We start from the raw sequence: 115,343 nt of genomic DNA on the forward strand, positions 1-115,343 counted from the left end.
CCGCAGCACGCTGCGCGTGCTGTCCTCAAACGCCGGACGGGCTGACTTCAGCCCGACGGCAGCACCAGCCGCGACGCCCGGGCCTCGTCATGCCGCACCCGGTACACCGCCGGAGCATCCAGCGGGGCGGCCCCTGAACCGTAGCTCGGGCGTCCAAGACCGGAGAGTTCCAGCCGAACCCGGTGCCCGGGCGCGAACACCGCACCGTCACCCCCATCCAGCAACACCCGCACCTCCCGCTCAACGGCCGGGCCGGTACTGCGGAGCACCGCCGTCGCGACGGCCACCGCCCGCCCGTCCGGGTGGACATCGACCAGCACGGCCAGCAACCGGCCCTCCGCCACCGAGGACCGCAGGTGCAGCACGGCCCGGGCGCCGACGGCCGGGACCGCGTCGCCCAGCGGTGACGAGGTCCAGCACAGCACGTCCTCCCGCAGCTCCACCGGGCGGCGGTCGGCGGTGGCCGGCAGCTCGGGCACCGGGCTGTAGGGGTCGTGGTAGAGCACGTCCGACGACTGCCGGCCGGGACGGGTGACGCTCAACCGCCCGTTCCCGGCGGCGCTTTGCGCGGTGCCACCACTGTGCAGGAAGTACACCCGCCCCGCAGGGATCTCCGGAGCCTCAGGCCGCCGCACGGGCACCCCTGCGGTAGGCCAGGACGGCGAAGCCGGCCGACACGACCAGCCAACCGGCCAGCACTGCCAGGGCGGTTGCGTGCGGCGCCCGGCCGTGCGCGGCGTCCAGCGCCAGCTGCGCATAACGGTTGACCGGGGTCACTCGCGACACCTGCTGCAGCCAGTGCGGCAGCTTGTCCGCCGGCATCCACAGACCGCCGACCACCGACAGCACCACATACCCCGCCACCGAGGCCGCCTGGGCGATCTGCGGGCGCAGCAGATAGCCCACGCCCAGCGCCAGCAGCGCCATCGGCGCCACGCCGAGCCACAGCACCAGCACCGCCGCCACCCACTGGGCCGGCGTGTGCCGCACCCCGTACCCGAACGCGCCGGCCAGCTGCACGGCCAGGATCGGCGGCACCGCTCCGAGCATCCCGGTCAGGGCACGCACGCCCACCACCCGTGCGGGGCGCATCGGGATCAGCCGCAGCTGCCGGAGCCAGCCCCGGGCACGGTCCTCGGCGATGCCGCTGCCGCAGTTGAGCACCGCGCCCATGGCGCCGAACGCGGCCATGGTGACCGTGAGGAAGGTCAGTTCGTCTCCGTGGTGGGCGTTCCTCGCATTGTTGGCCAGGATCAAGTACATGACCAGCGGGGTGATCAGACTGACCATCACAAAGCCGGTGTCACGGCGGAGCCGGGTCGCTTCCAGGCGCAGGTAGCCGAGCGTCATGTTCATCGCGGTGAAGTCCTCGGGAATCAGGAATCAAGTGTGGTGGAAATGGGGCGCGTTGGCGGAGAGGTCACCGGCTGCCGGTGAGGGCGACAAAGGCGTCCTCCAGCCCGGCCCCCGTCACCTCCAGTCCGCTCACCGGCCCCAGCGCGGCCAGGGTCGCGTCGGTGTCGTCGGTACGCAGCCGGACCCGGCCGCCCTGCACCTCGACGGCCAGCACCCCGGGCACCCCGGCGAGCCGCGCCGTCGGCACCCCGGCGTCGGCGAAGCTGACGATCCGGCCGACGGCCGCCTGCTTGAGCTCGGTACTGGTGCCGTCGGCCACCAGCCGGCCACGGTCGATCACCACCACCCGGTCGGCGTTGGCGTCCGCCTCCTCCAGGTAGTGCGTGGAGAACACGATCGTCCGGCCCCGGGAGGCGTACCGGCGCAGCGCCGCCCACAGCTCCCGCCGGGCCTCGACGTCCAGCGCCGCGGTCGGCTCGTCCAGCACCAGCAGCTGGGGATCGCCCGCCAGTGCCATCGCGAACCGCACCCGCTGCGCCTGCCCGCCCGAGAGCTCGCCGACCCGCTCGCGCGCCAGGGCGGTCAGATCGGCCGCCTGCAGGATCTCCGCCATCGGCAGCGGCCGCGGGAAGGTGCGCCGGACGAACCCGATCAGCTCCGCGACCGTGACCCGGGAGACCAGCCCGCCCTCCTGCATCATTGCGCTGACCCGTCCGGCCTCGACCGCCTGCCGGGCGGGTCCGCCGAACAGTTCCACGCTGCCCGCGTCGGGCTCCAGCAGCCCCAGCATCAGCGCCACCGTGGTCGACTTGCCCGCCCCGTTGCGGCCGAGCAGGGCCACGATCTCGCCGCGCCGGATCGTCAGATCCAGCCCGTCGACCGCGGGAGCCCCGCTGCCGCCATAGGTCTTGCGCAGTCCCGACAGCCGTACCGCCGTCGCCTCGCCGATGTCCATCTCGGTGCCTCCTCGCCCTGACCGGTGCTTGATGGCCCCACTCTCACCGGGGTCGGTGGCACGGCGATGGCAGCGCGATGGCAGAACGAGCGGCCCCTACAACCAGCTACAACCAGCCCTTGTCCCGGGCTATGCGGACCGCCTCCGCCCGGTTGCGCGCGCCCGTCTTCTGGATCGCCGTGGAGAGGTAGTTCCGCACCGTCCCGTGCGAAAGGTGCAGCACGGCCGCCAGTTCCGCATTGGTCGAGCACTCCACGGAGGCGCACAGCACCGACCGTTCCCGGTCCGTCAGGGGATTCGCCCCCTCGGCGAGCGCGGCCACCGCCAGCGTGGGATCGATGACCCGCTCCCCCCGCAGCACCCGGCGCACCGCGTCCGCGAGCCCCGCCGCGGGCGCGTCCTTGACCAGGAAGCCGACGGCACCGGCCTCCATGGCCCGGCGCAGATATCCGGGCCGCCCGAAGGTCGTCAGGATCACCACCTTGAGCCCGGGCAGTTCACGACGGAGCAGCGCGGCCGCCTCGAGTCCGGTGGCCCCCGGCATCTCGATGTCCAGCAGCGCCACATCGACCGGCGTCCGGCGGGCCGCGTCCAGCACCTCGTCACCCCGGGCCGCCTGGACCACGACCTCGATGTCGGCCTCCAGCCCCAGCAGTGCCGCCAGCGCCTCGCGGACCATCGACTGGTCCTCGGCGAGGAGGACACGGATGGTCCGCCCAATATCCGTATCGCCTGAGTTGTCTGGATTATCGGGCGTGTCGGGTCGTGCTGTCACAGGCCCAGGGTAGGCGGCCGCCGGGCGTCACTCACAAGAGCAGCGTCAGGACCGGGACTCCAGCACCTCCGGCGCCGCCCGGCGGGCCAGCGGCGCACAGGCCCGGAGCCGGAATCCGCCGCGCGGCGCCCGCCCGGTCTCGAGCCGGCCGCCGATCAGGGCCAGCCGCTCGGCCAGGCCGGTCAGGCCATTGCCGGGCGTCCGGACCGGGCCGTGCCCGTCGTCGGTGACCGTCAGCCACAGCTCGTCGGCCGACTCGGCCAGCACCACCTCGCACCGGCGCGCCCCGCTGTGCCGCGCCACATTGGTCACCGCCTCGCGCAGCGCCCAGGCCAGCGCGCCCTCCGCGTCCGGCGGCAGATCGGGGTGGGCGGCGGGGGCGCGGCTGAGGTCGGCGACGATCCCGGCGGCGGCCAGGGCGGTATGGGCCCCGGCGAGCTCGGCGTCCAGGGTGGGGCGGCGGAAGCCGCTGACCGCCGCCCGTACGTCCTGCAGCGCCTGCCGGCTGACCTGCTCGATGTCCGCGACCTGGCGGGCGGCCTGCTCGGGCTGGCCGGGCAGCATCCGCCCGGCGAGCTCGCTCTTGAGGGTGATCAGCGAGAGCGAGTGGCCCAGCAGGTCGTGCAGGTCGCGGGCGAGCCGCAGCCGTTCCTCGTTGGCGGCGAGACGGGCGACCGTGTTGCGCGCCTCGCGCAGCTCGCGCATGGTGCGTCCCATCTGGGCGACGCCCGCCATCGCCAGGCCGCCGGTCAGCGCGGCGGAGCCCACCACAAACAGCGAAACGGCGTTGGTGCCGCGCAGTGCGGCGAGCCCGAGGGCGATGAGGGCGGCCAGCGGGACGACCCACACCGACCGCTGCAGCGGCAGCATCACGCCACAGCTGATGGTGACGTACACCAGCAGCGGCAGGAAGGCCCCGCCGAGCGTGCCCAACAGCAGCAGCACCAGCCCGTACAGCCCGGCGAGCAGGAGGAGGCGGGCGCGGAACCGCCTCACGCGGGGGCGGCGGACGAGGAGCAGCACGGAGTATCCGGCGAGGAAGACGCCCAGCCCGGTCCAGCCGAACACCCGCTCCGCCGCGGTGTGGTGACCATCCGTCAGATCCTCGATGGTGAACACCAGGTAGATCATGTTGAGGAGCATCCAGCCGGCCTTGTACATCGCCTGGCGCCAGTTCTCCGGCGGCCTGCCGACCCCGATGATGCCGTCGTCCACCGCGGTGTCCTTGTCGTCGCTCATGCTCACAGTGGCCTCCGGGGGACGCCGGACATCGGGACCGGACAGCTGACCTGACGGACCATCACGCCTTGTGGGTGTCCTTGCGGTACAGCCAGGCCGCGGCGCTCGCGAAGAGCACCAGATAGGCGGCGAGGATGACCACGTCCTTCAGCCCGGGGGCGTTGCCGCGCTCGATGGCCTGGCCGAGGCCCGCATAGGCGTGGGTGGGGATGTACTCGGCGATGTTCTGCAGCCACTTGGGGAAGCTGGCGGTGGGCATCCACAGGCCGCCGAGGATCGACAGGCCGAAGTAGAAGATCATGGCGATGGGCCGCACCGCGTCACCGGTGGCCAGGTAGCCGATGGCCACCCCGAGGGCCGCGAAGACACAGCTGCCCGCCCAGATCACGCCCAGCAGGGCGGCCCACTGCCAGGCGTCCAGCCGTACGCCCTTGACCGCCGCACCGGCGACAAAGACCGCCACGATGGCGGGCAGCGACACCACGGAGGCCGAGGCGACCTTGGACAGCAGATAGCCGTGGCCCGGGAGCGCGGTGAGCCGCAGTTGGCGCACCCAGCCCTTCTCGCGCTCCTTGGCGATCCGCTCGGCATTGCCCACCAGCACGGAGGTGATCGCGCCAAACGAGGCCATGGAGACCATGTACAGCACCGGGAAGGTCAGCTTGGTGTCCCCGACAGTGTCCGTGCTCTTGGCGCCGGACGCGACGATCAGGAAGAGCGCCGTCGGGTAGAGCACCGAGAAGAACATGTACTTCTTGTTCCGCAGGGTGCGGGAGATCTCAAGCTTGATCAGGGTGTTCACTGGGCCGCCTCCTCGGCGGTCGCGGCGTCGGTGATGGCGATGAAGGCCTGTTCCAGGCCGAGCCCGGCGACCTCGAGGTTGCGCGGGTAGAGGCCGAGGCCGTACAGCGCGTGCACGGTCGCGTCGGCGTCATGCGACTGGACGCGGACGGTGCGTCCGGATATCTCCAGCCGGGAGAGGAACGGCAGCCGGCGCAGCGCGGCCTCGTCGATGGAGCCGTCCAGGTCGAAGACGATCCGCCGGGCCCCGGCCTTCGCCTTGATCTCGGCGGCCGAGCCGTCCGCGAGCACCCGGCCCCGGTGCAGCACGATCACCCGGTCGGCGATCGCGTCGGCCTCCTCGAGGTAATGGGTGGCGAAGAGGATCGCCCGGCCCTCGTCCGCCTGGCCCCGCATCACCCCCCAGAACGCCTGCCGGGCGGTGACGTCCATGCCGGTCGTCGGCTCGTCCAGCACGATCAGTTCATTGGCACCGGCCGTCGCAAGTGCGAATCGCACCCGCTGTTCCTGGCCGCCGGAGAGCTTGTTGACCATCCGGTCGGCGATCTCGGTGATGCCCGCCTGCGCCATGACCCGGTCGGCCGGGTAGGCGTGCGGGTGCAGGTCGCAGGCGAGCTGCACCAGTTCGCGGACCCTGACCTCCTCCATCAGGCCGCCGCTCTGCAGCATCGCGCCGACCTTGCCCTGCTCGATGGCCCGCTGCGGGGTGGTGCCAAAGAGCCGGACCGTGCCGGAGTCCGCGTTGCGCAGCCCCAGCAGCAGGTCGAGGGTGGACGACTTGCCCGCGCCGTTGGGGCCGAGGAGGGCGACGGTCTCGCCCGGGAAGAGCTCGAGGCTCAGATCGGCTACGGCCCGTACATCGCCATAGCTCTTGTTGACGTTCGCGAAGCTGACGACGGGTCCCGCACCCGTGCGCCGCCCGTCCCCCGTGAACGTGGTTGCTGTGGTGGTCATGCCTCCCATCATCGGGGGCGGGCCGGGCGCTGTGCAGTGTCGGCCGTCGTGCGCTGCCCATGACATTTGTCAGGGCAGCGCGACATTTGTCAGGGCAGCGCACCCGGCGGCTCAGCCGCGGTTGAGCTGGATGATCCCGATGCGCTCGGCCGGCGTCCTGCCGCGCAGCGCCTTGCCGAGCGCACCCGCGATGTCCTGCGGGGTGACGGGCGTCTTGCCGTTCGCCCGCTGGACCAGGACCCCGGCGAAAGCGTTGCTGCACAGCTCCTTGATCGCGTCGAGGTTGTAGTTCTCGACGAGCTTGCCGTTGACCTCCTTGACGGAGAGGATCCTGGGCAGCGAGCGGGCCGGGCCGAGCGGAATCTGGTGTGCCCCGTCGGAGGTCTGGATAGTGACCAGCCCGGACATCGCCGGTTCGGCGAACTCCTTCATCTTCCGGTCGACTTCGGCCTTGCTCACCTTGGGCTGCTGGTTGCTGATGGGCAGCGTCACGGTCTTGTCCTGGCCGGTGTCCGCGCGCTCGCGGTAGGCGTCCGAGATCAGCTTGACCGCCTTGTCGACGTCCACGCCCTGGAACGGCTTGCCGTAGACCGCAACGGCCTTGCCCGGCTCGAACTTGATGGTGCCGTCCTTGCTCCCGCCGGACTCCCCGCCCAGCGTCCTGAGCGCGGCCGTGATTTTCTCCTGGTCGGTGTTGACCGTCGGCTCGGCCTTGCGGCTGCCGCCCACCAGCGAGCCGAGGACATTGACCGGGTTGTAGTCCCGCCCGGCCACCGACCGCACGGTCTCCTGGGTGTCGATGGACAGCCCGGCCACTGACGGCTTCAGCGTCGTCACCTTGCCGCCGACGGACACCTTGAGTGGTGCGGTCGCCCGGTTGCCGAGCTTGGCGTCGAGCTTCTGCACGGCCTGGTCCTTGGAGCTGCCGCCGATGTCGACGCCGAGCACGGTGGTGCCCTGCGGCACATCGGAGTGGTCCATCAGGAGCCCCGCACCATAGGCGACGCCGGCCAGGACGACCAGCGCACCGCCCAGCAGGACCAGCTTGGAGCGGCCCTTCTTCTTGGGCGCGCCCTTGGCGGCGGCCTTGGGCCCGCTCTGGCCGCCACCATCGCCGGTGGGCGGCTTGGGCACGGCCGGGGCCGGCTTGGGCTTGGGCACCGGCACCCGCGGCGCGCCGCTGTCGACCGGCTTCTGCGGGGCGCCGGGAGCGGACACCGGAGGGATGCCGCTGACCAGCGTCTCGGCGGCGGCGACCGCCTGGGCGGCGGGCGGCGGCGCCTTGGGACCGCGTTTCTTCTTGCCCTGCGGCACGTTTTTGCCCGGCAGCCCCGCTTTGCCCAGCGGAGCGGCGGGACCGGGCGGCGGCGGTACGGCCGGGGTGCCCTGGCGCGGGGTGTCGGTACGCCCGTCGGCGGGGGCGCCCGCCACCGGGAACGGCAGCCGGGGCCCTTGCCCGGTGCCGGGCGCGGGGAACTGCTGGGTGGTCTCCGCCGCCGGCTCCTGCCACGGCGGGCCGCCCGGTGCGCCGGGCCGGGGCGAGCCGGTGGTGAGGGCGTCGGCGGACCAGGGCGCGCCGCCGGCCGCGGCCGGGCCGGTCCCGGCCGGGCCGGGCGCGAGGGGCCAGTCGTCGCCGGGGGCGGGAGCACCGGCGAAGGGGTCGCCGGACAGGGGCATGGCGCCCGTGGCGGCCGGGTCACCCGGCCAGGGCACCCCGCCCGGCGCGCCCGCGAAGGGAGCACCCGGCGCGGGAGCGCCGGGGGCCGGGGCGCCGGCGAAGGGGTCGCCCGGCATGGGCATGGCACCGGTCGCCGAGGGGTCGCCCGGCAGCGGCGGATGTGGCGCGGAACCCGTGGTGGACGGGTCGCCGGGCCAGGAGCCCCCGGGCGCCGGGGCGCCCGCGAAGGGGTCGCCCGGCAGGGGCATGGCACCCGTGACGGCCGGGTCACCCGGCCAGGGCACCCCGCCGCCCGGAGCGGCGTCGGTGAAGGGGTCGCCCGGCACCGGCGGATGCGGCGCGGAACCCATCGGGGCGCCGCCGCGCGTACGGCGCGGCAGGCCCGGCGGCGGGGCGGGCGCGGACGAGGCGGGCTTGCGGGGAGCGAACCAGTCGCTGGCCTTCTCGGCCGGGCGCTCGGGCTCGGGTGCGGCCGGAGCGGGGGCCGCCGGGGGCTCGGACCAGTCCGGCCCGGCGCCCATCGACGGCTGCTCGGGTTCGGCGGCCGCCGCGTCCGACGCCTCGTCACCGACGGGCGTGCGCATGACGACCGGCGGGATGGGCCGCGAACCCGGAATGTTGATCCGGATCCGGGTGGTCAGCGTGGTCTCGGTCTTCGGCGTCTCCGGCTTGGCGCCCGCCGTCTGCCCTTCGGCCTGGCCGTCGGTTCCATACGGCGGGGTCCCCGACGGATACGCGGCACCACCGCGGCCCTGGGGTCCGGCGGACGAACTGTCAGATTCACGGCTCAAAGCAGGTTCTCCCGGTCACTCTCCGCCGCCCTCTGACCTCTCTGGGGTCGCCCATGCCCAAGGTCAGGGGGGCTCGGCGGCGGCACCACCATACTGGGCACCGCGGGCGCGCACTTGACGACCGCTGGATCACTCGGCCGCCGACTGCGCCGCACGCGTCATTGTGTCTCAAAGCCATCGGTCCGGCGTCGGAGAATCGTCAGGTAAAAATCGTCACTTCACTTGCCAAGTCGGTCCGCAGGACCGCCCGGTTGCGGAACTTTCGCAAGCGTGGCACACATCACAGCGACGATCATCCCGCCCAGCATAAAGACATAGGAGCCCAGTCCGGCCTCGAAGAGGAAATCCCCCTCCGGCCGGGTGGGCGAGGCCAGCAGCACGGCGAGCAGCCATCCGGCGCCGGCCGCCGCCCCGCCGACGCGGGTACCGGTCGCCTGCACCGCCCCGTAGCACAGGCCCGCGATGGCGAGCAGGGCGAGGACCAACCCGCCGGGGAACCAGCCCCCTTGCACCAGCGAACCCGCGAGGCCGACCGCAAAGCCCACCATCAGCGCGCCCAGGCAGCCCAGCAGCCGCCCGGCACCGAGCGAGGGAAACAGCCCGTTCACGCGCCCACCCCCGCGAAGAGGTCGTCCTCGCGGCCGGCCGCGGCCGGGCCGCGAACCAGTCTGTAGTACTCGGTGGCGAAGAGCGGCTGGCCGAGTTCATTGGAGAGCGCGAAGAAGGGGCCGTCCACGGCGATCTGGGTGGCATGGGCGCGCATCGCGGCCGCCTTCGCCGGAGCGTAGGCGGTGGTGTCGACGGCCGCGGTCACCTCGGCGTCGGGAACGACGCCCGGTACGTCCTGCGGCGAGGCGACGCCGGGGAAGGCCACCTCCCGGCCCGCCGCCCGCAGCCGTGCAAAGCCCTGCTCGACCACCGACAGCGGCACACAGTTCCAGTAGACCTTGGCGACCTCGTGGGGATCGCCGAGATCCCGGCGGAACGCGGACTCCGCGGCGAGGTCCACCGCCCGCATCGCCACCCGGTGCGCCTGGATGTGATCGGGGTGGCCATAGCCGCCCTGCGGGTCATAGGTGACCAGCACCTGCGGCCGCACCTCGCGAATCACCTCTACGAGCGATGCGGCGGCCTCGTCCACATCGGCCCGCCAGAAGCACTCGGGGCGCTCGTTCTGCGGGGCGCCCATCATCCCGGAATCCCGGTAGCGGCCGGGGCCGCCGAGGAGGCGGTGATCGGTGACGCCCAGCGCCTTCATCGCGGCGGCGAGCTCACCGGCGCGGTGGGCGCCGAGGGTGTCCTCCCGGTCGGCGGCCAGCTGCCGGAGCTCCGCCGGGATCACCTCGCCCTCCTCGCCGAGTGTGCAGGTCACGAGCGTGACCAGGGCACCCTCGGCGGCGTACTTGGCCATGGTCGCGCCGTTGTTGATCGATTCGTCGTCCGGGTGCGCATGCACCAGGAGCAGCCGACGGCCTGGAAGGTCGGTCATGAGTCCAGCGTACGAGCCGGGCGCCGCCGACGGGCAGGCGCCCGAGCCGGGCGGACCGGGGGCGGGTCAGAACTTGAGGTTGCTGATCATCCCGGTGATGCTCGTCGTCAGCTGGTGGAGCGTGGGGGCGATCGACGAACTCGCGAGATAGAAGCCCAGCAGCATGCAGACTGCGGCGTGCCCCGCCTTGAGCCCAGACTTCCGGACCAGCAGGAAGACGATGATCGCCAGCAGCACCACCGCCGAAATCGAGAGTGCCACAGCGGTTCACCTCCAGATACGCGGTCCAACGAACGGCATACGAGCGACAGACGCGGGCCGGTGGCCGACTTCTCGAACGCCGACAAGCCACACCCACTATGCGTGAGCGATCATAACTTTCCGCGTGCACGCATGAACTCGGTGCACAGGAGCGAAAGCGGGGCGCACGACAGCATCCCGCCGCCCGGAAGTCCCCTCCCCGTAGGCTCGGCCGCATGACCGAACCGCTCTCTTTCCCCCGCCAATACGCCCGCACCCAACGCTTCACCCTCGGCGCGCCACGGGCGTTCACCGTGGCACCGGACGGATCACGGGTGGCCTTCCTGCGGTCCCGTTCCGGCACCGACCGGACCAATGCGCTGTGGGTCCTGGACCTGGACACCGGACGGGAGTTCACCGCCGCCGACCCGCTCGCCCTGCTGGGCGGGGCCGACGAGGAACTGCCCGCGGAGGAGCGGGCCCGGCGCGAGCGCAGCCGCGAGGGCTCGGCGGGCATCGTCGGCTACGCGGTGGACAGCACGGCCGAGTTGGCGGCCTTCGCGCTCTCCGGACGGCTCTTCACCGCCGAGCTGCGCGCCGGCACCGCCCGCGAACTCCCCGTTCCCGGCCCGGTTGTTGACCCCCGGCCGGCCCCCGACGGCCGCCACCTCGCCTATGCCGCGGGCGGCGCGCTGCGCGTGGTGGCCGCGGACGGCGGCGGCGACCGGGCACTGGCCGAGCCGGACCGCGCGGGCGTCACCTGGGGCCTGGCCGAGTTCATCGCGGCCGAGGAAATGGACCGGCCACGCGGCTTCTGGTGGTCACCCGAAAGTGATGCCCTGCTGGCCGCCCGAGTGGACGAGGCCCCCGTCACCCGCTGGTGGATCTCCGACCCGGCCAACCCCGCGAGCGCCCCCACCGAGGTCGGCTACCCGGCGGCAGGCACCGCCAATGCCGGGGTGACCCTGGCCCTGCTGGGCCTGGACGGCTCGCGCACGGACATCGAGTGGGACCGCGAGCGCTACCCCTACCTGGCCCGCGTCCACTGGTCCACGGGCGGCCCTCCGCTGCTCCTGGTCCAGACGCGGGACCAGCGCGGCCAGCTCTATCTGGAGGTGGACACCGCCTCCGGCAGTACCCGGGTGCTGCACTCGGAGGAGGACCCGGCGTGGCTGGAGCTGTTCCCCGGGGTGCCCGCCTGGACCCCGGACGGCAGACTGGTGCGGATCTCCGACGCCTCCGGTGCCCGCGTCCTCATGGTGGGCGAAACCCCGCTCACCGGCCCGGAGTTGCACGTCCGGCAGGTGCTGGACATCGGCGACGACGATGTGCTGATCACCGCCTCGGCCGGGGCCGGGGCGGCCCGGCCGGAGACCGGCGAGGAGCATGTCTACCGGGTCGGGGTGGGCTACCCCGGCACGGAACGCCTGTCCCAGGCCCCGGGCCGCCACTCGGCGGTGCGCAATGTGGCCGTCACGGTCATGGCGTCGGCGTCGGTGGAGCGCAGCGGCACGGAGATCCTGGTCGTACGCGACGGCAAACCGGCCGGCACCGTGGCGTCGTTCGCCGACACCCCGGTGCTGACCGCCCGCCCCCGGCTCACCCGGGCGGGCGCGCGCCGCATCCCCTGCGCCGTGCTCCTGCCGACGGACCACCAGGAGGGCGACGGTCCGCTGCCCGTCCTGGTGGACCCCTACGGCGGGCCGGGCGCGGCCCGGGTGGTCGCCGCGCACAACCCCCATCTCACCTCGCAGTGGTTCGCCGACCAGGGCTTTGCGGTGGTGGTCGCGGACGGCCGGGGCACCCCGCACACCTCCCCCGCCTGGGAGAAGGCCATCCGGCACGACTTCGCCGGCGTCACCCTGGACGACCAGGTCGAGGCGGTGCGGGCGCTGGCCGGGGAGTACCCGCTGGACCTGGACCGGGTGGGCATCCGCGGCTGGTCCTACGGCGGCTATCTGGCGGCGCTGGCCGTGCTGCGCCGTCCCGATGTCTTCCACGCGGGCATCGCCGGCGCCCCGGTCTCCGACTGGCGGCTGTACGACACCCACTACACCGAGCGCTATCTGGGGCACCCGGACGAGCAGGGGGAGGTGTACGACCACAACTCCCTGATCACCCGGCGGGGCCTGTCGGGGCGGGTGGGCCGGCCCCGCCCGCTGATGATCATCCATGGGCTGGCGGACGACAATGTGGTGGCCGCGCACACCCTGCGGCTCTCCTCGGCGCTGCTCGCCGCGGGCCGCCCGCACGAGGTGCTGCCGCTGTCCGGGGTGACCCATATGACCCCGCAGGAACAGGTGGCGGAGAATCTGCTGCTGCTTCAAGTCGAGTTCCTCAAGCGGTCCTTGGGGGTCTGATCTGCCACCGGTCCGCCCTTTGGGTGACCTTGGAAATGGCGTGCTTGACCTGCTGTCAAGCACGCCACCACCTCGATCTGCACAACCTTCGCTCAAGATGACGGGGAGCCCCGCATCATCCATTGCAGCCCCCTTGACTGCGCGGTAACTCCATTGCCAGAGTCCGCTCAACCCAAGGCAATGCGAAGTCCCACGCGAGGTTTCCCAACCGACTTGGCGGAGGGTGTGCGCCGATGACGAGTCCGTCCCAGAGCCCCGAGGTCACCACCGATGCGGAGCCGGTGACCGCTGCGGCCGAATTGGTGGGCCGGTCACCCGGTCAATTGATGTGGCGGCGCTTCAAACGCGACCGCTCGGGGGTGATCTCCGCCTTTGTCGTCGTCTTCTTCCTCCTGGTCGCCATCGCCGCCCCGCTGATCTCCAAGCTCTACGGCAAGAACCCCACCGATACCTATGGCCTTGACGAGAAAGGCCTGTTGAATCAGTTCGGCTATCCGGTGGCGGCCAACGGCGGTATCTCCAGCCGCTTCTGGTTCGGCCTGGAGCCCACCCTCGGCCGGGACGTGCTGACCCAGCTCGTCTACGGCATCCGCACCTCGCTCATGATCGCGGCGATCGCCACCCTGCTCTGCGTGGTGACGGGGGTGCTGATCGGGGTGACGGCGGGCTATACGGGCGGCCGTACCGACTACTTCCTGGGCCGCTTCATCGACCTGTTGCTGGCCTTCCCCCAGCAGTTGTCCTTTGTCGCCTTCACCCCCGTCGTCTACTCCCTGTTCGTCAGCCCGGAGAAGGAGACCCCGACCTACCTCAGGGTCATCACGCTGATCCTGGTGCTGTGGGTACTGGGCTGGATGGGGATCGCCCGGCTGGTGCGCGGTCAGGTACTGAGCCTGCGGGAACGGGAGTTCGTCGAGGCGGCCAAGGTGACCGGCGCCTCGACCTGGCGGATCATCACCAAGGAACTGCTGCCCAACCTCTGGACCCCGATCCTGGTGCAGTCCACCCTGATGCTGCCCGCCCTGGTGACCACCGAGGCGGGGCTCTCCTTCATCGGGGTCGGCATCGTGGAACCCACCCCCGACTGGGGCCGGATGTTCGCCAATGGCGCCAAGTACTACGAGAGCGACATCACTTACATCTTCTTCCCCGGGCTCGCGATGATCATCTTCGTGGTCGCCTTCAACCTGCTCGGGGACTCCGTCCGGGACGCCTTCGACCCTCGTACCAGGCGCTGACCGCGCTCTCGGGCCGTACCCGCACGTCTTCCGTTCACCCGTCACACAGGCAGGCAGGTGCAGAATCCCATGAGGACGTCAGTCAACCGCAGAGCCCGGCATATGGCCGTGGCCCTGGCGGCCGGAGCCCTGGTGCTCTCCGCGTGCAGCAGCGGCGGGGGCGGCGGCGGAGACGACAACAAGAAGAGCGCCGGTCCGGGCGAGGACAAGAATGTCTCCTCCAACTACTCGCTGGGCACCAAGGACGACTCCGCCGGCCCCGCCCCCCAGGTGGCGGGCGCCAAGAAGGGCGGCACCGTCACCGTCCTGCAGCGCGACGCCTTCCACCACCTCGACCCGGGGCAGATCTACTACGGCGACATGCTGATCAACCAGCTGCTCTACAACCGCTCGCTCACCGGCTACAAGATCGACGAGAAGGGCAAGGTCAAGGTCGTCGGCGACCTCGCCACCGACACCGGCACCTCCTCGGACGGCGGCAAGACCTGGAAGTTCACCCTCAAGGACGGGCTGAAGTGGCAGGACGGCTCGCCGATCACCGCCCAGGACGTCCGCTGGGGCATCGAGCGGCTGTACGCCTCCTTCGAGACCGACGGCCCGCAGTACATCCAGCAGTGGCTCTCCGGTACGGGCACCAGCTACCGCAAGGCGCTGCCGGACGGCCCGTACAACGGCCAGCACCTGCCGTCCTCGGTGCTGGACACCCCCGACGCCAAGACCGTCGTCTTCCACTTCCAGAAACCGCACGCGGACGCCCCGTTCGCCACCGCAATGCCCAACATCGCCGCGGTCAAGGCGGACAAGGACGGCAAGCAGAAGTACGACAACGCGCCCTTCGCCAGCGGCCCTTACAAGGTCGCCGACTACAAGGTGGGCAAGTCCCTTACCTTCGTCCGCAACGAGAACTGGGACCCCAGGACGGACCCCATCCGCAACCAGTACGCCGACAAGTTCGACATCAGCTTCGGCCACCAGTTCACGGACTCCACCCGGCGGCTGCTGGCCGGGCAGGGCGGCGACAAGAACGGCATGTCCTTCACCAACGCCGTGGCGCCGGAGATGGTGCAGAAGGTGCTCGACGACTCGGGCACCAAGTCCCGCCGCTTCATCGAGCTCCAGCCCTACCTCGACGTCATGGTCATCAACCAGGACCGCATCAAGGACCTCAAGGTGCGCCAGGCGCTCGCCTATGCCATGCCCAGCAGCAATATCATCCAGCAGCTGGGCGGGGCGACGGCCGCCCAGCTGGCCACCAACCTGCTCTCCCCCTCCATCGACGGCTACCAGCCCAGCGACCCGTTCGGCAAGAAGGCCAAACCCAACGGAGACCCGGAGAAGGCCAGGGCGCTGCTGAAGGAGGCCGGCAAGGAGGGCCAGGAGATCACCTACGCCTACGCCAACACCGACGTCCAGCAGAAGGTCTCGGTGGTGGTCGCCCAGGGCCTGGAACGAGCCGGGTTCAAGGTGCAGAAGAAGGAGATCGACGCCAACGTCTGGGAGAACTCCATCGCCGAGGTGAAGAACAAGTTCGACATCTTCCGCACCGGCTGGGGCGCGGACTGGCCGGTGGCCTCCACCGTCGTCCCCCCGCTGTACGACGGCCGGGTGATCTCCGACGGTGCGCAGAACTACTCACACCTCAACGACCCGTCGGTCAACTCCGAGATCGACCGGATCAATGCCATTCCCGATGTGAAGACGGCGGCACCGGAGTGGATGAAGCTCGCCGACAAGATCCTCACCAATGACCTCCCGGCCGTGCCCACCTACGCCAACCTCCAGTTCGGGCTGTGGGGTCCGGGCCTGGGCGGCGTCAAGTACCACCCGGTGTACGGGTATGCCGACCCGACCTCGGTCTTTGTGAAGTAGCGCCCACACCCGGCCGGACCCCTGACCAGGGTCCGGCCGCCCGTCCCGACACCCCCGCCGACCGTTCCACCGACGTGTAAGGGCCGCGCAGCCATGCTGAGATTCCTCCTCCGCCGCTCCCTGGGCGCGCTTGTCATCATCCTGCTGATCAGCGCCATCACCTTCTTCCTGTTCTTCGCGCTGCCCACCGATCCGGCCCGGCTGTCCTGCGGCAAGAACTGCACCCCCGACGCCCTGGCGGTGATCCACCAGAACCTGGGCCTGGACGATCCGGTACCGGTCCAGTACTGGCACTACATGGTGGGCATCTTCACCGGCCGCGACCTGTCGGTCGGCCACTGCCCGGCCCCCTGTTTCGGCTACTCCTTCTCCAACCAGCAGCCGGTCTGGGGCACCATCACCGACCGCTTCCCCACCACCCTGTCGATCACGATCGGCGGGGCGGCGGTCTTCCTGATCGTGGGGGTGGGCATCGGCATGATCGCCGCGGCCTTCCGGGGCACCTGGATCGACAAGTTCTTCAGCTCGCTGTCGCTGATCGGCAATTCACTGCAGATCTACTTCGTCGGGATCATCGCGCTGGCCGTCTTTGTCACCGGACTGAACTGGCTGGACAACCCCGCCTACTACCCGATCACCGACGATCCCTGGAAGTGGTTCACCGGGATGATCATCCCCTGGCTGGTGCTCTCCATCATCTTCATCGCCAACTACAGCCGGATGACCCGCTCCCAGATGATCGAGCAGCTCTCCGAGGACCATGTGCGCACCGCCCGCGCCAAGGGGCTCAGCCGCCGGACGGTCTTCTTCCGCTACGCCTGGCGGGGCGCCCTGGCGCCGATCGTCACCATCTTCGGCATCGACCTGGGCTCGCTCTTCGGCGGCGCCATCATCACCGAGTTCACCTTTAGCCTGCACGGCCTGGGCCGGCTCGCCGTGGACTCGGTCGGCGAGACCGATCTGCCGACCATGCTGGCGGTGATGCTGGTCGGCTGCACCGCGATCGTCATCGCCAACATCATCGTCGACGCCGCCTATGCCTTCATCGACCCGCGCGTGCGGCTCGCCTAGGAGTTCACCACCGTGACCGATCTTCCCTCGGCCTTCCTCTCCGTGCGAGACCTGCACGTCCGGTTCAGCACCGAGGACGGCATCGTCAAGGCCGTCGACGGCCTCTCCTTCGACCTGGAGCGCGGCCGTACGCTCGGCATCGTCGGCGAGTCCGGCTCCGGCAAGTCCGTCACCAACCTCACCGTGCTCGGGCTGCACGACCCGCGCAACACCGTGGTGGGCGGGGAAATCCTGCTGGACGGACAGGAGTTGACCGGCGCCGCCGAGTCCACCCTGGAGAAGCTGCGCGGCAACAAGATGGCCATGATCTTCCAGGACTCGCTCACCGCGCTCTCCCCCTACTACACCGTCGGCCGCCAGATCGCCGAGCCGTACCGCAAGCACACCGGTGCGTCCAAACGCGACGCCCGGCTGCGCGCCATCGAGATGCTGGAGAAGGTCGGCATCCCCAACGCCTCGCTGCGGGTGGACGATTACCCGCACCAGTTCTCCGGCGGCATGCGCCAGCGCGCGATGATCGCCATGGCGCTGGTCTGCGACCCCGAGCTGCTGATCGCCGACGAACCCACCACCGCGCTCGATGTCACCGTGCAGGCCCAGATCCTCGATCTACTCAAGGAGCTCCAGCAGCAGACCGGTTCCGCGATCATCCTGATCACCCACGACCTGGGCGTGGTCGCCAACACGGTGGACGAACTGCTGGTGATGTACGCGGGCCGGGCCGTTGAACGCGGCACCGTGCGCGAGGTGCTCCAACAGCCCCAACACCCCTACACCTGGGGCCTGCTGGGCTCCATGCCCCGCCTCACCTCCGATGTCGAGGAACCGCTCACCCCCATCCCGGGGTCCCCGCCCAGCCTGCTCTCGCCCCCGCCCGGCTGCCCCTTCCACCCGCGCTGCGGCTTCCCGGAGACGGTCGGCGGGGACCGGTGCGCCACCGACCGCCCGGGGCTGCCCCCCGGCCGGGGTGCCGCCTGCCATCTGACCGCGGAGCAGCAACGCAGCATCTTCACCGAGCAGATCAAGCCCCGGCTGGGCTGAGGAGAGAGCATGACCGAGCATCCTGACATCCTCGTCGCCGAGGGCCTGACCAAGCACTTCCCCATCCGAGGCGGCTTCCCCGTCAAGCGCACCGTCGGCGCGGTACAGGCCGTGGACGGCATCGACCTGGCGGTACGGGCGGGCGAGAGCTTCGGCCTGGTCGGCGAGTCCGGCTGTGGCAAGTCCACCACGGGCCGGCTGCTCACCCGCCTCCTGGAACCCACCGCGGGCCGCATCGTCTATCGGGGCGAGGACATCTCCCACGCGAGCCGCAGACAGCTGGCCCCCATCCGCTCCGAGATCCAGATGATCTTCCAGGATCCCTACTCGTCCCTGAACCCCCGTCAGACCGTGGGCCGGATCATCGCGGGCCCCATGGAGATCAACCGGATCGATCCGCCGGGCGGCCGTGAGGCGCGCGTCCGCGAACTCCTGGAAACCGTCGGCCTCAGCCCCGAGCACTTCAACCGCTTCCCGCACGAGTTCTCCGGCGGCCAGCGCCAGCGCATTGGCGTCGCCCGGGCGCTGGCCCTGGAGCCCAAGATCATCATCGCCGATGAGCCGGTCTCGGCCCTGGACGTCTCCATCCAGGCCCAAGTGGTCAACCTGCTCCAGCGGTTGCAGCGCGAGCTGAACATCGCCTTCCTCTTCATCGCCCACGACCTGGCCGTGGTACGGCACTTCTCGCAACGCGTCGCCGTGATGTACCTGGGCAAGATCGTCGAGGTGGGCGACCGCGACGACATCTACCACCGCCCCCGCCACCCTTACACCCATGCCCTGCTGTCCGCCGTCCCCGAGGCCTCGGACCTCAGCGAGGACGGCGAAGCCCCCCGTGAACGCATCCGCCTGGCCGGCGACGTCCCCTCCCCCATCCACCCGCCGTCCGGCTGCCGCTTCCGCACCCGCTGCTGGAAGGCACGGGACCTGTGCGCCACCGAGGAGCCACCCCTGATCCGCGCGGACGGCAGCGCGGACGGACACCTGTCGGCCTGTCACTTCCCCGAACCACCAACGGTGGAACGACACACGGAGATCGTCCTGGACCCGGCGCTGTCCGGCTGACCCGGAGCGCACCCCAACCGACCGCCGGGGTGCGCCCGCTATGTGCCGCAGGCCGTCGCCGCGCCGCGGCGCGGCCGAACGCACCGCCGCAGCGCGGAACTGAGGTTCCCCGCGCCGGGTGCCGGATCACCTCATTGACTCATGGGCTCGATCTCGCCGGTCCGAGCCGGTACGGTGGTAACCGCACAACTCGAGTTGCAGCAAAAGCGGCCCCCGCCGTGGACCGGTTATCCACGACGAGGGCCAACCGGAACGAGCCGGGTTTACCAGGGGCTCTCACTCTTGCTGAGAGCCGCTGGTCACCGGCGCTTGAACCACCCCCTCACCTTCTGCGCGGCGCGCTTCCAGATCGACGGGCGGATCTTCCGGTGGCACCCCACGGGCGCCCCCCTTCTCGGAGTGCAGCCAAAGACCGGTGGCTGCGCCGGAGGGGCCCCTGCCGGGACACCCTGGCCGAGGAAGCCCGACAAAACGCGGCTCCTCTTGAAGGGGGGCGCACTGGGTGCGCCACCTCAAAACCTATATGTGCGTGGGGACTTGGAAGCACTCTTGTGGCTTTATCAAATCCATTCGAGGTTAACGTTGACGTCCGGTTGACGACTTCCAGTCCGAATCGGACACCAATCGTTGCAAATCGCCAACTCCGTCAATATCCCGGCACATTCGATGGGTGTGGACGCGCCCGCTCACCCCGCCTCGTCCCCCTCCGCCGGAACGGCACCTCCCTCCGCCGGAACGGCACCCCGCTCCGCCGCGAAGTGACACGCCGACCCATGCGCCGCGGGCCCCCCGCCCTCCCGGAACCACTCCGGCACCTCCAGCGGCGGCACCACCAGCGCACACTTCTCCCGCGCCTTCCAGCACCGGGTGCGAAAGCGGCAGCCCGACGGCGGGTGTGCGGGCGAGGGCACCTCCCCGGTCAGCAGGATCCTCCCGCGCCGCTCCCGCGCCGTCGGGTCCGGCACCGGGACCGCCGACAGCAGGGCCTGGGTATAGGGGTGCGTCGGGTGGTCATAGATCTGCGCATCGGTCCCCATCTCCGCCAGCCGCCCCAGATACATCACCGCGACCCGGTCGGAGATGTGCCGCACCACGGACAGGTCGTGCGCGATAAAGACATACGACAGCCCGAACTCGTCCTGGAGCCGGTCCAGCAGATTGACCACCTGCGCCTGTACGGAGACGTCCAGAGCGGAGACCGGCTCATCGGCGACGATCACCTCGGGGCGCAGCGCGAGCCCCCGGGCGATGCCGATGCGCTGCCGCTGGCCGCCGGAGAACTGGTGCGGATAGCGGTTGATGTGTTCCGGGCTGAGGCCGACGACGTCCAACAGCTCCTGGACTCGCCTGCGGCGGTCGCCCTTGGGGGCCACCTCGGGGTGGATCTCATAGGGTTCGCCGATGATGTCGCCCACCGTCATCCGGGGGTTGAGCGAGGTGTAGGGGTCCTGGAACACCATCTGGATATTGCGGCGGACGGCCTTCAGCGCCCGCCCGGACAGCCCGCTGATGTCCTCGCCCCGGTAGCGGATCCGCCCGGCCGTCGGCCGTTCCAGATGGACGAGAAGCCTGGCGACGGTGGACTTGCCGCAGCCGGACTCGCCCACGATGCCCAGCGTCTCGCCCTGGCAGAGGTCGAAGGAGACCCCGTCGACGGCCCGGACCGCGCCGATCTGCTTCTTGAAGAGGATGCCCCGGGTGAGCGGATAGTGCTTGACCAGGTCGCGCACCTCGAGGATCGGCTCGCCGTCAGCTCGCATCGAGGGTGTCCTTCCAGAAGTGGCAGGCGCTGGCCCGGCCGGGGGCCACCGGGAAGAGCGGCGGCCGGTCGGTTCGGCAGATGCCCTGGGCCCGGGGGCAGCGGGGATTGAAGGGGCAACCGGGCGGAATGTCCGTCAGGTTGGGCGGCAGGCCCTTGATCGCATAGAGCTCGCGGCCCTTCTGGTCCAGGCGCGGGATGGAGTCCAGCAGCCCCCGGGTGTAGGGGTGCGCGGGTGCGGCATACAGCTCACGGACGGACGCGGTCTCCACGATCCGCCCGGCGTACATCACCGCGATCCGGTCGGCGACATCCGCGACCACCCCCAGGTCATGAGTGATCAGGATCAGTCCCATCTGGTATTCACGTTGCAACTCGGCCAGCAGATCCATCACTTGGGCCTGCACCGTCACATCCAGTGCGGTGGTCGGCTCGTCCGCGATGATCAGGTCCGGCTCCAGGGCCAGCGCCATGGCGATCATGATGCGCTGGCGCATGCCGCCCGAGAACTGGTGCGGATAGTCCCGCACCCGCTCCTTGGCGGCCGGGATGCGCACCCGGTCCATCAGCTGGACCGCCCGCGCCCGGGCGTCCTTACGGGTCATCCCCTGGTGGACCTCATACATCTCGCCCAGCTGCGCGCCCACGGTCAGCACCGGGTTCAGCGAGGACAGCGCATCCTGGAAGATCATGGCCAGCTTGGCCCCGCGCAGCCGCCGCCGGCGCTCCTCGCTCATGGCCAGCAGATCCTGCCCACGGAAGAACACCTGGCCGCCGGTGACAAAGCCGGGCGGCGAGTCCAGGATCCCCATCACCGCCTGCGCGGCCACCGACTTCCCGGACCCGGACTCGCCCAGCACGGCGAGGGTCTCCCCGGCATGCACCGCATAGCTCACCCCATTGACGGCCTTGGCCACACCGTCGCGGGTGCGGAACTCCACCCGCAGGTCGCGCACGTCCAGCAGTGTTTCCATCTCCGGGCTCCTCAGCGCGACTTGGGGTCCAGGGCGTCGCGCACCGCGTCGCCGAGCATGATGAACGCCAGCACCGTGATGCTCAGCGCGCCCGCCGGCCACAGCAGCATGTGCGGTGAATTGCGGATCAGGGTGGAGGCGTTGGAGATGTCGATCCCCCAGGACACCGTGGGCGGTCTCAGTCCGACCCCGATGAAGGAGAGCGTCGCCTCCAGCGCGATATAGGTACCGAGGGCGATGGTCGCCACCACAATGACCGGTGCCACCGCATTGGGCGCGATGTGCCGCAGCAGCATCCGGCGGTCGCTCGCCCCGAGCGCCCGGGCCGCCTGGACATAGTCGTGCTGTTTGGCGGCGACCACCGAGCCGCGGGCGATGCGGGAGATCTGCGGCCAGCCGAGCAGCACGATAAAGCCGACCACCGGCCAGACGGACCCGCCGGTCACCACCGACAGGAAGACCAGCCCGCCGAGGACGATCGGGATGCCGAAGAAGACATCGGCCAGCCGGGACAGCAGCGCGTCCCACCAGCCCCCGTAGAACCCGGCCAGCCCGCCCAGCACACTGCCCAGCAACGCGGCTCCGGCCGTGGCGCACACCCCTACGGTGATCGAGGCCCGCGCCCCGTAGACCGTACGGGTGTAGACATCGCAGCCCTGGGCGTCATAGCCGAAGGGGTGGCCCGGCTGGGAACCCTCCTGTGCCTTGACCAGATCGCACCGCAGCGGGTTGCCGCTCGCGATGAGACCGGGCCAGACGGCGATCAGCAGCAGGAAGACGATCACCAGTGCGGAGACCACGAAGACCGGGTTGCGCCGCAGATCGTGCCAGGCGTCCGACCAGAGGCTGCGGGCCTTGGCGCTGCCCGCGCTGCCGGGGACCGGGCCGTCCTCGAGCGTCTCGGCCTCGCCGGCGGCCAGGCTCATCGCCCCTCCGGAGCCGGGGCGGATGACGTCTTCGGCGTCCTGGGGATCGGGCTCAGGCATAGCGAATCCTCGGGTCGAGCACGGCGTAAAGGAGGTCGACGAGCAGGTTGGCCACCAGGAAGACGATGACCAGGATGGTCACAAAGCCCACCACGGTCGGTGAGTTCTGGCGCAGGATGCCCTGGTAGAGCTGATAGCCGACGCCATGGATGTTGAAGATCCGCTCGGTGACGATCGCCCCGCCCATCAGCGCGCCGATGTCGGCACCGATGAAGGTCACCACCGGGATCAGCGAGTTGCGCAGCAGATGCCGGATGACCACCCGGTGCCGTGGCAGCCCCTTGGCGACGGCCGTACGGACATAGTCCGCGCGGGCGTTCTCGGCGAGCGAGGTGCGGGTCAGCCGGGTCACATACGCCAGCGAGGTCAGTGCCAGCACCACGCCCGGCAGCAGCAGTTCACCGAAGGTGGCATAGGGCGACACCGAGGGGGTGGCCAGCGCCCACTGCACACCGACCAGGTACTGGAGCACATAGCCGCTGACAAAGGTGGGCACCGACACCACCACCAGCGTGAGCAGCAGCACGGTGGTGTCCACCGCGCGCCCGCGGCGCAGTCCGCTGAGGACGCCCAGCGCGATGCCGATGACGATCTCGAAGACGATGGCGACGATCGTCAGCCGCAGGGTGATGGGAAAGGCGTTCCCCATCAGTTCGGTGACGGACTGCCCGTTGAAGGCGGTGCCGAAGTCCCCGGAGAACACCTGGCCCATGTAGTGCCCGTACTGCTTCCACAGCGGCTCATCGAGATAGAGATCCTTGCGGATGCGCGCGGCCGTGGCGGGGTCGGGCGCCTTGTCGCCGAAGAGCGCGGCCACCGGATCGCCCAGCGCATAGACCATGAAGAAAATCAGGAACGTGCTGCCGATGAACACCGGGATCATCTGGAGCAGCCGCCGGATCACATAGCGGATCACTTGACCGTGATCCTTTCGTAGACCGGCACGCTGAAGGGATTGAGCATCACATTCGACAGGTTCTCGGAATATCCGGCGCTGCCGTTCTGGTACCAGAGCGGAATGGCGGGCATCTGCCGGGCGAGGATCTTCTCCGCGTCCCGGAATGTACCGACGGCCTTGCCCGTGTCCGACTCGGCATTCGCCTCGTCCACCAGCCGGTCGAAGTCCCGATTGCTGAACTTCCCGTAATTGGAGGAGGCGTTGGTGTAGTAGAGCGGCTGCAGGAAGTTCTGGATCAGTGGATAGTCCATCTGCCAGCCGGAGCGGAACATGCCCGTCACCTGCCCCTGCGAGATCTGGTTGCGGAAGTCCGCGAAGGTGCCGACCGGGTTGACCGTGCACGCCCGGTCGTCGCCCAGTGCGTTGTTGATGCTGTTGCAGACCGCGTCCATCCACACCCGGTGCGAGCCGGTGTCCACATTGGAGGTGACGGTGACCCGGCCGCCCGGCAGCCCGCCCCCCTCCCGGATCAGCCGCTTGGCCTCCCTGGGGTTGTACGAGCAGGCGCCCCCGCACAATCCGGCCTGGTAGCCGCCCTTCTCCCCGAGGACCGGTGAGGTCCAGTCGGTGGCCGGGGTGCGGGTCTTCCGGTAGAGCTGGCCGGTGATCTGCTCCCGGTCGATCGCCATCGAGAGCCCCTTGCGGACCTTCTCCAGGCCGGGCTTTGCCCAACTCGGGTCGTACATCGGGAAGTCAAGGGTCTGGATGATCCCGGCCGGCTGGTTGATGTACCGGCCGTCGAGGTCGTTCTTGACGTTCTTCAGCTGTGCGCTGGGAATGTCGTCGACGAGGTCGATGTTCCCGGCCTGCAGATCCGTGTACGCGGTGTTGTTGTCGGTGTAGACCCGCAGCTCCACCCCGTTGTTGACGGCCTTGTCCGGCCCGGTGTACCCCTCCCACCGGCTGAACCTCATCGCCGAGCCCTTCGCATAGGAGTCGATGAGATAAGGGCCGTTGCCGATGGGCTTCTTGAGCCACCCCGCATGATCGTCGAAGAAGGCCCTGGGCAGCGGCGCATAGGCGACATAGCCAAGGGTGTCCGGCCAGGTGGAGAACTTAGTGCGCAGCTTGACGGTGAAGGTCCGGTCATCCTGCACGGCCAGCCCGGACAGCGTCTTGGCACTCGCGTTCCCGGAGGCCGGGTGGACCTTGTCATAGCCGTCGATGTACTCGAAGAACGAGGCGTTCTTCTGCTTGTTGTCGATGAGCGCGCCATAATTCCAGGCGTCCACAAAGGACTTGGCGGTCACCTTCTCCCCGTTGCTGAACGCCCAGCCGTCCTTGACGGTGATCGTGAAGTTCTGCGAATCGGCGGTGTCGATCTTCTCCGCGAGCATGTTCTCGGCCGCCCCGGTCTTCGGGTCATAGCGCTTGAGCCCCCGGAAGACCAGGTCCAGGACCTTGCCGCCCTGGACCTCATTGGTGTTCGCCGGCTCCAGCGGATTCTGCGGATCCCCCCACGAGGCCCGCACCACCCCGACTCCCGGCCCGCCCCCGCCCCCGCACCCCGCCGCCGCCATGGCGAGCGCGACCGCACCGGCTGCCCATCCGGCCCTGGCGCGCATGCCTCCCCGCATGGAGTCCCTCCTCAAAGCTGGCCAAGTGTTGTGTAGAGCCAAATATCGGGCGTTTGGTGACTGTGTGCACTTTCCTGACGGCTGTCCGTGCCCGATCCGGGGGAGAAACCGCCCGTATGAGGGAGTGGCGGGGCACGGCAGGTGGGACATGGCGTTGCTGATGCCCCAAGGCAGGAAGATCCCGTCCGCACTCGTACGGGCCGAGCGGACCGCGCCGCAAATCACTAACTCACTTGACATACTGAGCAGTTCTTCATCAAGCGGCGGAGCAGCACGCCTGGGGCGCCCGACCGAAGCAGTGGCGCACTCGCCCATGCAACACGAACCATGCGTCATTCCATGATCACCGTCCGCACGGGAACGGGCTTCAGAAGTCGCCCATTCAGGCAGTCATCCCGATAAAGCGGAGATCAGGAATATCGGAGCGAGTTCGCTCCGCCATGAGCGTTTTTTCGCGCGAACCAAGGCCGAGACATCAACCCTTGAGCAAGGCCACGCCCAGACCTACAGTCACAGCCAGCTCGTCGAACGAATTTCCGCCATTCGCGTGCTCAGTGAATTGCGCACGCGATCACTAGTGCAGGAGCCCTTCCTATGCCGATCCCGAACTCGCTGGACATCACCGATCTGGACCTCGATGTCACGGTCCCGGAAACCGACTTCACCAAGACCCAGCACGCCGGCCGCAGCGAAACGTGTTTGAGCTGGAACCACATTTCTCGCTGCGAGAACTGCTACTGACAGGCAGTCATACCGAAGCCCGGGGGCGGCCGTCTGCCGCCCCCGGGCTTATTTCCGGCCATGGAGGCCGATCACAAGGGGAAACGGTTTGCAGTACGACCACTACGAATCCGCCGGGCCGGTGTATGTCCGCATGGCCGGGGCACCACGCACCCGGCACGTTTCCACCGAGGCCGCGGGCTCCGCTGCGTACATCCGCACGCTCGCCTCCGACCCACTGCTGCGCGAAGCGGTACAGGTCGCCAGCAGCAGCCTCGCCAACAGCATCGACCGGCTCGATTCCGGCACCGATCCCAGCATTAAGCAGCTGACCGGGACCGCCCTGTCTCTCACCCGTTATGCGCTGCGACACCGCGGCAGGCCCACCCCGTTCGGGCTCTTCGCAGGAGTGACCACCGCACAAGTCGACGCAACCTCCCGCGTCGAACTCCGAGGGCCGGGCCGGAAGGCGGTCCGCCTCGACGGAGCTTGGCTGGACGACCGCATCCGCCAGTGGCTGGAGGATCCCGAGGTCCGAAGTCGGGTCAACGTCGTTGTCAGCGACCTCTGTTACATCCGTGGCGTACGGCTATTGCTGCCGACCGCGCATAGTGAGATCTCCGTGCGCCACACCGCCCTGGTGGCCTGGGCATGCGAGGCCGCCGCCGCCCCGATGCCGTACGGCCAGCTGTTGGAAAAGGCGGTCGCCACCTTCCCCGACGCGCCGGGCGAGCGCATCGATGGTGCTCTGGCGCAGTTGCTCCGGCACGGATTCCTCCTTAGCTCGCTCGATCAACCCGACTTTGACGGCCGGACTTTGGCTCGCGTCGAGGCTGCCGTTGAGTCGGCTCCGACAGCAGTCCAGGAGCTGCACGGGATTCAGAACGCCATCCACGCCTATGAACGGACACCGCCCGGTGCGGGCCATGAGGCATGGCGCAACGCTCTTCGGGCCATCGGCCCCACCGACCACAACGGAGCCCCGCCCATTCAGGTCGATCTGCATACGGACGCGGATATACGGATACCTCCGGCGGTCATCGAGGAAGCCCGGCGTTATGCCTCCGCGATGTGGACCATTTCGCATGAGCGGGTGTCCTTGCCCCATATGCGGGAGTACTGCGATGAGTTCATCGAACGGTACGGTGCGGGGGCTCAGGTGCCGCTCGGCGAGCTGGTCGATCCACACCGTGGCCTGGGTTTTCCCGACGTCTACCGCAGTCGCACCGAGACGGACGATCCACCTCCGCCCGACTTCGGGGACGGTGCCACCCAGGCGCGGCGGCAGCTGGTCTCCGAGCTGATGCAAGAGGCTCTGGCCGGAGGTAGCGACCATATCGCCCTCGATGACGAGGTGTTGAGCCTCCTGGCAGTGGATGAGCTTTCGGAGGCGGAGCGGGCCACAGCAGCACCGCAATCACTGGAACTCTGTTTCCAACTGCTGGCCGACAGCACCTCCGCTCTGGATCGAGGGGAGTTCGCACTGGTCAAGAGCTCGCATCAGGGATCCTGGACCGCTGGCGCGACAGCCGGAAGGTTCGCAGAGCTCACCAATACCACCGACGAACTCGCACGACTCCTGGGCCAACTCGACGATGGGCGCACTCTGCCCGCACAGGTCGTCTTCCGTCCGCGCACCACCCGTGCGCTCAATCCACTCCGGGTACCCCAACTGCTGCCGCACCGAATCCCCGTGGGGGTGTACTCGGACCCCGACCAGCCGGGCCATCTCGACTGGCGCCGGCTCCTGGTCGGCGTCGACCCGTCGGGAATGCGGCTGACGGACCACCGGACCGGACGCCGTGTCCTGCCGGTGATCCCCCACCTGATCTCTCCCCAGCGGGAAGCACCCAATGTGGCCCGGCTGTTGTTCGACATCGGCGTCAGCCATGGCCGGGTCTGGACCGGCTGGGACTGGTACGGACTGCAGGACCTCCCCTTCCTTCCCCGGGTGACCCTCGGCAAGGTCACGATCTGTCCGAAGCGGTGGCTACCCGACCGTCATCTGCGCGCATCCGCCACCGATCCGGGAGGCTGGGACGGGGCTGTGGCCCAGTGGCGGGAGCACTACCGGGTACCGGACCATGTGCAGATCGTCCGCGGGGACCGGGGCTTCGGCATCGACCTCACGGACTCCTGGCACCGCGCCCTGCTGCGTCACGAGGTCCGGACCGGCGGCGCCTTCGCCATCATCGAGGACCGGACGGCCGACGGCCGTGGTCTCGGCTGGTCCCAGGGCCACACGACCGAGGTGCTGATCCCTCTCATCCACCGTCCCCCGGCCTCGTCGGCCACCCCGGTGACGCCCGCCCTCGGCAGGACCAGCACGCGTCACCTCCCCGGCGAGGACTGGCTCTACGCCAAGCTCTACGCCACCGAGGACTCCCACAACGAACTGCTCGGCGTGCATCTTCCGCCGCTGTTGCGGGACATCGACGCCCATCTCGACCGGTGGTTCTTCATCCGTTACCAGGACCCGGACGCGCATCTGCGCATCCGGATCCATGGCGACCCCGAGGCGCTGCGTTCCCGCGTCATGCCGGAACTGGCCCGGCACGTCAGGGCATGGCAGGACGCGGGTGTGATCCGCAGAATGACCCTCGAAACGTATGAGCCGGAGACCGACCGCTATGGCGGGCCCGAGGCGCTACCCCATGCGGAACGCCTCTTCCACCTCGACAGCCGGTCGGTGCTCGGGCAACTCGGCCTGCGCCCCCGCGATGGGTCCACACTGCCCGGCGAAGTCCTGGCCGCCGCCAATCACGCGATGTTGCTGGAGTCGCTCGGCGACTGGGACTGGTGCGCATGGGTGGACGGCACGTTCCCCAAGGGCCTCGCTCATGCCACCTTCCAGCAGCACCGGGCGGTGGCCAGGAAGGTCATAGTGCCGGGCCGGGCGGCAACATCCCTGGCCGAGCACTTCGCCGCTCCCGGAGCGCTGAAACTCTGGGCCGATGCCCCGGAAGGCCGGGCCTACGGGGATCTGGTCCTCCCGCACGGCGGAAACGCCCTCCTCGGGCTGCTGCACATGCAGCACAACCGACTGCTCGGCATCGACAGGGACCGTGAGGAAAGGGGATACGCGATCCTGCGCGGCATCGCACGCGAAACCCTGGGACGCCGCAGGCATACCCAGATTGAAGCCGATGGCCGAAAGGAAGGATGAGGTGCGCGCTCCCGCTCCCCTCCATGGCTCCGAGGCGCTGGCCGCCACGGCCCGAATCCTCGAGAAGCTCGCCGACCCGGAGTCCGTCGAGGCCGACACCGGGTTCCCCGACGACCGTGCCGCATCCGAGTACGACGAGCAACAGCCCCTGTGGTCGGCCCTCGCCCTGGCGAGCGGCTTCCCCGGTGTCTCCCTCGCCTTCAGCGGCACCACCGACCGGAGCTCGGAGCGCATCGCACGCGCCCATGCCCTCCTGCAAAGAGCGTTGGCGGCGGTGGCCGAGGGCACATCCGCTCCGGCGGGTGCCTTCGAGGGGCCGAGCGCCGCGGCCTACGCCCTGCTGATCGCCCATCGGGCCACCGGCGGATATCGCTCCGCCCTCGACCGTCTGGACTCCTACCACCGGGATCTGGTGCGGGAGGCGCTCCCCCGCGTACCCGACTCACCCATCGCCCACAACGGCGAGTTCGACGTCATCAGCGGCATGAGCGGAATCGGCCGCCATCTGCTCGCGCGCGGCGATGACTGTGCGGACGAACTCCGCGTGATACTGGGCTACTTGACTGCCATGGCACGTGGTGAGATCGCCCACCGTGGCCACCAGGTCCCGCACTGGTGGACGTGGGCCGCACCCAAGCAAGGGCAGGAAGCCGAACTGCCGGACGGTCACCTCAACTTCGCTCTGGCCCATGGCATCTGCGGCCCGCTCGCTCTGCTCTCCCTGGCCTGGCGGGCCGGTGTCGTCGTCGACGGCCAGCGTGAGGCCATCGAGAACATCGTTGGCCTGCTGGAGACCTGGGCGGTGCACGACGGCGACGGAGTCCGCCTGCCGCCGCTCCTCACCCTCGAACACTGGGCCGCCGGACCCGACAAGCTGGAACTGCCCTGGCACCGTCCGTCCTGGTGCTACGGCACCCCCGGCATGGCACGCGCCGTCCAGCTGGCGGCCCTGGCCCTGAACCGCCCGGACTGGCACGACCTCACACACCGCTCCCTACTCCCGCTACTCAACCGCCCCATCGCCAACTGGGGCCTGGAGGACGCGGAGCTCTGCCATGGCTCGAGCGGCACGCTCCATCTGCTCGGGCTGCTCGGCGAACACATCGACGACGACCGGATCGACACCGCCCGGGAAGAACTGGCGGCCCTGACCCTGAGCCACTTCCACGAGGACCACCGCTTCGGGTTCCGCACCGCCATGACCAACGCACCCCTGGGCGCGGACCTGCCCGCCTTCCTGGACGGGGCAGCCGGCATCGCCCTGGCCCTGGACGCCTATGCCCACGGCGGACGCGCGCACGCGGACTGGGACATGGCGCTGCTGGTGGCCTGACGGTGTGAGCATGTGGGGGCCTCCCGAGGCCCGGGTGGCCCCCACGTATAGATCACCAGGTCATCCTTGGCGCCATCGCGCCCTGCACGGCTGCCGTATCTGCCGCAAAGAGGAACATCGCTCCATAGCGTTGACGCTATGAAGTGGGGTACCGTCGAACTCGAGCCGGAAGTCGAGTCATGGCTGACGAAGCTGGCGACAAACGCTGGGCACAAGCCCTTGCGCACCTGGACCTGCTGGAGATATACGGCGCCCACTTGGGCGAGCCATACACCCGGCAACTGGACGGCAAGCTCAGGGAATTGCGGTTCTATTGCGGAGGCCAACGCTTCAGGGTCACCTATTGGATCGCACCGGAGCGCCGCATCGTCATTGACTCTGATCTTCGGCGACCAAACTACGCGTGAAATCCATGCTGTTGGGGCTTCTCGAGAGCCGGGAAGCCCCAACGCCTGAGCCATCGCGGCTTACACCGCCACCAGCGTTGCCAAAGAGCTCAGGGGTGTGACATCCGCAGGTGGACGCCCATGGCCGCCGTCAGCCGGTCGGCCTCTCGGCGGTCACCGGCTCCCAGTGCCTGCCGCCTCTGGTCCTTGATGTGTGAGCATTCCTCGCAGCTGGGGCGTCGGGGCGTGGACGGGCCTGTCGATTCGGTGATGTTCTCGCTCATGACCGACCACGCCCCCGCCTGCTGCGGTCATTGACGTCAGCGACCTTGATCCGAAGTTCGTCGCTCGCGGACGCCGGGCGGACATCACAGGGGAGCGCTTCCCACTGCTGCCCGTTGACGGAAGTGCGCAACAGCAACCGGCCGTTGGATGTGGCAACAACCTCGCCCACGCGGTCCCTCCTGGCATCCAGGACCACCGCCCCGATCTCAGAATTGCGCACGTCGACCTGCTTTCTCCAGGTTGGCCGGCCCGGAGCCGATGGCACGGCCCCGGGACCCTTTTGCTTGGTGAGCCGTTTCAGCATGACGTTGCAGGCCAAGCGCCTGCAAGACTTCACTTCGAATGCTTCGAGTTAAATTAACTCGAAAGGTTGACACTTATTGCGAATAGAGCACGCCGCTGCTTTCATTTCGGGGGCCGGGAGCACTTCTCGGCGGAACAGGGAGGGGCAGCTCATGGCCAACGGACCAACCGGATCCACCGTTCCCCGCAGGCAACTTGGGCGGTACCTGCGCGACCTGCGCAACCGGTCACGGCTCACCGTGCGGACGGCGGCAAGCCAACTCGAGTGGTCCGAAGCGAAGATGTGGCGCATCGAGACGGGGCAGACGTCGCTGCGGAGTCATGATGTGGAGACAATGTGCAAGGTCTACGGTGCGCCCGCCGAACTGACCGAGGCACTCAAGGGGCTCGCCAAGGAGACCAAGGCCCGCGGATGGTGGCATGCGTACGGTGATGTGATCCCTGAAGGGTTCGACCTCTTCATCGGGCTGGAGGAGGCGGCGTCGCGAGTCGCCTGGTACGAGGCCGAGTTGATCCCTGGACTGTTGCAGACCGCAGACTACGCACGCACCATCATGCATGCCGGCCTCCCACACGAGAGTGACCACGAGATCGAACAGCGCGTACAACTCCGCACCACGCGTCAAGTGCTCCTCAGCCGGATCACTGATCCGCCGATGCTGAACGTGGCGCTTGATGAAGCGGTGTTGAGACGACCCATTGGTGGGAACAACGTGATGGCGGGGCAACTCGCACACCTGTTGGAAATCGGCGATCTGCCCAATGTCACGATCAAGGTGGTGCCGTTCAACGCGGGACTGCACCTGGGTGTCCTGTCAGGACGGTTCGGCATCCTGCGTTTCCCGCTCAACAGGGACGGCAGCGAGGCCGAGCCTCCCACCGTCTACGCGGACGGCTACACAGGCGACCTGTACTTGGACAAGCCCAGTGAAGTCGAGTGCTACGACGCAGCGTTCAAGAGCATCTGGGGCACGGCGCTCGATGAGCAGGATTCAAGAAGACTGATCTCTGAAGTAGCGGGGAGCTATGGACACAGTTGATCTGAGGGACGCGCAGTGGTTCAAGTCCAGCCGCAGTGATGCGAAGTCGGCCTGCATAGAGGTCGCCTTCCCCACCGGAGGCGTCGTCCCGATACGGGACAGCAAGATCCCGCATCGCGCGATGCTGGCCGTCGGAGCCGACACCTGGTCGGCGTTCGTCACCGGAGTAAAGGCCGGAGCATTCACCGCAGTTCGCTGAGAGACCACACGCCAGGCAGGGCTCGCCCCGATACGGGGGAGCCCTGACCCGCACCCGCTGCGCGGCACCACTCCCGACAATTCCGGTACTGGAGCGGCTCGCCCAGGTACTCGGGCTCGACCTCCAGGTCGAATTCACGCCACACGCGATAGGCGCGTGACCGGCTGCGCCAAACATATGCGGATCATGCGGGCAACATATGTGGCCCTGCCTACAGTCGAGGCGCTGGACGAACGAAAATTCGCCAACCGCGTGTGTCCAGAACCGTACGCGCGGTGCCTAGCACAGGAGTTGTCGCATGACCACCGTGGCTCTGCTGGAAGACAAGACCGACGTCCTCGACCTTGACATCCGGATCCCCGAAACCGACCTCGCGGCGGCCGACTTCACCGCCGTGGCGACCTGGACCTCTCCCGACCTCACCACGCCGCACCGTTCCCGGTGCATCCGCTGCTGCTGAACCGGTATCCGGGGGCCGGGCATCCGCCCGGCCCCCGGGCATTTCCGACATGGGCCACCGAACGAGGGGAACCGGGGTGCCGGACGACCACTACGACATCGCCGAACCCGTGCTCATCCGCATGGCAAGCGCACCACGGACCAGGTACGACACCCTGGGAACGGCCGGTTCCATGCCGGATCCCCGGGAACTCGCCGCCGACCCATTGCTCCGCGAAGCGATCCAGGTCGCCAGCGCCGACTTCGCCGACCGACTCGACCAGCTCGACGGGCGCGACGGGCCCGGCTCCGGCACCGGACTCAGCGCCCGCCACCGGACCCGCACCGCCCTGTCCGTCACCCGCTACGCCCTGCGCATCAGCGGCAGACCGACCCCCTTCGGGCTCTTCGCCGGGGTGAGCGCCGCGAGCATCGGCGACACCGCCCGGGCCGAGGTCCGCGGGCCGGGACGCAAACTGGCCCGGCTGGACGCCCATTGGCTGGACGAGCGCGTCCGGCACTGGCTGCAAATGCCCGAGGTCCGGCAACGGACCACCGTAGTGATCAACGACCTGTGCCGTACCCGGGGCGAGCGACTGGTGCTGCCCACCGCGCGACAGGAGATCTCACTGCGCCACAACCCGTTGGTCTCCTGGATCCGCGAGACCGCGGCACGCCCCGTCCGCTATGACCACCTGCTGGCGCAGGCGTCCCGCGCCTTCCCACAGGCGCCACCCGAGCGCATCGACACCACGCTGGCGCAACTCCTCTCCCACGGCTTCCTGCTCACCTCCATCACCCCGCTCCGCCTCGACGGGCCGACCCTGGACCGCATCGAAACGGCGGTGGACGCCATACCAGGCGCGGCCGAAACGCTGCGCGAGATCAGGAAGGCGCTGAGGGCCTACCAGGACACCAAGCCCGGCGAGGGCGGTGCGGCCTGGCACCAGATGCTCAAGACGATCGAGACGGTGGAACCGTCCGCCGGTCCCGGCCGGCCGCCCGTCCAGGTCGATCTGCGCATGGACACGGACATCCAACTGCCGCGCGCCGTGGCCGAGGAGGCCCGGCACTACGCCTCCGCGATGTGGGCCATCTCGGGTGACTGGGTGACCCATGCCCACCTGCGCGACTACCGCGACCGCTTCATCGAGAAGTACGGGATCGGCACCCTGGTACCCCTGGGTGAGCTGGTCGATCCGCATCGCGGCCTGGGCTTCCCGGACGGTTACCGCGGCCGCCCGGAGGACGACGACTCCTCCGGGCAGGACGCCGGCGACCCCCCGACCCACGCCCGGCGCCTGCTGACCGCCGAACTGGTGCAACAGGCCCTGCTGCGGGACGACCGCGAACTGCGGCTCACCCCCGAACTGATCGACCGGCTGGCTGCTACCGCGCCGGGGGAGTCGGCGGCCGAACCACCACGGTCCCTGGAATTGTGCTTCCAACTGCTGGCCGACAGCGTTCAGGCACTCGGCGAAGGGAACTTCAGGCTGATCTGCAGCCCATACCCCGGCTCCTGGACGGCCGGCGCAACCTCCGGCCGGTTCGCCGAACTCACCGGCATGACCGAGGACTTGGCGTCCCTCATGGGACAGCTCGCCGACCAGGAGACGCTGCCCGCCCAGGTCGTCTACCGTCCGCACACGGTCCGCGCGCTGAACATGGCCCAGACGCCCCGGCTGCTGACCCACCAGATCCCGGTGGGGGTCTATGCGGACCGGACGGACCCCGGCCACCTCGACTGGCGAGAACTGCTCGTCGGAATAGCGGAGTCGGGCATGCGACTGGTCGACGAGCGGACCGGCCGCCGCGTCCTGCCCGTCATCCCGCACCGGGTCGACGTCGAGCGGCAGGCCCCGGAGGTCGTCCGACTGCTGGCCGACATCGCCTTCGGCCAGGACAGGACCTGGACCGGATGGGAATGGTGCGGGATGGAGACGCTGCCGGCCCTGCCCCGGGTGACCTTCGGCAAGGTCACCCTCACCCCGGCGCGCTGGCTGCCGGATCACCGGCTGCGGGACGCCGCCACGGACCCGGAGCAATGGGACCGGGCCGTACGGGAGTGGCAGCGGCGCCACCGCGTGCCGGACCGGGTACAGGTCTCCCGGGGCGACCGGGTCTTCGGCATCGACCTCACGGCCCCCTGGCACCGGACGCTGCTGCGCCACGAGGTCCGCACCGGGCGGCGGATGATGCTCGCCGAGGACCTCACGGCAGCCGGGCGGGGGCTCGGCTGGGCCCGGGGGCACAGCACCGAGGTCGTGATCCCGCTGACCCGCAGCGCGACGCCCACCCGCCCGGAGCCTGCCGGGGCGACGCTTCCCACGGCGGTGAAGAAGCGGCCCGGGCCGTCCCATCTGCCCGGCGAGGACTGGCTGTTCGCCAAGGTATACGCCACCGCCGACAGCCAGGACGAGCTGCTGCTCACCATGCTGCCCCCACTGCTCCGGGACATCGCCGACCACATCGACCGCTGGTTCTTCATCCGTTACCGGGACCCGGGCGCGCATCTGCGGCTGCGGCTCCACGGCGAACCCGAGGCCCTGCGCTCCCGGGTGCTGCCCGCCCTGGCCCGGCACGCCCGGGCGATGCGGGAAGCCGGAGCGATCCACCACCTGGTGCTGGACGCGTATGAGCCGGAGACCGACCGCTACGGCGGCCCGGAGGCACTCCCCCTCGCCGAGCGCCTGTTCTGCCTCGACAGCCAGTCGGCCGTCCACCAGCTCGGACTGCGGACCCGCGGGGGGCTGGATCTCCCGGCCGAGGTGCTGTCCGCCGTCAACCACGCCCTGCTGCTGGAGTCACTGGGCGACTGGGACTGGTGCTCCTGGGTCGACCGTGTCTACCTCAAGGGACCCCGGCACACCTCGTTCCAGCGGCACCGGGCACTGGCCAGAGAGCTGATACGGCCCGGACAGACCGCCCGGACCATCGGCGAGAGGCATTCCGCGCCCGCGCTCGCACAGTTGTGGACCGCGGCCCCCGAAGCCCGCGCCTACGGAGACCTCGCCCTCACCACCGACGACCGGGGTGCCCGCACCCCCATCCGGGACCGCGCCCTCACCGCACTGCTGCACATGCAGCACAACCGGCTGCTGGGCATCGACCCGGACCGCGAAACCAAGGGATACGCGATCCTGCGGGGCATCGCCCGCGAACACCTGGGACACCGCACGAAGGGAAGACCGGCATGACCCTCCTCCACGACCCGGTGCGACAGGCGAACGCCGTCACCACCCTGCTGCTCGACCGGCTCGCCGACCCCGACTCCACGGTCGCCGACACCCGGGTGCCCGATGACATGCCCGACGACGACCCCATCTGGGCCGCCCTCTCCCTGGCGAGCGGATTCCCCGGGGTCTCCCTCGCCTTCAGCGGCTCGTCCCACCGGGAACCGGAGCAAACCGCCCGCGCCCACGCCTACTTGAAGCGGGCCACCGACTCCCTCGCCCAGGGCGGCAATCCGGCCGGCGGCATCTATGTCGGCCCCGGCTCGGTGGCCTACGCCACCCTGATCGCCCATCGCGCCACCGGCTCCTACCGGACCGCCCTCGAAGGGTTCGACGACTTCCAGCGGCGCCTGGTGCGCTCCATGCTCCCGGAGATCACCGACGCCCCGGTCGCCAGCAACGCGGAGTTCGAGGTCGTCCGGGGCCTGACCGGGATCGGCCGCCTGTTGCTCGCCCGCCAGGACACCTGCGCCCCAGAACTCCGGCTGATACTCCACTACCTGACCGAGATGAGCCAGGGCGAGATCACCCATCGGGGCATCCCGGTACCCCGCTGGTGGACACTGGCCGCACCCCAGGACGGCCGGGAGGCCGAACTGCCCGACGGCCACCTCAACCTGGGCCTGTCCCATGGCATCGGCGGACCACTCGCCCTGCTCTCCCTGGCCTGGCGGGACGGGATCAGAGTCGAGGGACACCACACGGCCATCGAGACCCTCGTCGAGTTGCTCAAGCGGTGGGCCGTACCGGACGGCGACGGCATCCGCTGGCCCGACTTCCTCTCCCTGGACGCCTGGGCCGCCGGTCCCGACGCCCTGGAACTGCCGTGGAAACGCCCGTCCTGGTGCTACGGCGCCCCCGGACTCTCCCGCGCCGTCCAGCTCGCGGCCCTGGCCCTGGACCGCCCCGACTGGCACGACCTGGCCCACCGCTCCCTGCTCCCGCTGCTCGACCGCCCGCCGGCCGCCTGGGGCGTCGAGGACGCGGGCCTGTGCCACGGATGGGGCGGGCTGCTCCACCTCTTCGGGCTGCTGGCCGGGCACATCGATGACCAACGGCTGCTCCACACCCGGGACCGGCTCGCCGACCTGACGCTCGCCCAGTTCAAGGAGAGCAACCGGTTCGGCTTCCGCTCCTCCTTCACCGGCGCCTCCGAAGGCGCCGACGCCCCCGGCTTCCTCGCGGGCGCGACCGGCACCCTCCTGACCCTGGACGCCTACACCCACGGCGGGCGCGCCCACGCGGACTGGGACATGGCACTGCTGGTGGCTTGAGAGTGTGAGGTCGCCCTCCTCACCGGAGGCGTCGTCCTCGTGACACGCTCATCGCTCACGCCCAGGACCATACGGGCAGAAGGGTGGGCGGCAAACTGTAATGCATCTGTACACTAGATGCATGTCGACTACATACCCCATTGCCGAAGCGCGGGGCAAGCTCGGCGACCTGGCCCGCCGAGCCGCCCAGCACGAACACATCACCCTGACCGACCGCGGTGTCCCCACCGCGGTCCTCATCTCCCCGGCCGAGCTCGAAGACCTTGAGGATGCCCTCGCTCTCGCCCGCCTTGAGCGCGATCGAGCCCTCGGCCGTACCGAGGCGCCCATCCCTCACGACGAGGCGCGCCGCATCCTGCTCGAGGCCGCGGGGAGGGGCGAGTGACCTGGCAGGTCCTCTGGGAACCAACGGCCCTCAACTCCGCTGCCGGACACCTCAAAGACGACCCCAGCGGTGTTGACGCCCTCCTCCGGGCTGCCGACCGGCTTGCCGAGAACCCCCGGCCCGAGGAGTCCCGCCCCTGGGGCACCGATCACCGACGGCTTCGGCATGGGCCCTGGCGCATCCTCTATCGCGTCGACCCAGACGCCCGCACCCTGCACATCGAGCACATCGGCCGGGCCGGCACCTGAACGGCCGCACCGGCACCGCGAGAAGATCGACGCGAACCGCATACGACGGGGGCGCCCCGGCCAACCGGCCCGGGCGCCCCCGTCGTTCACTGCGCGCGGCAACCCCTACGCCGCGTGGACCACGTCCTTCTCCTCCGCGAAGTGGCATGCCGACTCATGTGCCGCCGGAGTCTTCTTGCTCGCGAAGACCTCCGGCACCGCCAGCAGCGGGATCTCCTCGGCGCACTTGTCCTGTGCCTTCCAGCAGCGGGTGCGGAAGCGGCAGCCGGACGGCGGGTTGGCCGGGGAGGGGACGTCACCGGTGAGGATGATGCGCTCACGGCCCTCGCGGGCCTCGGGGTCCGGGACGGGGACCGCGGAGAGCAGGGCCTGGGTGTAGGGGTGGGTCGGGTGGTCGTAGATCTCGGTGTCCGAACCGATTTCGGCCATCTTGCCCAGGTACATCACGCCGACCCGGTCGGAGATGTGCCGGACGATGGACAGGTCGTGCGCGATGAAGATGTAGGAGAGGTTGAACTCGTCCTGGAGGCGCTCCATCAGGTTGATGACCTGCGCCTGCACGGAGACGTCCAGCGCCGAGACCGGCTCGTCGCAGATGATGATCTCGGGGTTGAGGGCGAGACCGCGCGCGATGCCGATGCGCTGCCGCTGGCCGCCGGAGAACTGGTGCGGATAGCGGGTGATGTACTCCGGGTTGAGGCCGACGACGTCCAGCAGTTCCTGGACCTTCTTGCGGCGGTCGCCCTTGGGTGCCACCTCGGGGTGGATGTCGAAGGGTTCGCCGATGATGTCGCCCACCGTCATCCGGGGGTTGAGCGAGGTGTAGGGGTCCTGGAACACCATCTGGATATTACGGCGGACGGCCTTCAGGGCCCGCCCGGACAGCTTGGTGATGTCCTGGCCCTTGTAGAAGACCTCGCCGGCAGTGGCCTTTTCCAGGGTCATCAGCAGCTTGGCGACCGTGGACTTGCCACAGCCGGACTCGCCCACGATGCCCAGCGTCTCGCCCTGGTAGAGGTCAAAGGAGATGCCGTCGACCGCCTTGACCGCGCCGACCTGCTTCTTGAACAGGACGCCCTGGGTCAGCGGGAAGTGCTTGACCAGGTTGCGGACTTGGAGGATCGGTTCGCCGCGCTCGACCGGGGCGTCCAGGACGGCCTCGACCTCGGCGGTGGTGCTGGCGTCGCTCTCCTTGACCTCGGAGACGTTCGGCCCCTGCTCGGCGGCCTTCTCAGCCTTCTCAGCTTTCTCAGCCATGGATCGTCTCCTTCCAGAAGTGGCATGCGCTGCCCCGGCCCGGCAGTGCCGTGCCGTCCCGCTCGGTGACCTGGTGCAGCTCGGGGATCTCCGAGCGGCAGGTGTCCTGCGCCCTGGTGCAGCGCGGGTTGAACGCACAACCGGCCGGGATCTTCAGCAGGTTGGGCGGCAGACCCTTGATCGCGAAGAGTTCCTGGCCCTTCTGGTCCAGGCGCGGGATGGAGTCCAGCAGGCCCCGGGTGTAGGGGTGGGCCGGGCGCTTGTAGATCTCGTGCACCGGCGCGGTCTCCACGATCCGGCCCGCGTACATCACCGCGATCTTGTCGGCGACATCGGCCACCACACCCAGGTCGTGGGTGATCAGGATCAGGCCCATGTTGAACTCGCGCTGGAGCTCGGCCAGCAGGTCCATCACCTGGGCCTGGACGGTGACGTCCAGGGCGGTGGTCGGCTCGTCCGCGATGATCAGGTCCGGCTCCAGGGCCAGCGCCATCGCGATCATGATGCGCTGGCGCATGCCGCCGGAGAACTGGTGCGGATAGTCGCTCACCCGCTCCTTGGCGGCCGGGATGCGCACCCGGTCCATCAGCTCGATGGCCTTGGCCTTGGCGTCCTTCTTGGACATGCCCTGGTGCACCCGGAACATCTCGCCGAGCTGGTAGCCGACGGAGAGCACCGGGTTCAGCGAGGACAGCGCGTCCTGGAAGATCATGGCGATCTTGGCGCCGCGGATCTTCCGGCGCTCCTCGGCGGACATCTTGAGCATGTCCTGGCCGCGGAAGAGGATCTCCCCCTTGGGGATCCGCCCCGGCGGCATGTCCAGGATGCCCATGATGGCCTGCGCGGTCACCGACTTGCCGGACCCGGACTCGCCGAGCACGGCCAGCGTCTCGCCCGCGCTGACGGAGTAGTTGACGCCATTGACGGCCTTGGCGACGCCGTCCCGGGTGTGGAACTCCACATGCAGGTCACGGACTTCGAGCAGCGGAGCGCTCTTCTCCCCCTTCTGCTCGGGGACGTTCGCGGATTTCTCGGTGGTGGTGGTCACGTACGCCTCCCTCAGCGCAGCTTGGGGTCGAGGGCGTCGCGCACCGCGTCGCCGAGCATGATGAAGGCCAGCACGGTCACGCTGAGGAAGCCCGCCGGGAACAGCAGGACGTGCAGCGCGTTACGGATCTGCTCGGAGCCGGCGTTGATGTCGGCGCCCCAGGAGATGCCGTCCTGGATGCCGATGCCCAGGTAGGACAGGGTCGCCTCGAGCGAGATGTACATGCCCAGCGAGATGGTGGCCACGACGATCACCGGCGCGATGGCGTTCGGCAGGATGTGCTTGAACAGGATCCGGCCGTCACCCGCGCCCAGGGCGCGGGCGGCCTGGACATAGTCCGCCTGCTTGACGGTGATCACCGCACCGCGCATCACACGGGCGATCTGGGTCCAGCCCAGGGCGCCGATGGCGGCGGCGACGACCCAGGCCGTACGGCCGGTGAAGGCCTGCAGGATCACCAGGGAGCCCAGCAGGATCGGAATGCCCGCGAAGATGTCGGTGAGCCGGGACAGCAGGGCGTCCAGCCAGCCGCCGTAGTAACCGGCGAGCATGCCCACCAGGCCGCCGAGCACGGTGACGATCAGGGTGGTGACCACACCGACGATGATCGACGCCCGGGCGCCGTAGATGACACGCGCGTAGATGCTGTGGCCCTGGACGTCATAGCCGAACCAGTCGCCGTCGAAGACATGGCTCCAGTGCGGCCCCTCCAGGTAGTGCGAGAGGTCGCCGGGCTTGGGGTCGGTGTCGGTGAACCAGCCCGGGAAGAAGGAGATGGCCAGCAGCAGCAGGATGATCACGGCGGAGATGATGAACACCGGCCGCCGGCGCAGATCCCGCCAGGCGTTGGCCCAGAGGCTGCCGGAGGCTTCCTTCTTGACCTTGGTGTCGCCGGCCTGGGGCGTACCCGGAGCTTGCGGCTCCTGCTCCTTGGTGATGGTGTCAGGCATAGCGGATCCTCGGGTCCAGAACGGCATAGAGGAGGTCGACCAGCAGGCTCGCGACCAGGTAGACGACGACCAGGAAGGTCACCGCCCCGACCACCAGCGGGCCGTCGGCCCCGGTGATGCCCTTGTAGAGCGCGTTGCCGATGCCCTTGACGTTGAAGATTCCCTCGGTGACGATCGCGCCGCCCATCAGGGCACCGAGGTCGGTACCGAGGAAAGTCACCACGGGAATCAGCGAGTTGCGCATCAGGTGGATGCCGAGCACCCGGCGGCGCGGCAGGCCCTTGGCGACCGCGGTGCGGATGTAGTCGGCGCGGACGTTCTCCATGACGCTGGTCCGGGTGAGCCGGGAGACATAGGCGAGGGAGATCGCGCCGAGCACCATGCCGGGCACCAGCAGCTGCGAGAGGTCATTGGAGTCGGTGACCGTGGGATCGACGATCCCCCACTTGGTGCCGACGTACACCTGCGCAAGGTAGCCGATGACGAAGATCGGCACCGAGATCACCAACAGGGAGAAGATCAGGACGACTTGGTCCACAAACTTGCCGCGCCGCAGCCCGGTGAGCATGCCCAGGCCGATGCCGAACACCGCTTCCAGCACAAACGCCACCAGCGCCAGCTTGATGGTGACGGGAATGACCTCGCCCAGGATGTCGGACACCTCGCGCTGCTGGAAGCTCATGCCGAGGTCCCCCTTGAACAGATTGCTCAAGTAGGTCCAGTACTGCTCGACCAGCGATTTGTCGAGCCCGTACTGGTGCTTGAGATTGGCGACCGTGGCGGGGTCGGCCGCCTTGTCGCCGAACAGTGCCTTCACGGGGTCGCCGGGAAGGGCGTACACCGCAAGGAAGATGATCAACGTGGTGCCGATGAACACCGGGATCATCTGGAGCAGGCGTCGCAGAATATAACGCCCCATCGTGCCTCCAATAATGCGATCTGCGCGACGGCGGCCGGAGGGTCCCGTTACGGGTCTCCGGCCGCCCGGCGCGCGACCGGTCTAACGTCCTCGGCGAGGAAAACCGCCGAACGGACGGAACGTCAGGGTGACTTACTTGGTGACCTCGACATCGGTCCAGATCGGGTCACCGATCCAGTCGTACGTCACGTTCTTGACGTTCTTGGAGTAGCCGCCGTTCTCCTTGTAGTTCCACAGCGGAATCGACGGCATGTCCTGGAGGAGGAGCTCCTCGGCCTTGTGGTACATCTTGGCCGACTCTTCAGGGGTCTTGGCCTTGTCGGCCTCCGCCGCCAGCTTGTTGAATTCCGGGCTGTCGTAGCCCGTGTCGTTGGCGGAGGCACCCTTGCGGTACGTGTCCACGAGGAAGTTCGCGATGTGCGGGAAGTCCGCCTGCCAGGCCATGCGGAACATGTTGGCGTCGGTGAACTTCTTGCCCGTGATCAGGGAACGCGCAGTCTTCATGTCGGGCTTGGGGTTGCCCTCACAGGGCACCCCGGTCGCCTTGGTGATGGAGTTGCACACCGCGTCGACCCACGGCTTGTGGCCGAGGTCGCTGTTGTAGAGCAGGGTGACCTTGCCGCCCGGGACGCCGCCGCCCTCCTGGATGAGCTGCTTGGCCTTCTCCGGGTTGTACTGCAGGACGTCCGGCTTGGCGTTGTCGTCGTGGCCGAGGATGCCCGGGGTGGTGTAGCCGGTGGCGGGCTCACGGGAGCCCTGGAGCACCGTCTTGCCGATGGTGGCCCGGTCGATGGCCATCGAGATGCCCTGGCGGACCTTGGCCTTCTTGGGGTCGGCCCAGGCCTTGTCGTACATCGGGAAGCCGATGATCTGGACGGTGGCCATCGGCTGGTCCACGGCGCGGTCGCCCAGGTCGGTCTTGTACTTGGCGAGGCTGGACGGCGGCACCTGGTCGATCACGTCCAGGTTGCCCGACTGGAGGTCGGCGTAGGCGCCCTCGGGCTTGTTGTAGAACTTGAAGGTCACGCCGCCGTTCTTGGCCTTGTCCGGACCCGAGTACCCGTCGAACTTCTTCATCGAGATCTGGCTGTTGTGGTCCCACTTGTCCAGCTGGTAGGGACCGTTGCCGATCGGGTGCTCACCAAAGGCCTTGGGGTCCTTGATGAGCGCCGTCGGCGCCGGGGAGAGGGCGGGGTAGCCCGTCCGGTACTGCCAGTACGCCACCGGCTGGTTCAGCTCGACGGTGAAGGTCTTGTCGTCCTTGACCACCAGGCCCGACATCTTGTCGGCCTTGGGGTCGCCCTTCTCCGGGTGGACGTCGTCATAACCCTTGATGTCCGAGAACCAGGAGGCGTTGATCTGGTTGTTCTTGACGTTGGCGCCCCAGTTCCAGGTGTCCACGAAGGACTTGGAAGTGACCGCCTCGCCGTTCTGGAATTTCCAGCCGCTCTTCAGGGTGATGGTGTAGTGCTGCGAGTCCTTGGTCTCGATCTTGTCCGCAACCATCATCTTCAGCGACCCGTCCTTGGGGTCGTACTGGGTCAGCCCACGGAAGATGTTCATGAGGACGCGTCCGCCGCCGGTTTCGTTGGCGTTCGCCGGCTGAAGCGGGAACTGCGGCTCGGAGTTCTGGTAGGTGTAGGTGCCGGCGGCGTTCGCCTTCCCGCCCCCACCAGAACCAGAAGAATCGTCCTTCTTGTCCGACCCGCACGCTGTGGCCGCCAGAGCCACGGTTATCGCACCTGCGATCCAGGTGGCGCTCTTGGCACCGCGCATGGAACTGCCTCCTCATGAGTCCAACTACAGAGAAGGAGCCGACTGCGCACTGACACCCCTGACAGGTGAGCAGTCAGCCCCCAAGGCTCGAGAGTCGACGCCCCCCCCCCACAGCGCGTGACCCATTGACCCGAGCTAATGGCCCCACTATTGAGCACGTCCGCGCGGTAAACCACACTTAAAGGGTCTCGCTTTGGTCACATCGATCACAGACGCATACCCGAAATCCGGACAAACACCATCCAGACAGACAGTAACGAAACGGGCTGTTGAGCCAACAACCGGATTTGACTGTCCGTTATCCGGACACCCACGCCAAAGGCCCGGCGCCTCCGCGAGTTCGCGGAGACACCGGGCCTGTCGGGTACTGCAAAGGCTCAGCCGTGCTTGGCGCGGGAGGCAGTGCGACCGCGCTCCTTCTGGTCCAGGACGACCTTGCGGATGCGGACCGCCTCCGGGGTCACCTCGACGCATTCGTCGTCGCGGCAGAACTCCAGGGACTGCTCCAGCGACAGCTTGCGCGGCGGCACGATCGCCTCGAACGAGTCGGCCGAGGAGGAGCGCATGTTGGTGAGCTTCTTCTCCTTGGTGATGTTGACGTCCATGTCGTCGGCGCGCGAGTTCTCGCCGACGATCATGCCCTCGTACACCTCGGTGCCCGGGTCGGTGAAGAGCACACCGCGCTCCTGGAGGTTGGTCATCGCGAAGGCGGTGACGGCACCGGAGCGGTCGGCGACCAGCGAGCCGTTGTTGCGGGTCTTCAGCTCGCCGAACCACGGCTCGTGGCCCTCGTGGATGGAGTGGGCGATGCCGGTGCCGCGGGTGTTGGTGAGGAACTCGGTACGGAAGCCGATCAGGCCACGGGACGGGACGACGAACTCCATGCGGACCCAACCGGAGCCGTGGTTGGACATGTTGTCCATCCGGCCCTTGCGGACGCCCATGAGCTGGGTGACCGGGCCCATGTGCTCCTCGGGCACGTCGATGGTCATGCGCTCGACCGGCTCGTAGGTCTTGCCGTCGACCTGCTTGGTGACGACCTGCGGCTTGCCGATGGTCAGCTCGAAGCCCTCCCGGCGCATCTGCTCGACCAGGATGGCCAGCGCCAGCTCGCCACGGCCCTGGACCTCCCAGGCGTCCGGGCGCCCGGTGTCCAGCACCCGGAGCGAGACATTGCCGATCAGCTCGCGGTCCAGCCGGTCCTTGACCTGGCGGGCGGTGACCTTGCGGTCCTTGACGGCGGCCTTGTTGTCCGCGCCCTTGCCGGTGGCGCCCCGGCCGACCAGCGGCGAGGTGTTGGTGCCGATGGTCATGGAGATCGCGGGCTCGTCGACCGTGATCAGCGGCAGGGCGACCGGGTTCTCCGGGTCGGCCAGGGTCTCGCCGATCATGATGTCCGGGATGCCGGCCACCGCGCAGATGTCGCCCGGGCCCGCCTTCTCGGCCGGCTTGCGGGTGAGCGCCTCGGTCATCATCAGCTCGGTGATGCGGACATTGGAGACCGAGCCGTCGCGCTTGATCCAGGCCACCGTCTGGCCCTTGCGCAGCTCGCCCTGCTCGACGCGGAGCAGCGCGATGCGGCCGAGGAAGTTGTCGGCGTCCAGGTTGGTGACATGGGCCTGCAGCGGGGCCTCGTCGTCATAGGACGGGGCCGGGACGTGCGCGAGCAGCGTGGAGAAGAAGGGCTCCAGGCTGTCGCTGTCGGCCGGGACGGTGCCGTCCTCCGGCTTGTTCAGCGAGGCGACGCCGTCGCGGGCGCAGGCGTAGACGATCGGGAACTCGATCTGGTCCTCGTCCGCGTCCAGGTCCAGGAAGAGGTCATAGGTCTCGTTGACGACCTCGTCGATGCGGGAGTCCGGGCGGTCCGTCTTGTTGATGCACAGGATGACCGGCATCCGGGCCGCGAGGGCCTTGCGGAGTACGAAGCGGGTCTGCGGCAGCGGGCCCTCGGAGGCGTCCACCAGGAGCACCACCGCGTCCACCATCGACAGGCCGCGCTCGACCTCGCCACCGAAGTCGGCGTGGCCGGGGGTGTCGATGATGTTGATGGTGATCGGTTCGCCACCCTCCTTGGGGTGGTACTTGACCGCGGTGTTCTTCGCGAGAATGGTGATGCCCTTCTCGCGCTCCAGGTCGTTGGAGTCCATCACCCGGTCGTCCACGTGCTGGTGGGCGGCGAAGGCGCCGGCCTGCTTGAGCATGGCGTCGACCAGGGTCGTCTTGCCGTGGTCGACGTGGGCGACAATGGCGACGTTACGGATGTCGTTGCGCGTGGGCATACTTGCGGCGCTTCTCCCGGAATCGTGGATGGCGGCGCGTACGGTCCGGTACACGCGCCCGCCGGGCAGATCAAGCCACGGCCTCAGTCCATGGTACGGGGCCGCGCCGACTATGGCCGCCGCAGGCCGCTCACACCCACGCTGACCTGCGGTTCTTCTTGAAATAAGGACAGCAGGTCGAGCTTATTTCAAGAAGCCCAGGTCCTGGTAGCGGGGGGTCGCCAGCCCGAAGGCGCCGGCGTTGGCCACGGTCCGGCGGGTGGCCATCAGCTGGGGCCGCTGATAGAGCGGGATGGAGGCGGCCGCGGCCCAGATCCGGGCGTCCGCGCGCACCACCAGGTCATGGGCGGCGTCGGCGTCGAGTTCGGTGGAGGCCTGCTCGAAGAGCTGGTCGATCTGGTCCGTGCCGACCCGGGTGTAGTTCTGCTCCACCTGGAGCGAGCCGTCGGCGGCGGGCTGCGGCTTGGCGAAGATCGGCCGGGCGTCGGTGACCGGGAAGGCGCCGGCGGGCCAGGAGTAGAGGGCCAAGTCGAAGTCGCCGGCCGCGATGTGGTCCTTGAAGAACCCGGCGTCCTCCACCTTGGTGATCTCGGTGCGGACGCCGATGGCGTCCAGCTGCCGGGCGATCCGGTCGCCGACCTCGCGCAGCGGCTCGGCGTCCGCGCCCTTCGGCAGGACGAAGCGGAGGGTCAGCTTCTTGCCGTCCTTGAACCGGGCGGGGGTCGAGGCGGTCCCGGACTCCCGGGCTCCCTTGTCATCGGGTCCGGCGGCGCCGTCGCCGACCAGGTTCTCCGGCACGTCCCGCTCCGGTTCGCCCCGCGCGATGGAGTCGTCCCCCTCCTCGTCGGTTCCGCGCAGGGCCCGCGGAGCGGTACGCACCCCCGCCGCCGCCTCGGCCGGCCTGCCGTGCGTGCCACCGTGTTCCTCCCCTTCCTTCCAGCCCGCTTCGGTGAGCAGCGACCGGGCCGCCTGGGGGTCGAACGAGCCGATGGCGTCGCTGTTGTCCTCGTATCCCTGCTGCCCGGCCATCAGCACATGGCTGCCCAGCGGCCGGTCGGGCAGGCCCAGGGGTTTCAGCACCTGCCCGGCGAGGGCCTTGCGGTCCACGGCCCGGGCGATCGCCCGGCGCACTCGTTCATCGGAGAGCGGGCCGGAGGCACCGTTGAGGGCGAGCTGGGTGTAGACGGGCTCCAGGGACTTGCGTACGGCCAGCGCATGCAGCGAGGCGGCCTTGGGGGGCCGGTTGGCACCGTCCGCGTTGTCCTTCTTCCCGGGCGCGTTGGCCTGGGTGATCCGGCCGGCCACCGCGGGGGTGACCTCGGCCAGGTCGAGCCGCCCGGCCGCCAGCGCATCGGCCCGCTGGTCGCCGGGCACCGCGCGCAGCACGAGCTTGTCCAGCTTGGCCCGGTCCCCCCACCACTTGGGGTTGCGTTCCAGGGTGAGCGTGCCCTGTGCGTCATCGCGCTCGCCGACCTTGAACGGGCCGGCCGCGAGCGCCAGTTCCTTGCGTGCCGAGTCGTTGAAGGAGTTCCCGCTGCCCATCACGGACTTGGGGTAGAGCGGTGTGAAGAGCGCGGCCCAGTCCGTATAGGGCTTGGCGAAGGTGACCCTGACCTCATGGGCGTCCGCGCCCCGCTCGACCCGGTCGATCCGTTCGTAACCGGCGTTGCGGGCCGTCCAGTAGGCGCTGTCCCTGCCGCGCAGCGCCTTCCACTGGGCCTCGAAGTCCGCGGCGGTGACGGGCTTTCCATTGCTCCACACGGCGCCGGGGTTGAGCCGGTAGACCACCACCTGGTGCGGCTCGCGCTGCTCGACCTTGGCGGAGGTCAGATAGTCGGGGTCGCGCTGGGGGCGGCCGTGCCGGTCCAGGGTGAACAGGGTGGGCAGCACCGCGGTGGCGACCTGCTGGGTCACCGCGTCCGCATCGGCCTGGAAGGTGTTGAGGGTGCCGGGCAGTGCGTTCACCGCCCAGGTCAGGGTGCCCTTGTCGGCGATCTTCGCGCGCGGGGTGGCCGCGATGTCCTGCGGGGCGCCCGCGTTGTCGGCATCGCCCCCGGCACCGGATCCGCAGCCGGCCAGGGCCGGCAGCCCGAGCAGCGCCGCGGCGAGCAGGGCGGCGGGGCGGCGCGTTGGAATCGTGCGGATGGACATGGGCGACACCTCCGCCGGACGGCCCGGGCCCGGGCCGGATCGTTCCCGGATCGTTCACGGTCGGCGTATTCCGCCGCTGATCGCATTTCTCCTGCCGACCACTGAAGGCGACGGCCTCCGCGAAGGGGTGCCGACACGGCGCCGCCGATGCGCACGCCACCCACCTGGAGGAAGGTTTCCACGGGCGTAGGGCATGCGGGTGAATGCGTCCATGACCGCGCGATCGCGACGGCTATCTTCCCCTGAAGGGGTGTGACGCGCGACACTCTCAGTCGCATCACGGTCGCCACCCGCAACCGCCGATCCGCGGAAGTGAGGACAAATCATGTCCTTGAACGACGACTTGACGGCAGTTCAGCGCTGCCTGGACGATCTGGACCGCTCGCTCGGCCGCCTTGAGCGAGACCTGAGCCGCGACAATGTGGAGCTGCGGCGGATGCGTTCCGACGCCGGTCATCTGCGCGAGAGCTACTCCCTGCTGCGGGAGAACTCGCCCACCGAGCGGCCCCGCCCACCGATGGTGCCGGTCCCGGACGCCCCCTATGACGCCTCGCTGTGGAAGGACGCCGACGACGAGGGGCTGGGCTCCCGCGACCGGCGTGCGCCCTAGTTCCGCTTCCGCCCCCCGCCCCTCCCCCGGCCACCGCTGGGAGACACCACCTCACCCCCACTCCTCCCGGAGTCCCCCTTGGCCACTGGAACCGATCCAAGAACCACCGCCCCGGCCCCCGGCGGCGTCCACCACCGCTCCCGGGCCGCGATCCCGGCCCGGCACCTGCGGCGGGACCGCTGGTGGCTGGCGCCCGCCGGCACCGCGGCCGGGCTGCTCACGTTCGTCGTCTACTCCACCTGGCGCGCCTTCGCCAACGGCGACTACTACGCCGCCCCCTATGTCTCGCCCTTCTACTCCCCCTGCCTCGCGGAGAACTGCGAGCCGATGAAGGGTGGCGCCGACTGGCACCTCTTCGGCTCCTGGTGGAGCCTGTCACCCGCGCTGCTGGTCCTGATCTTCCCGCTGGGCTTCCGGCTGACCTGCTACTACTACCGCAAGGCCTACTACCGGGGCTTCTGGGCCTCGCCCCCGGCCTGCGCGGTCGCCGAGCCCCACGCCAAGTACACCGGCGAGACCCGCTTCCCGCTGATCCTGCAGAACATCCACCGCTACTTCTTCTACTTCGCGCTGGTCGTCGCGGGCATCCTCACCTATGACGCCGCCCTCGGCTTCCGCGACGAGCACGGCAACTGGGGCCATATGGGCCTGGGCACCCTGGTCCTGCTGGCCAACATCACACTGATCTGGGCGTACACCCTCTCCTGCCACTCCTGCCGGCACATCGTCGGCGGCCGGCTGCGCAACTTCTCCAAGCACCCGGTGCGGTACCGGATGTGGGGCGCGGTCAGCAGGCTGAACGCCCGTCACATGCTGCTCGCCTGGGCCTCCCTGGTGAGCGTGGCGGTGGCCGACTTCTATGTCTACCTGGTCGCCAGTGGCGCCTTCGACGATCCGCGCTTCTTCTAGAGAGGGCCTTTCGATGACACGGGTGGACCGCCAGCCCTGGGACGTGGTCGTGGTCGGCGCCGGCGGCGCCGGGCTGCGCGCCGCCATCGAGGCCCGCGAGCAGGGGCTGCGCTGTGCGGTGATCTGCAAGTCGCTGTTCGGCAAGGCCCATACGGTGATGGCCGAGGGCGGCATCGCCGCCTGCATGGGCAATGTCAACCCACACGACAACTGGCAGGTGCACTTCCGCGACACCATGCGCGGCGGCAAGTTCCTCAACAACTGGCGGATGGCGGAGCTGCACGCCCAGGAGGCCCCCGAACGGGTCTGGGAACTGGAGACCTGGGGCGCGGTCTTCGACCGCACGCCCGATGGGAAGATCTCCCAGCGCAACTTCGGCGGGCACGAGTATCCGCGCCTGGCGCATGTGGGCGACCGTACCGGCCTGGAGCTGATCCGCACCCTCCAGCAGAAGATCGTCGCCCTCCAGCAGGAAGACCACCGGCAAACCGGCGACTACGAGGCCCGGTTGAAGGTCTTCCAGGAGTGCACCGTCACCCGGGTGCTCAGGGCGAACGGGCGGGTGTCCGGGGTCTTCGGCTATGAGCGCGAGTCCGGGCGCTTCTTCGTCCTGGAGGCCCCGGCCGTGGTGCTGGCCACCGGCGGCATCGGCAAGTCCTTCAAGGTGACCTCCAACTCCTGGGAGTACACCGGCGACGGGCATGCGCTGGCGCTGCTCGCCGGGGCCCGGCTGGTCAACATGGAGTTCGTCCAGTTCCACCCCACGGGCATGGTCTGGCCGCCGTCCGTCAAGGGCATCCTGGTCACCGAGTCGGTGCGCGGCGACGGCGGGGTGCTGCGCAACAGCGACGGCAAGCGGTTCATGTTCGACTACATCCCCGAGGTGTTCAGGGAGAAGTACGCCGAGTCCGAGGCCGAGGGCGACCGCTGGTACACCGACCCCGACCACAACCGCCGGCCGCCCGAGCTGCTCCCCCGCGACGAGGTCGCCCGCGCCATCAACTCCGAGGTCAAGGCCGGGCGCGGCACCGAGCACGGCGGGGTCTTCCTGGACGTCTCCACTCGGATGCCCGCCGAGGTGATCAAGCGCAAACTGCCCTCCATGCACCATCAGTTCAAGGAACTGGCCGATGTGGACATCACCGCCGAGGCCATGGAGGTCGGCCCCACCTGCCACTATGTGATGGGCGGCGTCGAGGTCGACCCGGACACGGCCGCCGCCACCGGGGTACCGGGCCTGTTCGCGGCCGGCGAGGTGGCCGGCGGGCTGCACGGCTCCAACCGGCTCGGCGGCAACTCCCTCTCCGACCTGCTGGTCTTCGGCCGCCGCGCCGGACTGCACGCGGCGCGGTACGCGGCCGGGCTCGGCCCCGCCGACCGGCCCGCCGTACCGGAGGCGGACATCGCCTCGGCGGAGGCGGAGGCGCTGCGCCCGTTCGGGGCGGAGGACGCGCCGGAGGGCTCCGGCGAGAACCCGTACACCCTGCACCAGGAGCTCCAGCAGTCGATGAACGACCTGGTCGGCATCATCCGCCGGGCCCCCGAGATGGAGGAGGCGCTGCGGCGCCTGGCCGGGCTGCGGGTCCGGGCCCGGCGGGCCGGGGTGGAGGGGCACCGCCAGTTCAACCCCGGCTGGCATCTGGCGCTGGATCTGCGCAACATGCTGCTGGTCAGCGAGTGCGTGGCCCGGGCGGCGCTGGAACGCGAGGAGAGCCGCGGCGGGCACACCCGCGACGACCACCCGGCGATGGACCGGCGGTGGCGGCGCGTCGGCCTGGTGTGCCGGCTGGCCGAGGACAGCACCGAACCGGCCGCGGAGGACCCCGCGTTGGGGCGCATCCGGCTGGAGCGGCAGGAGCTGCCGCCGATGCGGGCCGATCTGCTGGACCTCTTCGAGAAGGAAGAACTCCAGAAGTACCTGACCGACGAGGAGCTCACCGGATGAGTCACCAGCCTTCGCCGCACGATGACGCTCCGGGCGGCCCGGAGGTCCGGCCGGGGGTCCGGGGGTCGGCCCCCGGAAAACCGCAGTATCAGGCCCGCTTCAAGGTGTGGCGAGGTGACCCGGACGGTGGCGGCCTCACCGACTACGAGGTCACCGTCAACGAGGGCGAGGTGGTCCTCGACATCATCCACCGGATCCAGGCCACCGCCGCACCCGATCTCGCGGTCCGCTGGAACTGCAAGGCGGGCAAGTGCGGTTCGTGCAGTGCGGAGATCAACGGCCGGCCGCGGCTGATGTGCATGACGCGGATGTCGGTCTTCGACCCCGCCGAGACGGTGACCGTCACCCCCATGCGGGCCTTCCCGGTGGTCCGGGACCTGGTGACGGACGTCGGCTACAACTACGCCAAGGCGCGTGAGGTGGCCGCGTTCGTCCCGCCCCCGGACCTGGGGCCCGGCGAGTACCGGATGCGGCAGCAAGACGTGGACCGCGTACAGGAGTTCCGCAAGTGCATCGAGTGCTTCCTGTGTCAGGACACCTGCCATGTGGTCCGTGACCACGAGGAGAACAAGCCCGCCTTCGCCGGCCCCCGCTTCCTGATGCGCGTCGCCGAGCTCGACATGCACCCGCTGGACGCCGCCGCCGAGTCCGGCACCGACCGCAAGCACGCCGCGCGCGAGGACCACGGCCTCGGCTACTGCAACATCACCAAGTGCTGCACCGAGGTCTGCCCCGAGCACATCAAGATCACCGACAATGCGCTGATCCCCCTCAAGGAACGGGTGGTGGACCGCTCCTACGACCCGCTGGTCTGGCTGGGCAACAAGATCCGCCACAGGGGGCGCGAGCACGGAGTGTAATACCACACGCGCTCCCGGTAGCGGCTTCGACAATCCGGTCATAGGCTCCAAAGTGTGACGCGGCTTCCGAGGCGGTACGGGCCGGGGGCACCAGGCCTGACCATGATCAGCGCCCTACTCGCGCTGCTCGCCCTGCTGCTCCCGGCCGCGGCCGCCGCCCGGGCCGACGCCCCGCTGGACGCCCCGCTGGACCTCGAGGCCACCGGCCGGATCACCGACACCGTCGGCGCGCTCGGCCGCCGGCGCGTCCAGGTCGACAACGCGCTCAACCGGCTGCACGCCACCCACAAGCTGCAGCTGTATGTCACCTATGTGCGGGACTTCTCCGGCCGCTCCGGCCACGACTGGGCCGACGCCACCGCCGACCGCAACGGCCTGGGCCCCCATGACGTACTGCTCGCCATCGCCACCTACCCGCACCAGTTCGCCGTCTCCGCCGCCCCCGACTCCGGCTTCCGCCCCGAGCAGCTCGACCAGGTCGCCGCCATCGCCATCGCCCCGGCCCTCAAACAGCACGACTGGGCGGGCGCCGCCATCGGCGCCGCCGACGGCTACCGCGCCCTGCTGCTGGGCAGGCCCGTCCAGGCCCCGGTCATCATCCCCGGCCGCCCCGACCCCGGCAGCAGCGCGCTGGTGCCCGGCGACCGCCGGGTGTGGCTGCCGGTGGCCGCAGGCGGCCTGGTGTGTGCGGTCGTCCTCTACCTGGGCTCCCGGCGCGCCGCCCGCCTGCGCCGCGCCGAGGAGGCCCGTCCGGTGGTGGGAACGACCACCCCGCCCGGGCTGGCCCGCATGGCCCAGCCGCTCACCCCGCTGCCCGAGCTGGACCGGGAGGCCGAGCTGAACCTCGTCGAGACGGATGACGCCGTCCGCACCAGCGCCGAGGAACTCTCCTTCGCCGCCGCCCAGTTGGGAGAGGCGGCGACGCTGCCGTTCGCCGAGGCCGTCGCCTACGCCAAGGGCGAGCTCGCCGACGCCTTCCGGCTGCGGCAGCAGCTCGCCGACGCCCCGCACCAGGACGAGGAGATCCGCCGGCACACCCTCGACGAGATCTGCTCCCGCTGCACCAGCGCCAACCGGCGGCTGGACGCCGAGTCCGCGGCCTTCGACCGGCTGCGCGGACTGTCGGCCGACCCCGAGACCGCCCTCCGCGCCGCCGCCGACGCGGTACGGGCGCTGGAGCCGCGCACCGGCACCGCCGAGGCCGCACTGGCCGCACTCGCCGCCGGGTGCGCGCCCGAGGCACTGGCGGGCGTCGCCCCATACCCGGGCGAGGCCCGCGACCGGCTCGCCTTCGCCCGGGCCGCGCTCGAGGAGGCCCGCCTGGCACTGGCCCGGCCGCGCGGCGCCGACACACCGCGCGCGGTGGCCTCGCTGCGGGCGGCGGAGGCCGCGCTGTCCCAGGCCCGCACCCTCACCGCCGCGGTGCTCCGGCGGGCCCATGAACTCGCCGGTGCGGAAGGTGCGTTGCGGGGTGCGCTGGCCGACGCCGAGGCCGCCGAAGCGGCCTGCGCGGCGGCCCCGCCGGGGGCCGCGGAGATACTCGCCGCCGCGCGCAAGGAGGCCGTGGGCGAGCGGTACGACCCCCTGGCGGTGGTGCGGCGGCTCGACGAGGCGGCGGCCGCGTTCGACTCGGCGTCGGGCGCGGCGGCCGGTGCGACCCGGGCCCGCGCGCGGGTCTCCCGGGCGGTGCTCACCGCGCGCGGCGAGGTGGCCGGGGCCCGGGACTACATCGCCACCCACCGCGGGGCGATCGGCAGCCGGGCCCGCACCCGGCTGGCCGAGGCCGAACGGCACCTGGCGCTCGGCCGGTCGCTGGCCGACACCGGGCCGCCGGCCGCGGCCCTGTCCTCGACCGGCCAGGCGGACTCGCTGGCCCGGCAGGCCCGGGCCCTGGCCGAGCACGATGTGACCGCGTATCCGGCCCAGGACACCGAGGCCTCACAGCCCCCGCATGCGATGGGCGGAGCACTGCTGGGCGGGATCGTGCTGGCCGGGCTGCTGCCCGCCACCTTCGGCGGGGGCGCCACCCGGGGCCGGCTGGCCGGCCTCTAGTGCCGCGTCGGCCGGTAACCGTTCAAAGTCAATAGAGGCTCATCAGCGCCTCCACCGCGTCCGGCGTCTCCTCACCCCCGCCCGGCAACGCCAGCTCGAACCACACCGTCTTCCCGTCCGGAATCCGCCGGCTCCCCCATGCCGCGCTGAGCAGCCCGACCAGCTGCAGGCCCCGGCCGCCCTCGTCCGTGTCGTTCGCACGGCGCCTGCGGGGCTGCACCAGCCCCCCGTCCCAGACCTCGCACACCAGCGTGCGGTCCAGCAGCAGCCGGAGCCGGATCTCTCCCTCGCCATAGCGCAGCGCATTGGTGACCAGCTCGCTCACCAGCAGCTCCGCCGTGTCGACCAGGCTCTCCAGACCCCACAACGGCAGCTGGTCCCGGGCCAGTTCACGGGCCCGGGCGACCGAACGCGGCTCGGGCGGCAGCGTCCAGTCGCCCACATGCCCCGGCGGCAGCCCCCGCAGCCGCGCCATGAGCAGGGCGATGTCGTCCTCGCCATGGTGGGTGTCCAGCGCGCTCAGCACATGGTCACAGACGTCCTCCAGCGGCCGTGCCGGATCCGTGAGGGCGTCCTGAAAGGCCTGCAGCCCCTCGTCCAGCGGATGGTCCCGGGACTCCACCAGGCCGTCCGTGTACAGCGCCAGCAGGGCGCCGTCCGGCAGCTCGACGACGGTCTCCTCGAACAGCTCGCCACCGACGCCCAACGGCATCCCCGGCTGCACCTCCAGCAGCCGCCCGGGAGCGCCCTGCTCGACCAGCACCGGCGGCAGATGACCGGCGTTGGCGACCGTGCAGCGCCGGGTGACCGGGTCGTACACGGCATAGACGCAGGTCGCCAGGTACACCTCGGACAGGTCGGCGGGCCGTACGCTGCCGCGCACCCCGCGCGGCGCGGACTGGGTGCCGCCGGGCCTGCCGAGCCCATGGGCGATCTCGTCCAGATGGGAGAGCACCTCGGCGGGCTCCAGATCGAGCATGGCCAAGGTCCTTACCGCGGTGCGCAGTTCGCCCATCGCGACGGCGGCCCGCAGCCCGCGGCCCATCACATCGCCGACGACCAGGGCCGTCCGGTGCCCGGGCAGCTCGATGACGTCGAACCAGTCGCCACCCACCTCGGTGGCGGCGTTGCCCGGCAGATAGCGGCAAGCGATCTCCAGGCCCGCCGCCTCCGGGGAGACCGGCGGCAGCAGGCTGCGCTGGAGGATCAGGGCGCGCTCGTGCTCCCTGCGGTACAGCCGGGCGTTGTCGATGCAGACCGCCGCGCGCGAGGCCAGCTCGACGGCGAGCGCGGTGTCCCGCTCGCCGAACGGCTCGCTGCCCTTCGTCCGGGTGAACTGCACCAGCCCCACCACCGTGTCCCGCGCCACCATCGGCACCGCCAGCGTGGACTGCACCGAGGTGCCGAGCTCGGGCGCCTCCGCCGCGTCCCGGCTCGGAATGGCCTGCGGGCTCGCCGTGCGCAGCGCCCCCGCGCACGGCGAGTGGAACGCATAGCGGTGCACCTCACCGACCTGGATGGGCTTGTCGTCGGCGGCGACCGGTGCCCCCGACACCGCACTGGCGTAGGCCACCCGCCGCAGCTCCGCGCTGCCGTCCGCCAGGCCGGGCGGTGCCTCGTCACCGACCAGCAGGCCCTGGTAGAGATCGACGGAAGCCAGGTCGCAGAACTGGGGCACCGCGACATCCAGCAGCTCCCGCGCGGTGGTCTCCAGGTCGAGCGAGGTGCCGATCCGCGCCGACGCCTCATTGAGCAGCGCCAGATTGCGCCGTACGCCCGCGGCCTCGCGCTCCGCGCGGCGGCGCCCGGTGACATCGGTGGCGATCGCCGCCACCCCGATCGGCCGCCCGCTGCCGCCGTGCAGCCGGTACAGCGACACCGACCAGCGGCGCCGCTCGCTGCGCCCCGGCACCGGCCCGACGAGCTGCAGGTCGGCCACCGGCCGCCCGCTGTCCAGGACTTGGCGCAGGGCCGCGGTCAGCCGCTCGGCCTCGGTCCGGGGCAGGAAGTCGTGCGGGGTACGGCCGCGGTGCCAGGCGGCGGGGCGGCCGAAGGTCTGGGCGAAGCTCTCATTGACCCGGAGCAGCCGCAGGTCCGTACCGAAGAAGAAGAACCCGAGCGGAGATTGGCCGAAAACGGCTTCCGAGGCGGCGATGTCCGTCTCTATTCCCTGCAGCGCCCGGACATCGACGGCAACGCAGAGCGCGGCACGCTCGCCGCGGCCGTTCTGGCTGGGCATCACATAGATCTCGGCGAGGCCCTGCTGCCGGTCGTCGCGCTGGTACGGGACGAGTCCGGTCCAGGGCCGGCCGCCACCGGGGAACTCGCCCTGGAAATCGCCCGAAAAGACGACCCCCGGCTGCTGCCCGGGAGATGACGCGGCCGCGGTGAACACCTCGCCCGGCTCTCTGCCGACCGCCTGCCCAGGCGTTATTCCGAACAGTTCGGCGGCCCGCTCGCTCCACTGCTCGATCCGCCCGTCGGCCCCCAGGGAGAACGACGCCACGCGAATGTGGTCATAGAGAGAGCCGGGCGGGCTGTCCTGCCACATCGCGGTGGCGTCCACCCCCTCCGACCTGCCCGCCGCAGTACCCGTTGGCTGTTCGCTCACGTGCCCGTCCCCTCCGGCTGATGTGCTCGCACCGGCATCAGAAGGCCGAGTATCCAGCACAGGGGGCCTTCGGAACACGGACTTCACGATCACAGCACGGTCTCAACCGCTATGTGTTCTCCCCGGCTTCCTAACCTGACAAGCCGAGTTCGAACCACACCGTCTTCCCGCTGCCCCCCTGACGCGTACCCCATCGGCGTGAGGCCAGTGCCACCAATTGCAGTCCGCGTCCGCCCTCGTCGTCGGGCTGGGCGTCGCGCTCGCGGGGCGGGTCGGGCAGCGGGTCGGAGACCTCGACCAGCAGCGCCCCACCGGCCCGGGAGTACATCCGGACGCCGATGGGGCCGCTCGCATAGCGCAGGGAGTTGGTGACCAGCTCGCTGACCAGCAGCACGGTCACATCCGTGATCGTCTGCATGCCCCACTCGTGCAGGGTGTCGCGGACCAGGGTGCGGGCCGTGCGCACGGCGCCGGCCTCGGCGGGAAAGCTCCATTCGGCGAATCCGGGCGTTGACGCCAAGATCCCTGCACTGTCGCTCACGCCGACCACTTCCACACCCGTTGCCGAACCGACCCCACCGACAATGACCGGTTTGGGGAGAATAATCAGCACATACCCGGTATGGGGGTTGACATATCTCGTGCAGCAGGCACGATGCGCCTGCCGCACGTTCGGCGTAGGAGCCGGGCAATCGGAGCCGGGCTATCGGGCCACTCGCTCCACGATGTAGAGCTGCCGGTGCCCCTTGGCGTCCAACCGGTCCGCGACCCGCTCGGCCTCCGTTCTGGTGGCATAGCGACCGACGCGATAGCGGTTGCCGTTGTCGTCCTGGCGGATCACCAGCCAGGGCAGGGCCGCTCCGTTGTCGTTCATCGCCCCTGCCCTTCTGCCATGACGAGCGCCGGCCCAGACCGCACCGGCGCACGCCCTTCGGCGCCGCGCGAAGAAACCGCAGTCTGCATATGCCCGAGCGTACGCCCGACCTTTACACAGCGGATACGGGTTTTCACGAAGAGATGCGCATTCGGCCACCTGAGAGTGACCGAACGCATCGCTCAGTGCGCCTTCGCCGGCTCCACCGGGGCGTCCTCGGGCTCGTCCTGGGCCGCCAGCATCTCCTTCTCGGTCGCCACCAGAGTCGGGTTGCGCCATGCGCTGCGCACACCCCACAGATAGAAGGCGAGGCCGATCAGGGCGACGACCAGCAGGTCCCAGCCCTCGGCCAGATAGCCCCGGCCGCCGAACTTGGTGCCGCCGCTCCAGGAGACAAAGGCCATCACCAGCAGATAGGTCACCATCCAGGCGCCCGCCTTCAGATGCGGCTTGAGCTCGGCCCACGGCTTGCGCAGCTCATACCAGGCCCAGATGGGCAGGCCGACCGCCATGATCAGGATGACCTTGCCGGTGAGCGGCCACTTGCCCCAGTAGAGGACGAGCGAGCCGAAGACCATCGCGACGGGCGCGATGACCGGCATGGCGCGCAGCTTGACCGGGCGCTTGAGGTCCGGCGCGATGCGGCGCAGCGACATCACGGCGACGGGGCCGGTGATGTAGGAGATGACGGTCGCGATCGAGACGATCTCGGCCAGCGAGCCCCAGCCGCGGAAGACCGCGAGGAACAGGAAGGCGATGACCAGGTTGAGCACCAGGGCCGGACGCGGCACGCCGGTCTTCTTGTCGACCTTGCCGAAGATGCCCGGCAGATGGCCGTTCTCCTGCACGCCGTGGATCATGCGCGAGGTGGTGGCGGCGTAGATCATGCCGGTGCCGGACGGGGAGATGAAGGCGTCCGCGTAGAGCACCATCGCGAGCCAGTTGAGGCCCCAGGCGGTGGCCAGGTCGGCGAGCGGCGACTTGTAGGTGAGCGCCTTCCAGCCACCGGCGAGGTCACCGGACGGGATGGCCATCAGGAAGGCCACCTGCAGCGCGATATAGATGACCAGCGCGATGAGGATCGAGCCGATGACGGCCTTGGGCAGCGACTTGCCGGGGTTGCGGGCCTCGCCGGCCATGTTCAGCGGGGACTGGAAGCCGTTGTAGGCCCAGACGATGCCGGAAGTGGCGACCGCCGTGAAGACCGCGCTCCAGCCGTTCGGGGTGAAGCCGCCCGCCGACTCGATGTTGTGGGTGTCGAAGTGCGACCACATCAGGGCGCCCGCGGTCAGGACCGGGACGACGACCTTGAAGACGGTGATCGCGTTGTTGGTCTTCGCGAACAGGGTGATCGCGAACCAGTTGAGGAAGAAGTAGAAGATCAGCAGGACGCTGGCGAGGGCCACACCGGTGCCGGTGAGCTCCTTGCCGTCGTACAGGTCCTTGGCCCACTGCCACTTCCAGGAGCTCATGTACTGCACGGACGCGGTCGCCTCGCCGGGGATGACGGAGACGATCGCGATCCAGTTGGCCCACGCGGCGAGGTAGCCGGCCAGCGAGCCGTGCGAGTACTGGCCGTACCGGACCATGCCGCCGGCCTTGGGGAACATCGCCCCGAGCTCGCTGTAGGTGAGCGCGATGGTGAGCGCGACGACGGCGCCGATCACCCAGGCGAGGATCGCGGCCGGGCCGGCGATGCCGGCGGCCCGCTGGGCTCCGAAGAGCCATCCGGAGCCGATGATCGACCCGAGACCGACGGCCGTCAGGGCCACCGGACCGAGGGTCCGGCGGTAATTGGAGTGGGAACCCCGTTCGGTACTCAAGCCCCGGTTCTCCTTTGCTTTCTAGCTCCCCCACGGCAGGACACAAACCCCCGCATCGTACGGGCGATTTGGCCAAGTTGGTTCCGCGAAAGGACCCTGACCTGGACCTATGTGAGGTTTGCAACACAGGACACCACTCCTCCAAATACGGACAAAGTGATATTTAACCCACATATCACCCCTGTTGGTTCAGACCATTCCGAGGGGTCACTTCGCGCCGGGAACTGACTCCCGAGTCAGTTCATCCGGCCGTCACGGCTACTTCACCGGCAGGTGATAGGCGATCCGGTGGCGCTCGGCGAGCATCACGACATCCGCCGTCTCGACCGGGCAGCCGCCCGCGAAGTACGTCCGCGAGACGACGAGCACCTGGTGACCCGGCACCCCGCCGAGGGCGAGCGTCTCCTGGGCCAGGCCCGGCCGCGCGCTGATCTCCTCGGTGACGTTGTCCACGATCAGGTCGATGGCGGCCATCCGCTCCACCACCCCGCGCCCGGCCAGCGGACCCTCCTCGGGGAGCATCACCGGCGTGCGGCCGGTGACGGCCAGCGGCTCCCAGGAGGTGGAGAGCATGGTCGCCTCGCCCCCGGTGCGGAAGAGGTACTCGGTGCGCATCACGCGCTCGCCCACCCCGATGCGCAGCCGCTCCGCGACGTCCGCATCCGCGCCGAGCTGCTCGCTGCGCGACTCCCAGGTGCCCTTGATCTTGACGTCGGCCTGCTCCTGGCGGAACGGCGTGGACTCCCCGGCGGACCGGTATCCCGTACGCACCACGGCCCGCCGCTCGGGCCGCTCGCGGACATAGGTGCCCGAACCGGAGCGGCCCTCGACCAGCCCCTCGGCCATCAGGACCTTGCGGGCCTCCAGGGCGACGGTGTCCGAGACGCCGTACTGCTCGCGGATGCGGGCCTGGGAGGGAAGGCGGGTGTGCGGCGGCAGCTCACCGGCGACGATCTTCTGACGGAGATCGCCGGCGACGCGGAGGTATGCGGGCTGGTCACCGAAAGCCACGTCCACTCCCAAAGGTTGACGGTCCGCAACAGCTTGGCAACCCTCGGTTGTGGTCCGCAACTCAAGGCCAAGGATTCACCAGATGTGGTGAATTGCAGCTCAAGGGCGTGTAGGCGGCACCCCGAAGCACCTTGCGATGCGCCGTCCCAGCGGGCACATCTGCAACCATGCAGGGGATCTTGACATCGCCGAGCGTCCCGAGGAGTCGCCCGTGCGCCGCCAACGTCTCCGCGCCCTGTCCGGCGCCCTGCTGCTGGCCGCCTGCGCGGCCTGTACGCCCACCCACGCGGCGAGCCACCGGGACACCCCCACGGCCGGCGTCAAGGGACTCGGCGACCCGCTCTTCCCGGCCATGGGCAACGGCGGCTATCTGGTGAGCCACTACGGCATCACGCTCTCCTACCAGCCCAAGGACAACAGCCTCACCGGGACGACCGAGATCACCGCCCGGACCGACCGCGCACTGTCCTCCTTCTCCCTGGACTTCCACGGCCTGGACGTCCGGCAGGCCACCGTCAATGGCGCCCCCGCGACCATCACCCGCAAGGGAGATGAGCTGCGGCTGACCCCCGGCCGCCCGCTCGACCGCGACACCGGCTTCACGGCCACCGTCGCCTACCAGGGCACCCCACAGACCATCACCGACCCCGACGGCTCACACGAGGGCTGGCTCCGGACCACCGACGGGGCCGTCGGGCTCGGCGAGCCCAACGGTTCGATGGCCTGGTTCCCCGGCAACCACCACCCGTCCGACAAGGCGACCTACGACATCGCCGTCAGCGTCCCCGCGGGCCTCACCGCCGTCTCCAACGGCGAACTGCGCGGGCAGCGGACCGCGGACGGCCGCAGCACCTTCCAGTGGCACACCGGCGAGCCCATGGCCAGCTACCTGGCCACCGTCGCGATCGGGAAGTTCCAGGCCGACCAGGGCGCGGCGGGCAGGGTGCCGCAGTATGTGGCGACCGACACCGCCGTGGCCAAGAAGGCCGCCGACGTCCCCCGCTGGACCGGTGAGATCACCGACTGGGGCAGCAAGGTCTTCGGCCCGTACCCCTTCTCCTCCACCGGCGCGATCGTCGGCGCCGGACCCGAGATCGACTACGCGCTGGAGACCCAGAACCGCCCCTACTTCAACCACCCGCCCGACCTGAACTCGGTCGTCCATGAACTCTCGCACCAGTGGTTCGGCGACTCCGTCACCCCGCACAACTGGCAGGACATGTGGCTCAACGAGGGCTTCGCGACCTATACCGAGTGGCTCTGGGACGAACAGCACGGCGGCCCCACCACCGCCCAAACCTTCCAGAAGTACTACGCCCGGGACAAGAACGACGAGCTGTGGTCATTCCCGCCCGCGAAGCCTCCGACCGCGAAGGAGATCTCCGGCTCCCCGGTCTACGGCCGTGCCGCGATGACCCTGCAGAAGGTCCGCGAAGCGGTCGGCGACCAGACCTTCTTCACCATCCTGCGCACCTGGCTCGCCGACCACCGGTTCGGGAACGTACAGACCGGCGACTTCATCGCGCTGACCCGGCAGGTGTCGGGGAAGGACCTGTCGGCGCTGTTCGCGACCTGGCTGTACGGGAGCGGCAAGCCATGACGTGCTACCCCCCGGCGCCGTCCGCGCCGTCCGCGCCGTCCTCACCGAGCAGGCGCAGATCCGCCGGCAGCAAGGCGGCGTTCTTCAGCAGCGCCTGGATCAGGTTGTGGTTCAGCGCGTTCCCCACCGGCTCACCGACCCCGTCCTCGCGCAGGATGCCGGGGATCGGGGCAGGTCCCGCGGACAGCCGCACCCGCACCGCGCCGACCAGGTGCGCCACCACCTTGGGCGTCCACTCCCGGTCCCCCGACACCCGGTTCAGGTCGTCGGCCACCTGCTTCCACGACACCGGCTGCGGATAGCGCTCCTGGCGCAGGTAGCGCTGGGCGAGCGCGGTCAGCACCAGCCGCTCCACCGGATCCAGGTGATGGACGTCCGGTGACCGCGTCCGGCCGCCGGGCCGACCGCCGGTGCCCTCGGCGGCCGAGCCGACCACATGGACCTCCAGCAGATGCGACCGGCGCTTCGGCGAGCCGATGAGCAGCGGGGTATAGCCGGGCTCCAGCAAGGTCTCATGACCGGACAGCACCAGGTTCTCGTCCGGCAGCCGGATCGGCAGCCTGCCGGTGTTGCGCAGCCGCCATTCCCGGCCATCACCCCGCAACTCGCCCTGCAGCCTGCTGATATAGGGGTCGTCGGTGCCGATGGCGACATGCACGTCCGCCGCGCTCCGCCCGAAGCACAGGGTGAACTTCCGGGGCGGCACGGCGAACCCGCCATCGGCGGCCAGCGCGAAGATCGAGCCGGCCGGAGCCGCGGGCACCCCCGCGGCCAGGCTGCGCATCGAAGCGGGCAACATCTGCGGTACGAAGTCCTCGATCGCCAAGGTGCGCTCCCTCCCTCCACCCGGGCCACGGTCAGAGGGTAGTGCGACACCTCCGGGACCCCTCCCGGAGCGGGCGTCATAGGCTGCTTCGGCATTCGCACCGGGCGTCACCGCGGTTCAAGAGGAGTCTGCGTTGCGGGCCACCGCCAGATCCGAGATAGAGAAGATAGCGAGCCAGATCGCCAACGATGTCTTTGTCCGATGGGAGGGAACGTCCGTCGCCCGCGCCGTGAGCGCGGCCCTGGACCGGGAACGGGCCGCTCTGGTGCGGGAAGTCACCGAGCAGTCCAGGCGGTTCATCGAGAAGGCGGCGAAACCCGCCGTGGACGACACGGCGGTGCGGGCCATCGCCGGCGCCGCGGCCAAGGCCGCCGAGGAGGCGTTCGCCGCGCGCCTCGCACAGCACCAGAGCACGGTCCGCAAGATCGCCGTCCAGGCGTCGCGGGACGCGCTGCTGGCCGCGCAGCCGGAGTTCGTCCAGACCGTGCGGGACGAGGTCGCCAAGGCCTTCGCCGAGGTCACCCCGCCGGTCGTCCAGGTGACGCTGCCGGCGGGCCGCACCGTCGAACTGAGCACCGACACCCACCGGGTGCTGCCGGAACTGCTGCTCGCCCTGCACGCACAGTGCCATGTCTTCCTGGTCGGGCCCGCCGGTACCGGCAAGTCGATGCTGGCCGGGCACGCGGCCGAGGCACTGGGGCTCGAACTGCAGGCGCTCTCGCTGGGACCGACCACACCGATGAGCAAGGTGTTCGGCTACTTCGACGCGCACGGTCACTACCACGACACGCCGTTCCGCCGGGCGTTCGAGCACGGCGGTGTGATGCTCCTCTTACGAACTGGACAACGGCCACCCGGGGTTGCTCGGCGAACTGAACCAGGCCCTCGCGCTGCGCACCTGTGCCTTCGCCGACGGCATGGTGGCGGCGCACCAGGATTTCCGGCTGATCGCCACCGGCAACACCTATGGCCACGGCGCCGACCGCCAGTACGTCGGACGGCAGGCGCTGGACGCCGCCACCCTGGACCGGTTTGTGGTGATCGATGTGCCGATCGATCACCGGCTGGAGTTCCGGCTCGTCCTGGCCAACGCCCCGTCCCGGCCGGACGAGGCACGGGAACTCCTCCTGGAGATCCGTCGGTTGCGGGTGGCCGCCGCGGAGAAGCGGCTGCCGCTGGCCTTCTCCCCGCGCGCCGCCATCGACGGGGCCCGGCTGCTGGAGGCCGGGGCGACCCTGGACCAGGCGCTGCGGTGGCGGGTGACGCGCGGCCTGTCCGCCGCCCACCGCACCGCGCTCGGCCTCGACGAGCCGGGACAGGAGGCGCAGGCATGACGGAGCCGGTGCTCGCGCCCATGCTGTCCTGGCAGGAGTTCCTGGACGCGGCCGGGGCGCCGGAGAGCATTCCGGACGGCGACGGCCGGCACAGCACCCCCGAGTGGGCCGGGGCGACCTGGGAGGAGGCGCTCCGGCTGGCCGTCGACGGCTGGCATCTCCCGCTCCAGGAGCAGGAGATCACCGTCGGCGCGCTCCGGGAGCGGGCCGGTCTGGGGACGTCCGTCGTCTCGCTGGAACCGGTGTGGGATGTCACCGGCAGCGAGGTGGACATCAGCGCCTATCTCGCCGGCGTGCCCGAGTGCATGGTGGACTCGGTGCCCCGGCGAGTGTCCAGACAGGGCAAGGTGGTCACCTTCCTGATCTCGGCCACCTATGACAACACCACCCCGCACACCTCGATCCGCAACCGGGGGCTGGCGCTGGCGGCCCTCTGCGCGGCCGTCATCGAGGCCGGACACAGCGTGGAGATCTGGTCCGGTTACACGGCCCGGGTGGGGAGGAAGGGGGAGGACGCACGGTGCTCGGCGGTGGCCAGAGTGATCGCCTCGGGCGAGCCCCTCGACATCGGCCGGCTGATCTTCGCCGTCGCACATCCGGCGATGCTCCGCCGGCTGTGGTTCGCCGTGTGGGACGGACAGGATGCCGCGACCGCACGGCTGTTGAAGGAGTCGCGGTACGGCTGTGCACCGTACACCTGCCGGCCCGCGGACCTGCCCGCCGGCATCCGGGATCCCTATGTGTTTCCCCACCTGAATCCCGGTGATCTCCAATGGCATGACCTTGACTCGGCCCTGTCGTGGTGTCGCGAGATGTTCACCGGACTCGGCCTGATCCAGCACCAGGGCGCAGGATAGGAAGTCGCCCGCATACGAGGGGGATTCGACATGAAGGAGCCGAGCCGACCGGTCACCGCCCCGGATCTTTGGGGGGTCGGTCAGGTCATCGACGGCAGGTACCGGGTGACCGGGGTGCATGAACACGGTGGGATGGGTGTGGTGTACCGGGTCCGGCACTTGGCGTGGGGCACCGATCTGGCGGTGAAGTGCCCGCGGGCGGAGTCGTTCCGCACCGAGGCCGACCGGGAGCAGTTTGTCACCGAGGCGGAGACCTGGGTGTCGTTGGGGATGCATCCGAACATCTGCGGCTGCCACTACGTCCGCGTCATCGACGGTGTTCCCCGGGTCTTCGCCGAGTATGTGCCCGGCGGCAGCCTGCGCGACTGGATCGACAGCCGGCGGCTGTACCGGGGTGACCGGGCGGGGGTGGTGGCCCGGATCCTGGATCTGGCGATCCAGACCGCCTGGGGGCTCGAACACGCCCACGGCAGAGGCCTGGTGCACCAGGATGTGAAACCGGCCAACGTCCTGCTGGACGACGAGGGCGGCACGGTGACGGCGAAGGTCACCGACTTCGGACTGGCCCGGGCCCGGGCCGTGGCCGCCGGCGTTCCCGGCCCGGACGCCCCGTCCGGGGTCAGTGTGCCGGTCCCCAGCGGCGGCATGACCCCGGCCTATGCCTCCCCGGAGCAGACGGCGGGCCGGCCGCTGGGACGGCGCAGCGACATCTACAGCTTCGCGGTCTCCGTGCTGGAGATGTTCAACGGCGGGGTGACCTGGCTGTTCGGGGCCATCGCGGGTGCGGCGCTGACCGACTTCCGCGCCTCGGGCGGGGCCGGGGCGGCCGCCGTGATGCCGCCGGCCCTCGGCGATCTGCTGGAGCGCTGTCTGCGCGAGGATCCCGGCCGGCGACCGGCTTCGATGGCTCAGGTCGCCGCCGACCTGGGCGACATCTACCGGCAGGTGACGGGGTCCCCCCACGCGCACCGGGCGCCCGCGGCCGCCGACCTGCGCGCCGACGAGCTCAACAACCGGGCCCTGTCCCTGTATGACCTCGGCAGGCGGTCCGAGGCCGAGGAGGCGTTCCGGGCGGCCCTGACGGCCGACCCACAGCATCTGTCGGCCACTTATAACGCGGGGTTGTCGCGGTGGCGGCGCGGCGCCATCACCGACGAGGACCTGGTCGGCGCCCTGGAGCACATCGGGGCCGGCCCGGCCGATCCCCGGCAGGCACGGCACCTGCTGGCCCGGGTGCACCTGGAACGCGGTGATCTCGGCACCGCACGGGCCGTCCTGGTCGGCCTCGAGCGCGAGCGGCCCGAGGAGCCGGAGATCGCGGCGACCCTGGGCGCGATCCGGTCCGGAGAGGTCACCGACGCCCGCTGCACCGAAGCGAGGGAAGTGCCCTGGCGGATACAACCGGATGAGAACACACCGCTGTTCGACCGGATCGACTCACACATCCCGGTCTGTCTGAGCGCCGACGGACGGCTGGCACTGACGGGCAGCCAGGGAAGTGCCGCCCGGCTGTGGGACGTTGACAGCGGAGCGTGCCGGACCGCTCTCGACGGGCATTCCGGCCGGGTGCACTCGGTCGCCCTGAGCGCCGACGGGCGCTTCGCCGTCACCGCGGACAGGTCCGGCGTGGTGCGCTGCTGGGACGTGGCCGCCGCTCGCTGCCTGCGGGAGTTCGGCGACAGCACGCGCACCCATGCGCCGTTTCCGCCGGGTGAGGACTTCCCCGTCCAGCTGAGCGCGGATGCCCGGATCGCGCTCTGGCCCGGTGCCCGCGGGCGCGTTCAGGTCCAGGACCTGGCCGGTGGCGAGACCCGCTGGAGTCTCGGCGATGGCTTCAACCGGCTGGAGTCGCTCGCGGTGAGCGCCGACGGACGGCTGGCGCTCTCCGGCGACCGGGCCCGCGACTGGAAGCACAGCGTGCGCCTGTGGGACTTGGACACCGGCCGCTGCCTGCGCACCCTGACCGGGTTGGAGAGGAAGGCAGGCGCCATGTGCTTCAGCGCCGACGGAGACACCGCCGTCATCGCCGGCCGCGACATCCATGTGTGGGACTGGAAAACCGGACGCCGCGTCCGCACCCTGACCGGGCACATCGAATCGGTCACCACACTGTCGCTCAGCGCCGACGGCCGGTTCCTGCTGTCCGGCGCGGGCGACAACACCGTACGTTTCTGGGATCTGCGCAGCGGCCGGTGCCTGCGGACCCTGCGGGGTCACGGCAGCTATGTGAGCGCCGTCCTGCTGAGCGCCGATGCCCGGTCCGGGCTCTCCGCCGGGCAGGACAACATGGTGCGCCGGTGGCGGCTGCCGCACGGTGACGGCGCTGGTTCCACCGCCGCGTTCCAGCTGAGCCGGCCGCGCAGATACGCGGAGCTCAACCGGCTGGGCACGGTGGTGGAATCGCTGGTCGCCGAGGCGGAACAGGCCATGGCGGCCGGCCGTTACCCGGCCGCGCTCGAGCTGCTCACCCGGGCCCGGGCGACTCCCGGGTACGAGCGGGCGCCCCAAGTCCTGGCCGCCTGGCAGCATTTGGGCCGCTTCGCGGTCCGGACGGGGCTGCGGGCGGCCCGGCCCGTGAAGACCCTCACCACCGGCTTTGTGTTCGGCGCCGATCTGTCGGCCGACGGCCGGATCGCCGTGACGGATGTCCTGGTCGACAAGGTGCGGATCTGGGACACCGACAGCGGCACCTGTGTGCGAGCCATCAAGGGCAGCCAACTCCCGCCGGGGCCGGTCGAGTTGAGCGCCGACGGGCGCAGGATCCTGAACCAGAGCAGGGACTGCACCGTCATGGTGTGGTCGGCCGACACCGGCGACTGCCTCTGGGTCCTGGACCGGAGCGAACGGACGGTCACGGGGTGCTTCAGCGCCGAGGGGCGGCAGGTGCTGACCGGGTGTGAGGACGGGACCATCCGGGTCTGGGATCCGGACGGCCGCCGCTGCCTGCGCGTGCTGGAGGGCCACCGCGACAGGGTCACGGCGCTCTGGGCCGGTGCCGACGGAAGGCTGCTCGCATCCGCCGCGCAGGACTCGGTGCGGCTGTGGGACCTGGACAGCGGTCGTTGTCTGCACACTCTGCCGGGGCACACCGGCGCCGCGACCGCGGTGTGCCTGAGCACCGACGGGCGCCACCTGCTGTCCAGCGGCAACAAGGACGACCGGAGCATCCGGCTGTGGGACACCGCGACCGGAGCCTGTGTGCGCACATTCGATGAACACCCGGGTTTCGCCTGGGTGGTCCGGTTCAGCGCGGACGGGCGCTTCGCGCTGTCCGGCGGCAGCGACTCCACGGTCCGGATATGGGAGGTCGCCACCGGACACTGCCTGCGTGCCCTGAAAGGCCACCAGAAGGAGGTGTACGACGTGGCCCTGAGCTCCGACGGCCGCGTCGCACTGTCCAGGGGCGGGGACGACGTCCGGCTCTGGGAGCTCGACTGGGAGCTCGCCGCCCGCGATCAGGCCGACTGGGACGGCGGCGCGGCCACCACGCGGACCGGGGCGGGCACGGATCCGCTGTGCCCGCTCTGCGAAGCACCCCTCGGCGCCGGGGACAGCTTCTGCGCGGAGTGCGGCGAGCCGACCCACCCCCCGGCCTCCGGCCCGGCCGACTCGGCCCCGGCCGGGGCGTGACTGTCGAGCGAGACCGTTGTGTACACACGCGACACTTGGTACCCATGAGCGCATGACACAGCCGCTGCCCAGCGAGTCCATCCGCGATGTCCGAGCGCACCTGGCCGAGGTCGTGGAACGGGCCGACCGCGACGACGTGCCTACGGTGATCACGCGCCGAGGCAAAGAGGTGGCCGCCGTGGTGTCCATCGAAGTACTGCGGAAGTACCAGGAATGGGAGGAACGCGAGATCAACCGGATCATCGACGAGCGCATGGCGAACCGTGCGCCCGGCATCCCGATCGAGGACATCATGGGGGAGACGCTGGCGCGCAGTGAGTGAGTACCGCACCGTCTTCCGGCCCGAGGCCCAGGCCGAGCTGCGCAAGATCCCCCGCGCCATGGCGCTCCGCATCCTGGCCAAGCTGACCGAGCAGGAGAGCGATCCCCTCGGCTTCAACATCACCGCACTCGTGTCCCAGCCCGAATGCCGTCGCCTGCGAGTCGGTGACTACCGATTCGTCTACACGATCGACAACGGAGAGCTGGTGGTGTGGATCGTGCACGTCGGCCATCACTCCACGGTTTACGACACCTGATCCCACGTCGGATCACCCGGCACGATCCAGCACGAGCATGGCGAAGAGGCCGGCCCCTTCGCCACCCGCTCACACATTGAACCGGAACTCCACCACAACCGCTCTGACCTGCGGTTATGTGGGCGTATCCCAGCACCATCCCAGCACGGGATTCACTGCAAAGCACAAGAAGATCCAGAAGCGCCAAGACTACGCATCAACGCCCGCCCCGGATACAGGCCGCGCAGCACTCCAGACGCTGTAATAGTTTCTGTACTAGACTTGCAGCTATGAAGTCACCGCGCCCCGGCGGCACGGAGAACATCTCCGTGTCGATGCCCTCCGAGCTCCTCGGTGCTCTGCGTACCCGTACCGGTAAGCGCGGCGTGTCCGCGTATGTAACGGCGGCGGTCCAGCATCAGCTCGCCATGGACGGCCTCGCCGAGATCGTGGCCGCCTACGAAGCCGAGCACGAGCCGCTGAGCGAGGCCGAAGTCCAGGCCGCGCAGAGCGAACTGTTCGGTGATGCACCGGCGCCCTATGCGTCGAACGACAGCGCAGCATGAAGGAGCCCGCGGCCAGGTCCCTGGTGCTCGACTCCCAGGCGCTGTCGCTGCTGCTGCGCAACGACCGCCAGATGATCACCCGGATCGAGGCTGCTCGGCGCGTAGGCGTGCCCGTCCTCGTGTCGGCGCTGACGGTGGTGGAGGCCGTCTACGGGAAGACGGATACCGCCCGGCTGCGCTGGCTTCTCTCCCGCCTTCAGGTCCAAGACGTCACCCAGGCGGACAGCCTCACCGCTGTGCAACTACTGAGCGACGCCGGCGGTCTACACGGCCACAAGTACGCCATCGACGCCCTCGTCGCCGCGATGGCGCTCCGCTCCCCGGCCCCCGTCCTCGTAATGACCTCGGACCGCGACGACTGGTCGAAACTGTGCGGCGACCGAGTACAGATCAAGGATGTCTGACCTCGGCGTTCACTCAGCTTGAATCCACCTGCTGATCGTGACTGGATCACGACATCTGGACGACGACCTTGCCTTTGGCGTGGCCCTGTTCCAGGTAGGCGAAGGCGTCGGCGATCTGCTCGAAGGGGAAGACACGGTCGGTGACGGTCTTGAGGGTGCCCTTGTCGACGAGGCCGGCCAGTACCTCGAGGTCGGCTCCGCTGGGGTGCATGAACAGGTAGCGGTAGCCGACACCCCGGCGGCGGGCCGCCCGGCGGATCTTGGCGCTCGCCGCAGCGTGGCGAAGATACCGCAGTCGCTGGACTTCACCGAGGCGGCTGGGCTCCCGCTCGCCGGACTGACGGCCTTGCAGGCGCTGCGCGACGAACTGGCGGTCAAGGCGGGGATGATCCTGCAACTTCGCTTGTCAGGCTGCGAGTTGATAGCAAATCGGTGTTCGTGCTCGTTCGCTGTAATTCGTGGCCGTTGCCGTCGCTACTGCCGTCAGCGCTCTGCACCCTCCGGCGAATTCCAGGAACGCCGAAATTTCGTCAAGGGGCTTTGTCGTGCGGGGTGAGGCTGATGGTGAGGTCTGTGCCGAGGGCGTGGGCCAGGCGGCGCAGGAGAGGAAGCGTCGGCACGGTCCCGCCACCTTCGAAGCGGGAGATCTGGGGTTGCTTCATCCCACACCGCTCGGCCAGCTCCGCCTGGGACAGCCCGAGTTGGATACGTCGGGCCTGGACAAGTTGTCCGAGCTCGCGCGCGAGTGCGGAAGGTGGGTCCTGCATAACTCCTCCCCGGCTCAGGCTGCCGAGGCGGCGATCGTGACGGTGGGCTCGTCTCCGCCGGCAAGGTGCACGTCCACGGTGAGGTCCAGGGCGCGGGCCAGGCGCATGATGACCCCGATGGGCGGCAGCTCGGTGGCCGTCTCGATGCCCTCGATGTCATCGACGCTGACGTGCATGCGCTCGGCCAGGTCAGTCTCGCTCAGGCCCAACTGCTTGCGTCGGTCGTAGATGGCTTCCCCAGCGTCATGGCGAGGCCTGCCTCTTCGTAGACCCGGTCGTACTCGGGGTCAGCGTCGAGGTGTTCACCCAGCAACTGACGGTGACGACGGGTCCTCCATTTGCTGTGGTTCATCGGTTCTCCTTGAGGTTGCGGCTGTAGAGGGCGTGTTCGGCTGCGGCTTCGTGCTCGGCCTCACACAAGCGCTGTGCGGCGCGGGCGCGGTCCACTTCGGCCTCCTCGCGCATCTTCGTCTTACGGAAGACTGTCAGCAGCACGACGCGTCGGCCAGGCGCGGGCGTGGCCGCCCTGCACGGCCTGCAGGCCGCCGAAGCGGCCCGCGCGGAGTTCGCCGCCCGCTTAAAGCGGTCCTTCGGCGACACCCAGAACCTCCCGGTCGTCTCCCTCCCGGAGCGGTGAGGCCACCCTGGGCCAACTGATCAGTCAAACCCTGGAGTTCACGCCCAGTGTCTCCGCAGTTCGTCGGGTCGCCCAGCAGAACGGCCTTTGGTTGATCGCCGAGGCCGACGGCGAGCAGCAGACCACGATGCTCACTCAGCCTTCGGTGCAGGAGACCCTGACCACCATGGTGGCGAAGGCCGACGTCGGCGAGGGCGCGGAATTGTACCTGAAGGTCGGCCGGAAGGTCGCACGCGTAGAACGCTGAGAACCGGTTAGGGGAGGTGTGCGCACGCCTCCCCTAACCGGTCGGCGCAGTGTTACTCGGCCGTCTCCGCTTGAGTGGAGCGCCGAGTGAGCAAGACCGCACGCTTCAGGTTCGCGATCGCGCACTAGGGCCTACGAGCACTGTCTCGCCGACCCCGCGGCTGGGCCCAACGAACCCCGTGGGGTCATTTTGAAGGGCCCGGGAGGGTCAAGGTTCAGTGAGCGGTGCCACGGTCGGCTGCGCGAGACATCACGGCCGCGAACTGCGGCAAAAGCTCATCGATGCGCTGCGATACCCACGCCAGACATCATGCTCCCAGCCGAGACTCCCCGCGTGACACGCCGACCAGCGCGCATCACGTGATCGTCGCCAGAGCCCAATACCGTGAGCGCCGACATCTGGCGATGGGGATCTTGGACCGTCTACTCAGCGCGAGTAGTCCGCGAGGGTGAGTAGCAGGTGTGCCGACTCAGCGCGTACGTGATCGGAATGGGCACCTGCCGGATTGAGGTGGCGCCCGCGAACGTACACGCCGGAGGCGTCGATGTTGACGAAACGGTGGTCGAGCGCGGAGTGCGGATACCGCTCGTCGAGTGGCAACAGGGTTGTGGTGAACATAGGCGCGGGGGCCGGACCAATTCCGGAGTGTCCGATGCCGGGTTGCTGCTCGGCCCGCAGGTGCCAGAACCCCGTCGCCCGGTCGTGACGGGAGTAAGTGGCGACGACGGGGCCCCTCAGCGGAGCGCCGTCATGCGCCTCGCTCGGCAGGATGTTCGAAAAGAGCGAGAGGAACGCATCCCGGCTTGCGGCCATCTGGAATAGCAGCATGCTGTCGGCGGTGAACGGGCGGGATGGCGAGTGGTCTGTCACGCTCCAGCCGAGTGTGTCATCAAGGCGGGCATCTGCCGACCATTGGACCGCCTCGCACAGGAAGCGGCAGCCGAAGGAGTGCCCGACGAGGTGGAGGTACTGACCGTCTCGGTTGGCGAGCACGGGCGCTGCTCCAGGGTCGGCGCGCTCGGCGTCCAGATAGCCGAGGAGTCGGCCCAGGATGTGGGCGGCGTGGCCTCCTCCGTCGCGTGCGCCCATCGCGTGCGCCCGGTCCCGGATCCTGCGGTAGCCGGTGGGGGTGACCAGGCTGGAAGATGGCCAGCGCACGACGACACACCATGGGTCGAAGCCCTTGGCCGCTAGGGCCGGATACCGGGCCGGAGCTGTCGCACGGACGCCCTGCATCAGAGCCAACAGTCGCTCGGCGGTGCGGTAGGCGGAGTCGGGCGAGGTCTGCCAACCGTGAACATAGACGAATATGTCCGTCGCCCAGACAGGCGGGGCGAGGCGCTCCGCGAAGTAATGGTGCAGCCAGGCCTCGGGCACAGGCTCACCCGTGTCGGCGTCGAGCAGCCAGCCCGTTGCATCCAGGTCAACAACCTCCACGGTGACGACACGGCTCATGCCTCGCCTCCACTTGTCCGATCCAGACGGGCATCCATGCCGCAGTGCAGGCCGTAGGCGAAGCCCAGGGGATTTCGGTATCGGGCGGCGAAGTGCCGGGCCAACTCATGAGTGATCTGGCCAGCGGTCGCCGCCCCGCGAAGGTAGCGGGTGACGAACTCGAGCGCGTATTCGGCGGCAAACGCCTGCGGCATCGCGATTTGCGGCCCGAGCACGCCCTGCGCGCCGTGCTCGATGAGCATGCTCCCAAGGAACGCTCGGTCCGCACTCGCCGCGGAGACTCCGGTGTGGCAGGCGTTGAGTAGGACAAGCGGTCGGAAACAACCGTGCCGGTAGTTGGCCCGTAGCTCACGTACGGTGTGGCCGTCGATGGGGGCGCCGTCGGTGAGCTTGATGACCAGGGTCGGGGGTTCGGGAGGGTTGCCCACGAACTCTCCGTGGCACCAGAAGTACATCAACTGCTCGTCCAGCTCGGGCTTCTCCAGATCGCGGACGAGTTCCTCATAGGTCGTTCGTACGGTGTACTCCGTGCCCGCCGCCAGTGCCTTCGCGACTTCATCCGCACGGGTGGCGCTGCCCACGTGGACGTCGTGGTTCAGGCTGACCGAGGGCCGTTCGTGGGCTGCTCCGGGCGGCCCGATCCACGCGTAGGCATCACTGGTGTGCTCGATCTGATGCCGATGGCCGAGGAAGCGAGTGAAAAGAACCTCCAAGGTTGCAGGCACGGTGGAATCCTCGGTTGTGCACAGCAATGGCCAGGGCAGATGTAGTTCGGAGTCGAACCGTACCCGCAGCCCCTCCTGGGACAGGGCCGAACGCAGGGAGTTGCGGAATATTTTGGTCGGTTCGTCGTCACCGCGCAGCAGAGTGCTGAACAACAGTGATTCCCCGCTTCGAGCCAGATCGGCCACTATCCGGCGCAGCTCCTCCTCAGGTTCGGCACTGAGGTCCGCGGACGTTGCGTACGGGCGCCGTCGACCCTGTACAGAGCGACCCAGGTCGTCGACCGGCTGGAAGTCAACGAACTGTGTTTTCCATCGGGCACGGAGCCGGGCCGCTGCCCCATGGACCTCATCGGGCGTGGCATGCAAGTCAACCTTATGTTCGGTGCCGTGGAGTGCCGGAACGGCCGATCCTGACATCCGCGCCCTGATCCGGCCTCCGCCGAGGACGTCGAAGCTGACGAGGAGATCGGGAGCCTGCGTCGTCAGGTGCGGCAGGAAGCGGAAGCCGTCGCTGGGGTCCTGAACAATGCGGGTGGTCAATTCACGGGGCATCGGTCAGGCCCTCCCCGTGCGTGGCCGCAGCTGTCTATTCCCCGACCTACTGGGCTTCGTCTCCGTGAAGGACAGGTCGGACTCCACCTGCTGCAAGACGGTGCCTGTGTCGTGATGTACCAGGGTGAACCGGATCCGGTGTGTGCCGGGCTCCAGGGCCGTGAAGCGGAACTGCTCGGATTCGGCGTCTTCGGGGTGGTACATCATCGTGGCGGGTGCAACCTCCGCGCTGCTCAACGGCACTGCCACGATGTCCAGCGGGGGCCGCTCCCCCGGGCGGGCCCATGGATGCTGGGGCTCAGCAATCAGCTTCAGTGTCACGTGTACTGGAGTCCCCACAGTGGGGTTGTCGTCCAAGAGCGTCAGATGCGCGCGGCAGCGTGGCGGTGCCGAAAGCGCCGGAGGTGCCACGTCAATATCAACCACGCTGCCGGCGACTGCATAGGGGACGACTGCATGGGAGGCGACCGCTGCTTCGTAGAAGGCATCCGCGAGGGCAACGATGATCGAGTTGATCGCTGGCCCGTCGGTGAAGAAGTAGTCGGCCATCGTGTTGTGGGCGTCTTGGTTTTCTGCGACTGCCTCCGTGACGGCGGCTTGGAAGTCCTGCGATTCCAGGAACTGCTTCTTAGAGTTCACCTTGGTTTGCTGGACCAGGTTCGGGTCGGCGAGCAGCAGTTGCAAGAGGCCCTGTACGAACTCCCTGATCTGGGAAGCAGCGAACGTTTCGGCGCCGAAGAGGTCGTTCATCTTGTCTATGACGACCTGAAGTGCGACGTACTTCGGATCCTTCTTCGCTCCCGTACCGGCGGCGCTGATGCCCTTCAGCTGCCCGTCGCCCACGAGTGAGATGTTGACCGGGATCGCCTTGTTGTGCTTGACCCCGACCAACACCACGTCGGAGAGGTCTACGTCGGCCGCCCAAGCGGACTCGGCAATCACCTTCTCCAGCAGGCGCAGGAAGATCGAGAGCATCTCCATGTAGGGATCGCCGTAGTCGACGATCTGTGACATGAAGTCGTAGAGCCGTACGTAGGTGGAGACATCCTTTCGGAACAGGTCGAGCTCCTGAAGCTTTACCTGGTCTTCCTCCTCGATCGCCCGCGCGTAGCGGCGCCGGAAGTCGTGCTGCGCCGGGCTGATCGCCGCCGAGAGAGCGTTGTTGCCCTTCCGTGTCACCCACAATTCGGCGACCTTGCGGACGTCGTCCTCGGTGTAGATCCCGGTCTGGGCAAGCTTGTTGGCCAGATGGACGACGACATACGGGTCGGTCTCGGTCTCCAGAGTCGCGTTCTTGAAGTACGGCTCGAAGGCCGTCTTGATGTCCTCGGGCTTGTTGGCGAAGTCGATGACGAACGTCTTACGCTTCTGCTCCCCACCAGCGGTCCGGTGGGTACGGTTGAGACGCGAGAGCGTCTGCACTGCGGTGACCCCCGACAGCTTCTTGTCGACGTACATCGCCGAGAGCAAGGGCTGGTCGAAGCCGGTCTGGAACTTGTTGGCGACCAGCATGATCTTGTACGTGTCACCCTTGAAGGCGGCTGCCAGATCAGCCCCGGCACCGGGGTTCATGTTGGCTTCGGTGAACTCGTCGTCCTTCGACGGTTGCGGACCCCAGTCGCTGTGCCAGGTCTCGTCCTCGGGCATCGTCACCCCGCCCGAAAAGGCGACCAAAGTGCGGTAGTTGTATGAGGCGTCTTCGGCGCGGCGCTTGGCGATGTAGGCATCTATCGCCAGCTTGTACTTCACCGCGGACTTGCGCGAGTCGGTCACCACCATCGCCTTCGCCTTGCCTTCGAGGAGGTAGGCGACGTTGGCGTGGAAGTGCTCGACGACGATCTGCACCTTCTGGCTGACGTTCGTCGGGTGGAGCTGAACCCACCTCATCAGCCCCTTGCGGGCGGCGGCCTCCTCGACCTCTCCCCCATCACCGCTCTCGGCCCTGCCGGCGATCTTCAGCGCGGTGTCGTAGGACTGATAGCCCTTGAGCACGTCGAGGATGTAGCCCTCCTCGATCGCCTGCTTCATCGAGTACAGGTGGAACTCGCGCGGCTTCCCGTCGGGCCCCTTGCGGCCGAACAGTTCGAGGGTCTTGTTCTTCGGCGTCGCGGTGAAGGCGAAGTAGGAGATGTTCTCCGACTCGGCACGCTCGGCCATCTCCGATGCCAGCACCGACTCCACATCGACCTCGCCGCCCTCCTCGATCTCCTTGAGCTCCTCGGCCGTCAGTACCTGCTTCAGCTTCGAGGAGATCTGCCCCGACTGGGAGGAGTGCGCCTCATCAGCGATCACGGCGAATCGCTTGCCTTTCAGGCCGGCGTCGGTCCGGATCTCTTCCAGCGCATGCGGGAAGGTCTGCACCGTCACAGCGATGATGAGCTCGCCGTTCTTCAGCGCCTGCGCCAGCAGACCCGACTTCGACTTCGCGCCGGCCTTGCGGACGTCCTCAGGGCTGATCGTCGCGACAATCTTCTTGTTCCCGTCGATCTGCCGGATCGCATCCTGCAGCTGGGAGTCGAGCACGGTACGGTCCACGACCACGATGACGGAGTCGAAGACCTTCTTGTCGTCGGCATCATGCAGTCGGGCCAGCCCGTGGGCGGTCCAGGCGATGGTGTTCGTCTTTCCTGACCCGGCCGAGTGCTCGATCAAGTACCGGTGCCCGACACCCTCCTCCTTCACTGCGGCGACGATGCTCGTGACGGCTTCCCACTGGTGGAAGCGCGGGAAGAGCATGCTCGTACGCCGCACCGAGGCGCCGGTGGTGACGTCCCACTCCTCCTTGGTCTGCACGATCATCAGCCGCCCGATGACGTTCAGCCAAGCGTGCTTCTCCCAGACGCGTTCCCATAGGTACGCCGTCGCCGACCCGCCGTCCGCGCCAGGCGGGTTGCCGGCACCACTGTCGAAGCCGATGTTGAACGGAAGGAAGTGGGTCTTGTCCCCCTCCAGCTTCGTGGTCATGGCCGCTAGGCCGTTGGAGACCGCGAAGTGCACCAGCGCCCGGTGACCGAACGACAGCAGCGGCTCAGGGCGCCCGTTCGTCAGTGGGTTGCGGTCGTGTTTGTACTGGTTGATCGCCTCATCCAGCGACTGGGTGAAGTCGGTCTTCAGCTCCACCGTGGCCACAGGGAGCCCGTTGACGAAGAACACCAGGTCGATGGTGCGCTGGTCGGCAGTCGAGAAGTGCACCTGTCGCACCACCCGCACCCGCATCGACTCGTAGTGCGACACGGTGGTCGCGTTGAGAGAGGTTTCGGGGCGGAATTGCGCCATCTTCAACCGACCGCCACCGATGTACTGAACCCCGTTGCGCAGGATGTTCAGCGTCCCGCCGCCGTGCTCTAGCGGCTTGTCCAACGCCGCGGTCAGCACGTCAAGGAACTTCGCCTGCGACCCCGCCGCCTTCAGTGCCTTCTCGTAGGCCAGCTTCTGCGTCGCCTCCAGCCACGCAAACAGATCCGCCGGGAACAGCGCCCGCTCGCGGTCGTACTCGCCGCCGTCGTGGTCGTTCACCGAGTACAGCCAGCCGCGGGCCTCAAGATACTCACAGATCTCCTTCTCGAAGACCGCCTCGTTATGGTCAGCCATCAAGCTGCCTTCCGTACGTCGACCTGCCCGGTCACGGCCGCTGTGATCAACGCCGACCGTCGCTCTCTGGAGAGCTCGATGAACCGCTCGGTTTCCTCGATGAGCGTGTCGATCTTCGCGGTTTGCTCGTCCAGTAGAACAGCAATTCGCCGCTGTTCATCAAGCGAAGGGATCGGCACAGGGAGGGCGCGAATGGCAGACACGTTGATTCGTCGGAACGTACTCCCGATCATGGCGCTCTCAATCGCATGTTTGACCTCGGACCCGATCAGCGCGTAGCGCAAGAACGATGAATCCATGTCCGTGCTTCGACGCAGGAGGACAGTCTCCTGCCCAACCGCGAACGCAGGCAGGTCCGGAGTCACAACTGAAACCAATCCAACGGAGACGTTTCGAATGAAGAGCAAATCGCCCGGGTGGGGCGCCCGCCCCGAAGCCCGGAGGTGATCGAAGAACTCTGCTGTCGTGTAGTTGCATTCCGAGAGATCTACCGTGGCTCCCTGACACTCTCGGATGCTCGCCACCGGATAGCGGTGATCGTCGTCGACGAACTCGGCGGTCACATGGGCACAATCGATGACGTCGACGACTCTGCGGAGTTGAGTCCGCGTAGATGTCGCGTCTAGCACGGCATGCGAGATCGCGGCCGCACGGCGATCGCGGAGCATCTTAATCAGCTGCTGCTGCTCTTCGATGAGGGTGTCAATGCGGGCCGTCTCGTGGTCGAGGTAGTCGGCGAAGGCTCGCTGCTCGCCCGGCGAAGGCAGGGAGACCTCAATCGTCTTCATCTCGTTCCAGTACAGGCGCCATTGGGAGGGTCGGATCCCCGTGGAACGAAGGGCGTATTGGTCGATCAGGCCACGCGAGCGGAGCAGGCTATGGACGAAGCGGCCGTCAAGTCCGGGAGCAATCGGCCGAAGCACCTCGTAGTCAGGGCTGACGATGCCCTCGTATTCAGAGATTCCGAGCGAGCCTTGCCAAGCCTTCATTCGGTTCACTACCAGGTCGCCAGGTCGCACGAGTTGATAGTTGCTCAGATTCTCGGGTGTGCGATTGAAGTTGTCGGTACGACTATCCTTCGGGATCACGCCGTGGTCACGGTATACGCTGAGGACCATAGCGTCCTCGTGACCACGATCGGAAATCGGCTGGAAGAGCCATCCGAGACGCACCGTCGTCCACTTCTCGGGCATGCCACTCGTACTCACTTCTCGACCTCCCGCAGCAGATCGAGGATCTTGGCGACCTGCTTCTCTAGGTCGGCGTCGATCTCCGCGAGGGGGCGAGGCGGAACGTACTTGTAGAAGTGCCGCGTGACGGGGATCTCGTACCCCGTCTTGGTCTTGGCCCAGTCGATCCAGGCGTCGGGAACGTGCGGCTTCACCTCCGCATCGAAGTACGCCTGGATAACTTCGCGCTCCGCTGCCGCGCCGGCGGTCGAATCGCCATAAGTGAAGGGCACGTTCTCGGTGTCACGCTTCTTCGAATCGGGCTTCGGGTCACCCTTGCGGTTGACGACAGGCCTCCCGCTTTCATCCAGCAGGGGGCGCTCGACGGTGACCGTCCAGTAGCCGAACTCGTCGTTGCGCAGCACCTTGGAGAGCTCAGGATCGGCGTCCTCGAAGTCGTCGTACAGCCGCACGACCTTGGCGCGGTCGGCGTCGCTGATCTCGCGTCCCTTGGCACCGAGGTTCTTGCGCATCTTGGTCCAGAACGGCGTGCCGTCGATCAGTTGCACCTTGCCCTGGCGGTCGGGGTGCTTGGTGTTGTCCAGGATCCAGATGTAGGTGGCGATGCCGGTGTTGAAGAACATGTTGGTCGGCAGGGCGACGATCGCCTCGACAAGGTCGTTCTCCAGCAGCCACCGGCGGATGTTGGAAGGGCCGGATTCAGCAGCGCCGTTGAAAAGCGGAGAGCCGTTCATGACGATGCCGACGCGGCCGCCACCATCCTCGGGCGCGCGCATCTTGTGGGCCAGATGGAGCAGGAAGAGCATCTGCCCGTCGGATGTCGCGGGGAGGCCCGGCGCGAAGCGGCCGTAGGGGCCAGCGGAGTCGCGCTCCTCCTTGACCGCCTTGGCGTACTGCTTCCAGTCCACACCGTAGGGCGGGTTGGACATGCAGTAGTCGAACTGGCGGCCCTTGAAGGCGTCGTCGGTGAGCGTGTTACCGAAGGCGATGTTGGTCGCGTCGTGGCCCTTGGCAAGCAGGTCGGACTTGCAGATGGCGTACGACTGCGGGTTGTACTCCTGGCCGTACAGGCCCAGCTTCGCGTTGGGGTTCCCTGCGAGCAGGTGCTCCTCTGCCAGGGAAAGCATGCCGCCGGTGCCAGCGGTGGGGTCGTACAGCGTTCGGATGATGCCGCCCTCGGTGAGGTCGACGTCCTTCTCCGCGAAGAGCAGGTCGACCAGCAGCCGGATCGCATCGCGCGGCGTGTAGTGGTCGCCGGAGGTCTCGTTCGCTGCCTCGTTGAACTTGCGGATGATGTATTCGAAGGCGTCGCCCATGTCGGAGTTCGACACCACATCAGGGTGGAGGTCGACCTTGCCGAAGGACTTGACGATCTCGCGTAGGAGCCCGGCCTTCTCCAGAGCCAGGATCTCCTTCTTGAAGTCGAAGTACTCGAACACGTCCACATCGCTGGAGAACCGGTCGATGTAGTCGGCAAGATTGTCCGCCAGCCCGTCCGCGTCGGCTAGCAGGTTCGCGAACGAGTAGTTGGAGGTGTTGTAGAAGGTCCGCCCTGTGGCCTTCTTGACCTCGACCTTGAGCCGGTTCGGATTCTCGAACTTCGCTGCTAGCTCTCGCACCGTCGCCTGATCGGGCTCAAGGATGCAGTCAAGTCGCCGCAGGATCGTGAACGGGAGAACCACTGTCCCGTACTGGTTGGGGCGATAGGGGCCCCGAAGTTGGTCAGCGATAGACCAGATGAAGCTACCGAGCGCGCTCACAAGTTCCTCACGAGAATCGTCTAGCAGTGCCGATCACTTTGCCAGAGCCAGCAGTCGCCGTCCCACGGTTCGGCCACTCACACCAGAGCAGAACCCAGCACCGGCACCGCATCCACGTCCCAGCACAATCCCAGCACGGTACGGATGACCAGGGATGACGACAGGTGACGAGGGGTCAGCTATCCCAGCACCATCCCAGCACGGGAAAAAACTAAGGGCCCGACCCTGAAGAGTCGGACCCCACCTGACCTGCATGTTTGCCAAATCAGTGACGTGGTGATACGTCATCCGCTAAACATTGAACCGGAACTCCACCACGTCCCCGTCGGCCATCACATAGTCCTTGCCCTCCATGCGCGCCTTGCCGGCCGCGCGGGCCTCGGCCACCGAGCCCGTGGCGACCAGGTCGGCGAAGGAGATGACCTCGGCCTTGATAAAGCCCTTCTGGAAGTCGGTGTGGATCACGCCGGCCGCCTCGGGGGCCGTGGCGCCCTTCTTGATGGTCCAGGCCCGGGACTCCTTGGGACCGGCCGTCAGATAGGTCTGCAGGCCCAGAGTGTCGAAGCCGACCCGGGCCAGGGTGGCCAGGCCGGGCTCCTCCTGGCCGACGGACTGGAGGAGTTCGAGGGCCTCCTCGTCGTCCAGCTCGGCGAGGTCGGCCTCCAGCTTGGCGTTGAGGAAGATCGCCTCGGCGGGGGCGACCAGGGCACGCTGCTCGTTCTTGAACGCCTCGTCGGACAGCTCCTCCTCGTCCACGTTGAAGACGTAGAGGAAGGGCTTGGTGGTGAGCAGGTGCAGGTCGTGCAGCGGCTCGGCCTTCTCGGTGCCCTGCACGATGCCGGCCGAGAAGAGGGTGTTGCCCTCCTCCAGGATCGCCTTGGCCTCCTCGACGGCCTTGACCTTGGCCGTCTTGTCCTTCTGGATACGGGATTCCTTCACCAGCCGCGGCAGGACCTTCTCGATGGTCTGCAGATCGGCGAGGATCAGCTCGGTGTTGATGGTCTCGATGTCGTTCTTGGGCGAGACCTTGCCGTCGACATGGACGACGTTCTCGTCCTTGAAGGCGCGGATGACCTGGCAGATCGCATCGGACTCACGGATGTTGGCGAGGAACTTGTTGCCCAGGCCCTCGCCCTCGGAGGCGCCGCGCACAATGCCCGCGATGTCGACGAAGTCCACCGTGGCCGGAAGGATCTTCTGCGAACCGAAGATCTCCGCGAGCCTGGTCAGCCGGGCGTCGGGGACGCCCACCACACCGACATTGGGCTCGATGGTGGCGAACGGGTAGTTGGCCGCCAGCACGTCGTTCTTGGTCAGGGCGTTGAACAGCGTCGACTTGCCGACGTTGGGCAGACCGACGATTCCGATCGTGAGCGACACGTGACGACTTCCTGTTGGGGATCCGTGGCCCAAGGCCGGGCCGGTCGTCCAGTCTACGGGGCTCCCCCATGCCCCCAGCGCGTACGGGATGCCCCCAAGGTGGCGCAACCCGCGTGTCCAACGCCGGATTCTTCCCACTTGTCCGCCTAATTTGGTCGGGTGGAGCAACGCAGCACACGTATCACTCAGCACAGAATCCGCCGTACGTCCCCGGTGCCCCGCCCGGCCGTCCCCGTGGGGCAGGACTCGGGCGGGACGGTCTACCGGGCGGGGTCGGGGCGCACCCCACCGCCGCTGCTGCGCGCGCTGCGGCGGCTGCCCGCGGCCCGGCTGACCGGACTCGGCAGCGGTCTGCTCACCACGGCGGCGATGCTCGCGGTCGGGTGGCTGAACTCGGCGCTCCTGGGTGGCTCACCCGGGGTCTATGGGGTCTTCTTCCTGCTCGCCTCGGTGGCCTGCGCCCTGTGGGTGCGCCCGGCCGAGCTGGTCACCGCGCCGGTGAGCGTGCCCATCGCCTTCGCTGTGGGAGCGGTGCCCGTCGACGACGGGGCGGAAGGTTTCGGCGGCCGGCTGATGGCGCTGGTCGGCTTTCTGTCCCTGCAGGCCGGGTGGCTGTACGCGGGCACGCTGCTGGCCGCGCTGATCGCCCTGGTCCGCCGGATGGTGTGGCTCAGACGGCGGAAGTCGGCACGGACGCGGCCATCGCGGCCCCCACGATCCCCGCGTTGTTCTCCAGCTGAGCGGGCACGACCTCGGCGTTGATGTCCTCGATCAGCGGCAGGAACTTGTCCGCCTTGCGGCTGACGCCGCCGCCGATGACGAACAGCTCGGGCGAGAACAGGTACTCCACATGCGCCAGGTACCGCTGCACCCGGCGGGACCAGCGGTGCCAGCTCAGATCGCCCTCCTCCTTGGCCCGGGTGGAGGCGCGCTTCTCCGCGTCGTGACCGTTCAGTTCCAGATGGCCCAGCTCGGTGTTGGGAACGAGCTTGCCGCCGGTGAAGACCGCGCTGCCGATGCCCGTACCAAAGGTCAGCACGATGACCGTGCCCATCCGGCCGCGCCCGGCGCCATAGGCCATCTCGGCGAGCCCGGCGGCGTCCGCGTCATTGAGCAGCGTCACCGGCGCGCCGAGCCGACTGCCCAGCAGCCGCGCGGCGTCCCGGCCCACCCAGCCCTTGTCGACATTGGCGGCCGTACGGACCGTGCCGTCGACCACCACGCCCGGGAAGGTGACCCCGATCGGGCCCGACCAGCCGAAGTGACCGGCGACCTCCTGGACACAGCCGGCGACCGCGTCCGGGGTCGACGGCTGCGGGGTGAGGACCTTGAAGCGTTCTGCCGCCACCTCACCGCGCCCCAGATCGACCGGTGCCCCCTTGATGCCCGATCCGCCGATGTCCACGCCGAATACGTCCATGCGCTCCACGCTACGGGCGGACGGCGGCCGTCACCCCTCGGCGGCGGCCGGGGAACCGGAAACGGCGGCGGCCGCCTCGGCCCGCAGGTCGCGGCGCAGCTCCTTGGGGAGGGAGAAGGTGATGGACTCCTCGGCGGCCGTGACCACCTGCACATCCTCGAAGCCGCGCCCGGCGAGCCACTCCAGGACGCCCTGGACGAGGATCTCCGGCACCGAGGCGCCGGAGGTGACACCGACCGTGCTCACACCCTCGAGCCAGGCCTCGTCGATCTCCTCGGCGTAGTCGACCAGGTGGGCGTCGCGGGCGCCGGCGCCCAGCGCCACCTCGACCAGGCGGACGGAGTTGGAGGAGTTCCTGGAGCCGACGACGATGACCAGCTCGGCCTCGGCGCCCATCTGCTTGACGGCGGTCTGCCGGTTCTGGGTGGCGTAGCAGATGTCGTCGCTGGGCGGGGAAAGGAGATTGGGGAAGCGGCCCTTGAGGGCGTCGACCGTCTCCATGGTCTCGTCGACCGAGAGGGTGGTCTGGGAGAGCCAGACGACCTTGTCCGGGTCGCGGACCTCGACATTGGCCACATCGGCGGGGCCGTCGACGAGCTGGATGTGCTCGGGGGCCTCGCCGCTGGTGCCGACGACCTCTTCGTGGCCCTCGTGGCCGATGAGGAGGATGTCGTAATCCTCGCGGGCGAAGCGGACGGCCTCCTTGTGGACCTTGGTGACCAGCGGGCAGGTCGCGTCGATGGTGGCGAGGCGGCCGCGCTGGGCCTCCTGGTGGACGACCGGGGCGACGCCGTGCGCCGAGAAGATGACGATATTGCCCTCGGGTACCTCCGCCGTCTCGTCGACGAAGATCGCGCCCTTCTTCTCCAGGGTCTTGACCACGTATTTGTTGTGGACGATCTCATGGCGCACATAGACGGGCGCGCCGTACTGCTCCAGGGCCTTCTCGACGGCGATCACGGCGCGGTCCACGCCCGCGCAGTAGCCACGGGGGGCGGCGAGCAGGACCTTGCGGGGCGGCGAGGCAGTCATGCGGTCCATCGTACGGGCCCGCACCGACAGCGGGCGGACGGGAGCCGGGAGACGTATGGACAGCCGTGGAGCGAGCGCCCCGGCGGTGCCGCCGGGATTGTCGGAGGCCGCCGCTACGCTCGCTCCATGGCTGTCAATACGTCTCCCGAGGCACCGATCCCGGTCGGCCAGGTGTCCCGGCTGATCGGGGGCTGGATCGACCGGCTGGGCGCGGTATGGGTCGAGGGGCAGATCACCCAGCTGTCCCGGCGGCCCGGCGCGGGCGTGGTGTTCCTGACGCTGCGCGACCCCTCACAGGACGTCTCGCTCTCGGTCACCTGCTATCGCGCCGTCTTCGACCAGGTCGCGGATGTGGTCGCGGAGGGCGCGCGGGTGGTCGTGCACGCCAAGCCCGAGTGGTACGCGCCGCGCGGTTCGCTGTCGCTGCGCGCGGCCGAGATCCGGCCGGTGGGCGTCGGCGAGCTGCTGGCGCGGCTGGAGCAGTTGAAGAAGTCCCTTGCCGCGGAAGGGCTGTTCGCCGACGGGCGCAAGCGGCCGCTGCCGTTCCTCCCCCAGCTGATCGGGCTGGTCTGCGGGCGCGCCTCCGCCGCCGAGCGCGATGTGCTGGAGAACGCCCGGCACCGCTGGCCCGCCGTCCGCTTCGAGGTGCGCAATGTCCCCGTGCAGGGGGTGCACGCGGTGCCGCGGGTGATCGAGGCGGTCCAGGAGCTGGATGCGCTGGCCGGGGTGGATGTGATCATCGTGGCGCGGGGCGGCGGCAGTGTGGAGGATCTGCTGCCGTTCTCCGACGAGCGGCTGATCCGGGCCGTGGCCGCCGCCGGCACGCCGGTGGTGTCGGCGATCGGGCATGAGCCGGACAGCCCGTTGCTCGACCTGGTCGCCGATCTGCGCGCCTCGACGCCGACGGACGCGGCGAAGCGAGTGGTGCCGGATGTGGGCGAGGAGCTGACACGCATACGTCACCTGGGCGACCGCGCCCTGCGCTGCATCACCGCGCTGCTGGACCGCGAGGAGCGCGGGCTCGCGGCCGCGCTGGCCCGCCCGGCCATACAGCGCCCGCACCGCATGGTCGAGGAGCGGGAGGAGCAGGTCGCCGCGCTCGTCGGCCGGGGCCGACGCACGCTCGGGCACCTGCTGGACCGGGCCGACTCCGAGCTGGCCCACACCCATGCCCGCGTGGTGGCGCTGTCCCCGGCGGCGACGCTGCGGCGCGGCTATGCCGTGCTCCAGCACGCCGACGGTTCGGTGGTGCGCACGCCCGACGAGGTGGCGGCCGGCGAAGAGCTGCGGGCCCGGGTGGCGGAGGGCGAGTTCGCGGTGCTGCCGGTCCGTACGGCGCGGTCCTAGGCTGTCCGCATGGCGAATAAGGGTGCGACAACCGATGACACCGAGCTCAGTGCGCTCGGCTATGAGCAGGCGCGGGACGAACTGATCGAGGTGGTGCGCCAGCTGGAGACGGGCGGCCAGACGCTGGAGGACTCGCTGGCCCTGTGGGAGCGGGGCGAGGCGCTGGCGAGGGTCTGCCGCCACTGGCTCGAGGGGGCCCGGGCCCGGCTGGACGCGGCCCTGGCCGAGCCGGAGGAGGACGGCGCCGAGACCCCGGAGGCGGAGTGAGGAGGGTCTCACCGGACCCAGATTTACTTGAAAGTTAATACATTTGGGTTTTAGGGTGGCCCGGCCGGATCCCCTTGATCCGTGCCCTCCCCCAAGCCCCGAGAAGGGTCCCCCCGTGACTTTCGCCCTTGATTCCGCCGCCCTGGACCTGCTCTTCGGTGAGGCCCACACGGCCTATACCTTCGCCGAGGAGCCCGTCTCCGACGAGCAGATCCAGGCGGTATACGACCTGATCAAGCTCGCCCCCACCGCTTACAACCAGTCGCCCATGCGCATCATCCTGGTCCGCTCCGCCGAGGCCCGTGAGCGCCTGGTCTCCCACATGTCCGACGGCAACAAGGAGCGGACCGGCAAGGCACCGCTGACCGCGATCATCGCCACCGACAACGAGTTCCACCAGGAACTGCCGGTCCTCTTCCCGCAGTTCCCGCAGGCCAAGGACGTCGTCTTCGCCGAGCGTCCGGTCCGCGAGCGGTCCGCGCAGCTCAACGGCGCCCTCCAGGCCGCCTACTTCATCCTCGGCATCCGCGCCGCGGGCCTGGCCGCCGGCCCGATGAACGGCTTCGACGCCACGGGCATCCAGAAGGAATTCCTGGACGACAACCACACCCCGCTGATGGTCATCAACATCGGCAGGCCGGGCGAGGACGCCTTCCGTCCCCGCTCCCCGCGGCTGCCCCACGACCGGGTCATCACGGTCATCTGACCCTCTGCCGCGCTCAGCGGCCGGGGGCGGGGGCCTTCGCCTTCTCGGCCTTGAGCGCGGCGGCCAGCTGGGTCAGCCGCTCATGCGACGCCGTCCCGGCGACCACTGTGGTCACTCCGCGCTCCTGGCGCACCAGGGCGTTGTACGTGGGCCCCTCATAGCGCTGCCAGACGACATCGCCCACCCGCTGGGTGCCGCCGGCCTTCTCCGCGTGCTGACTGGAGTCGTCGATGAAGTCACCCGCCGGGCCGTCGCTCTGCTCCACGGCGGCGTACTGGGTGTCCGGGTCGAGGAAGCCCAGGTGCCACACCTTGCCCTGCTTCTCGGTCACCCGGTACGAGACCGAGGTCGCTCGCCAGCCTTCGCCCAGCCCCTCGGGCGCCGCCACCGGATACGGGGCCGCCCGCCGGGCCGAGGCCAACTCCACTTGGTAGCCGACCGTCTTGACCGGGTTCACCCCGCTGTTGCCGTGCGGGATGAAGTAGTAGGCGCTGCCCGCCACGGGGATCACCACCGCCAACGACAGCACCATGTTCCGGACCGTCTGCTTCTTACCGTTCCTGCCTGCCACGCCACCCATCGTCCCTCATGCCCCGGCCGCCATCGACGCCGGTGGGTCCCCGGCGCGCCCCGGACGGCATCGGGCCTTGACGCTGCTCATGCGTAGGGGCCCCTGCTCATTCTCGCAATCAGCGGATAAAGTCATGAGTACCCTCACCCTCCCGACCCGCAGCGGAAGGGAGACCACACGGCCAACAGCCGTCCAGAAAGGTTGCGCCCCGATGACCGATCATCACCTGCCGTCCCAGCTCGAAGTCAGCCCGGAGGCGCCCGACCGCAACCTCGCCCTCGAACTGGTCCGCGTCACCGAGGCGGGCGCCATGGCCTCGGGCCGCTGGGTGGGCCGCGGTGACAAGAACGGCGCCGACGGCGCGGCCGTCAAGGCCATGCGCGCGCTGATCCACACCGTTTCGATGAATGGCGTCGTGGTCATCGGCGAGGGCGAGAAGGACAACGCGCCCATGCTCTACAACGGCGAGCGGGTGGGCGACGGAACGGGCCCCGAGTGCGACGTCGCCGTGGACCCGGTGGACGGCACCACACTGACCGCCAAGGGCATGGCCAACGCCGTCTCGGTGATGGCCGTCGCCGATCGCGGCAGCATGTTCGACCCGTCCGCCGTCTTCTACATGGACAAGCTGGTCACCGGCCCCGAGGCCGCCGACTTCGTGGACATCGACGCACCGGTGGGCGTCAACGTTCGCCGCGTCGCAAAGGCGAAGCGTTCCTCCTGTGAGGATGTGACGGTCGTCGTCCTGGACCGCCCCCGCCACGAGGGCATCGTCAAGGAGATCCGCGAGGCGGGCGCCCGCATCAAGTTCATCTCCGACGGCGACGTGGCCGGCGCAATCATGGCCGTCCGCGAGGGCACCGGCGTGGACCTGCTGCTCGGCGTCGGCGGCACGCCCGAGGGCATCATCACGGCCTGCGCCATCAAGTGCCTGGGCGGCACCATCCAGACCAAGCTGTGGCCCCGGGACGACGAGGAGCGGCAGCGGGCGCTGGACGCGGGCCACGACCTGGACCGGGTGCTGTTCACCAACGACCTGGTCAGCGGCGAGAACGTGTTCTTCGTCGCCACCGGCATCACCGACGGCGAGCTGCTGCGCGGCGTGCGCTACCGCGCGGAGACCGCGACCACCCAGTCACTGGTGATGCGCTCCAAGTCCGGCACCATCCGGCAGATCGACTCCACGCACCGGCTGTCCAAGCTGCGCGCCTACAGCACCATCGACTTCGAGCGCCCCAGCTGACGCACACATCCATGGGCCGGGCCCCGCCGGGAAGTTGGCGGGGCCCGGCCCATGGATGCACCCGTCGGTCTCAACCCGCGGCGGCGACCCGCGTGGCGCGCTGCAGCTCCGCCTCGCGCCGCCTGCGGCGCGCCAGCACCACCCGGCGCTCGGCGGCGGTCAGCCCGCCCCACACCCCGTACGGCTCCGGCTGGAGCAGGGCGTGCTCGCGGCACTCGACCATCACGGGGCAACGCGCGCAGACCCGCTTGGCGGCCTCCTCGCGGGACAGCCGAGCGGCCGTCGGTTCCTTCGATGGTGCGAAGAAGAGCCCGGCTTCATCCCGGCGGCACACCGCCTCCGAATGCCAGGGGCCGGCCTGATCCCGCGGGGAAATCCGCGGAGACGGTACGGCGGCTTCCTGCAGGGGCTGATGCGGTAGCAGCACGGTCTACTCCTGACGACGGCTTTGCTTGGCCGATTTGAGTCACCATTTGCCCGTCTCACCCTGCACGGCCATTCGCACCCGCAGCCGTACGAGAGACGATGCACCAAGCTTTACCCGCTGTGCGCGCTCTTATTCACACCGTTGCCATGACCGGAGCCCCACCGGTCATCCCCCGCCTCAGCCCTCCGCCCGGAGGTCCTTGACTCGCTTGCCACGCTTGGACTTTGCCGAGACGCCGCCGAAAATCGCGAAGCCCGTGATCACGATGACCGGGGCCCGGGGATCCGGCGCATCCCGGGTCTCCACATCAAAGCCGCCGAAAATGCCGGTGCCGGTGGACCGCACGGCGACATTCTCCGGGAGCTTGATCTCCATGCCGCCGAACAGACAGAAGGCGTTGATGACGATGCGCTGCTGCTGGAAGCTCGCCTCGGTCAGATCGAGCTCCACCCCGCCGCACACCGCGACCACGTTGGTCCGGGCCCGCACCCGCCAGCGGCCCTTGCGGACCGAGCCGCCGAAGATGGCCAGCAGGTTGTCCGGCTCATGCTCCGCCGGGCTCGCGGAACCCGCGAGGGACGACGCGGGCTCGGCAGCCGGCTGACGGCCGGCGGGCAGATCGCGCACCAGCGGCTCCAGCTCGGCCACGGTCCTCGCCGAATAGACGCCCTCGATGCGCTCGGCGTGCTCACCCGCGGTCAGCCGCCCCTCGGCCAGCGCCTCGCGCAGGATGTCCGCGATCCGGTCGCGGTCCGCGTCGGAGGCGCGCAGCGCCGGCTCGGCGGGCACGGTCTTGGTCAGGGGCACCTTGGCGACTGGCTTGTCGAGCGAAGACTCATCCACGGGCACAGGGTAGCCAATCGCGATAGATCGCGATACCCCCGAGGACGACTGAGCCTTACCTCACAGACCGGCCCCCGCACGCGCCGCCTAGTCTGGTGGGCGCTGCTGTCGAGGAAGCCAGCACCGTCAACCGCAGAGTGAGTGAGGAATCGCCGCGATGTCTGCCCAGCCAGCCCGGTCTGAGTTCGCGTATACGGATCTGTTGCCCCTGGGCTCGGACACCACGCCGTACCGCCTGGTCACCGCCGAGGGCGTGACCACCTTCGAGGCGGACGGCCGCACCTTCCTCAAGGTCGAGCCCGAGGCGCTGCGCAAGCTGGCCGAAGAGGCGATCCACGACATCCAGCACTACCTCCGCCCCGCGCACCTCGCCCAGCTGCGGAAGATCGTCGACGACCCCGAGGCCTCCGCCAACGACAAGTTCGTCGCCCTCGACCTGCTCAAGAACGCCAACATCGCGGCGGCGGGCGTGCTGCCGATGTGCCAGGACACCGGCACCGCGATCGTGATGGGCAAGCGCGGCCAGCAGGTGCTGACCGAGGGCGGGGACGAAGCGGCGCTCTCCCGCGGCGTCTTCGACGCCTACACCAAGCTCAACCTGCGCTACTCCCAGATGGCGCCGCTGACCATGTGGGAGGAGAAGAACACCGGCTCCAACCTGCCCGCGCAGATCGAGCTGTACGCGACCGACGGCGGCGCCTACAAGTTCCTCTTCATGGCCAAGGGCGGTGGCTCGGCCAACAAGTCCTTCCTCTACCAGGAGACCAAGGCGGTCCTCAACGAGACCGCCATGATGAAGTTCCTGGAGGAGAAGATCCGTTCACTGGGCACCGCCGCGTGCCCGCCCTACCACCTGGCGATCGTGGTCGGCGGCACCTCCGCCGAGTACGCGCTGAAGACCGCCAAGTACGCCTCCGCGCACTACCTGGACGAGCTGCCCGGGACCGGCTCCCCGCTCGGACACGGCTTCCGGGACAAGGAGCTGGAGGAGAAGGTCTTCGAGCTGACCCAGCGGATCGGCATCGGCGCACAGTTCGGCGGCAAGTACTTCTGCCACGATGTGCGCGTGGTCCGGCTGCCGCGGCACGGTGCGTCCTGCCCGGTGGCCATCGCGGTGTCGTGCTCGGCCGACCGCCAGGCGGTCGCGAAGATCACCGCCGAAGGCGTCTTCCTGGAGCAGCTGGAGACCGACCCGGCGCGCTTCCTGCCGGAGACCACGGACGAGCACCTCGGCGACGACGAGGTGGTGCGCATCGACCTCAACCGGCCCATGGACGAGATCCTCGCCGAGCTCACCAAGTACCCGGTCAAGACCCGGCTTTCGCTGACCGGCCCGCTGGTCGTCGCCCGTGACATCGCCCATGCGAAGATCAAGGAACGGCTGGACGCGGGCGAGGAGATGCCGCAGTACCTCAAGGACCACCCGGTCTACTACGCGGGCCCCGCGAAGACCCCGGAGGGCTACGCCTCCGGCTCCTTCGGCCCCACCACGGCGGGCCGGATGGACTCCTATGTCGAGCAGTTCCAGGCGGCCGGCGGCTCCAGGGTGATGCTGGCCAAGGGCAACCGGAGCAAGCAGGTCACCGACGCGTGCGGCGCGCACGGCGGCTTCTACCTCGGCTCGATCGGCGGCCCGGCGGCCCGGCTGGCCCAGGACTGCATCAAGAAGGTCGAGGTCGTCGAGTACGAGGAGCTCGGCATGGAGGCGGTCTGGAAGATCGAGGTCGAGGACTTCCCGGCGTTCATCGTGGTGGACGACAAGGGCAATGACTTCTTCACCGACCCGGCGCCGGAGCCCACGTTCACCAGCATTCCGGTGCGGGGGCCCGGGTTGGGGTGATCTTTCGCTCTTTCACCAGCCCCGCCTCCAAGCGCCGGGCGGGCCGAATCGGTCCGTCCGGCGCTTGAGGACTAGACAAAGCGCTGGGACGCCAGGCCGTCGCCGCACTTCTGCAGCCGCACCGGGTCCTTGGCCGCCGCCAGCGTCAGGCACAGCTGTGGGGCCGCCACCGGGCGGATCGTTCCGCCGGTCCGGGTGAACTGCTGGTTGTCGCCGCCGTGGCACTTCCACAGCACCACCGCCGCGCCCGCCGAGTACCTGCCCTCGGGCACGTCCAGGCAGCGGCTGTGGGTCAGCTCGGTGTGGACGGACTTCCGCCCGGAGTCGTACCACCAGCCCTGGTTGCGGTTGCCGGTGCAGTCCCAGCCGCCCACCTCGGTGCCATTGCCGGACTCCGAGCCATAGGCGTCCACACAGCTGCCGGTCGCCGCGTTCTTCAGCGGCCGGTAGGCGTCGTCCCAGGACCCCGGGTACAGCTCGGGCTTCCCGGCGCCCGCCGGGTCCGCGCAGCCGGCCTCGCGACGGCCGGAGGCGTACAGCTGGCTGAGGCAGGATGCAAAGGCGCCATGGCCGCGGGCGTTGGGGTGGAAGGACTGGCGGACCGAATTGGCGTCCGGCGGGAAGGGGTTGGAGAGGTCGACCCAGAGCCCGCGCGCCCAGGTGTTCTCCATGCACACCTCATGGCCGTGGAAGAGGCGGGAGTTGTCGAGGAAGGTCGCGCCCGTGTCCTCGGCCGCCTTGCGCATGCCGCGTTCAAAGGCGGGCACGGCGGCATTGCGCCCCCAGCCCGCGTCGGAGGTGTAACCGACACAGCCGCCCGGGAGCTTGCCCGGATAGTCGGGGTTGTCCTCGATATCCGGACCGATGGGGCTCGGGTAGCCCATGACGACCAGCTTGTAGTCGCCGTCGGCGTAGCCCGCACCCTTCATGACCGTGCGCAGGTCCCGTACCGTCTGCTCGACCTTGGGCACCAGCCCGTTGACGCGGGCCTGCCAGCCGGGTGCGTACTTGGGCTCGCAGCGGCCCTGGAGGGTCAGATAGCGGGTGACGCAGTCGGTGATCACCGGGCCGAACTGGAGGTCGTCATTGGCGCCCGCGACCAGCAGCACCAGCTTGATCCGGGTGTTGCGGGCCTTGATGGCCAGGCTGTCGCTCTGCACCAGTTCATCGGCGTACTGCTTGCTGCCGCCGATGCGGATGTTGCCGGTGGACGCGCCGGAGCAGGCGACGTTGTAGGTCACCTCGGCGGGTATCGAGGTGCGGTGGATGGCCGCCTGGGGCGAGCGGTGGCACCAGTTGTCCGGGCCGTCGGTGCCCGGTTCATAGGTGCCCACGCCCTCACCGGCGATCTCGCTGTCGCCGAGCGAGATCAGCGCGGTCTTGCGCTGGCCGAGCGGCCGCTCGGCGGCATCGCCGTAGAGCCCGACGGATTCCGCGGCGCGGATCTTCTCGAGTTCCGGAGTGAGCGGGGCCGGGGTGAGCGCGGCCGGAGTGAGCGGGGCCGGGGTGAGCGGTTTTGAGGCGGCGGTGCGCGTTTCCGCCTGGGCCATGGTGCCGGTTGTGGCCAGTCCGCCGAAAACGGCTGCGAAAGCCGCGACGGCGGCGAGCGAACAGCGCAGGGTGGGTCTGCGTGTCATAAAGGCTCCCCGATTCCAGTTGTTACCTGCGGTATTTACTGGCTGGTAGTGGCTTTGGGGAACACGTGGAACGAGACAAACGCTGTGCCTGTCAGGAGGTAAGTGACGATGACCGACAGCGAGCAGTACCGAATCGAGCACGATTCCATGGGTGAGGTGCGCGTCCCCGCGCATGCCAAGTGGCGGGCCCAGACCCAGCGTGCGGTGGAGAACTTCCCGGTCAGCGGGCAGCGCCTGGAACGGGCGCACATCGCGGCACTGGCCCGGATCAAGGCGGCCGCCGCCAAGGTCAACGCCGAGCTGGGGGTGCTCGACAAGGACCTGGCGCAGGCCGTCGCGGACGCGGCCGCCGAGGTCGCCGAGGGGCGCTGGGACGAGCACTTCCCCATAGACGTCTTCCAGACCGGCTCCGGCACCTCCTCCAACATGAACACCAACGAGGTCATCGCCACCCTCGCCACCGAGCGCCTCGGCCGGGAGGTGCATCCCAACGACCATGTCAACGCCAGCCAGTCGTCCAACGACGTCTTCCCGTCCTCGATCCACATCGCGGCCACGGCGGCCGTCACCGGCGAGCTCATCCCGGCGCTCGACCACCTCGCCGAGGCGCTGGAGCGCAAGGCCGGGGAGTTCGCCGGGGTCGTCAAGGCGGGCCGTACGCATCTGATGGACGCCACCCCGGTCACCCTCGGCCAGGAGTTCGGCGGCTATGCGGCCCAGGTCCGCTATGGCGTGGAGCGGCTGCGCGCCGCGCTGCCCCGGCTGGCCGAACTCCCGCTCGGCGGCACGGCCGTGGGCACCGGCATCAACACCCCGCCCGGCTTCTCCGGTGCCGTGATCGCCGAGGTCGCCCGGGTGACGGGGCTGCCGCTGACCGAGGCCCGCAACCACTTCGAGGCCCAGGGCGCCCGGGACGGCCTGGTGGAGGCGAGCGGCCAGTTGCGCACCATCGCCGTCGGCCTCACCAAGATTGCCAACGATCTGCGCTGGATGTCCTCCGGCCCGCGCACCGGCCTCGCCGAGATCAACCTGCCCGATCTGCAGCCGGGTTCCTCGATCATGCCCGGCAAGGTCAATCCGGTCGTTCCGGAGGCCGTTCTGATGGTGGCCGCCCAGGTCATCGGCAATGACGCAACCGTGGCCACGGCGGGTGCCGCGGGCAACTTTGAACTCAATGTGATGCTGCCGGTGATGGCGAAAAACCTGCTGGAGTCCGTGCGGCTGCTGGCCAACGCGTCCCGGCTGCTGGCCGACCGCACCGTCGACGGCATCACCGCCAACGCCGAACGGGCCCGGGAGTACGCGGAGTCGTCGCCGTCGGTGGTCACCCCGCTCAACCGCTACCTCGGGTACGAGGAGGCCGCGAAGGTGGCCAAGAAGTCACTGGCCGAACGGAAGACGATCCGTCAGGTCGTGCTGGAGGGCGGCTATCTGGAACGCGGCCTGCTGACCCTGGACCAGCTCGACGAGGCACTTGACGTGCTGCGGATGACCCGCCCTTAACGGACTCCCGCCCCGGGCGAAGGGTACGGGGGCGGTGCTGCGGCATAGGTCACGGCACCCGTCCCCCACCCCGCCCTAAGATCACCCCATGGCAGCCCCCTGGAACCCCGGAGACCACATCCTCTGGCGCTACCGCGCCAACGCGGACGACCACTTCCACATCTGCCGCCCCATGACCGTCGTCCAGGACACCCCGGAACTGCTCGCCGCCTGGCTGGCACCCGGCACCGCCTGCGTCCGTCCCGTCCTCACCGACGGCACCCCCCTGCACCGCGAGCCGCTGGCCACCCGCTATACCAAGCCGCGCAGCACGGCCGTCGGCCCCTGGTACGGCACCGGGGTGCTCAAGCTCGCCCGGCCCGGCGACCCCTGGTCGGTCTGGCTCTTCTGGGACCTCGACCGGACCTTCCGGAACTGGTACGTGAACCTCGAGGAACCGCTCACCCGCTGGGCCGGCGGCGTCGACTCCGAGGACCTCTTCCTGGACATCGAGGTTCGCCCGGACCGCAGTTGGGAGTGGCAGGACGAGGACGAGTTCGCCCAGGCCCAACGGGTGGGCCTGGTCACCCCCGCACAGGCCGCGGAAACCAGGGCCGCCGGGCAGGCGGCGGCCCGGTGGATCGCGGCCTGGGAAGCACCCTTCACCTCGGGCTGGGAGCGGTGGCGGCCGGACCCGGCCTGGCCGGTACCGGCGCTCCCCGATGACTGGGACCGCGCCCCGTCCCATCTCACGGCGGGAAGAGCTTGCCGTCTCCCCACCGGGCAACCGTAGGATCGTCCTCCGCGACACCGCGCGGCCCATGCCGCGCAGCCACTACCGCACAGCCATACCAACAGCACGGCACCATCGGAGCACGGCATGTGACGCCTGGTCACATGAGGACAGTCGCAGAAAGGGCGGAGCCGTGAGCGGTGACCACCAGCGGGAGTACGACGGCTACGCCAGAGCCGGGCTGGACCGCAGCGGCCAGGCCGAGGCATTCGACGCGATAGGCAACCGTTATGACGAGGCGTTCCCGCACAAGGAGGGCCAACTCGCCGCCGGAGCCTGGCTCGCCGAGTCGCTGCCGCCCGGCTCCCGGATCCTGGACGCCGGGTGCGGCACCGGACTGCCCACCGCCCGACAGCTCATCGAGGCCGGCCACCAGGTCGTCGGCATCGACCTCTCCCCCGGCATGCTCGAACTCGCCCGCGGCAATGTGCCGGACGCCGCCTTCCACTTGACCGATCTGGCCGACCTGCGCGACCGGCGGCTGGGCACCTTCGACGGCATCGCCGCCTTCTTCTCCCTGCTGATGCTGCCCCGTCCGGAGATCCCCCACGCGCTGCGGATGCTGCGCGGACTGCTGAGACCAAAAGGGCTGTTGGCCCTGTCCATGGTCGAAGCGGACGTGGACGACTACGCCATCCCGTTCCTCGGCAACACGATCCGGGTATCCGGATACCTGCGGGACGAACTGCGCCAGGTCGTACACGAAGCGGGTTTCGAGGTCGTCGGCGAGCACTCGCTGTCGTACGCACCTGCGAGCACGGACGTACCACCCGAGATCCAGCTCTTCCTCAACCTGCGACGCACCGCCTGAATCACGGTGCGCCCTGTGCGACCGGGCCGAAGGCCCCGACGGATGGAATCCCACGCGTGACGGAGCATCCCAACTCCCCCGGAGGACGGCGGAACGCCGCGGTCCGGCAGGCCGCCGCCCAGGCGCCGGACGCCCCCGTGCAGGGCCGCGGCGCCACCGGGGGCGGCGCGCCGCCCCCGCCCCGGCAGCCGGGCGCCCCCGAGGCCGGCGGCGAAGCCGCGCGGCCGAGAGCCGAGGCGGGTGCCGCGCACCCGGACCCCGGCGCCCCCGAACACGCCCCGGCGGACGGCACCCCCGCCGCGAGCGGCCATCCCCGCCCGGGTACCGGCGGGGACGGATCCGGCGGGGACGGCCCGGCCGAAGGCAGGGGAACCGCCGCCGGGGCCACCGGCGGCGAACGGCTGCGCTTCGTGGGCGCCGCCACCCGGCGGATCGCCCGCGGCATCGACCTGGACGAGATCGTGCTGGGGCTGTGCCGGGCCACCGTGCCGACCTTCGCCGACGCGATCCTGGTCTATCTGCGCGACCCGCTGCCGGTCGGCGACGAGCGGCCGGTCGGCCCGGTGGTACTGCGGCTGCGCCGCACCGACCGGCTGCCCGAGTACGCCCGCGGCCTGGAGACCGCGGGCTTCCCCGGGCCGGTGCTGGGCGCCGAGGCCCAGGAGGACGCCGCCCGCGAACTCGAGATCGCGGACGCGGCGGCCGAGCGCTGCGAGGTGCGGATAGGCGGGCCGCTCGCGGAGGTGCTGCGGGGTGTCCGCCCGGTCTTCGGGGACTCCCCAGCCGCGCGGGCGGCGCTCCCGGAGCTGCTCGGCGAGGGCCGCCGGGTACCGGACCGGCACCGTACGGTCCTGGCGCCGCTGCGCGGCCGCCGGCGGGTGACCGGTGCCGCGGTCTTCATACGCCGGCCGGACCGCTCCCCGTTCGAGAACGACGACCTGCTGGTGGCCGCGCAGCTGGCCACGCACACCGCGCTGGGGGTGGACAAGGCGGTCCTCTACGGCCGTGAGGTCTACATCGCGGACGAGCTCCAGCGCACCATGCTCCCCGACTCCCTCCCCCAGCCGACCGGGGTGCGGCTGGCCAGCCGCTACCTCCCGGCCGCCGAGACCGCCCGGGTGGGCGGCGACTGGTACGACGCGATCCCGCTGCCCGGCAACCGGATAGCCCTGGTGGTCGGCGATGTGATGGGCCACTCCATGACCTCCGCCGCGATCATGGGCCAGCTGCGGACCACCGCACAGACCCTGGCCGGTCTGGACCTGCCCCCGGCGGAAGTGCTGCACCACCTCGACGAGCAGGCCCAGCGGCTGGGTTCGGACCGCATGGCGACCTGCCTCTACGCGGTCTACGACCCGGTCTCGCACCGCATGGTGATGGCCAACGCGGGCCATCCACCGCCGATCATGCTGCACCGGGGCGGCCGCGCCGAGGTGCTGCGGGTGCCGCCGGGGGCCCCGATCGGCGTGGGCGGAGTGGACTTCGAGGCCGTGGAGCTGGACGCGCCCGCCGGGGCGACCCTGCTGCTGTACACGGACGGCCTGGTGGAATCCCGGATACGGGACGTGTGGACCGGCATAGAGCAGCTGCGCGAACGGCTGACCGACACGGCCAGGCTCACCGGCCCCAACCCACCGCCGCTGGAGCCGCTGTGCGACGAGGTGCTGGGCATGCTCGGCCCCGGCGACCGGGACGACGACATCGCCCTGCTGGCGGCCCGCTTCGAGGGGATAGCGCCGAGCGATGTGGCGTACTGGTTCCTCGACCCGCGCCCCCAGACCGCCCGCCAGGCCCGCCGGCTGGCCCGCCGGGCACTGGCCCGCTGGGATCTGGAGGAGCTGACCGACGGGGTGGAGCTACTGGTCAGCGAGGTGATAACAAACGCGGTGCGCTATGCGGAGCGCCCCATCACCCTGCGGCTGCTGCGGACGGACGTGCTGCGCTGCGAGGTCGGCGACGACGTTCCGCAGCTGCCCCGGCTGCGGCAGGCCCGGCCCTCGGACGAGGGCGGGCGGGGGCTGTATCTGGTGAACAAGCTGGCCCGCCGGTGGGGCGCGACCCGGCTGAGCACCGGAAAGGTGGTGTGGTTCGAGCTGGGGCTGCCCATACGCTCTCACTGAGAGTGATGATCTGCCCCGGTTCGCCCATACGAGGTGAAAATCTGGACAGCGTCCAAGGCCCTGTTGCCGACGCGCTGTCGGCGGAGTTGACTTGCCGGTGCGGAGGGCCGCACCGACGGCGCCCTCACCATCACCCGTTGCGGGAGGCGTCCCAATGACCGACTCGGCGCAGAGCACCGGCTACACCACCAACAACGCGGGCATCCCCGTGGAGAGCGACGAGCATTCGCTCACCATCGGCGACTCCGGCCCCATCCTGCTCCAGGACCACTATCTGATCGAGAAGATGGCCCAGTTCAACCGGGAACGGGTCCCCGAGCGGGTGGTCCACGCCAAGGGCAGCGGCGCCTATGGCACCTTCCGGGTGACCAACGACGTCAGCCAGTTCACCAAGGCGGCCCTCTTCCAGCCCGGGAAGAGCACCGAGATGCTGGCCCGCTTCTCCACCGTGGCGGGCGAGCAGGGATCGCCGGACACCTGGCGCGACCCACGCGGCTTCGCCCTCAAGTTCTATACCGAACACGGCAATTACGACCTCGTCGGCAACAACACCCCGATCTTCTTCGTGCGGGACCCGCAGAAGTTCCAGGACTTCATCCGCTCGCAGAAGCGCCGCCCGGACAACGGCCTGCGCGACAACGACATGCAGTGGGACTTCTGGACGCTCTCCCCCGAGACCGCGCACATGGTCACCTGGCTGATGGGCGACCGGGGCATCCCCAAGACCTGGCGCCATATGAACGGCTATGGCTCGCACACCTATATGTGGGTCAACGGCGCGGGCACCAAGTTCTGGATCAAGTACCACATCAAGACCGACCAGGGCATCGACTTCCTCACCCAGGAGGAGGCCGACCGCCTCGCGGGCGAGGACGGCGACCACCACCGCCGCGACCTGTACGACTCCATCAACGGCGGCAACGCCCCGACCTGGACCATGTATGTCCAGGTCATGCCCTTCGAGGACGCGGCGGACTACCGCTTCAACCCCTTCGACCTCACCAAGGTGTGGCCGCACGGCGACTACCCGCTGATCGAGGTCGGCCGGATGACGCTGGACCGCAACCCGGAGGACTTCTTCGTCCACATCGAGCAGGCCGCGTTCGAGCCCTCCAACCTGGTGCCGGGCATCGGCCCGTCCCCCGACAAGATGCTGCTGGGCAGGCTCTTCTCCTACCCGGACACCCACCGGTACCGCATCGGCCCCAACTACACCCAGCTGCCGCCCAACCGGCCGCACTCGACCCTCAAGTCCTATGCCAAGGACGGCCCGATGCGGTACGAGCCGGCCAACACGGCCCGGCCGTACGCGCCCAACTCCTATGGCGGCCCGGCCGCCGACACCGTGCGCTTTGGCGAGATCGCGGGCTGGCAGGCCTCCGGCGAGATGGTCCGCGAGGCGTACAAGCTGCACCGCGAGGACGACGACTGGGGCCAGGCGGGCACGATGGTGCGCAACGTCCTGGACGACGCCGCGCGCGACCGGCTCGTCTCCAATGTCTCCGGCCACCTGCTGAACGGCGTCAGCAGGCCGGTACTGGACCGCGCGCTGCAGTACTGGCGCAACATCGACAAGGCGGTAGGCGACCGGATCGCCACCCGCGTCAACGGCGGCTGAGGGCACCGCGATTGGCGAACGGCTGCCGTCCTCCCCGTGCGGGGAGGACGGCAGCCGTTCATTGCGCTGCCTACGGGGTGGCCCCACCGGTGAGGCGGGTGCCGGGATCGGGCCCGTCGGTGTTGTTCGGGTCCGGGATCGGAGGAGTCGACGGTTCGTTCGTCGGAGGACGCTTGGTCGGCGGCGGGCTGTGCGACGGCCGCGTGGGCGGCGTGGACGGCTCAGTCGGGCGCGTCGGGGGCGGCGTGGACGGCGGCGTCGACGGGCTACGCGAGGGTGGCGGGGAGTGCGACGGCTCGGTGCTGGGCGAGGCCGACGGCGGGGCCGAGGGGACGGCGTTCGATCCCGCCTCGTCCTTGGTCTGCAGGTCGAACTTGGGCGTGGAGTCGTCGCCGAGGGCGGCCTTGGTGTAGGCGTTCCAGATCTTGGCCGGGGGGCCACCACCGTTGACGCGCTTGGTCGGGTCATCGGAGCCGAGGCCATAGAGCTTGACGTGCTTGCCGCCGGTGCCCTCCTCACCGAACAGGGCGACCGTGGTGACCAGGTCGGGGGTGTAGCCCGCGAACCAGGCGGCCATGTCGTAGTCGGCGGTACCCGTCTTGGCCGCCACCTCATACCGGTCGTTGCGCACCTCTTGGCCCGTGCCCTCGTCGCCTTCGACCACACCCTTCATCAGGGCGGTGGTGCCGTCGGCGCTGTTGCGGCTGACGACCTCGTCACCGATCGCGCTGGGCAAGTCGATCTTCTCGGTCCCCCGGCTCACGGACTCGAGGATGCTCGGGACGACCTGCTTGCCGTGGTTGTCCAGCGTGGCGTAGGCACTGGCCATCTCCAGCGGACTGGCACCCATGGAACCGAGCGCCAGGGCGGGGGTGGCGGTGAAGCCGCGCTTCTCGTCATCGACCATGCCCATGGAGAGGGCGGTCTTCTTGACGTCCTTCAGGCCGACGTCCACGGCCATCTGCGCGAAGACCGAGTTGACCGAGTTGTTCATCGCCCGCTGGACGGGGATCGGGCCGTAGTTGTGGTGATCCTCGTTCTCGGGGGCGTACCCGTCACCATTGGGCCCCACCACCGGCCGCTGGTTGGTGCCGTCGTAGATCGTGTTGGCGTTGATCGGCTCGTCTTTCTGGGTCTTCGACCCATTCTCCAGCGCGGAGGTGTAGATGAGCGGCTTGAAGGTGGAACCCGGCTGGTAGTCCGAGCGCGTGGCGTTGTTGGTCCAGTGCTTGTCGAGCCTCTCGCCGCCGTACAGCGCCACGATCTTGCCGTTCTTCGGGTTCACCGAGACGGCGCCGGTCTGGACGCTTCTGTCGACCTTGCGGGTCTTGGGGCTGAGCTGATCGGTCAGCTGCTCCTTGACCGCCTTCTCCAGCGCCGCCTGCTTCTTGGGGTCGATACTCAGGGTGATGGTGTAACCACCGTCGGCGAGGCGCTTGTTCTGCTTCTTGAGCGCCTGGCTGGCCTGATCCTCGGCCAGCGCCTTCAGATACCCGTACTGGCCCGTGAGCCCCGCACCGGCCTTGGGCGTGATGACGTCCTTCAACGGGAACTGCATGTTCTTGCGCTCGCCGGGCTTGATCCAGTCCATCTCGACCATCTTGTCGAGGACATAGTTCCAGCGCGCGATGGCATTCTTCCTGCCCGTATCAGTGCCCATGACCACGTCGTACTGGCTGGGGGCCTGCAACAGCGCGGCGAGGTAGGCGGATTCCTCGGTGGTGAGCTTGTCGAGGTCCTTGTTGAAGTACGCGCGGGAGGCGGCCTGGATGCCATAGGCGTGGCGCCCGAAGTAGCTGGTGTTCAGATAGCCCGCGAGGATGTCTTCCTTGGAGTAGTTCTTCTGGAGCTTGAGCGAGATGATCAGCTCCGTGGCCTTGCGGGTGATGGTCTGCCGCTGGTCCAGGTAGTAGTTCTTGACGTACTGCTGGGTGATCGTCGAGCCACCCTGCTTGCCGCGGCCCATCACCGTGTTGAGGAGGCCACGGGTGGTGCCCATGACGTCGACACCGGGGTCGGACCAGAAGTCCTTGTTCTCGGCGGCGACTACGGCGTTCTGAACCTTCTTGGGGATCTTCTCGATGGGGACGATCTCGCGGTTCACCCCGTCGCGCGCGATGACCTTGCCGCCGGGCAGCTGGTAGGTGTTGCCCTGCGCAACGGCTGCGGCGTTCGGGTTCTTCGGGATGTCCACATACAGATACAGCGCTACAAAGGCGCCGACCCCGAGGGCTATGACGCCAAAGAAGTAGGCGAGCAGCTTCTTCCAGGTGAAGAAGCGGCGTATGCCTGTCTTCTTGGGCTTCCTGCCTCTTGCGCTGCGGCCGCGGCCCTTCTTTTGCGCCCGTCGTGCTTCCGCTCGGCCCATCTCTCCCGTAGCTCCAGTTCCGTCTCCGCCCCCGAATCAGCTCACGAAGCTAACACCGCAACTGCCACGAAAAGCCCATCGATCAAGGCTTTGGCGTACGTGACATACAGCACCCCGGGGGACGGGCCCGGGTACGGCGCGATGCGGAAACCGTACAGGGCCGATAAACTGCTATCACTTTGATAGGCGCTTTCAAGGGGGATCCACCATGCCCGACACACGCTCCGACCAGGCGTCGGACACCACCGCACCGCGCCCGCGGATCCGGGAGATTCCGGCCCGGGACATCGGCGGCGGCCTCGCCCTGCTGCTCGGGCTGATCGGGCTGCTGCTCGGCGCGGGCGTCGTCGCCCTGGGTGCCAAGCTGGGCTCCGACGGGAACTCCGGTGTGGCCGCCGCGTTGATCGCCTGCGGCGTCCTGCTCGCCCTGTCCGCGTTTATCGCGATGTGCGGGCTGAACACCATCGCCCCCGGCGAGGCCCGCGTCGTCCAGCTCTTCGGCCGCTACCGGGGCACCATCCGCACCGAGGGCCTGCGCTGGGTCAACCCGTTCACCAGCCGCCGGAAGCTCTCCACCCGGGTGCGCAACCACGAGACGGCCGTGCTGAAGGTGAACGACGCCTATGGCAACCCGATCGAGCTGGCCGCGGTGGTGGTCTGGCAGGTCGAGGACACCGCGCAGGCACTGTTCGAGGTGGACGACTTCCAGGAGTTCGTCGCCACCCAGACCGAGGCAGCGGTACGTCACATCGCCATCGAGTACCCCTATGACGCCCACGACGAGGATGCCCTGTCGCTGCGCGGGAACGCCGAGGAGATCACCGAGAAGCTCGCCGTCGAGCTGCACGCCCGGGTCGAGGCAGCCGGAGTGCGCATCGTCGAATCGCGCTTCACACACCTCGCCTACGCCCCCGAGATCGCCGCGGCCATGCTCCAGCGGCAGCAGGCCGGCGCGGTCGTCGCGGCCCGCCGGCTGATCGTCGAAGGCGCGGTCGGCATGGTCGAGCAGGCCCTGGCCCGGATCAGCGAGCAGGACATCGTGACCCTGGACGAGGAGCGCAAGGCGGCCATGGTCGGCAATCTGATGGTGGTGCTGTGCGGGGACCGGGCCGCACAGCCGGTCCTCAACACCGGCACGCTGTACCAGTGACCGACGAACCGCCCGCCACCGGACGGCCGCGGCAGCGCAAGCAGGTGCTGCTGCGGCTCGATCCGCTCGTCCATGACGCCCTGGCGCGCTGGGCGGGGGACGAGCTGCGCAGCACCAACGCCCAGATCGAGTTCCTGCTGCGCAAGGCCCTCGCCGAGGCCGGGCGGCTGCCCAGGGACGCCGGCGCCATGCGCAGGCCCGGCCGGCCACCGAAGCCCGAGGGGCCCGAGGGGCCAGACTGACTGGTTCCAGCCGCTTCCAGCCAACTATGCACTACATCTATACATGACGCGTATACACGTGGTGTACAGTGTTCGGCATGTCAATCGGACACACGCTGCTCGGACTTCTGGAGTCCGGCCCGCGCCATGGCTACGACCTCAAGCGGGCCTTCGACGAACGCTTCGGCCACGACCGCCCGCTGCACTACGGACAGGTCTACTCGACCATGTCGAGACTCCTGAAGCACGGCCTGGTCGAGGTCGACGGCATCGAGCAGGGCGGCGGCCCGGACCGCAAGCGCTACGCCATCACCGACGCCGGGATCACCGATGTCGAGCACTGGCTCACCCAGCCGGAGAAGCCCGAGCCGTACCTCCAGTCCACCCTCTACACCAAGGTCGTCCTCGCCCTGCTCACCGGGCGGGACGCCAACGGCCTGCTGGACGCCCAGCGCTCCGAGCACCTGCGGCTGATGCGCGAGCTCACCCAGCGCAAGCGCACCGGCGACCTCGCCGACCAGCTGATCTGCGATCACGCCCTCTTCCACCTGGAAGCCGATCTGCGCTGGCTGGAATTGACCGCTGCCCGGCTGGGACAGCTGGCGAAGGAGGTGGGCGCATGACACCCAACGGCTCCCTGCTGACCGCGGACGGTCTGCGCAAGTCCTACGGCCCGACGCCCGCGCTGGACGGCGCCGACTTCTCCATCCGCCCCGGCGAGGTGGTCGCCGTCATGGGCCCGTCCGGCTCCGGCAAGTCGACCCTGCTGCACTGCCTGGCCGGCATCGTGCGCCCGGACGCGGGCACGGTGACCTACGACGGCCGCCGCCTCTCGGACATGCCGGACGCCCAGCGCAGCGCCCTGCGCCGCGGCGAGTTCGGCTTTGTCTTCCAATTCGGGCAGCTCGTACCGGAGTTGACCTGTGCCGAGAACACCGCCCTGCCGCTGCGGCTGGCCGGCCGGGGCCGCAAGGACGCCGAGGCCCAGGCGCGTACCTGGCTGGAGCGGCTGGAGGTCGACGACATCCGGGCCAAGCGGCCCGGCGAGATATCCGGCGGCCAGGGGCAGCGGGTCGCGGTCGCCCGCGCCCTGGTCACCGCACCGCGGGTGATCTTCGCCGACGAGCCGACCGGCGCCCTGGACTCCCTCAACGGCGAGCGCGTGATGCAACTGCTCACCGAGGCCGCGCGGGACACCCAGGCGGCCGTGGTCCTGGTCACCCATGAGGCACGGGTCGCCGCCTACTCCGACCGCGAGGTCGTGGTACGGGACGGCAAGGCCCGCGACATGGCAGGCACCCGGTGACCGAGCCCAAGCCGCCCACCGGCCCGGCCGGCCGGCTCCGCGACCTGGCCATGGGCGCCAGGTTCGCGGTCATCGGCGGCCGCGAGGGCTGGCTGCGCACCGCGCTCACCGCGGCCGGCGTCGGGCTGGGGGTGGCACTGCTGATGATCGCGGCCTCGGTGCCGCAGATGCTGAGCGAGCGCGACCACCGCGAGAGCGCCCGGTCGGTGGAGAGCCCGTGGGGATCGCCAAACGGGCCCAAGAACATCCCGCGCGGCAGCGGCACCCTCCTCTACGACCGAGCCGACACCGACTACCGCGAACAGTCCATCGCCGGCACCCTGCTGCGGCCCGAGGGACCGAAGGCACCGGTACCGCCCGGGCTGAAGTCCCTGCCCGGCCAGGGCGAGATGGCAGTGTCCCCCGCCCTCGACCGGCTGTTGAGCTCCACCGACGGAAAGCTGCTCCGCGAGCGGCTCAACTACCGCACCGTGGGCACCATCGAGAACTCGGGGCTCATCGGCCCCAATGAGCTCTTCTACTACGCGGGCAGCGACCGGATCTCCATCGAGACCGGAGCCCGCCGCATCGACCACTTCGGCTTCGCGAAACCGGACATCCCGCTGAACCCGGTGCTTATCGTGCTGCTCGTCATGGTGTGCGTCGTCCTGCTCATCCCGGTCGGTGCCTTTATCGCCACCGCCGTCCGCTTCGGCGGCGAGCGACGCGACCGCCGGCTCGCCGCGCTGCGGCTGATCGGCGCGGACAGCAATACGGTCCGGCGGATCGCGGCCGGTGAGGCGCTGTGCGGGGCGGTACTGGGACTGGCCGTGGGCGCCCTGGTCTTCCTGCTCGTCCGGCAGCTCGCCGACACCATCACCATCCGCGACACCAGCGTCTTTCCCTCCGACATCGTGCCCAGCCCCTGGCTCACCGTACTGATCGTGCTGGCCGTACCCGCCTGCGCCATCCTCGTCACCCAGGCCGCGCTGCGCGGCATCGCCATCGAGCCGCTGGGCGTGGTGCGCAGCGCCGTCCCCCGGCGCCGCCGGCTGTGGTGGCGGCTGCTGATCCCGGCGGCGGGACTCGCCCTGCTGATCCCGCTGTTCGGCCGCGCGGCCGGGGACTCCAACACCGGCGCACCCAACACCTTCCAGGTCGGCGCCGGTGCGGTGTTGTTGCTGATCGGGGTCACGGCCGTACTGCCCTGGCTGGTCGAGGCCGTCGTCGCCCGCTTCCGGGGCGGCCCGGTGCCCCTGCAACTCGCCGTCCGCCGCCTCCAGTTGAGCAGCGGCCCGGCGGCCCGCGCGGTCAGCGGCATCACCGTCGCCGTGGCCGGGGCAATCGCCATGCAGATGATGCTCACCGGGGTCGAGGGCGACTTCGAGGGGTCGCCGGCGCAACCCGTGAGCCGTTCACAGCTGAGGGGCTCGCAGAGCGGTGGCCCGCCCTCGGAAGTCCACCGCTATGTCAGCGGACTCCGCTCCACACCGGGCGTCGAGGCCGTGACCGGCTATGTGACACAAAGCGCCGGAAGGGACGGCAACGCCGAGCAGTACTCCAAGCTCATCGTCGGCGACTGCGCCACCCTGCGCGAACTGGCCAGCCTGGACTCATGCCGGGAGGGCGACACATTCCTCGCCCGCTCGCCGGACACAAACCCACGACTGATGCCCGCGCCAGGCACCAAGCTGAAGATGGACAGCTTCGTCCCCAACGGCCGGCCGCGACCCGCCGCCTACTTCTGGACCGTCCCCCCATCGGCGCGCACCGCCCACACCCGACCCGACCCGGTCGGGGAGCACCGCCCGGGAGTGCTGGTCACCCCGTCCGCCATCGACGTCGCCAGGATGCCAACCCCCAGCACCGAGCTGGCCGTCAAGTTCGCACCCAACAGCCCGGACGCTCCCGAACGCGTCCGCAACACCATCGCCCGTGTCAACCCGGCCATGCACGTCTATCGCCTGGTCGGGGTGCAGAAGGACGGCAACTACGCCGCCATCGAAAGGGGCCTGCTCATCGGCGCCGTGGGCACCCTCACCCTGATCGGCGCAAGCCTGCTCGTCACCACCCTTGAGCAACTGCGCGAGCGCAAGCGCCTGTTGTCCGTCCTGGTCGCCTTCGGCACCCGCCGCCGCGCCCTCGCCTGGTCGGTGCTCTGGCAGACGGCCATCCCGATGGCGCTCGGCATGGCCGTCGCGGTCGCGGGCGGTCTCACACTCGGCTGGTCCATGCTCCGGCTGGGCAATAAGGACGTCCGGGACTGGTGGGCCTTCCTGCCGATGATCGGCACGGGTACGGCCGTCATCGCCCTGGTCACCCTGATCAGCCTGCCGCCGCTGGTACGGATGATGCGGCCGGACGGGCTGCGCACGGAGTGAGCCCACTCACGGGTGAACATGCCCGCATGGGACCCGATCGAACGGTCCAGCCTGCGAGGGTGCGCTCCATGCGCGCCACAGCAGCAGAGCACGGAGAGCAGTACCCACTCCTCGAAGCAGCCGACCACATCTCCGACAGGCTCCCCGGCTTCCGCGTTGAGATCCTCGGAGGAGAGATCACCGTCGCCCCGCTTGCGGACGCCGACCACGGGGTGACACTGACCGACATCATGTTCACCCTCCTCGCCGCCGGGCTGCACGATGGAGAGTCCAGCGTGCTCCAGGCCATCGGCCTGTGGCTCCCCTCAGGCGAGTACGACTTCGCGATCCCCGATCTCGCCGTGGTCAACGCGGACATCGAGGACCACCTGATCAGGTACAACTGCTACGACCCGGCCGTCTTCCGCATGGTGCTCGAGGTCACCGCGGCCAACTATGCGACGGATCTGAAGACCAAAGTCGCCCTGTATGCCGAAGCGAACATCCCGGTCTACGTCATCGTCGACCGCAAACACCAGCGCGTCCACGTCCTGGCCGACCCGCACAACGGCGAGTACGAGCACGCCGTCCACGCCCCCGGCACCACCTTCGCACTCCCCGCCTCCATCGGAGCCGAGGTCGAACTCTCCGTGGACACCCTCCTCCAGCTCAAGCCCGCCAGCCCCGACGACTGACCTCCCTCACCGCACGATCCGCACCGGCAGCTTCCCCAGCGCCCCCCGCAGCGCCTGAGCGAACTCCTCGAACTCCCCCTGCCGCGCCGCGCCCGCCCGCATCGCCAGCGCGATCCGCCGCGAGGGCGCGGGATCGGCGAAGCACCCGGTGGCAAGCCGGTCGCTGCGCCCGGCCTCGACCCGGACCGCCGTGCGCGGCAGCAGTGTCACCCCGAGCCCGCCGCCCACCAGTTGGACCAGGGTCGACAGGCCCGCCGCACTGGTGGTCACCGGAGCGCCCGGCACCCGGCCCGCCTCGCGGCAGATGTCGAGCGTCTGATCGCGCAGGCAGTGCCCCTCGTCCAGCAGCAGCAGATCCAGCTCGCGCAGCGCGGCGCGCGGGATGTCCACGCGCCCGGCCAGCCAGTGGTCACACGGCGTGACCAGCACGAAGTCCTCGTCGAAGAGCGGGAGTTCGGTGATGCCGGGCGCGCCCACGGGCACCGCGAGCAGCAGCAGGTCCAGCCGCCCCGAGGTGAGTCCGTCCAGCAGCGAGAAGGTCTGTTCCTCGTGGACCTGGAGATCCAGGTCGGGATAGGAGTCGTGCACCAGGCGCAGCACCGTGGGGAGCAGATAGGGGGCCACGGTCGGGATGACGCCGAGCCGCAGCACACCGGTGAAGGGCGCCCGGGCCGCCTCGGCCTCCTCCATCAAGGCGTCCACTGCGTCCAGGACCGTACGGGCCCGGGCGGCCAGCCGCTCACCCGCGGGACTGAGCAGCACCTTTCTCGTCGTACGCTCGAAAAGCTGAATGTCCAGCGATTCCTCCAGCGCGGCGATGGCCCCGGAGAGCGCGGGCTGGCTCACCGAGAGCGCGGCGGCCGCGTCACGGAAGTGCAGGTGCTCGGCGACCGCCGCGAACGCGCGCAGCTGCGCAAAGCTGGGTCGGCGGGGTCCGGCGGACGGGATCTTCCCCGAGGGCATGGCAGACATAGATAAGCACCTCCGATCAAGTTCACTCAGTTTAGCTATTTCCGCTATCAATACCTGCTGCGGCAGGGTGGAGCCCGTCCAACCCCCAGGAAATCCCGCAAACCGGGATTTTCTTCGCTGCAAGGAGAGCGCGGGCTCACTGTCGGTGACAAGTTCCCCGAGTTCGACCTGACCGCCTGTGTGGACCTCGACGCGGACAAGGCTTTCGCGCAGATCAACCACAAGACCCATGAGGGCAAGTGGAAGGTCGTCTTCTTCTGACAGAAGACAGAGTTCGTCACCGCACGCGCGCCACTGCCGGACGAGCGGGAGACGCTGAGCCTGAGCAACTCAAGCCCCATCCTCGTGACCTACCGCATCACCTACGGCACCGACGACCAACCACTCATGTGCGAGGAAACGCACGCCCCCGCCGCGAAGGCCCGGTTCGCCTACCGGATCACGGCCCAGAAGGCCCCCGCCAAGCGCACCCGCCAAGGCCGCCCATCCGTGTAAATCTTCTCTACTTCCTCAAGGGCGCGCCGTTGGCGCGCCGGGCGGCCATGCCGCCCCGGCCGGGCTGCGGCCTCCGGCCGGTCCCGTCCGGGCGACACCGCCCCACTCCCGACGCATCCTTGACCGCACGAAGCTCACCCGCTGCTACGACCAGCCGGGGCGTAACTCGCCCGTCAAGCGCAGCCCCACGGCACGGACGCCGCAATGGTCGCGTGCACACGTCGCGCATCAGGCCGCCGTCAGCCCGCGATACGACGGCCACGGCCAACGGGCCTTCAGCCAGCCAGCGGAGTCACCGCCGGCTGGCGCATCGAGGTCCAAGCCAAACCAGCGATCAGCACGCACAAGGCCGGACGACAAACCGCCCGGCCCACGCTGCACAGAACTCCGCTGACTACGCCCGGCACGTCTCCGCATGACGCCGGGCCACCGCATCCGGATCAACAAACGCCCCTGTCACCATCATCGGACGCGGACACTCCGAGCAGACCACCCACTGAATCCCCCGCCTGTCCACGGAGATGTGCACCTTGCCACCCGATCGCGTCCGCCACGTCCGGCCATACCGGCCCATCCGAGGCCCCCTCTCCGTGTGCAGCTATCCGTCAACTACCGTGCGAAACAGGTAATTCAGCGCCCCAGGCCAGTTCGATCAGCAGACGGACGGCATCCGGACTCAGCCACACCACACCCTCACCACGAGGCCCTGTATGCGCAGACGCCCGGATCACCTCACGCGCCGAACCAGCCCGCGCCGCCGCCTGGTTGAGCTGAGACGCCGCATCATGCGCGTCCTGCCACCCTGCGATGTAGTCCACACCTCGCACCCACATACCGTCATCACTCCACGGCACCGCATCCACGTCCACTCCCCTCCGATCGTCACTCACATGCATCACACATGTCACTCGTCACGCACACCCAATCACTCAACGCGTGCTATATGCAACGATGTTGGGTAACGAGTCACTCACGGTGTGCACACCACGGCGATTACCCCGCCGACCCGTGCCCACAGGTAAGACGGCCGCCCGACCGTCAGGGAAATGCCTCCGGCGGGGGCGCTCAGGCGCCGGGAGGCAAGGGGCCCGCCAGGCGCCTGCGGGCCGCACTATGGCTGAGGTGAGGGGCTCAAAGGCTTGGGAATTCCCTGCCCTTGACGCCACTCACGAACGTGGACCAGGACAACGCCGGGAAGGTCAGGGTAGGACCGTGCGGCGCTTTGCTGTCACGGACAGGGGCGATGTCAGAAGCGAACGCGGGGGCCCATTCGACGCACTGTCCGTTGTTTCCTTGGCTATAGCTGGACTTTATCCATATCGCGCGGGACAGGTCCGGGGTGGTGCTCATTGGGTGTACGCCTCCATAACGTGCCGGATAAGGGCCAGAGAGTCAGCAGGCGACAGGGCGTCTGCGCGTAAGCGCTCGTACGCTGCCTGCGCTTCGGCGACCGCTTCCGCCGAGTCGTCCACCAACCCTCGCTCGTAAGTCTCCTCGTACAGGATGATCTTTCCGTCCTGCTGTGTCAGCAGGTTGAACGACCCTCCTCGTGTCGGGGCGCCCACACCGAACGGAAGAACCTGAATGGCGATGTGGGGAGACCGACGCTGCGAGCAGGTACCCAAGCTGCCCCCGCATGACTTCGGGCCCACCCACGACAGTGCGTAGGACTGCCTCATGCAGGATCACCCATAGCAGCGAGGGAACGTTGCTCTCGAAAATCTCGCGCCGCTGCATGCGCAGCTCCACACGAGCTTTGATCTCAGCTTCCGTCTCGCGTGGGTTCGCTGCGCGGTTGACAGCCGCCGCATATTCCGCAGTTTGCAGTACGCCCATGACGAACACGGCTGAGTAGTCACAGATGGTCACCGCCTCGCGCTCCAGCCGGAGGTAGGACACGAACCAGGATGGATAGCGGTTATCGGCTGCTCGCCGGTGCATACGCGCGTACACGCCCGGCGTGCCGAACACTCTGTCGCACTGTTCGGCGAACGTCGCGCTGGCCAGCTGCGCCCCTCGTTCCACCTTGCTGACGTACGGCTGTTGGCAGCACAGCTTGTCGGCAAGCTTCGCTTGTGACCATCCGCGCGCTTCGCGGGCATACCTGATCTCTTGCCCCAAGGTCTCGGCAGGCGACTCCGGATCGCCCATACGTTCAACTCCACTTATTCCAAATGCAGTTGGACTACAAAATAGCCTGGTCAGCACAGCCGGGCGGTTGGAAGCTAGGCCTCACGGTTGATGCCCGACCCGGACGGTCGGGACACACGGAGGCTCGAACAGATGACAAGACAGAGCAACGGCGTACGGGCGCCAGGGAAGATGACGATGCGGGTGTCGCGAGACAATGGGCACACCTGGGGGCCGATCACGCATGTGGCGGTGATCAAGGAGACCAAGGGGGATCAGAGGTGGGCAGCTCCTTCCCGCCCTGCGGGTGCGCACGGCGCGTTGAGAGCCGAGGTACGGAGTGCGCAACACAGGCTCGGTCGCTGGCCGTGCTGCCCGGGGGGTGCGCGTGATCGGCCCCCGGCCCATCGTCCAACTGCCCCCCTTGCCGCCGGTTGTCTCCGCGCCGCACACGTCCGCTCGCGGGTCCGTTCGCATGGTGGCGTGCCGTACATGCGTCGGTCTGATCAGAGCTCGGGACAACGCGAGTGCGCGTGGGGACGACGAAGCAGGACGGAAGTTCGCCGACGCGCTCTCGGCGCACTCTGAGCGCGCTCACGGTGAGCCGCCGCAGTGACCCAACAACGCCAAATAGACCTCCGCATATCCCTACAGGTGGATTGGCCAAGAAGTATCGGCATTCTGGTCGTCAGCGGACTCCTGGCCTTGTGCGGCTTCGTGGTTTGGCTGGCTGTCAGCAGCTAGGCCAGTCTCTAGACTCCTGCCCCTTCACTGACAGGACGTCACACACCCCAGTTGAGGGGCAGGCACCAGGCCCCCGCCCGGTCGCCTCTACGTGACGGTCGGCGGCCGGGCGGGTTGCGCCATCGCACTACGGCGCGGGGAGGGACCCCGTGTTACGAACGCCCGTCCGGTCGTCAGATGTGAGGTCCAGCGGCCGGACGGGGCCACCCCCGATGGCTCTTCGGAAGGGAGTACAAGCAGGTGCCCGATGCGGGACCATGCATCATCAGGCACGGGCCCAGATGACAGCGGGAGCAGAAATGGCAAAGCTCGAAATCACGAAGCGGACCGACGCCAGGGCCAGGGCGCACCTGGGGTCACAAGGAAAGCTCAGGTGCAGGGTGTGTGACACCGCGCGGGTCTCAGTTCATGACCAGGGCACTCTTGGTGTGCTTGTCATGTGCGAGGAACCGAATTGCCAGGCCGCGCATACGATCTTCCAGTGACCACGCGTTAGGAGTAGCCATGCAGTGCCCAGGCTGCGGAAGCGACAAAGTCACCGTGTATCCGCAGGAAGACGGTTCAGCGTACTGCGAATGCGGAAACTGCGGCGTCTCCTTCACGATCAACCCTTGACGGAACTGCCGCTCTCCCCGGGCAAATTATGCCCCGCTCACGCGCTTCCCCCCAAGGCACGTGGGCGGGGTCTCCGCTATTTACGCGCAGCACGGGAGTTCTCACCCGGCAATCATCAGGCCCTACTTTGCCCCTGTTTGACCGTTCTCAGCGGGATCATCCAACTCCACGACGTACGTACCACGTTGCGGGACGACGAACAGCACGCCATCGGCTACCAGGGCGGCAATCGCCCGGCGGACCGTCGGACGTGACAGCTCGTACTCTTCGCACAGCCGAGTCTCGGACGAGATCGGCCGACGCGGCTTCCAGTCCCCACGCTGGGTGCGTGCACGGAGAATGCCCGCCAGCTGCTGAAAAGGCGGCTCGGGGGCATCCCGAATGATTCGCGCATCTGGCCCGTACTGCATCCGACGACATTAGCGTCAGCTCGACAGCAACGCACATAGAGCCACGTCAAGCCATGTTCTCAGACGTGCCTTTACAAGCTTTTACGTAAGTTGACGTCAAGGCGTCCGCGCCTTCAACTGGGCCCTCCGGTTGCTGCTGCCAAGCAGCTGCCAGCACGGCGCCGACCATCCCCGCCGCTGTCGCTCCCGTCCCGATCTCCCCGTGGGAGAAGGGGTGGAGCGGCCCGAGCAGTGCCCAAGCGCGCGCCATCTTCCACGCCGAAGAGGTGCAAGGGCTCACTCTGCAACGGCGTGACCGCTGGTACGCCGCCGCGTTCGCCGAAATCGGCGTTGAGTACCCCCGTACCGGTACCCCAACGACCACTTCACGCAGCACGCCCGCCGCATGGGGGTGAGCGCATG

99 protein-coding genes and 3 pseudogenes are annotated in these 115,343 nt (G+C 69.1%); 50 read left to right on the forward strand and 52 right to left on the reverse strand.

Annotation, left to right across the window (positions count from 1 at the left end; translation table 11 throughout):
• Positions 1 to 47 precede the first annotated feature (47 nt).
• The 11 genes from ABCR83_RS05670 to ABCR83_RS05720 form a co-directional block, all read right to left on the reverse strand.
• Positions 48 to 641: a CocE/NonD family hydrolase C-terminal non-catalytic domain-containing protein gene (locus tag ABCR83_RS05670; RefSeq protein WP_462693680.1), complete on the reverse strand. Its 594-nt coding sequence runs from the start codon at positions 639 to 641 to the stop codon at positions 48 to 50.
• Complete coding sequence (locus ABCR83_RS05675; protein WP_462693681.1) at positions 622 to 1,356, reverse strand: ABC transporter permease; 735 nt, start codon at positions 1,354 to 1,356, stop codon at positions 622 to 624. Before ABCR83_RS05675 ends, ABCR83_RS05670 begins: the two co-directional genes overlap by 20 nt.
• Positions 1,357 to 1,420: 64 nt before the next feature.
• Entirely contained in the window at positions 1,421 to 2,311 is an 891-nt protein-coding gene (locus ABCR83_RS05680) for an ABC transporter ATP-binding protein (protein ID WP_462693682.1), read from the reverse strand.
• 106 nt (positions 2,312 to 2,417) lie between these two features.
• Positions 2,418 to 3,032: a response regulator transcription factor gene (locus ABCR83_RS05685; RefSeq protein ID WP_462693815.1), complete on the reverse strand. Its 615-nt coding sequence runs from the start codon at positions 3,030 to 3,032 to the stop codon at positions 2,418 to 2,420.
• A gap of 99 nt (positions 3,033 to 3,131) precedes the next feature.
• Positions 3,132 to 4,325 (reverse strand): sensor histidine kinase, encoded by a 1,194-nt coding sequence (locus ABCR83_RS05690; RefSeq protein ID WP_462693683.1) that lies wholly within the window; start codon positions 4,323 to 4,325, stop codon positions 3,132 to 3,134.
• A gap of 61 nt (positions 4,326 to 4,386) precedes the next feature.
• On the reverse strand, positions 4,387 to 5,127 hold the full coding sequence (locus ABCR83_RS05695; RefSeq protein ID WP_462693684.1) for an ABC transporter permease: 741 nt from the start codon (positions 5,125 to 5,127) through the stop codon (positions 4,387 to 4,389).
• Entirely contained in the window at positions 5,124 to 6,080 is a 957-nt protein-coding gene (locus tag ABCR83_RS05700; protein ID WP_462693685.1) for an ABC transporter ATP-binding protein, read from the reverse strand. The genes ABCR83_RS05695 and ABCR83_RS05700 overlap by 4 nt, the downstream gene beginning before the upstream one ends.
• Before the next feature lie 111 nt (positions 6,081 to 6,191).
• Positions 6,192 to 8,549: a hypothetical protein gene (locus ABCR83_RS05705; RefSeq protein ID WP_462693686.1), complete on the reverse strand. Its 2,358-nt coding sequence runs from the start codon at positions 8,547 to 8,549 to the stop codon at positions 6,192 to 6,194.
• Positions 8,550 to 8,767: 218 nt separating this feature from the next.
• Positions 8,768 to 9,157: a DUF6113 family protein gene (locus ABCR83_RS05710; protein ID WP_462693687.1), complete on the reverse strand. Its 390-nt coding sequence runs from the start codon at positions 9,155 to 9,157 to the stop codon at positions 8,768 to 8,770.
• Positions 9,154 to 10,038, reverse strand: coding sequence for an N-acetyl-1-D-myo-inositol-2-amino-2-deoxy-alpha-D-glucopyranoside deacetylase (gene mshB, locus ABCR83_RS05715; RefSeq protein ID WP_462693688.1), 885 nt, complete (start codon positions 10,036 to 10,038; stop codon positions 9,154 to 9,156). Before mshB ends, ABCR83_RS05710 begins: the two co-directional genes overlap by 4 nt.
• 66 nt (positions 10,039 to 10,104) lie before the next feature.
• On the reverse strand, positions 10,105 to 10,299 hold the full coding sequence (locus ABCR83_RS05720; RefSeq protein ID WP_462693689.1) for a hypothetical protein: 195 nt from the start codon (positions 10,297 to 10,299) through the stop codon (positions 10,105 to 10,107).
• Between the two features lie 215 nt (positions 10,300 to 10,514).
• Between ABCR83_RS05720 and ABCR83_RS05725 the strand changes: the two genes are divergently transcribed.
• The 6 genes from ABCR83_RS05725 (at position 10,515) to ABCR83_RS05750 (ending at position 18,922) form a co-directional block, all read left to right on the forward strand.
• Positions 10,515 to 12,638 carry a S9 family peptidase gene (locus tag ABCR83_RS05725; RefSeq protein WP_462693690.1) on the forward strand — a complete coding sequence of 708 codons (2,124 nt, stop codon included), beginning with the start codon at positions 10,515 to 10,517 and terminating at the stop codon, positions 12,636 to 12,638.
• Between the two features lie 233 nt (positions 12,639 to 12,871).
• On the forward strand, positions 12,872 to 13,876 hold the full coding sequence (locus ABCR83_RS05730) for an ABC transporter permease (RefSeq protein ID WP_462693691.1): 1,005 nt from the start codon (positions 12,872 to 12,874) through the stop codon (positions 13,874 to 13,876).
• A gap of 69 nt (positions 13,877 to 13,945) precedes the next feature.
• Positions 13,946 to 15,745 (forward strand): ABC transporter substrate-binding protein, encoded by a 1,800-nt coding sequence (locus tag ABCR83_RS05735; RefSeq protein ID WP_462693692.1) that lies wholly within the window; start codon positions 13,946 to 13,948, stop codon positions 15,743 to 15,745.
• Between the two features lie 93 nt (positions 15,746 to 15,838).
• On the forward strand, positions 15,839 to 16,816 hold the full coding sequence (locus ABCR83_RS05740; protein WP_462693693.1) for an ABC transporter permease: 978 nt from the start codon (positions 15,839 to 15,841) through the stop codon (positions 16,814 to 16,816).
• 12 nt (positions 16,817 to 16,828) lie between these two features.
• The gene (locus tag ABCR83_RS05745) at positions 16,829 to 17,857 is read left to right on the forward strand and encodes an ABC transporter ATP-binding protein (RefSeq protein WP_462693694.1); all 1,029 of its coding nucleotides are present in this window, start codon (positions 16,829 to 16,831) and stop codon (positions 17,855 to 17,857) included.
• A 9-nt stretch (positions 17,858 to 17,866) separates the two neighbouring features.
• A complete protein-coding gene (locus ABCR83_RS05750) occupies positions 17,867 to 18,922 on the forward strand; it encodes an ABC transporter ATP-binding protein (RefSeq protein ID WP_462693695.1) in 1,056 nt (351 codons plus the stop codon).
• Between the two features lie 686 nt (positions 18,923 to 19,608).
• Here the strand turns inward: ABCR83_RS05750 and ABCR83_RS05755 are convergent.
• From ABCR83_RS05755 to ABCR83_RS05775, 5 genes are read right to left on the reverse strand one after another with little or no spacing between them, the layout of a single operon-like run.
• Entirely contained in the window at positions 19,609 to 20,682 is a 1,074-nt protein-coding gene (locus ABCR83_RS05755) for an ABC transporter ATP-binding protein (protein WP_462693696.1), read from the reverse strand.
• Complete coding sequence (locus tag ABCR83_RS05760) at positions 20,672 to 21,655, reverse strand: ABC transporter ATP-binding protein (RefSeq protein ID WP_462693697.1); 984 nt, start codon at positions 21,653 to 21,655, stop codon at positions 20,672 to 20,674. Before ABCR83_RS05760 ends, ABCR83_RS05755 begins: the two co-directional genes overlap by 11 nt.
• A gap of 11 nt (positions 21,656 to 21,666) precedes the next feature.
• On the reverse strand, positions 21,667 to 22,641 hold the full coding sequence (locus ABCR83_RS05765) for an ABC transporter permease (RefSeq protein ID WP_462693698.1): 975 nt from the start codon (positions 22,639 to 22,641) through the stop codon (positions 21,667 to 21,669).
• Entirely contained in the window at positions 22,634 to 23,557 is a 924-nt protein-coding gene (locus tag ABCR83_RS05770) for an ABC transporter permease (protein WP_462693699.1), read from the reverse strand. The genes ABCR83_RS05765 and ABCR83_RS05770 overlap by 8 nt, the downstream gene beginning before the upstream one ends.
• Positions 23,554 to 25,176, reverse strand: coding sequence for a peptide ABC transporter substrate-binding protein (locus ABCR83_RS05775; protein ID WP_462693700.1), 1,623 nt, complete (start codon positions 25,174 to 25,176; stop codon positions 23,554 to 23,556). Before ABCR83_RS05775 ends, ABCR83_RS05770 begins: the two co-directional genes overlap by 4 nt.
• A 594-nt stretch (positions 25,177 to 25,770) precedes the next feature.
• Between ABCR83_RS05775 and ABCR83_RS05780 the strand changes: the two genes are divergently transcribed.
• The 4 genes from ABCR83_RS05780 to ABCR83_RS05795 all read left to right on the forward strand — a co-directional run bounded on the left by ABCR83_RS05780 (position 25,771) and on the right by ABCR83_RS05795 (position 30,802).
• Positions 25,771 to 25,917, forward strand: coding sequence for a hypothetical protein (locus ABCR83_RS05780; protein WP_462693701.1), 147 nt, complete (start codon positions 25,771 to 25,773; stop codon positions 25,915 to 25,917).
• An 88-nt stretch (positions 25,918 to 26,005) separates the two neighbouring features.
• Positions 26,006 to 29,062 (forward strand): lantibiotic dehydratase, encoded by a 3,057-nt coding sequence (locus ABCR83_RS05785; RefSeq protein WP_462693702.1) that lies wholly within the window; start codon positions 26,006 to 26,008, stop codon positions 29,060 to 29,062.
• Complete coding sequence (locus ABCR83_RS05790) at positions 29,043 to 30,395, forward strand: lanthionine synthetase C family protein (protein WP_462693703.1); 1,353 nt, start codon at positions 29,043 to 29,045, stop codon at positions 30,393 to 30,395. Before ABCR83_RS05785 ends, ABCR83_RS05790 begins: the two co-directional genes overlap by 20 nt.
• A 179-nt stretch (positions 30,396 to 30,574) precedes the next feature.
• Entirely contained in the window at positions 30,575 to 30,802 is a 228-nt protein-coding gene (locus ABCR83_RS05795; protein ID WP_462693704.1) for a type II toxin-antitoxin system RelE/ParE family toxin, read from the forward strand.
• Between the two features lie 89 nt (positions 30,803 to 30,891).
• Here the strand turns inward: ABCR83_RS05795 and ABCR83_RS05800 are convergent, their stop codons facing one another.
• The gene (locus tag ABCR83_RS05800; RefSeq protein ID WP_462693705.1) at positions 30,892 to 31,065 is read right to left on the reverse strand and encodes a hypothetical protein; all 174 of its coding nucleotides are present in this window, start codon (positions 31,063 to 31,065) and stop codon (positions 30,892 to 30,894) included.
• A 456-nt stretch (positions 31,066 to 31,521) separates the two neighbouring features.
• Between ABCR83_RS05800 and ABCR83_RS05805 the strand changes: the two genes are divergently transcribed.
• The 7 genes from ABCR83_RS05805 to ABCR83_RS05835 all read left to right on the forward strand — a co-directional run bounded on the left by ABCR83_RS05805 (position 31,522) and on the right by ABCR83_RS05835 (position 38,186).
• Positions 31,522 to 32,409: a helix-turn-helix domain-containing protein gene (locus tag ABCR83_RS05805; RefSeq protein ID WP_462693706.1), complete on the forward strand. Its 888-nt coding sequence runs from the start codon at positions 31,522 to 31,524 to the stop codon at positions 32,407 to 32,409.
• Positions 32,396 to 32,608 (forward strand): DUF397 domain-containing protein, encoded by a 213-nt coding sequence (locus tag ABCR83_RS05810; protein ID WP_462693707.1) that lies wholly within the window; start codon positions 32,396 to 32,398, stop codon positions 32,606 to 32,608. Before ABCR83_RS05805 ends, ABCR83_RS05810 begins: the two co-directional genes overlap by 14 nt.
• 298 nt (positions 32,609 to 32,906) lie before the next feature.
• Positions 32,907 to 33,068 (forward strand): hypothetical protein, encoded by a 162-nt coding sequence (locus tag ABCR83_RS05815; RefSeq protein ID WP_462693708.1) that lies wholly within the window; start codon positions 32,907 to 32,909, stop codon positions 33,066 to 33,068.
• A 49-nt stretch (positions 33,069 to 33,117) separates the two neighbouring features.
• Positions 33,118 to 36,243 (forward strand): lantibiotic dehydratase, encoded by a 3,126-nt coding sequence (locus ABCR83_RS05820; RefSeq protein WP_462693709.1) that lies wholly within the window; start codon positions 33,118 to 33,120, stop codon positions 36,241 to 36,243.
• Positions 36,240 to 37,553 carry a lanthionine synthetase C family protein gene (locus tag ABCR83_RS05825; protein ID WP_462693710.1) on the forward strand — a complete coding sequence of 438 codons (1,314 nt, stop codon included), beginning with the start codon at positions 36,240 to 36,242 and terminating at the stop codon, positions 37,551 to 37,553. The genes ABCR83_RS05820 and ABCR83_RS05825 overlap by 4 nt, the downstream gene beginning before the upstream one ends.
• 121 nt (positions 37,554 to 37,674) lie before the next feature.
• On the forward strand, positions 37,675 to 37,938 hold the full coding sequence (locus tag ABCR83_RS05830; protein ID WP_462693711.1) for a type II toxin-antitoxin system prevent-host-death family antitoxin: 264 nt from the start codon (positions 37,675 to 37,677) through the stop codon (positions 37,936 to 37,938).
• Positions 37,935 to 38,186 carry a type II toxin-antitoxin system RelE family toxin gene (locus ABCR83_RS05835; RefSeq protein ID WP_462693712.1) on the forward strand — a complete coding sequence of 84 codons (252 nt, stop codon included), beginning with the start codon at positions 37,935 to 37,937 and terminating at the stop codon, positions 38,184 to 38,186. Before ABCR83_RS05830 ends, ABCR83_RS05835 begins: the two co-directional genes overlap by 4 nt.
• A gap of 105 nt (positions 38,187 to 38,291) precedes the next feature.
• Here the strand turns inward: ABCR83_RS05835 and ABCR83_RS05840 are convergent, their stop codons facing one another.
• The 7 genes from ABCR83_RS05840 to ABCR83_RS05870 all read right to left on the reverse strand — a co-directional run bounded on the left by ABCR83_RS05840 (position 38,292) and on the right by ABCR83_RS05870 (position 48,566).
• A complete protein-coding gene (locus ABCR83_RS05840) occupies positions 38,292 to 39,443 on the reverse strand; it encodes an ABC transporter ATP-binding protein (protein WP_462693713.1) in 1,152 nt (383 codons plus the stop codon).
• Positions 39,436 to 40,491, reverse strand: a complete 1,056-nt coding sequence (locus ABCR83_RS05845) for an ABC transporter ATP-binding protein (RefSeq protein ID WP_462693714.1) — start codon at positions 40,489 to 40,491, stop codon at positions 39,436 to 39,438. Before ABCR83_RS05845 ends, ABCR83_RS05840 begins: the two co-directional genes overlap by 8 nt.
• An 11-nt stretch (positions 40,492 to 40,502) precedes the next feature.
• Positions 40,503 to 41,441 (reverse strand): ABC transporter permease, encoded by a 939-nt coding sequence (locus ABCR83_RS05850; RefSeq protein WP_462693715.1) that lies wholly within the window; start codon positions 41,439 to 41,441, stop codon positions 40,503 to 40,505.
• Entirely contained in the window at positions 41,434 to 42,360 is a 927-nt protein-coding gene (locus tag ABCR83_RS05855) for an ABC transporter permease (RefSeq protein ID WP_462693716.1), read from the reverse strand. Before ABCR83_RS05855 ends, ABCR83_RS05850 begins: the two co-directional genes overlap by 8 nt.
• Before the next feature lie 132 nt (positions 42,361 to 42,492).
• Positions 42,493 to 44,136, reverse strand: a complete 1,644-nt coding sequence (locus ABCR83_RS05860) for a peptide ABC transporter substrate-binding protein (protein WP_462693717.1) — start codon at positions 44,134 to 44,136, stop codon at positions 42,493 to 42,495.
• Positions 44,137 to 44,513: 377 nt separating this feature from the next.
• The gene (gene typA, locus ABCR83_RS05865) at positions 44,514 to 46,415 is read right to left on the reverse strand and encodes a translational GTPase TypA (protein WP_462693718.1); all 1,902 of its coding nucleotides are present in this window, start codon (positions 46,413 to 46,415) and stop codon (positions 44,514 to 44,516) included.
• A 183-nt stretch (positions 46,416 to 46,598) separates the two neighbouring features.
• Entirely contained in the window at positions 46,599 to 48,566 is a 1,968-nt protein-coding gene (locus ABCR83_RS05870; protein ID WP_462693719.1) for an ABC transporter family substrate-binding protein, read from the reverse strand.
• Between the two features lie 325 nt (positions 48,567 to 48,891).
• Here ABCR83_RS05870 and ABCR83_RS05875 point away from each other — a divergent pair, with 325 nt between their 5' ends.
• The 5 genes from ABCR83_RS05875 (at position 48,892) to ABCR83_RS05895 (ending at position 54,942) form a co-directional block, all read left to right on the forward strand.
• The gene (locus ABCR83_RS05875) at positions 48,892 to 49,176 is read left to right on the forward strand and encodes a hypothetical protein (protein ID WP_462693720.1); all 285 of its coding nucleotides are present in this window, start codon (positions 48,892 to 48,894) and stop codon (positions 49,174 to 49,176) included.
• Positions 49,177 to 49,254: 78 nt separating this feature from the next.
• Positions 49,255 to 50,085 carry a hypothetical protein gene (locus tag ABCR83_RS05880; RefSeq protein WP_462693721.1) on the forward strand — a complete coding sequence of 277 codons (831 nt, stop codon included), beginning with the start codon at positions 49,255 to 49,257 and terminating at the stop codon, positions 50,083 to 50,085.
• A 13-nt stretch (positions 50,086 to 50,098) separates the two neighbouring features.
• Positions 50,099 to 52,030 carry a fumarate reductase/succinate dehydrogenase flavoprotein subunit gene (locus tag ABCR83_RS05885; RefSeq protein WP_462693722.1) on the forward strand — a complete coding sequence of 644 codons (1,932 nt, stop codon included), beginning with the start codon at positions 50,099 to 50,101 and terminating at the stop codon, positions 52,028 to 52,030.
• The gene (locus tag ABCR83_RS05890) at positions 52,027 to 52,890 is read left to right on the forward strand and encodes a succinate dehydrogenase/fumarate reductase iron-sulfur subunit (RefSeq protein ID WP_462693723.1); all 864 of its coding nucleotides are present in this window, start codon (positions 52,027 to 52,029) and stop codon (positions 52,888 to 52,890) included. The genes ABCR83_RS05885 and ABCR83_RS05890 overlap by 4 nt, the downstream gene beginning before the upstream one ends.
• A gap of 102 nt (positions 52,891 to 52,992) precedes the next feature.
• On the forward strand, positions 52,993 to 54,942 hold the full coding sequence (locus ABCR83_RS05895) for a TPM domain-containing protein (protein WP_462693724.1): 1,950 nt from the start codon (positions 52,993 to 52,995) through the stop codon (positions 54,940 to 54,942).
• A 28-nt stretch (positions 54,943 to 54,970) separates the two neighbouring features.
• Here the strand turns inward: ABCR83_RS05895 and ABCR83_RS05900 are convergent, their stop codons facing one another.
• The 5 genes from ABCR83_RS05900 to ABCR83_RS05920 all read right to left on the reverse strand — a co-directional run bounded on the left by ABCR83_RS05900 (position 54,971) and on the right by ABCR83_RS05920 (position 61,261).
• A complete protein-coding gene (locus ABCR83_RS05900) occupies positions 54,971 to 57,493 on the reverse strand; it encodes a SpoIIE family protein phosphatase (RefSeq protein ID WP_462693816.1) in 2,523 nt (840 codons plus the stop codon).
• A 190-nt stretch (positions 57,494 to 57,683) separates the two neighbouring features.
• Positions 57,684 to 58,103, reverse strand: coding sequence for an ATP-binding protein (locus ABCR83_RS05905; protein WP_462693725.1), 420 nt, complete (start codon positions 58,101 to 58,103; stop codon positions 57,684 to 57,686).
• Positions 58,104 to 58,256: 153 nt separating this feature from the next.
• A complete protein-coding gene (locus ABCR83_RS05910; RefSeq protein ID WP_462693727.1) occupies positions 58,257 to 58,427 on the reverse strand; it encodes an SPOR domain-containing protein in 171 nt (56 codons plus the stop codon).
• Positions 58,428 to 58,609: 182 nt separating this feature from the next.
• The gene (locus ABCR83_RS05915; protein WP_462693728.1) at positions 58,610 to 60,250 is read right to left on the reverse strand and encodes an APC family permease; all 1,641 of its coding nucleotides are present in this window, start codon (positions 60,248 to 60,250) and stop codon (positions 58,610 to 58,612) included.
• Positions 60,251 to 60,508: 258 nt separating this feature from the next.
• Positions 60,509 to 61,261, reverse strand: a complete 753-nt coding sequence (locus tag ABCR83_RS05920; protein ID WP_462693817.1) for a GntR family transcriptional regulator — start codon at positions 61,259 to 61,261, stop codon at positions 60,509 to 60,511.
• Positions 61,262 to 61,472: 211 nt separating this feature from the next.
• On the opposite strand from ABCR83_RS05920, the gene ABCR83_RS05925 reads away from it, so the two are divergent.
• Positions 61,473 to 62,861 carry a M1 family metallopeptidase gene (locus tag ABCR83_RS05925; protein ID WP_462693729.1) on the forward strand — a complete coding sequence of 463 codons (1,389 nt, stop codon included), beginning with the start codon at positions 61,473 to 61,475 and terminating at the stop codon, positions 62,859 to 62,861.
• Between the two features lie 4 nt (positions 62,862 to 62,865).
• Here the strand turns inward: ABCR83_RS05925 and ABCR83_RS05930 are convergent, their stop codons facing one another.
• Positions 62,866 to 63,687: an FHA domain-containing protein gene (locus ABCR83_RS05930; protein WP_462693730.1), complete on the reverse strand. Its 822-nt coding sequence runs from the start codon at positions 63,685 to 63,687 to the stop codon at positions 62,866 to 62,868.
• A 667-nt stretch (positions 63,688 to 64,354) separates the two neighbouring features.
• On the opposite strand from ABCR83_RS05930, the pseudogene ABCR83_RS05935 reads away from it, so the two are divergent.
• The 8 genes and pseudogenes from ABCR83_RS05935 to ABCR83_RS05970 all read left to right on the forward strand — a co-directional run.
• Positions 64,355 to 64,459: pseudogene (locus ABCR83_RS05935) on the forward strand (hypothetical protein); the annotation flags it as partial.
• A gap of 88 nt (positions 64,460 to 64,547) precedes the next feature.
• The gene (locus ABCR83_RS05940) at positions 64,548 to 65,021 is read left to right on the forward strand and encodes a hypothetical protein (RefSeq protein WP_462693820.1); all 474 of its coding nucleotides are present in this window, start codon (positions 64,548 to 64,550) and stop codon (positions 65,019 to 65,021) included.
• Entirely contained in the window at positions 65,018 to 65,878 is an 861-nt protein-coding gene (locus ABCR83_RS05945; RefSeq protein WP_462693818.1) for a DUF7192 family protein, read from the forward strand. Before ABCR83_RS05940 ends, ABCR83_RS05945 begins: the two co-directional genes overlap by 4 nt.
• Before the next feature lie 30 nt (positions 65,879 to 65,908).
• Entirely contained in the window at positions 65,909 to 69,508 is a 3,600-nt protein-coding gene (locus ABCR83_RS05950; protein WP_462693731.1) for a protein kinase domain-containing protein, read from the forward strand.
• A gap of 52 nt (positions 69,509 to 69,560) precedes the next feature.
• On the forward strand, positions 69,561 to 69,830 hold the full coding sequence (locus ABCR83_RS05955; RefSeq protein WP_462693732.1) for a type II toxin-antitoxin system Phd/YefM family antitoxin: 270 nt from the start codon (positions 69,561 to 69,563) through the stop codon (positions 69,828 to 69,830).
• Positions 69,823 to 70,086 (forward strand): type II toxin-antitoxin system RelE family toxin, encoded by a 264-nt coding sequence (locus ABCR83_RS05960; protein ID WP_462693733.1) that lies wholly within the window; start codon positions 69,823 to 69,825, stop codon positions 70,084 to 70,086. Before ABCR83_RS05955 ends, ABCR83_RS05960 begins: the two co-directional genes overlap by 8 nt.
• Before the next feature lie 269 nt (positions 70,087 to 70,355).
• On the forward strand, positions 70,356 to 70,631 hold the full coding sequence (locus ABCR83_RS05965) for a hypothetical protein (RefSeq protein ID WP_392259787.1): 276 nt from the start codon (positions 70,356 to 70,358) through the stop codon (positions 70,629 to 70,631).
• Complete coding sequence (locus ABCR83_RS05970) at positions 70,628 to 71,035, forward strand: PIN domain-containing protein (RefSeq protein ID WP_462693734.1); 408 nt, start codon at positions 70,628 to 70,630, stop codon at positions 71,033 to 71,035. The genes ABCR83_RS05965 and ABCR83_RS05970 overlap by 4 nt, the downstream gene beginning before the upstream one ends.
• A 46-nt stretch (positions 71,036 to 71,081) precedes the next feature.
• Here ABCR83_RS05970 and ABCR83_RS05975 read toward each other — a convergent pair whose 3' ends face one another.
• The 5 genes and pseudogenes from ABCR83_RS05975 to ABCR83_RS05995 form a co-directional block, all read right to left on the reverse strand.
• The gene (locus tag ABCR83_RS05975) at positions 71,082 to 71,432 is read right to left on the reverse strand and encodes a zinc-binding dehydrogenase (protein WP_462693735.1); all 351 of its coding nucleotides are present in this window, start codon (positions 71,430 to 71,432) and stop codon (positions 71,082 to 71,084) included.
• Between the two features lie 133 nt (positions 71,433 to 71,565).
• Complete coding sequence (locus tag ABCR83_RS05980) at positions 71,566 to 71,802, reverse strand: helix-turn-helix domain-containing protein (protein ID WP_462693736.1); 237 nt, start codon at positions 71,800 to 71,802, stop codon at positions 71,566 to 71,568.
• A 14-nt stretch (positions 71,803 to 71,816) separates the two neighbouring features.
• A complete protein-coding gene (locus tag ABCR83_RS05985) occupies positions 71,817 to 72,011 on the reverse strand; it encodes a helix-turn-helix domain-containing protein (protein WP_462693737.1) in 195 nt (64 codons plus the stop codon).
• Entirely contained in the window at positions 72,002 to 72,154 is a 153-nt protein-coding gene (locus tag ABCR83_RS05990) for a hypothetical protein (RefSeq protein ID WP_462693738.1), read from the reverse strand. The genes ABCR83_RS05985 and ABCR83_RS05990 overlap by 10 nt, the downstream gene beginning before the upstream one ends.
• Positions 72,151 to 72,315: pseudogene (locus ABCR83_RS05995) on the reverse strand (type II toxin-antitoxin system RelE/ParE family toxin); the annotation flags it as partial. The gene ABCR83_RS05990 and the pseudogene ABCR83_RS05995, both read right to left, overlap by 4 nt.
• A gap of 215 nt (positions 72,316 to 72,530) precedes the next feature.
• Here ABCR83_RS05995 and ABCR83_RS06000 point away from each other — a divergent pair.
• Positions 72,531 to 72,686: a hypothetical protein gene (locus ABCR83_RS06000; protein ID WP_462693739.1), complete on the forward strand. Its 156-nt coding sequence runs from the start codon at positions 72,531 to 72,533 to the stop codon at positions 72,684 to 72,686.
• 426 nt (positions 72,687 to 73,112) lie between these two features.
• Here the strand turns inward: ABCR83_RS06000 and ABCR83_RS06005 are convergent, their stop codons facing one another.
• The 6 genes from ABCR83_RS06005 to ychF all read right to left on the reverse strand — a co-directional run bounded on the left by ABCR83_RS06005 (position 73,113) and on the right by ychF (position 83,339).
• A complete protein-coding gene (locus tag ABCR83_RS06005; protein ID WP_462693740.1) occupies positions 73,113 to 74,141 on the reverse strand; it encodes a hypothetical protein in 1,029 nt (342 codons plus the stop codon).
• Positions 74,138 to 75,418: a CHAT domain-containing protein gene (locus tag ABCR83_RS06010; protein ID WP_462693741.1), complete on the reverse strand. Its 1,281-nt coding sequence runs from the start codon at positions 75,416 to 75,418 to the stop codon at positions 74,138 to 74,140. The genes ABCR83_RS06005 and ABCR83_RS06010 overlap by 4 nt, the downstream gene beginning before the upstream one ends.
• A gap of 3 nt (positions 75,419 to 75,421) precedes the next feature.
• Positions 75,422 to 79,009 (reverse strand): type I restriction endonuclease subunit R, encoded by a 3,588-nt coding sequence (locus ABCR83_RS06015; protein ID WP_462693742.1) that lies wholly within the window; start codon positions 79,007 to 79,009, stop codon positions 75,422 to 75,424.
• Positions 79,009 to 80,202: a restriction endonuclease subunit S gene (locus tag ABCR83_RS06020; protein ID WP_462693743.1), complete on the reverse strand. Its 1,194-nt coding sequence runs from the start codon at positions 80,200 to 80,202 to the stop codon at positions 79,009 to 79,011. Before ABCR83_RS06020 ends, ABCR83_RS06015 begins: the two co-directional genes overlap by 1 nt.
• Before the next feature lie 11 nt (positions 80,203 to 80,213).
• Positions 80,214 to 81,959, reverse strand: a complete 1,746-nt coding sequence (locus tag ABCR83_RS06025; RefSeq protein ID WP_462693744.1) for an N-6 DNA methylase — start codon at positions 81,957 to 81,959, stop codon at positions 80,214 to 80,216.
• A gap of 291 nt (positions 81,960 to 82,250) precedes the next feature.
• Positions 82,251 to 83,339 (reverse strand): redox-regulated ATPase YchF, encoded by a 1,089-nt coding sequence (gene ychF, locus ABCR83_RS06030; protein WP_462693745.1) that lies wholly within the window; start codon positions 83,337 to 83,339, stop codon positions 82,251 to 82,253.
• 159 nt (positions 83,340 to 83,498) lie between these two features.
• Between ychF and ABCR83_RS06035 the strand changes: the two genes are divergently transcribed.
• Positions 83,499 to 84,101 (forward strand): DUF6542 domain-containing protein, encoded by a 603-nt coding sequence (locus tag ABCR83_RS06035; protein ID WP_462693746.1) that lies wholly within the window; start codon positions 83,499 to 83,501, stop codon positions 84,099 to 84,101.
• Here ABCR83_RS06035 and ppgK read toward each other — a convergent pair.
• Together ppgK and ABCR83_RS06045 are read right to left on the reverse strand one after the other, a co-directional pair.
• On the reverse strand, positions 84,010 to 84,759 hold the full coding sequence (gene ppgK / locus ABCR83_RS06040) for a polyphosphate--glucose phosphotransferase (protein ID WP_462693747.1): 750 nt from the start codon (positions 84,757 to 84,759) through the stop codon (positions 84,010 to 84,012). The two genes, ABCR83_RS06035 and ppgK, sit on opposite strands and share 92 nt — an antisense overlap.
• Before the next feature lie 30 nt (positions 84,760 to 84,789).
• Positions 84,790 to 85,800, reverse strand: coding sequence for a 4-hydroxy-3-methylbut-2-enyl diphosphate reductase (locus ABCR83_RS06045; protein WP_462693748.1), 1,011 nt, complete (start codon positions 85,798 to 85,800; stop codon positions 84,790 to 84,792).
• Positions 85,801 to 85,917: 117 nt separating this feature from the next.
• Here ABCR83_RS06045 and xseA point away from each other — a divergent pair, with 117 nt between their 5' ends.
• The 3 genes from xseA (at position 85,918) to ABCR83_RS06060 (ending at position 88,111) form a co-directional block, all read left to right on the forward strand.
• On the forward strand, positions 85,918 to 87,138 hold the full coding sequence (xseA, locus tag ABCR83_RS06050) for an exodeoxyribonuclease VII large subunit (protein ID WP_462693749.1): 1,221 nt from the start codon (positions 85,918 to 85,920) through the stop codon (positions 87,136 to 87,138).
• A gap of 9 nt (positions 87,139 to 87,147) precedes the next feature.
• Positions 87,148 to 87,405 (forward strand): exodeoxyribonuclease VII small subunit, encoded by a 258-nt coding sequence (locus ABCR83_RS06055; RefSeq protein WP_462693750.1) that lies wholly within the window; start codon positions 87,148 to 87,150, stop codon positions 87,403 to 87,405.
• Positions 87,406 to 87,520: 115 nt separating this feature from the next.
• Positions 87,521 to 88,111, forward strand: a complete 591-nt coding sequence (locus ABCR83_RS06060) for a malonic semialdehyde reductase (protein ID WP_462693751.1) — start codon at positions 87,521 to 87,523, stop codon at positions 88,109 to 88,111.
• 13 nt (positions 88,112 to 88,124) lie between these two features.
• On the opposite strand, the gene ABCR83_RS06065 is transcribed toward ABCR83_RS06060, so the two are convergent.
• The gene (locus tag ABCR83_RS06065) at positions 88,125 to 88,691 is read right to left on the reverse strand and encodes a DUF4245 domain-containing protein (RefSeq protein WP_462693752.1); all 567 of its coding nucleotides are present in this window, start codon (positions 88,689 to 88,691) and stop codon (positions 88,125 to 88,127) included.
• 202 nt (positions 88,692 to 88,893) lie between these two features.
• On the opposite strand from ABCR83_RS06065, the gene glpX reads away from it, so the two are divergent.
• Positions 88,894 to 89,925: a class II fructose-bisphosphatase gene (glpX, locus tag ABCR83_RS06070; protein ID WP_462693753.1), complete on the forward strand. Its 1,032-nt coding sequence runs from the start codon at positions 88,894 to 88,896 to the stop codon at positions 89,923 to 89,925.
• 70 nt (positions 89,926 to 89,995) lie between these two features.
• On the opposite strand, the gene ABCR83_RS06075 is transcribed toward glpX, so the two are convergent.
• Positions 89,996 to 90,352 carry a WhiB family transcriptional regulator gene (locus ABCR83_RS06075; protein WP_462693754.1) on the reverse strand — a complete coding sequence of 119 codons (357 nt, stop codon included), beginning with the start codon at positions 90,350 to 90,352 and terminating at the stop codon, positions 89,996 to 89,998.
• A 177-nt stretch (positions 90,353 to 90,529) separates the two neighbouring features.
• Positions 90,530 to 91,195: a DUF1707 SHOCT-like domain-containing protein gene (locus ABCR83_RS06080; protein WP_462693755.1), complete on the reverse strand. Its 666-nt coding sequence runs from the start codon at positions 91,193 to 91,195 to the stop codon at positions 90,530 to 90,532.
• A 157-nt stretch (positions 91,196 to 91,352) separates the two neighbouring features.
• On the opposite strand from ABCR83_RS06080, the gene ABCR83_RS06085 reads away from it, so the two are divergent.
• Positions 91,353 to 93,035, forward strand: a complete 1,683-nt coding sequence (locus tag ABCR83_RS06085) for a fumarate hydratase (RefSeq protein ID WP_462693756.1) — start codon at positions 91,353 to 91,355, stop codon at positions 93,033 to 93,035.
• Between the two features lie 71 nt (positions 93,036 to 93,106).
• On the opposite strand, the gene ABCR83_RS06090 is transcribed toward ABCR83_RS06085, so the two are convergent.
• A complete protein-coding gene (locus tag ABCR83_RS06090; RefSeq protein ID WP_462693757.1) occupies positions 93,107 to 94,672 on the reverse strand; it encodes a ricin-type beta-trefoil lectin domain protein in 1,566 nt (521 codons plus the stop codon).
• A gap of 108 nt (positions 94,673 to 94,780) precedes the next feature.
• Between ABCR83_RS06090 and ABCR83_RS06095 the strand changes: the two genes are divergently transcribed.
• From ABCR83_RS06095 to ABCR83_RS06115, 5 genes are all read left to right on the forward strand, one after another.
• Entirely contained in the window at positions 94,781 to 96,175 is a 1,395-nt protein-coding gene (locus ABCR83_RS06095; RefSeq protein ID WP_462693758.1) for a class II fumarate hydratase, read from the forward strand.
• An 88-nt stretch (positions 96,176 to 96,263) separates the two neighbouring features.
• Positions 96,264 to 96,947: a cytidylyl-2-hydroxypropylphosphonate hydrolase gene (fomD, locus tag ABCR83_RS06100; protein ID WP_462693759.1), complete on the forward strand. Its 684-nt coding sequence runs from the start codon at positions 96,264 to 96,266 to the stop codon at positions 96,945 to 96,947.
• Positions 96,948 to 97,080: 133 nt separating this feature from the next.
• Positions 97,081 to 97,758: a class I SAM-dependent DNA methyltransferase gene (locus ABCR83_RS06105; protein ID WP_462693760.1), complete on the forward strand. Its 678-nt coding sequence runs from the start codon at positions 97,081 to 97,083 to the stop codon at positions 97,756 to 97,758.
• 56 nt (positions 97,759 to 97,814) lie between these two features.
• Positions 97,815 to 99,878, forward strand: a complete 2,064-nt coding sequence (locus ABCR83_RS06110) for a SpoIIE family protein phosphatase (protein ID WP_462693761.1) — start codon at positions 97,815 to 97,817, stop codon at positions 99,876 to 99,878.
• A gap of 154 nt (positions 99,879 to 100,032) precedes the next feature.
• Complete coding sequence (locus ABCR83_RS06115) at positions 100,033 to 101,496, forward strand: catalase (protein ID WP_462693762.1); 1,464 nt, start codon at positions 100,033 to 100,035, stop codon at positions 101,494 to 101,496.
• A 70-nt stretch (positions 101,497 to 101,566) separates the two neighbouring features.
• Here ABCR83_RS06115 and ABCR83_RS06120 read toward each other — a convergent pair whose 3' ends face one another.
• Positions 101,567 to 103,864, reverse strand: coding sequence for a transglycosylase domain-containing protein (locus ABCR83_RS06120; RefSeq protein WP_462693763.1), 2,298 nt, complete (start codon positions 103,862 to 103,864; stop codon positions 101,567 to 101,569).
• A 208-nt stretch (positions 103,865 to 104,072) separates the two neighbouring features.
• Here ABCR83_RS06120 and ABCR83_RS06125 point away from each other — a divergent pair, with 208 nt between their 5' ends.
• The 6 genes from ABCR83_RS06125 (at position 104,073) to ABCR83_RS06150 (ending at position 109,575) form a co-directional block, all read left to right on the forward strand.
• Positions 104,073 to 105,014 carry an SPFH domain-containing protein gene (locus ABCR83_RS06125; protein WP_462693764.1) on the forward strand — a complete coding sequence of 314 codons (942 nt, stop codon included), beginning with the start codon at positions 104,073 to 104,075 and terminating at the stop codon, positions 105,012 to 105,014.
• Positions 105,011 to 105,256: a type II toxin-antitoxin system antitoxin gene (locus ABCR83_RS06130; protein ID WP_462693765.1), complete on the forward strand. Its 246-nt coding sequence runs from the start codon at positions 105,011 to 105,013 to the stop codon at positions 105,254 to 105,256. Before ABCR83_RS06125 ends, ABCR83_RS06130 begins: the two co-directional genes overlap by 4 nt.
• 77 nt (positions 105,257 to 105,333) lie before the next feature.
• Positions 105,334 to 105,858, forward strand: a complete 525-nt coding sequence (locus tag ABCR83_RS06135) for a PadR family transcriptional regulator (RefSeq protein ID WP_462693766.1) — start codon at positions 105,334 to 105,336, stop codon at positions 105,856 to 105,858.
• Entirely contained in the window at positions 105,855 to 106,541 is a 687-nt protein-coding gene (locus ABCR83_RS06140) for an ABC transporter ATP-binding protein (RefSeq protein ID WP_462693767.1), read from the forward strand. Before ABCR83_RS06135 ends, ABCR83_RS06140 begins: the two co-directional genes overlap by 4 nt.
• Positions 106,538 to 108,901, forward strand: a complete 2,364-nt coding sequence (locus tag ABCR83_RS06145) for an ABC transporter permease (protein ID WP_462693768.1) — start codon at positions 106,538 to 106,540, stop codon at positions 108,899 to 108,901. The genes ABCR83_RS06140 and ABCR83_RS06145 overlap by 4 nt, the downstream gene beginning before the upstream one ends.
• Before the next feature lie 68 nt (positions 108,902 to 108,969).
• On the forward strand, positions 108,970 to 109,575 hold the full coding sequence (locus ABCR83_RS06150; protein WP_462693769.1) for a Uma2 family endonuclease: 606 nt from the start codon (positions 108,970 to 108,972) through the stop codon (positions 109,573 to 109,575).
• Between the two features lie 6 nt (positions 109,576 to 109,581).
• On the opposite strand, the gene ABCR83_RS06155 is transcribed toward ABCR83_RS06150, so the two are convergent.
• The gene (locus ABCR83_RS06155; protein WP_462693770.1) at positions 109,582 to 110,547 is read right to left on the reverse strand and encodes a LysR substrate-binding domain-containing protein; all 966 of its coding nucleotides are present in this window, start codon (positions 110,545 to 110,547) and stop codon (positions 109,582 to 109,584) included.
• A 345-nt stretch (positions 110,548 to 110,892) separates the two neighbouring features.
• Here ABCR83_RS06155 and ABCR83_RS06160 point away from each other — a divergent pair, with 345 nt between their 5' ends.
• Positions 110,893 to 111,042 carry a hypothetical protein gene (locus ABCR83_RS06160; protein WP_462693771.1) on the forward strand — a complete coding sequence of 50 codons (150 nt, stop codon included), beginning with the start codon at positions 110,893 to 110,895 and terminating at the stop codon, positions 111,040 to 111,042.
• A 1,131-nt stretch (positions 111,043 to 112,173) separates the two neighbouring features.
• Here ABCR83_RS06160 and ABCR83_RS06165 read toward each other — a convergent pair.
• From ABCR83_RS06165 to ABCR83_RS06175, 3 genes and pseudogenes are all read right to left on the reverse strand, one after another.
• A complete protein-coding gene (locus tag ABCR83_RS06165) occupies positions 112,174 to 112,392 on the reverse strand; it encodes a DUF397 domain-containing protein (protein WP_462693772.1) in 219 nt (72 codons plus the stop codon).
• Positions 112,389 to 113,193, reverse strand: a pseudogene (locus ABCR83_RS06170) (helix-turn-helix domain-containing protein). The gene ABCR83_RS06165 and the pseudogene ABCR83_RS06170 overlap by 4 nt, the downstream one beginning before the upstream one ends.
• A gap of 1,460 nt (positions 113,194 to 114,653) precedes the next feature.
• Positions 114,654 to 114,941 carry a winged helix-turn-helix domain-containing protein gene (locus tag ABCR83_RS06175; protein WP_462693773.1) on the reverse strand — a complete coding sequence of 96 codons (288 nt, stop codon included), beginning with the start codon at positions 114,939 to 114,941 and terminating at the stop codon, positions 114,654 to 114,656.
• Positions 114,942 to 115,343 lie beyond the last annotated feature (402 nt).

This window comes from Streptomyces xingningensis, from assembly GCF_054957865.1.

Bases quoted from the DNA above. Each gene is read 5' to 3' on its own strand.
- ABCR83_RS06085 (WP_462693756.1), top strand. From the start codon at position 91,353: ATGTCTGCCCAGCCAGCCCGGTCTGAGTTCGCGTATACGGATCTGTTG.
- ABCR83_RS06140 (WP_462693767.1), top strand. From the start codon at position 105,855: ATGACACCCAACGGCTCCCTGCTGACCGCGGACGGTCTGCGCAAGTCC.
- ABCR83_RS05675 (WP_462693681.1), bottom strand. From the start codon at position 1,356: ATGAACATGACGCTCGGCTACCTGCGCCTGGAAGCGACCCGGCTCCGC.
- ABCR83_RS05740 (WP_462693693.1), top strand. From the start codon at position 15,839: ATGCTGAGATTCCTCCTCCGCCGCTCCCTGGGCGCGCTTGTCATCATC.
- ppgK (WP_462693747.1), bottom strand. From the start codon at position 84,759: ATGGACGTATTCGGCGTGGACATCGGCGGATCGGGCATCAAGGGGGCA.
- ABCR83_RS06065 (WP_462693752.1), bottom strand. From the start codon at position 88,691: ATGGGTGGCGTGGCAGGCAGGAACGGTAAGAAGCAGACGGTCCGGAAC.
- ABCR83_RS05755 (WP_462693696.1), bottom strand. From the start codon at position 20,682: ATGCGAGCTGACGGCGAGCCGATCCTCGAGGTGCGCGACCTGGTCAAG.
- ABCR83_RS06125 (WP_462693764.1), top strand. From the start codon at position 104,073: ATGCCCGACACACGCTCCGACCAGGCGTCGGACACCACCGCACCGCGC.
- ABCR83_RS06155 (WP_462693770.1), bottom strand. From the start codon at position 110,547: ATGTCTGCCATGCCCTCGGGGAAGATCCCGTCCGCCGGACCCCGCCGA.
- typA (WP_462693718.1), bottom strand. From the start codon at position 46,415: ATGCCCACGCGCAACGACATCCGTAACGTCGCCATTGTCGCCCACGTC.
- ABCR83_RS05890 (WP_462693723.1), top strand. From the start codon at position 52,027: ATGAGTCACCAGCCTTCGCCGCACGATGACGCTCCGGGCGGCCCGGAG.
- ABCR83_RS05780 (WP_462693701.1), top strand. From the start codon at position 25,771: ATGCCGATCCCGAACTCGCTGGACATCACCGATCTGGACCTCGATGTC.
- ABCR83_RS06165 (WP_462693772.1), bottom strand. From the start codon at position 112,392: ATGAGCACCACCCCGGACCTGTCCCGCGCGATATGGATAAAGTCCAGC.
- ABCR83_RS05805 (WP_462693706.1), top strand. From the start codon at position 31,522: ATGGCCAACGGACCAACCGGATCCACCGTTCCCCGCAGGCAACTTGGG.
- ABCR83_RS05870 (WP_462693719.1), bottom strand. From the start codon at position 48,566: ATGTCCATCCGCACGATTCCAACGCGCCGCCCCGCCGCCCTGCTCGCC.
- ABCR83_RS05980 (WP_462693736.1), bottom strand. From the start codon at position 71,802: ATGCAGGACCCACCTTCCGCACTCGCGCGCGAGCTCGGACAACTTGTC.
- ABCR83_RS05910 (WP_462693727.1), bottom strand. From the start codon at position 58,427: ATGAACGACAACGGAGCGGCCCTGCCCTGGCTGGTGATCCGCCAGGAC.
- ABCR83_RS05765 (WP_462693698.1), bottom strand. From the start codon at position 22,641: ATGCCTGAGCCCGATCCCCAGGACGCCGAAGACGTCATCCGCCCCGGC.
- ABCR83_RS06045 (WP_462693748.1), bottom strand. From the start codon at position 85,800: ATGGACCGCATGACTGCCTCGCCGCCCCGCAAGGTCCTGCTCGCCGCC.
- ABCR83_RS05855 (WP_462693716.1), bottom strand. From the start codon at position 42,360: ATGGGGCGTTATATTCTGCGACGCCTGCTCCAGATGATCCCGGTGTTC.
- ABCR83_RS05760 (WP_462693697.1), bottom strand. From the start codon at position 21,655: ATGGAAACACTGCTGGACGTGCGCGACCTGCGGGTGGAGTTCCGCACC.
- glpX (WP_462693753.1), top strand. From the start codon at position 88,894: ATGACCGATCATCACCTGCCGTCCCAGCTCGAAGTCAGCCCGGAGGCG.
- ABCR83_RS06005 (WP_462693740.1), bottom strand. From the start codon at position 74,141: ATGAGCCGTGTCGTCACCGTGGAGGTTGTTGACCTGGATGCAACGGGC.
- ABCR83_RS05775 (WP_462693700.1), bottom strand. From the start codon at position 25,176: ATGCGGGGAGGCATGCGCGCCAGGGCCGGATGGGCAGCCGGTGCGGTC.
- ABCR83_RS05875 (WP_462693720.1), top strand. From the start codon at position 48,892: ATGTCCTTGAACGACGACTTGACGGCAGTTCAGCGCTGCCTGGACGAT.
- ABCR83_RS06150 (WP_462693769.1), top strand. From the start codon at position 108,970: ATGCGCGCCACAGCAGCAGAGCACGGAGAGCAGTACCCACTCCTCGAA.
- ABCR83_RS05790 (WP_462693703.1), top strand. From the start codon at position 29,043: ATGGCCGAAAGGAAGGATGAGGTGCGCGCTCCCGCTCCCCTCCATGGC.
- ABCR83_RS06090 (WP_462693757.1), bottom strand. From the start codon at position 94,672: ATGACACGCAGACCCACCCTGCGCTGTTCGCTCGCCGCCGTCGCGGCT.
- ABCR83_RS05730 (WP_462693691.1), top strand. From the start codon at position 12,872: ATGACGAGTCCGTCCCAGAGCCCCGAGGTCACCACCGATGCGGAGCCG.
- ABCR83_RS06115 (WP_462693762.1), top strand. From the start codon at position 100,033: ATGACCGACTCGGCGCAGAGCACCGGCTACACCACCAACAACGCGGGC.
- ABCR83_RS05945 (WP_462693818.1), top strand. From the start codon at position 65,018: ATGACGGAGCCGGTGCTCGCGCCCATGCTGTCCTGGCAGGAGTTCCTG.
- ABCR83_RS05860 (WP_462693717.1), bottom strand. From the start codon at position 44,136: ATGCGCGGTGCCAAGAGCGCCACCTGGATCGCAGGTGCGATAACCGTG.
- ABCR83_RS06135 (WP_462693766.1), top strand. From the start codon at position 105,334: ATGTCAATCGGACACACGCTGCTCGGACTTCTGGAGTCCGGCCCGCGC.
- ABCR83_RS05690 (WP_462693683.1), bottom strand. From the start codon at position 4,325: ATGAGCGACGACAAGGACACCGCGGTGGACGACGGCATCATCGGGGTC.
- ABCR83_RS05840 (WP_462693713.1), bottom strand. From the start codon at position 39,443: ATGGCTGAGAAAGCTGAGAAGGCTGAGAAGGCCGCCGAGCAGGGGCCG.
- ABCR83_RS05850 (WP_462693715.1), bottom strand. From the start codon at position 41,441: ATGCCTGACACCATCACCAAGGAGCAGGAGCCGCAAGCTCCGGGTACG.
- ABCR83_RS06020 (WP_462693743.1), bottom strand. From the start codon at position 80,202: ATGCCCGAGAAGTGGACGACGGTGCGTCTCGGATGGCTCTTCCAGCCG.
- ABCR83_RS05970 (WP_462693734.1), top strand. From the start codon at position 70,628: ATGAAGGAGCCCGCGGCCAGGTCCCTGGTGCTCGACTCCCAGGCGCTG.
- ABCR83_RS05955 (WP_462693732.1), top strand. From the start codon at position 69,561: ATGACACAGCCGCTGCCCAGCGAGTCCATCCGCGATGTCCGAGCGCAC.
- xseA (WP_462693749.1), top strand. From the start codon at position 85,918: ATGGCTGTCAATACGTCTCCCGAGGCACCGATCCCGGTCGGCCAGGTG.
- ABCR83_RS06120 (WP_462693763.1), bottom strand. From the start codon at position 103,864: ATGGGCCGAGCGGAAGCACGACGGGCGCAAAAGAAGGGCCGCGGCCGC.
- ABCR83_RS05810 (WP_462693707.1), top strand. From the start codon at position 32,396: ATGGACACAGTTGATCTGAGGGACGCGCAGTGGTTCAAGTCCAGCCGC.
- ABCR83_RS05825 (WP_462693710.1), top strand. From the start codon at position 36,240: ATGACCCTCCTCCACGACCCGGTGCGACAGGCGAACGCCGTCACCACC.
- ABCR83_RS05680 (WP_462693682.1), bottom strand. From the start codon at position 2,311: ATGGACATCGGCGAGGCGACGGCGGTACGGCTGTCGGGACTGCGCAAG.
- ABCR83_RS05830 (WP_462693711.1), top strand. From the start codon at position 37,675: ATGTCGACTACATACCCCATTGCCGAAGCGCGGGGCAAGCTCGGCGAC.
- ABCR83_RS06015 (WP_462693742.1), bottom strand. From the start codon at position 79,009: ATGGCTGACCATAACGAGGCGGTCTTCGAGAAGGAGATCTGTGAGTAT.
- ABCR83_RS06175 (WP_462693773.1), bottom strand. From the start codon at position 114,941: ATGCAGTACGGGCCAGATGCGCGAATCATTCGGGATGCCCCCGAGCCG.
- ABCR83_RS06010 (WP_462693741.1), bottom strand. From the start codon at position 75,418: ATGCCCCGTGAATTGACCACCCGCATTGTTCAGGACCCCAGCGACGGC.
- ABCR83_RS05800 (WP_462693705.1), bottom strand. From the start codon at position 31,065: ATGAGCGAGAACATCACCGAATCGACAGGCCCGTCCACGCCCCGACGC.
- ABCR83_RS05735 (WP_462693692.1), top strand. From the start codon at position 13,946: ATGAGGACGTCAGTCAACCGCAGAGCCCGGCATATGGCCGTGGCCCTG.
- ABCR83_RS05895 (WP_462693724.1), top strand. From the start codon at position 52,993: ATGATCAGCGCCCTACTCGCGCTGCTCGCCCTGCTGCTCCCGGCCGCG.
- ABCR83_RS05900 (WP_462693816.1), bottom strand. From the start codon at position 57,493: ATGTGGCAGGACAGCCCGCCCGGCTCTCTCTATGACCACATTCGCGTG.
- ABCR83_RS05885 (WP_462693722.1), top strand. From the start codon at position 50,099: ATGACACGGGTGGACCGCCAGCCCTGGGACGTGGTCGTGGTCGGCGCC.
- ABCR83_RS05815 (WP_462693708.1), top strand. From the start codon at position 32,907: ATGACCACCGTGGCTCTGCTGGAAGACAAGACCGACGTCCTCGACCTT.
- ABCR83_RS06055 (WP_462693750.1), top strand. From the start codon at position 87,148: ATGGCGAATAAGGGTGCGACAACCGATGACACCGAGCTCAGTGCGCTC.
- ABCR83_RS05795 (WP_462693704.1), top strand. From the start codon at position 30,575: ATGGCTGACGAAGCTGGCGACAAACGCTGGGCACAAGCCCTTGCGCAC.
- ABCR83_RS06095 (WP_462693758.1), top strand. From the start codon at position 94,781: ATGACCGACAGCGAGCAGTACCGAATCGAGCACGATTCCATGGGTGAG.
- fomD (WP_462693759.1), top strand. From the start codon at position 96,264: ATGGCAGCCCCCTGGAACCCCGGAGACCACATCCTCTGGCGCTACCGC.
- ABCR83_RS05950 (WP_462693731.1), top strand. From the start codon at position 65,909: ATGAAGGAGCCGAGCCGACCGGTCACCGCCCCGGATCTTTGGGGGGTC.
- ABCR83_RS05700 (WP_462693685.1), bottom strand. From the start codon at position 6,080: ATGACCACCACAGCAACCACGTTCACGGGGGACGGGCGGCGCACGGGT.
- ABCR83_RS05990 (WP_462693738.1), bottom strand. From the start codon at position 72,154: ATGAACCACAGCAAATGGAGGACCCGTCGTCACCGTCAGTTGCTGGGT.
- ABCR83_RS05725 (WP_462693690.1), top strand. From the start codon at position 10,515: ATGACCGAACCGCTCTCTTTCCCCCGCCAATACGCCCGCACCCAACGC.
- ABCR83_RS05820 (WP_462693709.1), top strand. From the start codon at position 33,118: ATGGGCCACCGAACGAGGGGAACCGGGGTGCCGGACGACCACTACGAC.
- ABCR83_RS05750 (WP_462693695.1), top strand. From the start codon at position 17,867: ATGACCGAGCATCCTGACATCCTCGTCGCCGAGGGCCTGACCAAGCAC.
- mshB (WP_462693688.1), bottom strand. From the start codon at position 10,038: ATGACCGACCTTCCAGGCCGTCGGCTGCTCCTGGTGCATGCGCACCCG.
- ABCR83_RS05965 (WP_392259787.1), top strand. From the start codon at position 70,356: ATGAAGTCACCGCGCCCCGGCGGCACGGAGAACATCTCCGTGTCGATG.